Genomic DNA, 107,060 nt, shown 5'->3' on the forward strand with positions numbered 1-107,060 from the left:
CAAACATGCGTTCGATGATGTTGCGCTGTCGGTATTTGGGCCGGTCGAACAGTCTGGGCAAGCCAGGCTTGGGCTTGCGCTTCATCGAGCGCAGCGGGATGACGGGTTGCATTCGATATTGGTCGCAGTAGCGGCGTAGCGCTTCGGCGTCGTAGCCCTTATCGGCAAGCAGCCATTTACAGCGCTTGCGCGGGCGGCCACGTTGGCTCGATGGAATGCCGACCTCGTCCAACAGTGGTTGTGCGTAGCTGATGTCACTGGCTTGACCACCAGAGAGAAGGAAGCGCAACGGTATCCCGTTGGCGTCGCAGAGCATGTGGATTTTGGTTGTCAGGCCGCCACGGCTGCGGCCTAGAGCGTGATCGGCAGGCTCGTCAGGCCCCCTTTTTTCCGCGCTCCAGACGAAGCACGGGTTGCTCTCATAGCGGTCGAATCAATCATCCAGGTGTGGGGATCGATCAAGCCTTTGTCATTGAGTCTGAGGTGCAATCGCCTGAGCATCTGATCGAATGTTCCGCGGTTTCGCCAGACTCGGAAGCGGTGATAGACCGTCGCCCAAGATCCGAAACGCTCGGGCATATCTCGCCAGGCTGCTCCTGAGCAGAGCACCCAGAGCACACCATCGAGCATCAAGCGATCACTGCTGCGCGGCCGGCCCCTGACGTGGACTGCCGTAAAGAGATCAGCGACCACTGCCCACGCTTCATCCGAAAGTTCGTACCGCTTTGCCATCACAGAATTCCTTTCCGTAGATGGTCGGCGAATGTACAGAACCCAAGCTATTCCAGGGCCACATTTGAGTTTCTTGGGATTTCAGACAGAGCCTAGCTTGAGGCGGCGGGTTTACCGGCCCGCACACAAAAAATCTGACAGTCCCGGTTTTTGATCAGATGCTCAAGCGATTACATCTCAAACTCAATGATCAAGGGCTCATTGACTTGCAGACCTGGATGATCGATTCATGGGCAGCCCACCGAACGTAATCAGAATTTCTCTATTCCCTGTAGGACCTTTCCCAAACATACTCCCGCCGCCCCGTAGGCCATTGCACCTGCTCCCCCAGCACCCTAGTCTCGCCAAGTCGTTGCTAACCCAGCGACCGGTTTTGACAGACCGTAGCTGATGGATGAAGGATCGCACGTGCCTGCCCTTATGGCGGCTGTACGTGGGGCACCTCGTGTGCGCCGAGTTCCTTCATCCTCGGTCTGTCAACCCACGTACCGCTGCCACCTTCCTGTTTGACAGCAGCAGTTGGCGGTTTCATCCGATGAAGGAGTGCGCCATGCTAAAAATCGTCCCCGACCCACCCCTCCAAACCCTCGAAGACCTCCTGGTCCAGATCGCCGAATACCTGATCTGCGCCCTGACCGTCGCACAGCAATCCGTCCACTTTCACACTAAACCCCCAGGCCAGATCCTCACCCTGGCCTCGATGCACGAAATCGACAGCGCCCGCACGCTGGTCGAACAGGCCCTGAGCCAGGTCCAATCTCGTCACTGACTCCACCCCCAACCAGGCTCCGCCCTGGGTGGAGCCGCAGGAGAAGCACTATGGACAAGGATTCGCAAACCCCCACCATCCCCGAGCTCACCACCCTCGGCGTCGGCTGCTTCGGCGGCAACGACCGCGCCGGCCTCGAGAACCCGCTGTTCCGTGTGGTCAAGGGCCACCCGCTGCCCCATGCGGTGGAGCAGGCCACCGTGCTGATGTGCACCGTGCACAGCCTCTGCGACCTGGCGCTGGACGAGGTGGACGAAGTCCCCACGCTGCTGACCGCCGTGCGCTACCTCAGCGGCATGGCCAAGGCACTGGCCCAAGACATGAACCAAGGGCTGATGATCCACACCATGCGCCAGTAACCCTTTGCCGCCCCGCTCAGGCAGTCCGCCTCGGGTGGGGCGCTACGATCACCTTCGAGCGATATTTTCTGGGAATTTGACGGACGTTTCCTATGCCTGTGTAGGGCATTTCCTAAAGGGGCAATTTCCCCCTGTCCCCCGGTTGTAGTGCGTGCCGAGCCCGTTCTAGTCTCGGCTCGCTCGTCGTTCTTCACTGCCGAGGCCGGTCGGGTCACGGGCAGAAACCCGCGTGGGGTTCGCGCGGGTTGGTCGGTTCGGCCCCGGGGTGTTGAGCGACGGGCTTCCCCGTTTCAATCGTGCAGGGCAGGGGCGCTGAAACAAGGTGGGCCTGCCCTGTGTACTCAGGCAATAAGAGGAAAGCGCATGAGCAAGGACGATCAACCGAACAACACTTCAGGGCTCAAGGTGGTGAGCGTGGTCGGGCGGGCGCGCAAGGGCGTGCCGCGTACCTGGGTGCAAGCGGTGTCGGGCCTGCCGACGCAGGAAGTCCTGATGGAAACGTCGGTGATGCTCGGATGCATCATGGCGCTCACCCATCAGGCGCTGGAGCGGCCCAAGGACGCCAAGGTGCTGATGCGCGCCACCCACTACATGAGCGGGATGGCCAAGGCGATGATCGATGGGCAGTTACCGCAGCAAAAAGACGACGGGCCGGCGCAGGGGCATTGAGCCCCGGCTAGCGCACCACGAATGCCGCCTCCGCAAGGAAGCGGCATTTTTTGTGGGCGCGGAGTTACCGCGCTTTGTTGGCCACCCCGAACGGCACATGCACCATCGGCAGGTCCCCCGCCGCCGAGGCCAGGTGGCTGCGCTGGTCGTCGAAGAACATGTGCGGCTTGAGAATCGACAGCACCCGGTCCTTTTCCATGCCGCCGAGGAAGAACGACTCGTCCGGCGACACGCCCCAGTTCTTCAAGGTGGTCACCACCCGCTCATGGGACGGGGCATTGCGCGCGGTGACGATGGCGATGCGCAGGATGCGCTGGTAATCCGGGTCTTCGGCGAGCTTGCGGTCTTCCAGGGTGCGGATCAGCGACAGCTTGCGGTACAGGTCGGCCAACGGCCCGGGCTGGTGGGGGATGGCCTGGCGTTCGCGTTCGTGGGCCTGGAAGTCGTCGAGGTTGTGGCTTTGCTTGTACACGCTCTCGGCCTCGTCGTCGGCGATCACGCCGTCGAAGTCGAAGGCCACGCGCAGCTCGGTGTCGATCTCGTCGTCGTAGATGCGCGTGGGCAGCACCAGGCCGGCGGGGTAGTTGGCGTCGATGGCGCGCTGCACGTCCTGTTCATGGGCGCTGAGGAACAGCGAGGCATTGAACGCGGGAATGTATTCATACGGCGAGCGGCCGGACATAAAGGCGGCGCGGGTGATGTCCAGGCCGTAGTGGTCGATCGAGCGGAACACCCGCAAGCCGGTCTCGGGCGAGTTGCGCGAGAGCAGCACCACTTCCACCGGCAACTGGTCGGGGAAGGCCTTGTTGATGCTCAGGAAGCGGCGGATGAACGGGAAGGCCACGCCCTTGGGGAAGGGCGTGTCGAGGTTTTCCTCCTGGTGCAGGCGGTAGGCTTCGACGCCCTCGGTCTGGTAGAGGGTGTCGGACACAGTCAGGTCGAACAGGGCGCTGGAGGCGACGCCGACGACGAGTTTCTGTTCGATGGGGTAGGGCATGCAGAGATTCCTGAGACGGGTACGCAGGGCAGAAGGGTGATGCTCAGGCGCTTGGCGCCGTTGGAACGGCAACCATATCCACCTTGATCTCGACGCGCCCCTGCGAAAGGGTTGCATACGAAACAACCCCGTTATCATGCAGCACGACACGCGGGCCCTGGCGGATGCCGGGGTAGTTGCGCGCGTGCTGGTAGTCGAGATGGTAGGCGATGCGCTTGACGAGTTGCGGGTTTTTCAACAACGCGGCCTGTGCCAGGTCGTGGCAGGTCGCGATGGCCACCCCGGTGGCCATTGCGCCGAGAACGTGGGCCAATAGCGTATTCACCGTCTTGCTTTGCTCAGGCAGGTCGCGCGTGAAGAAGGCGATGCCCAGCAACCGTCCACCGATCAGGCCCGAGGCCATGCGCAGTGGCGTGCTGTTGAGGATCACCAGCGTGCCTGCGGTTACCAGCGCCACCGAGGCCGTACCCACGCAAGCAATGGCCATGAGCAGCAGGTAGATGCAGGGGCAGAGGTAGATCGCCACGAGCGCGACCGTGCCCTCGAAGTCCTTGGCCGGCAATTGCAGGATCTCCCCGACGACGATGCGCGCGAGCAGGTAACTGGCCAGGGCGATGCCTGCGTGAATCAGGCCCTTGAAGGGTTGGGTCAGCTTGTGCAGCCACGCGTCGCGGATCTTGGGCCATAGCCACACGCAGAAGCCGGCAGATGCGAAAGCGCCAATCGGCAGAGTGTACGGGTGGCCTGCCAGGAAGTTCTTCGTCGCCAGCACATGAACGAGCATGCAGAAGCTTAGGTAGGTCGCAATCCGATACGACTTTCTCCACCACGGCTCGTTTGGCCAGAGGCGCTCAATCATCCTATTGAAAAACATGGTCATCGTCTGATTCGGGAGGGGGTTCAGGCATTTTGACATCAATCTTGTTTTGTGCGAAAAGCCCGTCTCGAATTGGATCCAAGCCTGCTGCCGCAACCCTTCTCAATGGTTAATGCCGGCAAGCCAGCACGCACCGCCTCCAGGAGGAATGATGAAAGCCCTTCCCACGCTACTGATCGCAAGCTTGCTGAGTGGCTGTGCAAGCTACAACGCCGCCGACACGATGGCCCATGGCACCCCTGAAACGCAGGAAATGGGCCGATGCGGCGGTGGCCTGCAGATTTCCAATGCGCTCGGTGCGAAGATCAGTGAAGAAGCCCAGAAGACAAACGGTGAGTTGTCGGCCGAGCAGCGTTCGAACATCTTCGCCTATGGCGTTGAGTCTGGCTTGCTCTCGGCGCATGAGAAGAACTACGACATCTACGTGAAGTGCATTCTCGAACTGGACAAGCGCCGCAGCGAGGCCTTGAGGTTGCAGGAGCGACTGCAACAGCCTGCGTTGAAGGTGTACCTGAAGACCGATGACAGCCTCACCTTTCCTGCCAAACGGCTGGTCGTCGAGAACACGGGGGAGGAATTGACCGAGTTGAAGGTCATGCCTGCGCCTTTTCTATTGGTCAATGACCTGTGCGTGATTCGCACCCCGTCGGACTGCCGCGAGGCAGAATCGACCAGGTTGGCGACTGTCTATATTCCGATCGAGAACTACTATGCCTTAGGTAGCTCCGGTGACAGCTACAAAGGTGTGCTGCATGAGGTTGACGAGGACAACGCACGGCTTCGTGAGGTTGCCCAGGCGTTCACGGTGCAACAGCAGCGGGCCCGCACCGGGTCGATGAACCAGGGTGTCGTGACCGTGGTACGGCTTCGCTACAAGGATAAATTTCAAACCCAGCACGAGCGCTACATGGACGTGACCACAGAGCAGCAGGAGCTGTCGCTGGCATTGGGCCAAGCGCTCTTCGCCGAGCGTGCCAAGTCGATCGAGGCGGGGCTGTGGATTGACGCGCAGTCCGTTTCGACCGCTCAACTTGAGCGCATCTGGACGCAGGCCGAGCGCCCCAGCAGCGCATTGCCGGAGGTTTGGCGGCTTTATCGGGCTGTCAGGCGTGGTGCCTGACGCAGCGCGGCGTTTTGTGGTGTTTTTGCCGGCCCCATCGCGGGGCGAGCCCGCTCCTACAGGTACACCACAGTTCTCATTGGCGCCGGTTTACCTGAGCGGGCTTGCCCCGCGATGAGGCCATCAGTGTTCCGATTTGGTGCGCCTCTGCTTCAAGTTGAGTCATTTCGCACACCTTGATCATCATCCATTCCAGATAACAGTGCATATTGCACAATCATCGATATCAGCCTTGCCCGCTTTTCCCGCATTTCTCGCCTAGGCTAAACCGGCCCACATCTTGCTCTCCCAGGCCCACCCCAACCTGGAGCACCCCCGAAAATGAGCTCACCCGGCGAATTCCCCCTCAGCGAAGCCCCCCAGCACGCCCGCAAGGGCCTGCTGCCCATTGCGATGGTGCTGTTCAGCTTCACTTTCTTCACAGGCACCATGTTCGCCGGCGGCAAGCTCGGTATGGCGTTCAACTTCGTCGACATGCTGTGGGTCGCCACCGTCGGTAACACCCTGCTGGCCGCCTATGCCGCGGCGCTGGCCTTCATCGCCTCGCGCAGCGGGCTGAACACCGTGTTGATGGGCCGCTTCTGCTTCGGCGAGGCCGGCAGCCGGTTGTCCGACTTCTTGCTGGGCTTCGCCGAGCTTGGCTGGTACGCCTGGGGCACGGCGACGGTGGCGATCGTGCTGGTCAAGCTGTTGGGCCTGGCCGAGGGCTTCACCGTGCCGTTGATGGTGCTGTTCGGGCTGGGCTTCAGCATCACCGCGATCATCGGCTTCAAGGGCCTGGACTGGCTGTCGCGGGTGTCGGTGCCGCTGATGTTCGTGCTACTGGTGCTGTCGATGGTCATCGCCACCCGCGATGCCGGGGGCTTCGCCGGGTTGATGGCGGTGGTGCCGCACGAGGCGCTGAGCTTCTCGGCGGCGGTGACCATGGTCTTCGGCACCTTCGCCAGCGGCGCCACCCAGGCCACCAATTGGACGCGCCTGTCGCGCAGTGGCCGGGTGGCGGTGACGGCCAGCGTGGTGGCATTCCTGATTGGCAACGGGCTGATGGTGGTGGCCGGTGCTTGGTGCGCGATGGTCTACCAGCAGGCCGACATCGTCGAGGTGATGATCCTCCAGGGCCTGTCGTTCGCCGCGGTGGTGATGCTGTGCCTGAACCTTTGGACCATCCAGGGCCCGACCATCTACAACGTCGCCGCCGCCACCTGCCACCTGCTGCGCAGCGAACGCCGGCGCACCGCCACCCTGGCAGCGGCGGGCGTCGGCATCGTGCTGGCCATCGGTGGCATGTACGAGTGGCTGATTCCGTTCCTGGTGCTGCTGGGCTCGATCATTCCGCCAGTGGGTGGGGTGATCATGGCCGACTTCTGGTACCGCCACCGTGGCAAGTACCCGGCGCTGGCCTCGGTCAGCCTGCCGCGCTACAACCGAGTCGGGCTGTTCGCCTACGCCGTGGGTGCGGTGCTGGCCTACAGTTCGCCGTGGGTCGCACCGCTGGTGGGCATCGGCGCCTCGGCGCTGTGCTACAGCCTGTTGGTGCAATTGACTGCCCGTCGCGCCCAGGCCCAGGCACAGGTCGAGCCGTGAGCCTGGCACTGGACGCGCTGCTGCGCCTGCCGGGCCTGGAGGAGATGGCCGTGCGCGCCGGTGCGCGCAACCTGCAGCGGCGCGTGCGCTGGCCCTACGTGGCGGAGAACGAGGGCATCGCCGAGTGGGTGATGGGCGGCGAGCTGGTGTTCGTCACCGGCATCAACCACCCGCGCGGCGAGGCCAACCTGCTGAGCCTGGTGGACGACGGCGACGCCATCGGCATCGCCGGGCTGGTGATCCTCACCGGTGGCACGTTCATCCAGCGCATCCCGCCGGCGGTGATCGCCCGCGCCGAGCAGCTCGGTCTGCCGCTGATCGAGCAGCCCTACGCGCTGAAGATGGTGGTGGTCACCCACCTGATCGGCACGGCGTTGGTGCAGATGAGCCAGGTGCGCCGTTCGCGTCACGACATCCTTGGCCAGTTGCTGACCGGCGACTACCCGAGCCTGGCCATTGCCCGCCAGCGCGCGGCGCACCTGCAGCTTGAGCTGGACGCGCCACGGCGCTTGGTGGCGCTGCGTCTGTCGGCGCTCGACGGAGTGTTCGAGCGGCATGGCCCGGCCCAGGCCGAGCGCGTCTGGCAAGGCACCCGCCAGGCGCTGGAGGACCACCTCGAAGCCTGGTGCCGTGACGTGCCGGGCGCGGTGCTGGCGCAGTTGCCGGGCGACCTGTTCGTCCTGCTGCTGGCCGACACCGCCGACCTGCGCCCGACACTGGCGGGCCTGTACCGCCAACTGCGCGAGGCGGTGGGGGAGATGGGCCTGTTCATGGGCCTGTCGACCCTGGCCGAAGACTGCGCCCACTACCGCCAGGCGCTGAATGAGGCGCGCCAGGCCCTGGAAGTGGCCCAATACCTACGCCCGGCCAGCGGGCTGTGCGACTTCGGCGAACTCGGTGTGCTGCGCCTGTTGCAGGGCATCGCCGACCGCTCGCTGATCGACACCTTCGTCGCCCAGACCCTCGGCCCGCTGATCGAACACGGGCGCAAGCACCCCCACGCCCTGCTGCACACCCTCGACGCCCTGCTCAAGGAAAACGGCAATGGCGGCAAGGCTGGGCAGCGCCTGGGGCTGCACCGTAATACCATCAATCAACGCATGCGCCGCATCGAGCAGTTGAGCGGACAATCGCTCGATGACCCGCTGTTTCGCATGAACGCTGCGGTCGCGCTGCTGATCTGGCGCATGACCGAAATCCACGGCAAGGAGTAGACCCATGAACGTCATCAACGCACGCCTGCGCGGCAAGGAAGGCCTGTACCGCATCGCGCTGCACGGCGAGCGCATCGCCGCCATCGACCTGCAAGCCGGCCCGGCCACGCCCGCCAGCGCCGACGATATCGACGCCGCGCAGAACCTGGTGATTCCTCCCTTCATCGAGCCGCACATCCATCTCGACGCCACCCTCACGGCCGGCGAGCCGCGCTGGAACATGAGCGGCACCCTGTTCGAGGGCATCGAGTGCTGGGCCGAGCGCAAGGCGCTGACCACCCACGAAGACATCAAGGTCCGCGCGAAGAAGACCATTGGCATGTTGGTGGACCATGGCATCCAGTTCGTGCGCACCCACGTCGACGTCACCGACCCGAGCCTGACCGCGCTCAAGGCCATGGTCGAGGTGCGCGAGGAGGTGCGCCACCTGGTCGACTTGCAGATCGTCGCCTTTCCCCAGGAGGGCATCGAGTCCTACGCCAATGGCCGCGCGTTGATGACCGAGGCGGTGGCCATCGGCGCCGACGTGGTCGGCGGCATCCCGCATTTCGAGAACACCCGCGACCAAGGCGTGGCCTCGGTGAAGTTCCTCATGGACCTGGCCGAGCGCACCGGCTGCCTGGTGGACGTGCACTGCGACGAGACCGACGACGCGCAGTCGCGTTTCCTCGAAGTGCTGGCCGAGGAGGCGCGGGTGCGTGGCATGGGCGCGCGGGTCACCGCCAGCCATACCGTGGCCATGGGCTCCTACGACAACGCCTACTGCTACAAGCTGTTCCGCCTGCTGAAACTGTCAGGCATCAACTTCGTGTCGTGCCCGACCGAGAGCATCCATTTGCAGGGGCGCTTCGACAACTTCCCCAAGCGTCGGGGTGTGACGCGGGTGGCCGAGCTGGACCGCGCGGGGTTGAACGTGTGCTTCGGCCAGGACTCGATCGTCGACCCGTGGTACCCGTTGGGCAACGGTAATATCCTGCGCATCCTCGAGGCGGGGCTGCATATCTGCCACATGCTGGGTTACGAGGACATTCAACGTTCGCTGGACCTGATCACCGACAACAGCGCGCGCACGCTGAACCTGGGTGAGCGTTACGGTCTGGAGGTTGGGCGACCTGCGAACCTGCTGGTGCTGTCGGCGCCGGATGACTACGAGATGGTGCGCAGCCAGGGGCATGCGCTGGTGTCGGTGCGGGGGGGCAAGGTGTTGATGCGGCGCACGCCGGCGCAGGTTGAGCGGTTCGCCTGATACAAGGGGGCATGCCGGCCCTATCGCGGGGCAGGGTCGGCATAACCACCACACTTATTCAACCAGCAACGCCACCCGCCGCCTGCGGCAAATGCCCCAGGGGCAACCCGGACTGCTCTTTCACCGCTGCGATCGCGAAATTGCTGCGGATATCACTCACGCCCGGCAACTTCAACAGCGCCTCCATCAGAAACCGCTCATACGCGCGCAAGTCCGGCACTACGACCTGCAACAGAAAGTCCGACTCCCCCGACACCAGATGGCAAGACACCACCTCGTTCAGTTCGATCACCGCCTGGCGAAACGCGGTGGACGACGCATCGCTGTGCCGCTCCACCTTCACCCCGACGAACACCGTCAAGCCCAAGCCGATGCCATCGCGGTCGAGCTGGGCATGGTAGCCACGGATCAACCCTGCCTCTTCCAGCAGGCGCACGCGGCGCAGACAGGGGGAGGGCGACAGGCCGACTTCCTCGGCCAGTTGCACGTTGGTCAGGCGGCCATCGCGCGGCGAGGATGCGACGGTCGAGGTTATCGAGTTTCATGATTGGCATCTTTCGAGTTAATGGAGGTAATGATTGGCGCGATATGCCAATAAATCGTGCTTGTGTAGCGCACTACGCAACGCGTCCACGCGCCACCCTCGGTAAGCTGTTTCGCACCTGTTGTTCAGCCGGCGCAGAGGCGGATATGGCGAATCTTGAGTTGTTCATCGGTGCATTGAATCGCGGTGTACCTGGTGCCCTGTCCGGACATGGTGCTGGTGTTGCAAACCTCCACTGGACATGCTCTGGTTCAAGGCCGTGTTCGGCACGCTGCTGGTGCTGTGGTGCCCGTTGATGCTGCTGGCGCTGCGCTTGCCGCGCCTGCGGGCCGGGCGCCTGGCCGATGGCGCGGTGGGGCTGGTCGGTGGGGCGCTGGGGGGCATCGGCGGTTTCACCGGCACCGTGCCGACCCTATGGTGCACCCTGCGTGGCTTCGACCGTGATACCCAGCGCGCGGTGATCCAGAACTTCAACCTGTCGATGCTCATGGTCACCCTGCTCACCTACCTCGGTACCGGGCTGGTGGGCGCCGAGCTGCTGCCATCGCTGGGCGTGGTGGCGCTGGCGATGGCCCTGCCGACCTTGTTGGGCACGCGGGTGTACCTGGGGATCAGCGAGCTGGCCTTCCGCCGCGTGGTGCTCGGGCTGCTGACGTTGTCCGGGGTGGCGATGTTGGTGGCGTCGGTGCCGGTGCTGCTCCACAGGTAGCGACGGGAGGGAGCGCGTGTAGTATCAATTTGATACTATTTCCTAAAGGCCATCCTGCGGGGCGTGGCCTAGACCTGCCGGTAAAGGAGTTGCCGCGTGACGTTGTATGAATCCATCGTGTTGGAGATCGAGCAGGGGCAACTGCCCAGGACGCTGCGAGCGACCGACCTGCTCACGGTACAGCGCAAAGTGCTGCGTGAGGGGAGCGAGTGCTTTCGCGTCGGGTTCGATTTCTATAGCGACAAGACCATTCGCTCTGAGTTCAGCAATCATGAGCAGGGCACCGGCTTTAATGTCCGCGCCGGTCGTGCGCCGCGATATGTCAGGCTGGAGCGCGGGTGTTACCAAGTGTTCGCTCTGACTGAGGACGACGAGTACCTGGGCGCGGCTCCGGCGATGACTCCGCCCGCACCTTGGCCGGCCAACCTCGGTCTTGAGGCGCGAATGGCCTGGTACCTGGCGCAGCAGCCATTTCAGATTCACGACCGCAAACACCGTCGGCTTCATCCCCCGCAGCCCGTGACTGGTTTGCAGAAACGCCTCGACGCCTACTTCTGGCCCGGCGTGCACGACAACTACAAGATCAATGCCGCGAAATTGAGTGGGTACGTCAGCGACGCCTGCCGCTATGCCTCCGACATGCAGCGGCATAAGGCCCAGATCTACACGCTGTTTGACGCGATCTGCGGTTGGGGTGGCGTTCGCGTACCCACGAGCGATCCTGACGTGGTGGTCGGGAATCTTGGCTTGGCAGCCAAAATGAACCGCCACCAACCCGCGAGCATGAACAGCGCCTGGACCAAGCTCTACGCCATGTTCTACCCCTCGGACTTCCTGATTTTCGACTCGCGCGTGGCCACCGCCTTCGTGTCGATCGCCGAAGCGGTCATGAGCGATGACGAACTGCTTCAGTTCCAGAGCCGTTACCCGGCCCTGGGGCGTGTCACCGGGCGAGGCGGCACGCGGCCCCGCGCCACCCGCGTGCGTTGGCGCAACGGCTACGCCTGCTGGCGGGCGCAGTTGGACGCCAATGCGCTCGGTCAGAAGATGCTCGATGCGATCAACGCGCAGGCCGATCAGCAGTACACGCTGCGCGAACTCGAGGCGATGTTGTTCATGGAAGGTTATTGAGGGGCACCGCTTCACTGAGAACGTCCTCGGATGCGAGGCATGATCGAATCATTCACCCAGCAGGGCGCTACCTTGGATATTCAGCGATTTGCCAACGTCTTGCGTGAGCACTTTGCCTCGAGGGCACGCACCATCACTCGTTTTGCCGGTACCGGTTACTCGTTCGAGGAGTGGTTGAATTGGGAGTTGTTCGACGCCTTTACCGCGCGTGGGTTCGACTGCCATCCCAAGCCGGCCTACAGGAAAGTGATCGGCTTTTACGAGATCGCGGCCCTCGCCGACCTGGGGGTGCGTGGCGAAAACGGTGATTACTGGTTGGTCGAAGTGGCCCTGGTGCATGGCTACACCCTCGACAAATGGCGAGACAAGCTCGTCCGTGACCGGAGCAAGCTGGAGGCGGCGACGGGCCAGGGTGTGCGTCGCCTGCAACTGGTGTTCAGTTGCAGCGATGCCGAACAGGCACTGGATAAACAGTGGGCATACTGGTTCGAGGCGGTGCCGTTCTGGACCCAGCAAAACGTTCAGGTGTGCCTGTCCGACGGTCTCGAAGGGGAAGTGCACATGAAACTCTGGGAAGTGGGTTGAGCCACCGCCCTGTGCTTGCCTCGGCCCGATTAACTTGGCACGCTTGGCCCCGGTCTTTCACCCCTGACGCGAAACAAGGAACCGCCAAGGTGAGTTGGGAAAAAGTCGGTAAAGCCCTTGCGGGCGTGCTGGTCGTCGTTGCCGCCGGGTTCGCGCTGCATGCGCTGTGGAAGGACGACGCCAAGCTCGAGGCGCACCTGTCCTACGAATACCTGACCTACCCCAGCCAGTTCAGCGAGCGCATCAGCCAGGCCAACGACCAGCTCAAGTACGAGCGCCTGCACGCCGGTATCGAGGCCATCGCCCAGGGCGCGTTGGGCCATGAGCAGGTCGACAAGCTGGTCAACCTCGCCCAGGCGCCGTACCTGCAACTGTTCGCCAAGCCATTCGAGGCGGGGCTGGTGGACCACCGCACCGGGCTGGTGATCAGCCTGCACAACCATGGCGACACACCAGTCAAGGACGTGCACATCCGCCTGCCGGCCCGTGGCCTGGTGCAGGTGCGCGACGATGCCGGCAACGATCGCATTCCCGAAGCGACCACCAACCTTATCGATATTCCCACCATCACCCCGGGCGGGGCGTGCAAGGTGTGGGTGTATTTCGACGCGGACTACTCGCAGATCAAGCAGGGCGGCATCAGCATCGTGCATGCCGATGGCAAGGCGGATGTGCAGGTGTTGCGGCAGGTGATGGGGTTCCAGGCGCTGGTGGCGCGGTATGCGCAGGTGCTGGTGGGGTTGCTGGTGGTACTGGGTGGGGCTGTTTTCGTTTTGGGCTGGCGTCTGCGCGCGGTTCGTTAGGCTCTGTGTCTCGAGGACGGCGGCGTCCCGCGATGGGTCGCCGCCGTAACCGGATCAGAACGTCCCCGGATACGCCCCGCCATCGATCAACAGGTTCTGCCCCGTCACATACCCCGCATGCGCACTGCACAGGAACGCGCAATACGCCCCGAACTCCTGCGCACTGCCGAAGCGCGCCGCCGGAATCGCCTGGCGCCGCGCCTGGGTGGTCGCCTCGATGTCGCCGCTGGCCTGGCTGGCCGCCTGTAGCGTCTTCTGCAACCGCGCCGTGTCGAACGCCCCTGGCAGCAGGTTGTTCAGCGTCACATTACGCCCAGCCAGGCGCCGCTGGCGCGCGAGCCCGGCGATGAACCCGGTGAGGCCGCTACGCGCACCGTTGGACAAACCCAGTGCATCGATCGGTGCCTTCACCGCCCCGGAAGTGATATTCACCACCCGCCCGAAGCCGCGCTCGGCCATGCCATCGACCACTGCCTTGATCAGCTCGATGGGCGTCAGCATGTTGGCGTCCAGCGCCTTGAGCCAGTCTTCCCGGTCCCAGTCGCGGAAGTCGCCGGGCGGCGGGCCGCCGGCGTTGTTGACCAGGATGTCGACCTGCGGGGCGGCGGCCAGCAGCGCCTGGCGCACTTCGGCGGTGGCCACGTCGCCGACCACCGTGCGCACCTCGATGGCCGGGAAGGTCGTACGCAGTTGCGTGGCGGCCTGCTCCAGCGTCTGCGCGCCTCGGGCGTTGATCACCAGGTTCACACCTTCGTTGGCCAGCGCTTCGGCGCAGCCCAGGCCCAGGCCCTGGCTGGCGGCGCAGACGATGGCCCAACGGCCTTTGATGCCTAGATCCATGTCGGTTTCCAGTTTGTGTAGAGATGTCTTGGTCGTATCACGGTATGGGCCAATCGGCATGCTCCGGCCTGTAGATGACCTTGTAGGTCGCCTTGGCGGTGGCCAGGATGTTCTCCTGTTCATCCATCAACACGCCGGTGGTGTAACGATATTGTCGGACGCTCCTGATGACCTGGCCATGGCCAATGATTGATCCCGGCAGGGCCGGCTTGATGAAGCGGGTTTCGATCTTCGTGCTCACCGCCACATACTCGTGCTTGAGCAGGGCCAACACCGCAGGCCCCATGCAGTCATCCAGCATGGCGGTCAGCATACCGCCATGGATGAAGCCCAAGGGAGTGGTCAGTGCCTTGCCGGCCTTGAAAAGGACTTCCACCTGACGCTTGTGTTGGTCGAACAGGATGAATTTCCAACCGAGCAACGCGGTAGCGTCCGGCACTGGACGCTCGCCGTTGGCGACCTTCCAGAACAGTGTGTCCTTCTCCATGGGTAGTGTCCTTCCGAGCAATGATTTGCGGTTCAAGAGGGCGCCTGGCGACAGGGCCGGCCCTTGAACCATAGTCCAGGTGTGGAGAACACTCCCGTTCGGTCAGCGAATCGCCACCGGGTTGATGTTCACCTGCGTCGAGCCTTTGTACAACGGTTGCCCCAGCACGAACATGAATTCGAACGCCTGGTCGCGCACCAACGCGCGGGTGTCGATCAGTTCCAGGTTGTAGATGCCGCGCTTGGCCAGCATGAACTGGTTGACCGGGAACTCTTCGCCGGTGGGGTTGGGGTACACCTCCGAGGCCCAGGTGTCGCCGCCGAAGGCGACGATGCCCTGGTCGGCCAGCCACTCGGCAGCGGGCAGGTCGATGCCCGGCTCGGTGGCGAGGAACTGCGCGTTGTCCTTGCCGATCAGCTCTAGCCAGCCAGTGTTGAACAGGACCACATCGCCCTTGCGCAGGGTAATGCCCTGTTTCTTCAGCACAGCCTTGATGTCCTCGACGGTGAACGCCGTGCCGCCCGGCACGATGGCCTTGCCGTAGTGGGCGGTCATGTCCAGCACCACGCCCCGGGTGGCCATCGGCGGCACCTTCTCGATGCCCAGCTTGGTCACGCCCTCGACGGTGACGAAGTCGGCGGCTTTGTTGTCGTTGTAGTAGACGTTGTCGATGCCGATGTGGCCGATGCCGTTGAGCTGGGTGCCCACGCCGGTCCAGCCGTTGACCAGCTCGTCGTTGAAGGTGAACTTGTTGCGGCCCAGGGTCTGCCCGGCCTGTTCACCGGGCTGGATGTTGTACAGGTGGAAGCTGCGGTGGCGGAACGCGGGCAGGTCCTTGCTGACCGCTACCGCCAGAGGGTAGGTCTTGCCGGTCTTGATCAACTGCGCGGCCTGTCGGGTCACCTCGGGGGTGAGCAGGTTGGCGGCGCCGATTTCATCCCGCGGGCCGTAGGCGGACTGCCGCCAGTCGGCGGCCAGGGCGGTTTGGGCGGTGGCCGCGAGGGCGGCGGCGAGCAGCAGGGGTTTGAAGGGGGTCATGGAATCTCCTGGAAAAATACGTGTTGGGGAGATTCTGGGCAGAGGGCGCGGCGGGAAAAAGGTAGATGGAGTACAAGGAGTTTTGCCTGCTGGGCAAGAGCCATGACCCCTCTGCCTGGGATCAAAAGGTGTTTAGCGAAGGCCTTGTCGGTGTGCTAAATAACGACCAGAATATCGGTCTTTTTTGAGGGGCTTATCATGCAAAAAATCTTCGCGGACGTGACCGTCAGCGTCTCCGAGCTGAAAAAGAATCCCACCGCCGTGATGTCGGGCGCCGCCGGTATGCCGGTCGCGGTGCTCAACCACAACCGTGTCATGGGCTATATGGTGCCTGCGGAGCTCTACGAAGCCATGATGGAGCGTCTGGAGGACATCGAGTTGACCGAGCAGGCCAAGTCGCGTGCCGGGGAGCAAGGGGTACCGGTGAACCTGGATGACTTATAAGCTCGAATTCCTCCCCTCTGCCCTGAAAGAGTGGGAAAAGCTCGGGCACACGGTGCGTGAGCAGATCAAGAAGAAACTCAAGGAGCGCCTGCTCCTGCCGCGTGTTCAGGCCGACGCGCTGCGTGAGTTGCCTAACCATTACAAGATCAAGCTCAAGGCCTCTGGCTATCGGTTGGTTTACCGGGTCGAAGACGAGCGCATCGTTGTCGTGGTTGTTTCGGTCGGAAAACGTGAGCGTGGGGCGGTCTACCAGTCGGCGTTGAAGCGATGATCCGGGTCATCCGAAGACAGCGCTCTGCCAGTGCTTCTCACTGATGATCGCGATGCCTGCGCCTGTCTCCCTGAGCTCCATGGCTTTCTTGATCTTGGTGCCGTAGCTGCTGTGCAGCCACTGCTCGTTACCGACACTGCCAACGACCAGGTAGTGAACCTTCTTGCTGACGCTCGCGCCGATTGCCCCGCCGCGCTCCATGACCAGCTCTTCACAGTCCTTGCGTGGGCCGTAGGCCATGGTGCCAGTGAAGAGATAGACCCGATCGACCCATACGAGGTCTGGGGCAGGGTCGTTCAGCGGTAATGTCGTGGGGGAGGTGAATGGCTTGTCGCTTCTACGTGGTGTGCCCGAGAACTGGTTGAGCAAGCCGAGTAGCTCCTTCGACTCCTCATCGTCGAGCACACCGTCTTTCAACATGTCAGCCAGGCGACGGTACAGCAGGTTGATCACCGGATCTTCCAGGTGGACAAGATGGTGGTCCATCCAAGTCTTGAGGAATTCGGCTTCCTGTTGATTGACCCGGTTGTCGGCGGTTAGCCCGGCTGCAATGCCCAAGAGGGCATCGACCGAGCGCCGGTCGATACGGGCCTGGTGGAAGAATCGGCTGTTCTCGAACTCCTGATGCAGATCGACCATGCCTTGCGCCTTGCTTTACTCGGCCTGGTTGGTTGCGTTGGCGTATTTTTCCCGGTCTGGCGTGAACGTGGTCAACATACCGGTCTGACTGCAGTTCAGAGTGATCTCGGTGCCTGGATCAATCTCCAGGTTATCGCCGCGCAGACCCTGCCACTGGGCGAGGTACTTGAATGAGCCAAATTTCAGGGTTTTCCTGAGTGCGCGTTCATGTCCACCCTTCCAACCCAGCACAGGCAGTTGACCTTCCCGGCAACGTTGTGCGAGGTCGGGGTTGGCCTCGGCGCGTTGACGCCCGATTTCCCAGCAACGGATCAGCCCATGGTCTGGCCCTTGCCAGGTCTCGTGCCAGCTGAGACCCGAGCGGATGGGGGAGCCCATTTCCCGTTGAATATGTGTGGCTTTCAGCTGATCCATTGTGGGAGGCCCGTGTATCGGAGATTGGATCCGATGCTACTAATCAGCCATCAGGGTGTCCAGCGCGGGCTACGACACCACCCGCGCCCCCACTTCCCGCCCTCGCCGCCCTTCACCGCCCGCAACGCCTGCGGCAACGCGGTGATAGGCCACGCGGGTGCCCAGCGGCAAGTCGACACCCGCGCCGACCGCCGACACCACGCCCATGCCGTCGACACCGGGCACGGTGCCTTGCTGCCAGGCGGGGTGGCCCCGTTCGCAGATCTTCCAGTCCACCGGGTTGAGGGCGATGGCGCGGTTGGCCACCAGCACTTCGCCGGGGCCGGGGGTGGGCAGGGGTTTGCGGGTCAGGTGCAGGCCGTCGAGGCCGGCGCCTGGGGTCCAGCCCCAGGCCTGGTAGTCGTTCGACATGGGCGGTTCCTTGAATGGAAAGCGTCTGAACGGCAGGGTAGGGCGTTGCGGCGAGTGGGAACAGGTGTTGGCGGGCAAAGGTGTGATGAGTTCGGGGCAACAATGCGGCCCTATCGCGGGGCCCGCTCCTACAAGGGCAGCGCAGTCCCCTGTAGGAGCGGGCTTGCCCCGCGATAGGGCCGGAATGATCAACCCAAGGTCTTGGCCAGGGCCTGCAGGCCACCTTCGTAGATGCCCTTGAACAGCGCCTCGACCTCGGCCTCACCCACCCCGTTCGGGCTGAACTCGCCAAACCACTCCACCAGGCTGCCCTGGCCATCGGCGCTGACGCGCAGGGTGGCGAGGTAGCTGGCGATCGGGAACGGGCTCTGCAAGATCGAATAGCTGTAGCTGCGCGCCGCCTCGTCGAAGGCGATCAGCCGCTCGACGATGTTGTTGCCGTCCGGGTCTTTCAGCGAGCGCACGCGGCCGCCTTCGCTGGTGAGGCTCTCGGTAATGAACGGCAACCAGTCGGGCAGGCTCTGGAAGCCGCCGACCAGGGCCCAGATGTGGTCCGGTGCGTGGGCGGTCTTCAGGGATGCATAGGCGTTGGCCATGGTGGGTCTCTTCTGGAAAAGGTTCGTGTGCTGGGGGGCGCATCGGTGGGGCCTGCCTAGGATGCACCGAGCTCGCCGATGACTCCACCTTTCACTGCTCTGGAGTCGTCTCATGAGCCTCAAGCACGCCATCGTGGGGCCAGCCCGCTACAGGCACACCACCGTTCTCACCGCAAGCGCGATACCTGGAGCGGGCTTGCCCCGCGATGGCGCCTGGTCAGCCCACTCAAATCGCCGGCTCGAGCACTTCCTCGCCGGCACTGCGCAAGTACGCCTCATGCAGCGCCGCATACGCCCCGCCGCGCGCCAGCAACTCCCCGTGCCGCCCGTGTTCCACCACCCGCCCATGGCGCACCACGGCGATCCGCTCGGCATCGCGAATGGTCGCCAGCCGATGGGCGATGATGATCGCCGTGCGCCCCTCGCACAGCCGCCGCAACGCCCGCTGAATGCGCCGCTCGGTGTGCACGTCCACCGCCGAGGTGGCTTCGTCCAGCACCAGCACCGCCGGGTCCGCCAGGTAGGCGCGCACCAGGCACACCAATTGGCGCTGGCCATGGCTCAAGCGGCCACCCAACGGCCCGACCTCGGTGTGGTACTGCGCCGGCAACCGTTCCAGCACCTCGTCGGCCCCCAACTCGCGCGCCGCGGCGATCAAGCGTGCATCGTCGGCGCCGGGCGCGGCCAGGCGCAGGTTGTCGAGGATGCTGCCGCTGAACAGCACGTTGTCCTGCAACACCACGCCGACGTTGCGCCGCAACTGCGCCTGGCTCAGTGCGCGCAGGTCGATGCCATCGAGCTTCACCGCGCCCCCTTGCACGTCGTAGAAGCGCGTCAGCAACTGCACCAGGGTGCTCTTGCCATGCCCCGAGGGGCCGACGATGGCCAGCACCTCGCCGGCGCGTATGTGCAGGTCCAACCCATCGATCACCGGGCGCGCGCTGGCCCCGTGGTAGGCGAAGTCGACCTGCTCGAAGTCCACCTGGCCCCGGGCCCGGCCCAGTGCGTGCGGTTGCGGCGGGTCGAGCACCTGGGGGCGGGTGTCGAGCAGCAGGAAAATGCGCTGCGCCGAGGCGGAGCCGGTGGCGTAGCGCTCGAACAGGTCCGACAGCTCCTGCAACGGCCCGAGGAACAGGAACACGTAGAACAGGCTCTCGGCCACCTGGCCGACGCTCACCGTGCCCGCCGCCAGGCCGTGGGCGCCGACCATCAGCAACAGCGCCATGCCCGCCGTGCTGAGCAGCGCGGTGAACGGCGCGAACCAACCGGCGCGCAGGCTGCCGTGGATCAGCGCCTGGTTGAAGTCGTCCAGCAGGCCCCGGTAGCGCCGCGTATTGCGCGCCTGCTGGCCGCATTGCTGGATCAACCGCACGCCGCTGACGCTCTCCACCAAATGCGCGGTGAAGCGGCTGCGCTGCTCGGCGACCTTGGCCCAGTTGCGCTGCGAGATGCGCTTGAAGCGCCAGGTGGCCAGCACCAGCAGCGGCACGGTGGCGGCCAGGCTGTAGAAGAAGCTCGGCTCGATGCGCCACAGCATCACCGCCGCCAGGACGCAACGCAGCAAGGCGCCGAGCAGCTCCGGCGGGCCTTGCACCAGCAGCGGTTCGAGGGCGTCGACGTCGCGGTCGGCGCGGGACATGATGCGCCCGGCGCGGGTCTGGTCGAAGTAGCTCACCGACAGCGCCTGCACATGCGCGAACACCCGCACGCGCAGGGCGTTGAGCACACCGATCGCCGCGCGCCCGGCCACCCACTGCGACACCCCGGCCAGCAGGAAGCGCGCCAGCCAACTGGCCGCCAGGGCCAGGCCCAGCCACAGCACCAGGCGTTCGTCCAGCAGCCAGTGGTCAGCGGCCGGCAGCAGGCCACGGTCGAGCAGTTCGCGGACGAACCAGGGCCGCAGGAACACGGTGAACACCAGCAGCAGCTCGATGCCGATCACCGTGAGGATCGCGCCGCGCACCGGGCGCAGCAGCGGCAGCAGGCGGTGCAGCATGCCGCGGTCGAGGGCCTGGCGGGCCAGGGTCTGTTCGATTTCCAGGTCGCTCGGCGTCTTGCCGTGGCGCGTGTCAGTCATGCTCGATCCCCAGCAGGTCGCGGTAGTGGGTGTTGGTGGCGGCAAGCTCGGCGTGGCGGCCGCTGGCGACGATGCGCCCGTGCGCGAGCATCAGCACGCGGTCGGCCAGCAGCAGGGTCGACAGGCGGCTGGTGATCAGCAGCAGGGTCGGCGCGTGGCCCTGCTGGCCGCGCAGGTGGCGAATGTTCGCCAGCACCCGGCGCTCGGCGTGGGCGTCCAGGGCGCTGGTGGCGTCGTCCAGGCAGAGGATGTCGGGCGCGCCGAGCAGCGCGCGGGCCAGGCACAGGCGCTGGCGCTGGCCGCCGGAGAGGGTCACGCCACGGTCGCCCAGGGGCGTGTCCAGGCCCTGCGGCAGGCGCTCGAGCACCTCGTCGGCGGCGGCCAGGCGCAGGCTCTCCTGCAGCGCCGCGTCGCTGGCGCTCGGCGCGGCCAGGCGCAGGTTGGCGGCCAGGCTGTCGGAGAACAGGAAGCTCTCCTGAGGCAGCACCTGCACGCGGCGGCGCAGGGCGGCCAGGTCCAGCCCGCGCACGTCGTGCCAGCCGCCAGGCTCGCTGCCGACCTGCACGCTGCCGCGGTGCGCCTCGGCCAGCCGTGGCAGCAGGCTGGCCAGCAGGCTCTTGCCGGTGCCGGTGGCGCCGACCAGCGCCACCACCTCGCCGGGCTGCACGGTCAGCGAACAGCCGTCGAGAATCCGCCGCCCGCCTGGCGCCGCGCTGACCGTCACCTGCTCAAGCTTCAGGCCCAGCGGGCCGGCGGGCAGGGCGCCGGCGCCCGTGGCGATGGCCGGGGTTTCGTCGAGCAATTGCCAGATGCGCTCGGCGCTGGCGCGGGCGTCGGCGAAGGTCTGCATCACCCGGCCGATGCCCTCGATGCGAAACACCAGGGTGGTGGCCAGCAGCAGCGAGGTCACCAGCTCGCCGATGCCCAGGCGCCCGGCGGCCACCTGGTGGGCGCCGTACACCAGCACCCACACGTGCCCCAGCGCCACCACCGCCTGCGGCAGCGGAATGCGCGAGGCGGCGTAGGCCAGGGCGCTGCGGGCGTGGCCGGAGAACACCGCCACCTGCGCGGCGAAGCGTTCGATGCGCAGCGTTTCCAGGCCGAACGCCTTGATCACCCGCACACCGCCTATGCCCTCGGCGAGGTCCTGGCTGACTTGGTCGTAGGCGCTGCCCACGGCGCGGTCCAAGGCCACCAGGCGCTCGGTCTGCACCACGAACAGCCCCAGCGCTGCGAGGGTCAGCAGCAGCGGCACCAGGCCCAGCAGCGGGTCGTACCAGCCCAGCAGGCCGACCGTCGCCAGCACCACCAGCGGCGTCTCGACGATCTGCCGCCAGAAGGTGATCAGCGCATCGCGCACCTTATCGGCATCACGCGTGGTGCGGGTGACCAGCTCACCCATGCCGTGCTGCCAGTGGTACCCAAGGTGCAGGGCCTGCACCTGTTCGAGGATGCGTTCGCGCAGGCGTGTGAGCAGGGCCTGGCTGAGCACCAGCGACAGCACCGCGGCGGCGTATTGCAACAGGCCCCGGCCCAGGGCCACGGCCAGCAGCAGCCACAGCCAGTACCAGGCCAGGCGCGTGTCGAGGCTGCCGTCGGGCAGGCGCAGCACGGCGTGGCCGGCGCTGACGTCGTTGACCGCGTGGCCGATCAGCCACTGCTGCCAGACCAGGCCCAGGTTGCCGGCGAGGTACAGCGCCGCGACCAGGGTGAAACGCCAAGGCATCTCGCGGTAGATGGCCAGGGCGCGCAGGAGAGGGTGGGGCATGGAGGCATTCCAGAAAGGGCGCGATCCCCTGTAGGAGCGGGCAAGCCTGCTTCTACAGGGGTGTTTCAGGGTTCAGCGGCGCGTGGCGCCCTGGGCTTCCTTGGCGTTGAGGATCGCCGTGTACTCGCCTGGGTCCACGCCGTTGAGGTAGTAGTTGCCGACGTTGTGCAAGCGCCAGCGGATCGGGTCGTGGGTGGTGTGCACCCGCGCGTTGCGCCAGAAGCGGTCGAGGTTCCACTTGCTCAGGCTGGCACTGGCGCCGAGCAGCGAGAACAAATCGCTGGCGATCTTCAGCGAGGCGGCATCGGAATGCGCGCGGGCGGTGGCCACCGAGAGGATGAGTTCATCCTGCAGGGCCTTGTCCTCCGGGTCGCGCTCGTGTTCGTCGAACACCCGCGCGGCGTCGCGCAGCACCGACTCGGCGCCGCGCAGGGCCACGGCATATTCGCCGACCTGGCGGATCACATGGGGCTCCTCGCTGGCCCGCTCGACGCCGCTCTCCACCCAGGCCCGCGCATGCTCGCGCAGGTACTGCACCGCCGCGTCCAGGGCGCCGGCGGCGATGCCGGTGTCGATGGCGGCGTGGAGAATCTGCGGGAAGGTCAGGCCGGTGCGTTTCATCGGCCCGCTGCGCCGGGCCAGGTAGCGCTCGTCGAGCACGATGTCGTCGAACTGCACCGTGCCGCTCACCGAGTTCTGCTGGCCGAAGGCGTCCCAGTCATCGACCAGGGTCAGGCCCGGTGTGTCGCGGTGCAGCAGCACGCCGACCCCGCCGTCTTCGCTGGCCGCGGTCAGCGAGATCCACTCGGCCAGGTAGGAGCCGGTGGAGTAGAACTTGCTGCCATTGAGCACCTGCTTGCCATCGTCGCGGCGCTCGACACGGGTCTTGAGGGCGAACTTGTTCTTGCCGCCGACCTCGGCCAGGGCGTTGCCCAGGCGTTTGCCGGCGAGCACGTCGGCGAGCACGCGGTCGCGCACCTCGTCCGGGTAGCCGGTGAGCACGCCACGCAGCATCACCTGGTGGATCTGCAACAGCTGGCCGACGCCGCCGTCGGCGGTGGAGATCAGGCGCACGGTCTCGACGAGGGTCTGCACCGAGGCGCCGAGGCCGCCGAACTGGGCGGGCACGGCGATGGCGGTGAGGCCGCTGCTGGACAGCAGCTCGGCCTGGCGACGGGGGAGTTGGCCGTTGTTGGCCGGGTCTGCGGCGAGGGCGGCGATGGCCTCGGCGACCTGGCGCGCGGTGGCGATGGCTTCGGCTTCGCTGGTGAGGCGGCGGGGGGGGGACGTTGTCATGGGGTTTCCTCGATGGGGGTCTGGGGGCTGCGCAGCGGCCCCACGCTCTGCCAGGCATAGAGCAACTTCTTTGCCACACCGATGAAGCCCTTGCGGCATAAGGCTTACGGCCCACTTCACAACGTCGATTGCTGCCCCAGCAACACCCCCATCCTGGCGACTGCTGATCTGGCAGCACCCGCCCCGCAATCCTGCACCCAGGCCAGCACCCAATCCTCCGCGAAAACCCCGCATCCCCCGTAATTCAAGCCTTTCAGCCGTTGGCACGGGCGCTGCAATACCCTCGCCACGACCCTCAAGGAGCGACCCCATGACCCTTGCATCTACCCCGATCCGCCCCCAGCCGCCCACGGCCCTGGAGCGCCTCTGGTTCACCCGCTGCCCGGTGCCCACCGCTTCGGGCATCGCCTACAAGCTCGGCTGGCTGACCGAGGAGTTCGCCGCCGACGGCCTGCCGGTCGACACCCTGCAGGAGGCCCGCGAACTGGGCCAGCACCACTACGATCACCAGCTCCCCGGCCTGTTTCGCGAAGGCGGCAACCTGCCGGCCTTGGCCGCCCGCGCCGCCGGCGCGCCGAGCCGGCTGATCGGCCTGACCTGGATCGAAGAGTGGCAGACCGTTCTCGTGCGCCCGGACTCAGGCATCCGCCGCGCCGAAGACCTGCGCGGCAAGCGCCTGGCCCTGCCGGCCTGGGGCGCCAGCCGCCCCGGCAGCATCGCCCGCGCCATGAGCCTGCATGGCTACAAGGGCGCCTTGGCTTCCGCAGGCCTGGGCCTGGACGATGTGCAACTGGTGGAGGTGGCGCTGCTCGACCAGGCCCAGGCCGCCACCCCGCAGCTGGGCCTGCAACGCCTGTGGTCGGGCCTGGACTACCTGGTGCGCGGCGAGGTCGACGCGGTCTACGTCAAGGGCGCCGCCGCCGCCGATGCCGCGCGGCGCCTGGGCCTGGTGGTGGGGGTCGACCTCGACGCGCTGCCCGACCCGCGCCACCGCATCAACAACGGCACGCCCAGGCCGATCACCGTGCACCAGAGCCTGCTCGACGAGCACTTCGACCTGGTCACGCGCTTTCTCGCCCAGACCCTGCGCGCCGCTGAATGGGCCGCGAGCAACCGCGACGGCCTCAACGCCATCCTCGAGGAAGAGACCCGCGCCGGCAGCCAGGGCGTGGCCGAGGCCTACCGCGGCGATTTTCACACCACCCTGGCGCCGGACCTCTCGTCCCAGCGCCTGGCGTTCCTCGACACACAGAAGACCTTCCTCAACCTGCACGGCTTCCTGGAACGCGACTTCGACCTCGCCGACTGGGTCGACCACCGCCCCCTGCAAGCCGCCCATGACCTGCTGGCCCAGCGCCGCGCCTGATACCGGAGACCTGAGATGACCGTACTGATCAATGAGCAAATCGACCTGGACACCTTCGTCGACCAGGTGCTCGCCGAGGCCGAAGCGGCCTTCACCGTGTTCCGCGAAACCCACACCATCACCGCCAACGGCACCGTCGGCTTCATCGAGCGCGTGCCCGGCCAGGAGTTGCTGGTGTCGGTGAACTACGGCGGCCCGTGGAACCGCCACCAGCCGTTGCAGGCCAGTGTCAGCGACTTTGCCGGCAACGTGGTGCGCGGCAAGGCGCGTGGCGGCCTGGGCCGCTACACCAAGCTGTTCCAGGCGCATGCCGACGTCACCACGGTGTCCCACGTGCACTCGCCGTACCTCGGCGCCTGGGCCCAGACCCACCGCACCCTGCCGTTCCACTACGTGCCGGTGCAGCGTTACCAACTGGCCCGCGAGCTGCCGGTGTACATCGACCGGCGCCAGGCCGAGGTGGATTTCATCCTCGACAAGATCGCCGAGAACCCCTTCAACCTGGCCATCCTCGAAGCCAACGGCGGCGCCACCGTGTGGGGCAAGCAGGGCCTGCGCGCCACCGCCGAGTTCATCCTGCTGCTGGAGGAGGGCGCGCAGATCCAGCTGCTCGCCGACGCCCTCGGCGGCTCGCGCCCCTATGGCCCGGGCGTGCTCACCCAGCAGTGGAAGATGAGCGGCCTGTACGAGCGCGCCACCGAGCTGGGCCTGGTGCCGGGCATCGATCGGCGCAACTGATTCCGTTCACTCTTCGCAAGGAATACGCCGATGGCGGTCAAGATCCTCTGGTACCTCACCACCCCCGATGGCCCTTACCCGTGGGAGCCACAGGGGCGCTGGCACACCGACTTCCAGCACCTCAAGCAACTGGCCGTGGCGGCCGATCGCCTGGGCTACTACGGCTCGTTGCTGGGCTCGAGCCCCAACGAGAGCCTGGCGGTGGCGGCGTCGCTGATCGACGCCACCGAGCGCCTGCGCTTTCTGGTGGCGCAGCACCCCGGCGAACTGTCGCCGGCGGTGCTGGCCAAGTGGGCGCTGACGTTCGACCAGTTCTCCAATGGCCGGCTGTTGTTCAACGTGGTCAACGGCAACGACGCGGGGTTGGCCACCCTGGGCGTGCATTACCCGCACGATGAGCGCTACGACTTCAGCCTCGAATACTGGCGTGCGTTCCAGCGCTTCTATGCCGGCGACACCGACGGGTTCGAGGGCCGCTACGTGAAGCTCGCCCCGCGCGCCCCGGCGGCGGCCAAGCACCCGCTCGGGGGCTGGCACCCGCCGAAGCAGACGCCGGGCATCCCGTTGTGGGGCGCTGGCACCTCGGCGCCGGGCGTGGCCCATTCGGTGCAGTTGCTCGACGTGTACCTGAGTTTCGCCGACACCCCGCAAAAGCTTGGCGACAAGTTCCGCCGGGTCGCCGCCGAAGCGGCGAAGATCGGCCGCACGCTGACCTACGGCACGCGCCTGCAGGTGATCGTGCGCGAAACCGAGGAAGAGGCCTGGGCGCATGCCGAGAAGCTGCTGCAACGCACCTCGCTGGCCACCGCCCGCGCCTCGATCGAGCGCCAGTTGCCGCCGGGGCAGACGCTGGAGCGCTTCGTCAGCGACGACCCACGCACCCAGCGCAACCTCGACAGCATCCGCGCCGGGCGCCTGCCCAGCGCGCGGGAGCTGGAGATTTACCCGAACGTGTGGCTCGGCCCGAGCCTGTTCGGTTTCAACCTGCTTGGCCCGGCGGCCGGCACCTACCTGGTGGGCAGCGCCGCGCAGGTGGCCGAGCGTATCCGCGAGTACGAGGCCCAGGGCACCTCGGCGTTCATTCTCTCGGGTTTCCCGTTGATCGACGAGGCGCAGCGGGTGGCCGACCGGCTGTTCCCGCTGCTCGACCTGGACCATGGCTTCGAGGTGCCGCGCCTGGGGGTGGCCGAGCGGGCATGAGCAGGCTCGCGATCGGGCGCCGTGTGAGCGGCGCGCATCCGCCCACCCACACACCATGAGACTCCCCCGATGAACGACTTCTCCCGCCGAGCCTTCCTCGGCAACGGCCTGGCCCTCGGCGGCGGCCTGCTGCTCGGCACCAGCCTGCTCGGCGGCTGCGACGCCGGCACCCCGGCCAGCGGTCCGGCAGCCTTGTCCGGCACACCGGTGCACGGTGGCCGGCTACGTGTCGGCATCATCGACGGCGACCAATCCGGCAACCTCGACGCGCACAAACCGGTGGGCGGCGGGATCATCCGTGGCTGGGCGCTGTACGCCAAATGCTGGGAATGGAACCCCGACGTCAGCACCCGCCTGGCCCTGGCCGAGTTCGCCGAACCCAACGCCGACGCCAGCGCTTGGACCCTGCGCCTGAAGCCGGGCCTGGAGTTCCACCACGGCAAGACCATCAGCGCCGACGACCTGCTGTTCTCGATCCTGCGCCTGACCGACCCGCAACTGGCTTCGCCGTTTGCCGGCCTGGTCGGCGCCATCGACCGCAACGCCCTGCGCAAGCGCGATGACCGCACCGTCGAAATCCGCTTCAAGCACGGCCAGAGCTTCTACCCGCTGGACGAAACCCTGATCAGCTTCGGCGGCGTCGTGCCCACCGACTACCACCCTGTGAGCAACCCGGTGGGCGCCGGGCCGTATCGCCTGAAAAGCTTCATCCCCGGCCAGCGCTCGCTGTACACCCGCTTCGAAAACTACTACAAGCCCAACCGGCCCTACGCCGACGAGCTGGAGATCATCGAATTCAAGGACCAGGTGTCCCGCGCCGCCGCCCTGCGCGCCGGGCAGATCGACTTGGCCAGCGGCGTGCAGGCCGAGCACAGCGCGCTGCTCAAGGCCGACCCTCGCCTGCGCCTGTATGCCTCGCCCACCACCTCGTTCACCGGCTTCAACCTGAACCTGGCCAAGGCGCCGTTGCAGGATGCGCGCGTGCGCCAGGCCTTGCGCCTGCTGGCCGACCGTCAGGAGTTGGTGGCGCGCGGCTTGAACGGTTTCGGGCGCATCGCCAACGACCTGTACTCGCCCCACGACCCGACCTACAACCACGCCATCGCCCAGCGCCCCCACGACCTCGACCAGGCCCGCGCGCTGTTGCGCCAGGCCGGGCACAGCGACCTGCGCCTGGAACTGACCACCAGCGCCGGCCCCGGCGTCAATGCCGCCCTGGTGTTCGCCCAGCAGGCGCAGAAGGCCGGGGTGCAAATCAAGGTCACCCAGGTCGACGGCTCGGTGTTCAACGGCCCGCAGCGCGAGCAGTGGCAGCTGTCGCCGGGCTCGACCCCGGCCCGTGGCTTTCTCGCCTCGGCGCTGCATAACGACGCGCCGCAGGCCATCTACAACCGCAGCAACTTCCACGACCCACGCTTCACCGAACTGTTCGGCCAAGCCTTGGCCCAGCCCGACCTGGAACGGCGCAAGGCCCTGGTGCACGAGGCCCAGGCGATCCAGCACGAACGCGGCGGCCTGCTCATCTGGGGCTTCTGCGATGTGCTCGACGCCGCCAGCGCGCGGGTCGGCGGCCTGACGCCGGAACAGACCACCTTCGCCTCCTGGCGCTTCGACGAGTTGTGGTTGAACCATGCCTGAATCTCAGCACTGCGCACCGCACACACCCGCCTGGCTGGCCTGGTTCATCGGGCGCCTGGGCTACGGCCTGCTCACCGCCTGGGTCATCAGCCTGGTGGTGTTCATCGCCACCCAGGCGCTGCCCTCGGACCCGGCGCGGGTGATCCTCGGCCCCGACGCGCCGCTGGAGAGCATCCTCACCCTGCGCCAGCAACTGGGCCTGGACCAGCCGATCCTGGTGCAGTACCTGCGCTGGCTCGGCGCGGCGCTGCAAGGCGAACTGGGCGTCTCGCTGGACTCGCAGGTGCCGGTGGCGTCGCTACTGTTCGGCCGCCTGGGCCATACCCTGGCGCTGCTGGCCGGGGTGCTCGCCCTGGTGGTGCCGCTGGCCTTGGCGCTGGGCGTGGGCCTGGCGCTGCGCCGCGACAGCCGCCTGGACCGCTGGGGCCTGTCGGCGCTGATCCTGTTCAAGGCCACGCCGGGCTTCTTGCTGGCCATCGGCCTGGTGTTGCTGTTCTCCATGCCCGGCATGGGCTGGTTGCCGGCGGTGTCGATCCTCGACCCGCAGCGCCCGTTGTGGGCACAGCTGGATTACCTGGTGCTGCCGGTGATCGCCCTGGGCCTGTCGGCGCTGCCGTACCTCACGCGGCTGGTGCGCGCGTCGATGATCGAGGCGCTGGAGTCCGACTACGTGGTCGCCGCGCGCCTGCGCGGCATCCCCGAGCGGCGCATCGTCTGGCGCCACACCTTGCCCAACGCGCTGACCCCGGCGATCCAGGGCGTGGCCCTGACCCTGCGCGCGCTGGTCGGCGGCGCGCTGCTGGCCGAGGTGATCTTCAGCTACCCGGGCATCGGCACCGCGCTCAACGCGGCGATCCAGATGCGCGACCTGCCGATGATCCAGGGCATCGTGCTGGTCATCACCCTGGCGGTGGTGCTGATCAACCTGCTGGCCGACCTGCTCACCGTATTGCTCACCCCCAAGCTGCGCACCGCGCGCCGGGTACGGATGATCCGCCGCAACCGGCGCGGCATCCTGCCCTGGTGGCGGCGTTCGCGCAGCGTGCCCGCCGAGGAGGCGACCCATGACTGATACCCGTTGGCTGGCGGACCCGCAGGTGCGGCGCGGCGCCGTGATCACATTGCTGGTGGCGTTGCTGGCCTTGCTCGGCCCGTGGCTCGCGCCGCATGCGCCGACCGCCATGGTCGGCCCGGTCTATGGCCCGCCCAGCGTCGCTGCGCCGCTGGGGCATGATTTCCTCGGCCATGACCTGCTGTCGCGGCTGCTCAGTGGTGGCCTGTCGGTGTTGTGGATGTCGCTCGCGGCGGCGACCCTCGCGCTGTTGGTCGGCGCCAGCCTGGGCCTGCTGGCGGGCTTCTCGCGCCGCCGCCTGGACCAGGCGATCAGCTGGGCGGCGGATGTGTCGCTGGCCTTCCCGGACTTGATCCTGGTGCTGTTGATCGTCTCCATGCTCGGCCGCGCGCCGTGGCTGATCATGCTCACGGTGGCCATCGCCTTCACCCCTGGGGTGATCCGCCTGGCGCGCGGCAGCGCGGTGGCGGTGGCCGGCCAGGAGTTCGTCGAAGCCGCGCAGATGATGGGTTACCCGCGCTGGCGCATTCTCTTCGGCGAGATCCTGCCGAACATCCTCACGCCACTGCTGGTGCACTTCGGCAACATGCTGACCTGGGCCGTGGGCATGCTCTCGGGCCTGGGCTTTCTCGGCTACGGCGTGGCGCCACCGGCCGCCGACTGGGGGCTGATGATCAACGAGAACCAGGCGGGCCTCCTGGTGCAGCCTTGGGCCGTGCTGGCCCCGGCGTTGCTGATCGGGGTGTTCGCCTATGGCACCAACATCCTGGCCGAAGGCATCGGCCGGGCCAGCGCGCGGATCGGGGAGAAGCAGCCATGAATGCGGTGGTGGATATCGACGCGGCCTCGGTGTTGCGGGTCGACGCGCTGCGGGTGGAGCTGGCTGGGCAGGTGGACGTGCTCTCGGGCGTGTCGTTCAGCGTCGCGGCGGGGGAGATCGTCGGCCTGGTGGGTGAGTCCGGCTCGGGCAAGACCACCCTGGCCACTGCTTTGCTGCGCCATGCCCGCCAGGGCGCACGGATCGCCAGTGGGCGCATCGAGGTGGCCGGGCAGGCCGTGCTCGACCTCCAGGGCGAGGCGCTGCGCCTGGCCCGTGGCGGCTTGGTCGGCTACGTCGCCCAGGACCCGGCCACGGCCCTCAACCCGGCCTTGCGCCTGGGCACGCTGCTGCGCGAAACGCTGTTGGCGCACCAGCCGGGCCTTTCGCGCGAGGGCCAGCGCCGACGCATCGCCGAAACCCTGGTGGACGTCGGCCTGCCCGACGACGAGGCGTTCCTGCGGCGTTTCCCACACCAGCTTTCCGGCGGCCAGCAGCAGCGGGTGATGCTGGCCCTGGCGTTCGTCCTGCGGCCACGGCTGATCGTGCTCGACGAGCCGACCACGGCGCTGGACGTGACCACCCAGGCCCATGTGCTGGAAACCCTCAAGACCTTGTGCCGCCACCATGGCGTGGCGGCGTTGTACGTCACCCATGATTTGGCGGTGGTGCGCGACCTGGTGGACCGGGTGATGGTCATGTACGCCGGGCGGCTGGTGGAGGTGGCCGGGCGTGAGCGGCTGTTCTGCGCGCCGGCCCACCCCTACACCCGCGCCTTGCTCGCGGCGATTCCCGATGTCGCCCGGCGCCAGCCGCTGCAGGCCATCGCCGGGCATGCTCCGGCTCCAGGCCAGCGCCCGAGCGGCTGTGCCTTCGCCCCGCGCTGCCCACGGCGGCGTGCCGAGTGCGCGATGATCGAGCCGGGGCTGTTGGCGGTGGACGGGGAGCAGCAGGTGGCCTGCCTGGCGCCGCATCGCGAGCCGTTGGCATTGGGCGAAGCGGCGCAGGCCACGCTGGCAGCCGTGCTCGACGCGCCGGCCCTGCTGGCGGTCGATGGGCTGGACGTCGCCTACGACCGCCAGGTGCTGTTCGGCGTGTCGTTGCAGGTGGCTGCGGGCGAGTGCCTGGCCTTGGTGGGTGAATCCGGCTCCGGCAAGACCAGCCTGGCCCGCGCCATTGCCGGGCTGGGCGAAAACGTCGGCGGGCGGTTGCGCTACGCCGGCCGGCCGCTGCCGTTCGCCGCGCGCCAGCGCTCGGCGGGGGTGCGTCACCAGATCCAGTACATCTTCCAGAACCCGTATCGCGCGCTGAACCCGCGCCAGACCGTGTTGCAGGCGCTGAGCGCGCCGTTGGCGCATTTCTTCGGTATCCGTGGCGCCGAGGCGCGGCGGCGGGTGGAGGCGGTGCTCGAGCGGGTGTCGCTGCCGGCGCGGGTCGCTGACCTGTACCCGCATAGCCTGTCCGGTGGCGAGCGCCAGCGCGTGGCGATTGCCCGGGCGTTGGTGTGCGAGCCCAAGGTGCTGGTGTGCGACGAGATCACCTCGGCGCTGGATGTGTCGGTGCAGGCGTCGATCCTTGCGTTGTTGCGTGGGTTGCAGGCGCAGGGGGTGACCTTGTTGTTCGTCACCCATGACCTGGGTGTGGTGCGCGCGATCGCCGACCGGGTGCTGGTGTTGCGCCAGGGGCGTGTGGTGGAGCAGGGGCCGGTGGCAGAGGTGCTGGATCGGCCGCGCGAGGGCTATACCCGCACCTTGCTGGCGCATTCGCCGAGCCTGGCGCGGGTGTAGCCGTGGGCCCTATCGCGGGGCTAGCCCGCAGGTTCAACACCGACTTCATGCACGGTGAGGTACCTGTTGGAGCGGGCTTGCCCCGCGATGGCGTCGGTGGGTCCACCACCGACACCCTGTTCAGCCTCAGAAATCGTAACTCACACTGGTGTAGTAGAACGCCCCCTGCGCCCCCTCGGGGCTGGTGATCGAATACTTCGGCACCCCATACAACTGCGCGCCTTCCAGCTTGTCCGGGTGGCTGTCGAACAGGTTGATCGCGCCCACCGAGAACGTCAGCCCGAGGTCGAAGCGGTACGCCACGTCCAGGTCGGTCACCCACTGCGCGCTGAAGGTCTGGTCCAGCGCCGGGTTGGTGGCGTTGCGGTTCTGCCATTCGCCATAGCGTCGCTGGGCCACGGTCACGCTCCAGCCCTCGTACAGCCAGTTGGCGCTCAGGGTCAGCTTGTCCTTCGGGGTGCCGTCCTCGATCAGGCCCTGGGTATTGCGGCCGATGATCTGGTTGCCGGGAATGCCGCCCACATCGTCCAACCCGGTGATGCGCGTGTTGTTGCGCGCATAGCCGCCGTTCAGGTTGAGCTGGCCCCAGCGGCCCAGGTCGAGCTGGTAGTTGCCGGCCAGTTCCACGCCGTCGGTGCGGGTGTCGGCGATGTTGCTGTAGAACGCCGCGCTCTGGATATTGGCGTAAGGCGTGCCGGCGAAGATCGGCGTGACCACCGAGGCCGGCAACTGGTCGGACAGGGTGATGCGGTTGTCGATGTCGATGCGGTAGGCGTCGAGGGTCACCGAGGCATTGGGCAGTGGGCGCCACACCAGGCCCACCGAGAAGTTGGTCGACTCCTCTGGCTTGAGCGCCTTGCCGCCGAGCAACTGCGCCTCGGGGCTGTCGGCGCGCAGGGTGCGCTGCTGCACCTCGACCCAGTTGCCGCTGCCCGGCGGCTGCTCGACCACCTGCACGCTGAACGACGACAGCCCGCTCTGCACCAGCGAGGGCGCGCGGTAGCCGGTGCTGGCGCTGGCCCGCGCGGCGATCTGCGGGGTGAAGTCGTAGCGCACCGAGAGCTTGCCGTTGGTGGTGTCGCCGAAGTCCGAATAATGCTCGCTGCGCACCGCCAGGCCCGCCTGGAATCGCTCGGTGACCTGCGCCTCGACGTCGAAGTAGGCGCCGATCACCCGGCGGTCCAGTGACGCGGCGTCGACCTGGGTGATGCCCGAGTAGTAGCCGGGCAGGCGGCGGCCGGTGAGCGGGTCGAGGGTGTTGAACAGCGGGCCGTTGGCCCAGCCGGCCGCATCGCCGGCGGTCAGGTCGTAGTGCTCCTTGCGCCAGGCGAGGCCGCCAGAAACGGTCAGGGGCTTGAACAGCAGGTCGGTGGCGAAGTCGCGGGTCCAGTCCAGGGTCAGGTTGGTCTGGTCGGCCTCGCGCCGGCCGGTGTAGATAGTCGACGGGCTGGCCGCGCCCCAGCTGGGGTTGATGGCGTCGCGGTCGGTGGAGTCGAGACGGTCGTTGCCGTAGTTCAGCGCCAGGTCGAACTTGCCCAGGGCCTCGTCTTCCCAGCGCAGGCCGCCGGTGGCGGCGTAGTCCTGCAGGCCGTAGCGGGTGATCGGCAGGCGCCCGTCCGGGTAGCGCGCCAGGGCCGTGCTGCCGTAGTTGCTGCGCAGGGTGGTGGGCGGGTCGAAGAAGCCCTCGGCGTCAGTGTTCTTGTGCGCGTAGGTGGCGAAGCCGTAGGCGCTCAGGCCGCCGCCCAGGCCCACCTCGGCGTTGGCGGTGAAGTTGTACTGGTCGGAGACGTTGCCCGAGCCCCAGCGCCAGTTGCGGTAGCGGTTGTTCTGCTCGCGCGGGGTGTTGATGCTGGTGGAGCCGGGGTAGAACAGGCGGTTGTCGTCGCGGGTGTCGCTGGCCGGGTCCTGGCTGCCGGCGTCGAAGGCCAGGGTGAGGAAACCGTCGTTGGGCAGGGCGAAGCCTTTCCAGCCGCTGAGTTTGCGTTGCAGGCCGTCGCCCTTGTCGTAGCCGCCGAAGCGGTAGCCGACGTTGCCGCCGTCGTCGCGCTCCTTGAGCACGATGTTGATCACCCCGGCGATGGCGTCGGAGCCGTACTGGGCGGCGGCGCCGTCACGCAGGATCTCCACCCGCTCGATGGCGGCCAGGGGAATCAGGCTGAGGTCCACCGCCGCCGCGCCGCGACCGTTGACCAGGCCCTGGCGAGTGACGTTGGCGCTGGTGTGGCGGCGCTTGCCGTTGACCAGCACCAGCACCTGGTCCGAGGCCAGGCCGCGCAGCGAGGCGCCCTGGGCGATGGAGCCGGCGAAGGCGCCCTGGGGCGCCTGTGGGAAGCTGAACGACGGCGAGAGGGCGGTGAGGGCGCTGGAAAGGTCGCTGGCGCCGGTTTCACGCAGTTGCTCGCCGCTGAGCACATCGACCGGCGCTGCGCTTTGCAGGGCGGTGACGTCGCTTCTGTGGGTGCCGACCACGACCACGGTGTCGAGGCGGTCGTTGGGTTCGGCGGCGAAAGCGGGCACGGCGAGGCCGGCGATGGCCACGGCGATGGCGCGGGCCAAGGGGGTGTGGTGGGGCATCTGGGGTTCCTGCTGAAGGTGGGTTGGATGGGCCGGCCCTATCGCGGGGCAAGCCCGCTCCTACAGGTACCCCGCAGTTTTCAGGGCCTGCGATAAACCTGGAGCGGGCTTGCCCCGCGATAGGGCCGCAAAGGGCGACTCAGAACCGGCTGGTGACACTCAACCCCACGGTGCGCGGGTCGCCGTAGGTGATCACGTACTGCCCGGCGGTGCCGTTGGGCCGGCCGTGCACCTGGTAGCGACGGTCGGTGAGGTTGTTGACGAAGCCGGTGACGCTGAGCTTGTCGTCGGCGCTGAACCAACTCAGGCGCGCGTTGGCCAGGGTGTAGTGCGGTTGGCTGAGGGTCGAATCGACGCTGCTCTGGCGGTCGGCGAGGAAGTACTCCTTGTCGCGCAAGCTCACATCGCCCCCGGCCACCACGCGCCCCGGCACATCCAGCGGCAAGGTGTAGTCGGCGCCCAGCGACACCACGTGGCGCGGCGAGCGCACGAAACTGTTGCCGCTGTAGTCGGCGGTCACCGCCCCGGTGGTCGGGTTGACGTTCTTGAAGTCGGTGTACTCGGTGTCGAGGAACGACAACGCCGCGCGCAGGTGCAGGCGCTCGGTCGGCTGGCCTTCGATCTCCAGCTCCGCGCCCTTGACCTTGCCCTTGGCGCCGTTGGTCAGCGCGGTGGTGAGCACGCCGTTGTTGACCGTCAGCAGGTTCACCTGGATGTCCGAGTAGTCGTAGTAGAAGACGTTGGCGTTGACCGTCAGGCGGCGGTCGAACCACTCGGACTTCAGGCCCAGCTCGTAGGCGTCGAGTTCTTCCGGGTCGACCGTGGTCAACTGCGCCAGGCTGGTCGAAAGGCCGGTGTTGAAACCGCCGGAGCGGAAGCCGTGGGCGTAGCGGAAGAACACGCGCAGGTTGTCGTTGATGCGGTATTCCGGGGTCAGGTCGTAGGTCCAGGCTTCCCAGGTCTTGTCCTGCTGGCGGTTGCCGTTGGTGCCGGCGCCGGCGACCGGGATCAGCGGGCCGGCCGCGCTGGCGCGGGTCAACTGCACCAAGTCCAGGTCGATGTCCTTTTTCTCCTGGGTCCAACGCAGGCCGCCGGTGACGCTGAAGGCCTCGGTGAAGTCGTAGGTCAGGTTGCCGAACAGCGCGTAGCTGTCGGTGGCGTGGTCGAAGTCCTGGTCACGGAACGCGGTGCCGCCGACCTGGTTGGAGCCGGTGCCGTTGGGCGTCGGGCCCGGGGTGACCACGCGCAGCGCCGAGCTGTCGAGGTCTTCGTGGAAGTAGTGGGCGCCGGCCAGCCAGTGCAGCGGGCGGTCGGTCGGCGAGGCCAGGCGCAGTTCCTGGGACCACTGGCGGTAGCTGTTGTCGGTGATCGACGCGCCGTTGACCTCGTAGGGGGTGTAGTCGGCGTCGGTGGTGGAGCGGTTGCGGATGTAGTCGTAGGCGCTGATCGAGGTCAGGGTGTAGTCGCCCACGTACCAGTTCAGCGTCAGCGAGGCGCCGTCGTGGTCCAGGCGATAGTCTTCGTTGACGTTCAGCGCGATGTCGCGGCCCTCGGGGCGCTGGTAGCCGACGTTGTAGTAGCGGCCCACCGGCAGCGAGCCGTTGCTGCCGTCGCCCTTGAACTGGCGGCTGTGGATTTTCAGCAGGGCGTCCAGGTCGGGGTTGAGCTGGGCGAGGAACTGCAGGCGGATGGCCTTCTTGTTGACGTCGCCGTAGGTGTTGCCGTCGAAGTCGTTCTTCTGGAAACCGTCGCGCTCCTCGGAATACAGCGACACGCGCCCGGCCAGCTTCTCGTCCACCAGCGTGCCGCCGAGGGCGCCGGTGAGGATGCGTTCGTTCTTGCTGCCGAAGCCGAGGGTGCCGTAGCCGTCGGTGTCGAAAGTCGGCTTCTTCGAGATCACGTTGACCGCGCCTGCGGTGGTGTTCTTGCCATACAAGGTGCCCTGCGGCCCACGCAGGATCTCGATGCGTTCCAGGTCGAACAGCGGCCCGCCGCCGGCGATGGGCGCATTGAGGTAGACGTCGTCGGCGTAGATGCCCACCGGGTACACGGTGGCCGCCCCCGTGTCACCGGTGCCCAGGCCGCGGATGTACCAGCGTGGGCGGCCGTCGCCGTCGGGGTTCTTGGCCGCGGCGTTGGGCACGAAGGTGGTCAGGTCGCCCATCGAGCGCACGCCGTCGGCGGTGATCTGCGTGCCCTTGATCGCCGACACCGCGACCGGCACTTCCTGGAGGGTTTCCTCGCGGTGCTGGGCGGTGACGGTGACGGTTTCCAGAGCGGTGTCGGTCTTCTTCTCGGTGCTGGGTTCGCTGGCTGCCAGGGCCGTGTGGCTGGCACCGGACAGGAGCAGCGCGAGGCTGACCTGACGGGCCAGAGGGTTGAGCTGGTGCATGTGATTCTCCCCGTGTGTAAGTGTTGTTGGGGAGGGTTAGAGCAGGGACTGTGCCAGCATCTATAAAGTATTGTTTTTTATTGGTTTTTCGAGTTTTTTCGGAGGCTTTTCGGCGAGGTTGCGGGCGGGGCAGCAAGGGGTTGTTTGTGTGGTGCTGCTGGGGCAGCAATGAGGGCAGGGGATGTTGGTGGGGCAGCAGTTGGGTGGGGCATTTAGCGCCTATCGCGGGCTTGCCCCGCGATAGGGCCGGCACAGCCACTGGGAATGCGAGATCAGACCGCCACCCGCGAGGTCGACCCGATCACCTTCTCCAGCACACTGAAATCGATCCACTCACGCACCTCGAAGCGGCGCGCAATGAACCCCCAGCGGTGCAGAAACTCGGTGAAGTCCTGCAACGCCTCGATCGAGCGGTTATCCAGCGTGGTACGCAGCCGTCGGTGCGCATCCTCGCCATAGGCCGTCGCCACCCAGTACTCGCTGGTGTTCAGCTCGCGGGCCAGGAAGCGCCGGGTTTCCTCGGGGTTGGCCCAGGCCCATTGCTCGGTGCGCAGCACGGTGTCGACCAGGGTCACGCTGGCCTCGAAATGCTCGCGCAGCAGGTGGCTGTCCACGGTCAGGGTGCGCGGCGTGCCGTTGTTGCTACGGATCAGCGGGTCCGGGTGGCTGCCGGTATCGACCACCACGCGCAGGCCGAACTCGTGGGCCAGGCTCACCGCGTGCGCGCCCTTTAGGAAGATCGCGTCGATGTCGCCGCGCAGCAGGCCGATCAGCTCGTTGTTGCGCCGGCTGAAGCGGCTGGTGCCCAGGCTCACCGCCGAGCCGTAGAGGTGGTGCTTGGGGTCGTCGCTGTAGGTGCCGCCGTAGGGGTAGTCGACCAGCTCCACGTCGGCCACCGCCAGGCCCTCCAGCTTCAGCGCATTCTCCAGGCCGCGCAGGGCCTGGGCGCGGGTGAAGTCGATCTGCACGTTGGCCCACTTGGGCAGGCCGAAGCGGCGGTTCTTCAGGTCGCGGATGGTGCGCACGCCGCTTTCCTCGGTGGTGAGGATCAACTGCACCTCGTCGATCCACGACAGCCCCAGCACCCGCGTGTCGACGCCGCTGGCGTAGGCCCACAGGGCCGGGATGCTGCCGCCGTGGCGCACCGAGTTTTGCAGGTGGTGGTCGTAGTGGGCCTCGCGCACTTCGCGTTCGCTGGATTCGCGCAACGACTGGATGTTCGTGCCGAACGGCTGGAAGGCCTGGGCCAGGCGCCCGGACTGCACGGCGATGCCGAGCCCGGTGGGCACCGGGCTGTGGGTGTACCAGAGGGTTTCCAGGGGCTTGCTCATAGGGCGATCGAAGTCCTTTCCATGGAAGGGGTGCCAGCCTGCAGGGCGTCCAGCGGGCGCCGGTCGATCCAGTCGCTGACGGCGAAACTGGCGGGGATGAAGCGCCAGCGCTTGAGGAAGTGCACGAAGTCCTGCAACGCGGCCAGGGCCTGTTCGTCCAGGCCGGTACGCAGGCGCAAGTGGGCGTCGTTGCCGTAGGCGACGCTGACCCAGTACTCGCTGCTGTTGGTCTCGCGGGCCAGGTAGCGGCGGGTTTCGTCGGGGTGCTGGTGCGCCCACTGCTCGGCGCGCAGCACGGCGGCGAGCACGGTCTCGGCCACCTGTGGGTGCTGGGCCAGCAGGTGGGCGTCCACCGCCAGGGTGCGTGGGGTGCCGTTGTTGCTGCGGATCAGCGGGTCGGGGTGGCTGCCGGTGTCGATCACCGTGTGCAGGCCAAAGGCATGGGCCAGTTGCGCGGCGCTGGCGCCCTTGAGGAAGATCGCGTCCACCTCGCCGCGCAGCAGCCCGGTCAGCTCCAGGTTGCGGCCCTCGCTCTGCGGCGCGGACACCGGCGTGCCGTCTACTTCGCGCACCGGGCGGTCGCTGAACGTGCCGGCGTAGCGGTAGTTCACCAACTGCACGTCGCCGACTTGCAGGCCTTCGAGCTTCAGGGCGTTTTCCAGGCCGCGCAGGGCCTGGGCGCGGGTGAAGTCGATCTGCGCAGAGGCCCAGTCGGGCAGGCCGAAGCGCCGCCCGGCGAGGTCCTTGACGCTGCGGATGCCGCTGTCTGGGCGGGTCAGGATCAGTTGCGCCTCATCCGCCCAGGACAGGCCGATCACCCGCGTCTCGCGGCCCTGGGCGCGGGCCCAGATGGCCGGGATGCTGCCGCCGTGACGCACCGAGTTGCGCAGGGTGTGGTCGAAGTGCGACTCGCGCACCGCCTGTTCATCGGCTTCGCGCAGCGAGCGCACGCCGGTGCCAAGGGCGGCGAGGTCGGCTTGCAGCCAGCCTTGTTGCACGGCGATGCCGAGCCCGGTGGGCACCGGGCAGCGGGTGTACCAGAGAGTATCGAGGGGTTGGCTCATGATGGGCTTCCCGGCCGCGCTCAGGCGCTGGCCTTCAAGTGAGTGACGGAGGGTTGCTGCAGCAGCGGCAGCACTTCCTGGCCGATGCGCAGGGCCTCTTCGAGGTGCGGGTTGGCGGCCAGGATGAAGGTGGAGAAGCCGGCGTCGCGGTATTCGGCCAGGCGTTCGGCGATGTGCTGGTGGCTGCCCACCAGGCCCACGGTCGGGCCGGGCTTGGCCTTGGCGAAGCCGGCCCACAGGTTGCGCGCCAGGATCAGCTCGTCGAAGCCTTGCAGGTGCTGGTGGTAGGCCGCCTGGCGCGCGCCACCGACCGAGTCGGAACCGCTGATGAAGCCCTTGGCGGTGGCGCTGGCCTGGCCCTCCAGGCGTTCGAATTGCTGGCGCAGCTCGCGCCAGGCCTGCTCTTCGGTCTCGCGGGCGAACAGGTCCACGCGCAGGCCGAAGCGCACCGTGCGCCCTTGCTTGTCGGCCAGCTCGCGCACCCGCTCCAGGTGCGGCTTGAGTTTGTCGATCGGCTCGGCCCAGTTCAGGTACACGTCGGCGTGGCGTGCGGCCACTTCCAGTGCGGCGTCGGAGAAGCCGGAGAAGTACACGCCGGGCTTGCGCTCGTGGGCCAGGCCCGGTGGCAGGCTGCCGTGTTCCAGGCGGTAGATGTCGCCGTCGTAGGAGAATGTGTCGTGGCTCCACAGGCCTTGGATCACGTCGAGGAACTCGCTCGTGCGCTTATAGCGCAGGTCGTGTTCGAGGAAGTCGCCGTTGGCCCGCTGGCTGGCCGGGTTGCCACCGGTGATGATGTTCCAGTCCAGGCGCCCGCCGCTGAGGTTCTGCAGGATCGCCGCCTGTTGCGCGGCATAGGCGGGCAGGGTCCAGGTGGCCTGGAAGGCGATCAGGAAGCGGATGCGCCGGGTCTCGCGGGCCAGCGCCGCGGCGGCGATCCACGGCTCGGGGCCGGTGGGCAGTAGCGCGCCCTCGAAGCCGGCGAGTTCGGCGGCCTTGGCCACCTGGGCGATGTAGTCGATGTAGGTGAAGCCGTCGGCCTCGCCATTGGGCAGGCGGCCGGGGGCGATGTGGCCGGGGCGGTGCTGCGGGTTGCCACGGTTGTGGCGGTCGGTCGACAGCTGCGGGCCGTCGGTGCCCAACGGCAGGCGCCAGAAGAATTCGGTGGTCATGGGGGCTCCTGGTAAGGAATGCGCGAATGACCGGGGTGGTGCAACGGCTGTGCCATGGCGGGTGCGGAGCCCGTGGGGCGGGGCTTGGCGAGGCGGCGCGGGGAGCGGTTGCTGCTGGAGCAGCAGCGCGGCAGCAGTGGATGCTGGGGGAGCAGCAGCCACCGCGGCCAGGTGGGGTCAGGCCAGGGTCGGGTAGTCGACCAGGCCTTGGGCGCCACCGCCGAACAGCGTTTCGCGCACGTGCTCGGCCAAGGGCGCGTCGAGGCGCAGGCGCTGCGGCAGGTCCGGGTTGGCGACGAAGGGCCGGCCGAAGCCGATCAGGTCGGCCCAGCCTTCGGCCACGGCCTGGCGGGCGCGCTCGCCGGTGTACTTGCCGGCGTACACCATCACCCCCGGGAACACCGCGCGCAGCTGCTGCTTGAAGCTCAGCGGCATGTCCGGGGCGTCGTCCCAGTCGGCCTCGGCGATGTGCAGGTAGCCGATGCCGATTTCGCCCAGGCGCTTGGCGGCGGCGGTGTAGGTGGTGACCGGGTCGGCGTCGACACAGCCGTTGAGGGTGGTCAGCGGTGCCAGGCGCACGCCGACGCGGGCGCGCTCGCCCGTGCCGTCGACCAGGGCGCGGGCGACTTCGTCGAGAAAGCGCAGGCGGTTGTCCAGCGAACCGCCGTAGCGGTCGCTGCGGTCGTTGGCCTCGGAGTCGAGGAACTGGTTGACCAGGTAGCCGTTGGCGGCGTGCAGCTCGACCCCGTCGAAGCCGGCGGTCATGGCGTTGCGTGCGGCCTGGCGGTACTGCTCGACGATACCGGCGATTTCATCCTCGGCCAGCGCGCGCGGCGTGGACGCCTGGACGAAGCCGGGGGTGCCGTCGGGGTTGTCGATGAACACGTTGACCCCTTCAGCCTGGCGCGCCGTGGACGACACTGGCGGCTGGCCGCCGAGCAGGCTGCTGTGGCTGAGCCGGCCGACGTGCCAGAGCTGGGCGAAGATGCGCCCGCCGGCGGCGTGCACAGCGTCGGTGACCAGGCGCCAGCCCTCGATCTGCTCGGCGGTGTGGAGGCCAGGGGTGCGGGCATAGCCCTTGCCCATCGGCGTGATCCAGGTGCCTTCGCTGACGATCAGCCCGGCGCTGGCGCGCTGGGCGTAGTACTCGGCCATCAGCGCGGTGGGCACGTCGCCCGGTTGTGCGGCGCGCGAGCGGGTCATCGGCGGCATGAGGATACGGTTGGGCAGGTTCAGGCCACCCAGTTGCAGCGGTTGGAACAGCGGGTCGCGGTTCATGCGGTGTCTCCAAAGCGTCGAGGGTGAAGGGTCAGTTGATGGCGGTGGCCGGCGTGCTGGCGGCGCGGCGGTCGAGGCGGCCGCTGTAGACGGTCAGGGCCAGGGCGCCGAGGGTGACCAGCGCGGCGATCCACGGCGTGTGGCCCAGGCCCAGGTGCTGCACCACCTGCGCGCCGGCCCAGGAGCCACCGGCCACGCCCAGGTTGAAGGCGGCGATGTTGAAGCCTGCGGCCACGTCGACGGCGTCCGGCGCCACCTGTTCGGCCTGCTGCACCACGTACACCTGCAGCCCCGGCACGTTGCCGAAGGCCACGGCGCCCCAGGCCAGCACGGTGAGCACCACCAGCACCGGGTGCGGCGCGGTGAAGGTCAGCACCATCAGCACCACGGCCAGGGCCAGGAAGATGGTCGACAGCGCGCTGACCGGGCCCTTGCGGTCGGCCAGGCGGCCGCCCCAGACGTTGCCCAGTGCCACCGACACGCCGTAGGCCAGCAGCACCAGGGCGACGCTGTTCGGGCCGAAGCCGGCGATGTCCTGCAGGATCGGCGCGAGGAAGGTGAAGGCGATCAGCGAGCCGCCATAACCCACGGCGGTCATGGCGTACACCAGCAGCAGGCGCGGTTGCAGCATCACCCGCAGTTGGCGCAGCAGCGGCGCCGGCGCGCTGTGCTGGATGCCCTTGGGCACGAACAGCAGGGCGCCGAGCAGGGCGATGAGGCCGAAGGCGGCGACCACCAGGAAGGTCGTGCGCCAGCCGAAGTGCTGGCCGATGAAGGTACCCAGCGGGATGCCGGTGACGAACGCCACGGTCATGCCGCTGAACATGGTGGCGATGGCGCTGGCGGCCTTTTCCTTGCTCACCAGGTTGGTGGCGATGATCGAGCCGACCGAGAAGAACACCCCGTGGGCCAGGCCCGTGAGGATGCGCGCGACGATCAGCGATTCGTAGCTGGGCGCCTGCCAGGCCACCAGGTTACCGGCGGTGAACAGCGCCATCAGCCCGACCAGCAGCAGCTTGCGCGGGATGCGCCCGGTCATGGCGGTGAGCAGCGGGGCGCCGATGGCCACGCTCAGGGCGTACAGGCTGACCAGCAGGCCGGCGGAGGGCAGGGTGACCGAGAGGTCGTTGGCGATGGTCGGGATCAGGCCGACGATGACGAATTCCGTGGTGCCGATGGCGAAGGCACTCAGGGTCAGGGCGAGCAGGGCAAGTGGCATGGGGAGCACCAGGTTGTTCAGGGATGGTGCGGATTCTGGGCAGGTGGCCGTGGGGGAAAAAGCGGGTTTGGGGACAATCAGTTTTGCTCTGCAAGCAAAGAAGTCGGCGGTGTCTTTGCTGGCCCTATCGCGGGCAAGCCCGCTCCAGGTACCCCGCAGTGCTTAGGGTCAGTGGTTAACCTGTGGGGGGCTACACCCGCGATAGGGGCGTCACTGACCCATCGCTAAACCACATCCCGCTCCAACGACTTCCACAACTCCAGCATCGTCTGGTTGCCATTGCCCACCGAGCGGAACGACCAGATCTCCAGCTCCGCGCTCCACTGCGCTCCCCCGGCGCGCACCAGTCGCCCGGCCGCCAGTTCTTCCTCGACCGCCGACTCCGGCAACCAGGTGATCCCATACCCCTCGCGCGCCATGCGCATCAGGTGCATGGCCATGTCCGCCTCGTAGAAGCGCTTCAGGTGCGCCTGCCCTGGCTGCCCCTGCAACACCACATCCACCACTCGCCCGAGGAAGGAGGTGGCGGTGTATGCCAGGTACGGAATCGGCGTTTCCGGCGTGCCCGGCAGGGCGAACAGCGGCTTGCCCTCGGCATCCGGCGCCGACACCGGGAAGAACGCATCGCTGCCCAGGCGCAGGCCGACGAACTTGTCCGGGTCGAGCACGATCGGCGCGCGCGGGTGGCTGTAGCCGATCATCAGGTCGCAGCCGCCCTCGGCCAGGGCGATCACCGCCTCCTGCACGTTGGCCGCCAGCACCCGCGCGTTGAAGTAGCCGTTGCGCCGCTGGAACTGGGCGAACCATTTGGGCAGGAAGGTCATCGACAGGGTGTGCCCGGCCACTACCTGGATCGACCGCCCCGGCATGCGCTCGCCGCGGCGCAGCGCCGAGCGCAGTTCGAGGAACACCGACAGCGCCTCGCGGCCCTCGTCGCAGAAGGTCTGCCCGGCCTTGGTCAGTTGCACCGGGTAGGTGCCGCGGTCGACCAGCTCGACCCCCACCCAGTCCTCCAGCGAGCGGATGCGCCGCGACAGCGCCGACTGGGTGATGCAACGCAGCTCGGCGGCGCGGGAGAAGTTCTTGGTCTGGGCGATCGCCAGTAGGTCGTCGATCCATTTGGTTTGCATGTGCGTGGCTCGGCAAAGGGGGCAGGTTCTGGGACAGGTGCGCGGTCCTTGTGGGAGCGGCCTTGCGCCGCGAAAGGGCCGCGCAGCGGCCGCGGCGATATCATGCCTGGCACTGGGGCAATAACCATGACGATTACGCATAGAACTATGGCGCATCCTCATCAGCTGTCGATGCCAGCCGTCGTAGCCTGTCCCCCGCCCCCACTTCAGAGGTGGCGCACGACAGGCAGAGGTCGCCATGAACAACAAGAAACTACCCCGTTACATTGCCGTGGCGATCGTCCTCGGCATCCTCGTCGGCTGGCTGTGCAACAGCTACGCCGGTTCAGCCCAGGCAGCCAAGGACATCGCTGGCTACTTCAGCCTGGTCACCGACATCTTCCTGCGCATGATCAAGATGATCATCGCCCCCCTGGTGTTCGCCACCCTGGTGGCCGGCATCAGCAGCCTGGGCAGCTCGGCCTCGGTGGGGCGTATCGGCCTGCGTTCGATGACCTGGTTCGTCAGCGCCTCGGTGTTCTCCCTGGCCCTGGGCATGCTCTTGGTCAACGTGTTCCAGCCGGGCGCCGACCTGCACCTGAGCGTGCCCCAGGCCCAGGCCGCCAGCGCGGTGCCGGTCAGTGCCGGCGACTTCAGCCTCAAGACCTTCATCAGCCACGTGTTCCCGCGCAGCATCGCCGAGGCCATGGCCAACAACGAGATCCTGCAGATCGTGGTGTTCTCGCTGTTCTTCGGCCTGGCCCTGGCCTACGTGCGCCAGCAAGGCAACACGCGCATCGGGCAGTTGGTGGACGAGCTGGCCAAGGTGATGTTCCGCATCACCGACTACGTGATGCTGTTCGCCCCGGTCGGTGTGTTCGCCGCGCTGGCCGCCGCCGTCACCACCCAGGGCATCGGCCTGCTGTTGGACTACGGCAAGCTGATCGGCCAGTTCTACGTCGGCATCCTGCTGCTGTGGCTGGCGCTGTTCGCGGTTGGCTACGCCTTCCTCGGGCGCCCGGTGTTCACCCTCGGCAAGCTGATCCGCGAGCCGGTGCTGCTGGCGTTCTCCACCGCCAGCAGCGAGTCGGCCTACCCCAAGACCATCGATGCGCTGGAGAAATTCGGCGCGCCCAAGCGTGTGTCGAGTTTCGTCCTGCCACTGGGTTACTCGTTCAACCTCGACGGCTCGATGATGTACCAGGCCTTCGCCATCCTGTTCATCGCCCAGGCCTACGGCATCGACCTGAGCTTCACCCAGCAGTTGTTGATCCTGCTGACGCTGATGGTCACCAGCAAGGGCATGGCCGGGGTGGCGCGGGCCTCGGTGGTGGTGGTCGCGGCCACGCTGCCGATGTTCCACCTGCCTGAGGCGGGGCTGCTGTTGATCCTGGCCATCGACCAGTTCCTCGACATGGGCCGCACCGCCACCAACGTGGTCGGTAACAGCATCGCCACGGCGGTGATCGCCAAGCTCGAAGACCGCCACGCCCCCCAACCGCAAGCAGCGGCGCAGGCCGCCTGATGAGAGCGCCCATGAAAACCTCCCGCACCCTGGGCATCGTCGGTGGCCTTGGCGCCCTGGCCGGCGGCGACCTGTTCCTGAAGCTGCTCAAGAGCGAAGCGTTGCTGGCCGACCAGGGCCGCTACCACCTGTTGTTCGAGCAGCACCCGTTCAAGGACCTGGCGCTGCCCTTGGCTGCCGAGGCCAGCATGACCTCGCGCAAGCTGTACGTGTTCCAGGCCTGCCAGCGCCACGCCGCCCGCGGCGCCGACGCGTTATTGGTGCCGTGCTTCGCCAGCCAGACCTTCCTCGACGAACTGCGCGGCGAGCTGGACATCCCGGTGCTCGACTTGATGGCGGCGCTCCAGGCCCATGTGCGCCAGCGGGTCGAGCCCGGCGCGCGCCTGGGCGTGCTGGCGTCGGATTACGTGCGTGGCGCGGGGCTGTTCGAGCGCTGCTTCGGCGCTGAGTTCGAGCTGCTGTACCCCTCGGCGCCGCAGCAGGCGTCGCTGATGCAGGCGGTGTACGGCGCGGCGGGTTTGAAGGCCGGGCAACTGGACGGCGTGGCGCTGGAGCTGTTGCACGAGGTGTGCCTGGACCTCGACCGCCAGGGCGCGACCCTGCTGCTGCCGGGCATGACCGAACTGTCGCTGGTGGCGGCCGACCTGCAACGTCGCGGCCTGCGCTGCGTGGATGCCAACCAGGTGTATGCCGACTACGCCGGCGCCCTGGAGGCTCGCGCTACCGCGCCGGCGTTCAAGCTGGGCATCGTCGGCGGCGTCGGCCCGGCGGCGACCGTGGATTTCATGGGCAAGGTGGTGAAGAACACCCCTGCGGGGCGCGACCAGGAGCACATCAAGATGGTGGTCGAGCACAACCCGCAGATCCCCGACCGCACCGCCAACCTGCTGCACCGCCAGGCCGACCCGACGGTGGCGCTGTACGCGACCTGCAAGCGCCTGGCGTGCGAGGGCGCGATGGCCATCGCCATACCGTGCAATACCGCGCATGCGTATGTGGAGCGGATCCAGGAGCACCTGGAGGTGCCGATCGTCAACATGCTGAGCGAGACGGTCGAGTTCATCGTGCGCCGCTATGGCGTGGCGCCGAAGGTGGGGTTGCTGGCCACCTCGGGGACCATCGCCAGTGGTGTCTACCACGAGGCCGCGCAGCGTGCCGGGCTGGTGTTGCTGGTGCCCGACGAGGCGGCGCAGGCGCGGGTGATGCGGGCGATCTATGGCGAGCGTGGGGTCAAGGCGGGGTTTACCGAGGGGCTGTGCAAGGAGGACCTGTTGATGGCGGCGGCGCAGTTGGTGGAGCAGGGGGCGGGGGTGTTGATCCTGGGGTGTACCGAGTTGCCGTTGATTCTGGCGCAGGGCGAGGATGTGGCGATTGGCGGGGGGAGGGTGGCGTTGGTCGACCCGACCGAGGTGCTCGCGCGGCGGTGTGTGGCATTGGCCATATGATGTGCCGGCCCCATCGCGGGCCGGTATGGACGACCAAATGGCCAATGATCATGCAGGTCTTTGAGATTGATATCAGCCGGCTTTGAAACCTGGTTTACCATTGGCCGCGCGCCAGGCCTTCACCTCTGCCACTATGAATTCCGGGCCGTCTTTTCCTGGTTCGGGATAGGCAAATAAGTCAGATTTTGCCGGGTGCTCAGAAATTCGCTCGAATGCCGCCACTGCATTAATGTGCTCTTGGTCAGTCGGATAGTCGGCGGTGTAGATCTTGATCGCGAACTCAAGGAACTCCGCCTGAGTGAAGTCGCTAATAGATGTTTTCAATTTCTTCTCCCTTGTCGCGATGGACCCTATCGCGGGGCCCGCGATAGGGCCGGTATGGACGACCAAATGGCCAATGGTCATGCAGGTCTTTGAGATTGATATCAGCCGGCTTTGAAGCCTGGTTTACCATTGGCCGCGCGCCAGGCCTTCACCTCTGCCACTATGAATTCCGGGCCGTCCTTTCCTGGCTCGGGATAATATAGAAGGTCAGAGCCTGAGGGGTGCTCGGTGAGTCGTTCAAATTCAAGTACCGCTTCGATTTGCTCGGCTTCGGAGGGGAAGTTTGCATAATAGGTTTTTCTGACAAACGCCAGAAACTCTGTTTCCGTGTAATCGGATAATTGGATTTTCATTGTTGCTTTCTCCGGTGGATTTCAATGTGCAGTCTTGGGGGGTTAGCGTGATGTTGTCTACATCATAAACATCTCCGCCTAGAGAAATAGGCTTTCTGTGATGAAGCTCATACACACTGCGAGCGCCAACGCGTTCTGATCGTGGGACGAATGGCGCTTGTCCTAGTTTCATTTTTGCAAGATTACCGGCATTGAATTGAGTGGCGAGTGACTGCTCGCTGGCAACTGCCTTCCAAAGGCTGCTTCTGAACCCTCTCCAGTTAGAAAATGATTGACCTCTTAATTTGTCGGCAATTTGACTTGGAATGGTTGCTCCCTCGCCTTGTGATGCGGCAGGTGCCCAAGCACTTTCAATAGTTGTTCCCTGCCCTGTAACTGTTCCAGGCTCCTCCCGCCGGTCCCTGAACATCGTATAGATCGGCAGCATCCCGGAATCCACCGGGAATACGATGATGTAGTCATCGAAACTCGCATCGGCCGCTTCGGGGAAGGCATCTATCCTGCCGTCCATTGGCGTGATGGAGGCCCCGTCATAGACCGGTGGTTCGGGTTGCTCCGTTGGCAGGGTGGTCGAGGGATCGCTCGGGTTGACGATAGGCGTCCAGGTCAATGTGCGAGGCGGTGTATCGGCGGTTGTGGCGCTGTAGAGCTTGCGTTGCGCATCGTAGGTTGCCGCCAGCACGCGCACATCCGCCGGGATCGCCTGGCCATCGGTCGGTATCACCAGAATTTCCGAATGCCCCTCGGCGTCGGTTCTGGAGCTGATGCGATAAGGCAGCTCGGCACTACCCCCGCGCGCGGCGATCGCATGCAAATCGTCTTGTCGATTGGATGCCAGATCCGAAAGCGGCGTTTGCAAGGCGTAGCGCTGGGGCAGTTCGCCATTGCCCAGCCTGGATGAGTAGAGCAGTGCGGAAACACCGACGAAAAGACCCGCCGCCACACTGCTGGCCAGTGCTGCCAGGCCGCCGATTGCCGAACCAATGGAAGCGCGTACCGCCAATTGAGTGGCCGCGGATACCACGCTCCCGGATGCCGTGATGACAGTGGGCCCTGCTAGCGCGAGCGATCCCATGACGGGGTAGGTATTGGCCAGGCGCTCAGCTTCGGCTTTTGCTGCGGCTTCGATAGCGAGACGTTCGGCTTCGGCTTGTGGTAATGAGCGAAGGGAAGAGAGGCTATAGTTCGACTCATATGCCGGCAATGACTGAGAGGCCATAAATAAGTGTTTGGGAAATGAATTACAGCAAAAGAAGAAGATCTGACGGCCTCGTGTCAGACATCTTGTCGATTTAGCGCACCTTCGGGGAATAAGTTGCTGCCACTGGCCCTATCGCGGGGCAAGCCCGCTCCTACAGGTTCACCGCTGATTCTGAGAACGGCGCTGTACCTGTAGGAGCGGGCTTGCCCCGCGATAGGGCCGGCGGTATCACCCCGCAAACCGCGCCTGGCGCCGCCGCACCTCCTCGCGCACCGCCGGGATCACCCAGCGCCCGTAATCCACCGTGTCGTACAACGGGTCATACCCGCGGTTGAGGAAGGTGGTCACCCCCAGGTCGACATAATCCAGCAACGCTTGCGCCACCGTCTCCGGCGTGCCCACCAGCGCGGTGGTGTCGCCGTAGGCGCCCACCGCCGTGGCAGTGGGCATCCACAGCGCGCGGTCGTGGCGGTCGCCCCGGGCGGCGGCGGCCAGCAGGCGCTCCGACCCCGTGCCCTTGAGGCGCTTCTGCCACGGGCTGCCGGCGGCGAACTGTGGGTTGGCCTTGATCTGCGCGAGGATCTCCTCGGCGCGCTGCCAGGCCAGCGCCTCGGTGGCCCCGAGGATCAAGCGCACCGACAGGCTCACCCGAGGCGCTGCCACACCTGCCGCGCCGGCGGCGGCCTTGAGCTTGCCGATCTGCTCGGCCACGCCGCTCAACGGCTCGCCCCACAGGGCATACAGGTCGGCGTGCTTGACCGCGATCTGGTAGGCGATGTCCGACGAGCCGCCGAAGGAGATCGGAATGTGCGGCTGTTGCACCGGCTTGACCGGCGAGAACGCGCCTTTCACCGTGAAATAGCGCCCCTCGAAATCGAACGGCTCCTCCGCCGTCCAGGTGCGCCGGACGATCTCCAGGTATTCGTCGGCGCGTTGGTAGCGCGCGGTCTTGTCCAGCAGCGTGTCGCCTTCCTGCGGTTCGGCGGTGATGCCGGTGATGGCATGCAGGCGGATGCGCCCGCCGCCGGTGGTGTGGTCGAGGGTGGCGAAGGCTCGTGCCGCCACGGTGGGCGCGGTAAGGCCCGGGCGGTGGGCGATCATGAAGCCCAGGCGCTCGGTGTGCGCGGCGGCGTAGGCGGCGATCTGCAGGCTGTCGGCGCTGCCGGGGGCGCTGGCGATCAGCACCCGGTCGAAACCGGCGTGCTCGTGGGCGCGGGCGTGATGGCGGATGAACGGCAGGTCGAAATCCGGCGTGCGCACGCCACGGGTCTCGGACCACTGGCGGGGGAAGATCATACCGACGAATTCAATGGGCATTGGCAAAGGCCTTTCGCTGAGGGTGGGGGTCAGAACTGGTAGTCCACCTGCGCCAGCACGGTGCGCCCGGGCATGGGTTGCAGGAAGGTGTTGGTCGAGCCGGCCAGGCCGCTGACGAAATTCAGCTCGTCGGTGACGTTGAGCACGCGCAGGGTCGCGCCCCACTGCGGCTGGCGGTAGTACAGGGCCAGGTCGAGGTTGTATGCGTCGGGCACCTTCACGGTCTTGCTCAGGTTCAGGTACCAACTGCTGGTCCACCAGCCGGACAGCTCGACGCCAAAGCCCGAGTCGAAGCGGTAGTCGACATACCCGCCCGCGTTGTACTCGGGGATCTGCACCGCGTCGTAGCGCCCGGAAGGCCGCTGGTTGAGGCTGTTGTTGTCGCCGAATACCGTGCCGTTGTCGGGGATGAACCCGGCCGAGGCGAAGCCGGCCTGGCTGGTGAATTCGTTGTAGGCGCTGATGCGGCTGAGGTTCAGGCCGCCGCGCCAGTGCGCGTCCTGGTAGCGCACGGTCGCTTCCAGGCCGCGGACGATCAGGCGGGCGATATTGTTGTTGCTGTCCGGTGCCTGGTCACGGGCCTGGCGGTAGCCGGCCAGGGTGAAGAACAACTGCTCAGGCAGCGCCTCGACTTTCAGCCCCACCTCGTGCAGCACGCTCAGGCTCTGGAACGCCAGCGGGTTGAGCTGGTTGGCGCCGGCGCCGCTGCCCCAGCCCAGGCCGTTGGTGAAGAAGCCGGTGTTGACCGCCAGCGAGCGGTCGAAGGTGTAGTACAGGGTGCTGTTGTCGGTGGGCTTGACGTAGGGGCTGACCTGCACCGAGAACAGCCGGTAGTTGTCGCTGTCCTGGCGCGGGTTGCCGCCGTTGAGCACGAAGGGGTTCTCGATGCGTGCGTCGATCCAGCTGCGGCTGGCGCCGACGTTCAGGCCCACGCGCTCGCCGAAGCGCAGGTTGTGCTGGCTGAACAGGGTCTTGGTGGTCCAGGTACTGTCGGCGGTGTAGGGCGCCACCGATTCGGCGTACAGGCCGTGCCCGGCCGGGTACATGGCCGGCAGGGCGAGCCAGCCGTAGTAGTTGGAGAATTGCGCCACGCCGGGCTGGCCGATCCACGCGCCGTTGCCACCGGCGGGGTTGCGGTTGGCCAGGCCCAGCAGGTCGCCGGGGTTCTTCAGCGACGGGTCGAGGGTCAGGTCGTAGGCGTTGATGGTCGAGCCGAAGCTGTTGTTGGCGGCGATCGACTGGTTGGCCTCGCGGCGGTAGATCAACCCGCTGTTGCTGTCGTCAACGATATGCAGGCTGCCCAGCTGCCACTGGCCACGGGCGCGGAACTCGAAGCGGTTGTCGAAGATGTCGTCCTTGCCCTGCACCTGGAAGGCGCCGACCGCGTCGGTGCTGTCGGTGGAGTGCTGGTAGAAGGTGCTGTTGGCCAGGGTGATCGCCGGGGTCAGCTCGCCCTCCACGCGCAGCTGGGTGGTGAAGCGCCGCGAGCGGTTCTGGTCTTCGGCGCGCTGGCCGGTTTGCGACGACAGCGAGGTCAGGCCGTTGCCGGCCAGGCTCGGGTCGTAGACCCAGCCGCGCAGGCTGCCGGGGCTGGCCTGGGTGTTGGGCGAGGCGGCCTGGAAGCTGCCGTTGACCACCGCGTACTGGCCCTGGGCGTTGCGCTGGCGCTGCACCCAGCCGAGCACCTGGGCGTCGCTGGCGCCGGAGCTGAGCACCGGCGACCACAGGGCGTTGCCGTTCTGGATGATCGGTGTGGCGCGGCCGGCGTAGTACTTGCCGTGGTCGACCAGGTCCTGGGTGGCGCGGTTCCAGCCGTGGGTGATGTTGTAGTCGTAGTAGTCGTCGTAGGCGGCGTTCCAGTCCACCCGCAGGTGGTCGTTGCGAAACGCCAGGGCGCCGTAGAAGGCGTCGAAGTTGTTCTCGACGTTGTCGTAGAAATCCTCCTGGCGCTGGCGGGTGATGCTGACCCGGTAGGCCAGGGCGTCGCTGAGCGGGCCGGTGTGGTCGATGCTGAACTTCGTGGCATCGCGCGATTCGCCGTCGGGCACCCAGCTGCCGATCTCGCCGGAGAGCTTGGTGCGAAAGCGCTCGAAGTCGGGCTTCTTGCTCAGGTAGTTGACGTAGCCACCGCTGCCGCTGACCGAGCCGAAGGTCACCGAGGAGGGGCCGGCGACGATGTCGGCGCCTTCGTAGGCGTTGAAGTTGGCCGGGTGGCGCACGCCGTAGGCGCGCTGCCCGTCCTGGAACACCTCGCTGTTCTGCCCGCGCATCTGCGGGGCGATGCCGGCGTTCTGGCCGCCGCCGCGGGTGATGCCGGGGGCGTACTTGACCAGGTCGTCGGCACTGCGGATCGGGTCGCGGGCCAGTTGCTCGGCGTTGACCTGGGTGACCGAGCGTGGGGTGTCGAGCACCTTGGCTTCAAGGCCGCCGTAGATCGACGACGGTGGGCGGGTGGGCAGGGCGTCGTCGTCGGGTTGCTCGGCCTGGACGGTGACGGTTTGCAGGACGGTGTCGTCGGCCAGCAAGGGCGTGCTGGCCAGGGCCAGCAGGGCGAATGCGGGGTGCAGGGCTGCGCGGGGCATGGGATGGGCCTCGTTCGGGTAGGGTGGAGTGGGGGTGGGGCGCAGCCGCGCCTGCGGTTGTCTTTGGGGTTTTTGTGGGGGAGTGTGCCGGCCCTATGGCGGGGCAAGCCGGCTCCTACAAGTGATAGGGCCGGCCCAGGCAGCGCACGCTCATGACTTGAGCCACAGGCGCTCGAACCGCCAGGTGCTGAACAGCGAGCGCTCCGCCTGCGCCCCGCCGACCCGGCTGCTGACACTGTCGAGCAGGTCGGCATAGCCCCAGATCAGCATCCCGCCACGCTGGTACTGAATCTGCTGCGCCCGGTGCACCAGCGCCTTGCGCTTTTCCAGGTCCGGCTGGGCCATGGCGGCGAGGAACACCTCGCTGAACTCCGCGTCCTTGAAGTGGGTCTTGTTGGCCACCGCGAACGGCGCGTCGGTGTGGATGGCGCTGGCCAGGAACGGCGCGCCGATGCTGCCACCGGTGCTCAGGGTCCAGTCGTCGCGTTGCGGGCCCTGGAAGGTCGCCAGGTCCACCTGGCGCACCTTGAGCGTCACGCCGACGCGCTTGGCCTGCTCGGCCAGCACCAGCGCCGAGGCCAGCCCTGGCCCCGGCGTGGTCACCAGCTCCACCTCCAGTTGCTCCTGCCCCGCCTCCTTGAGCAACTGCATCGCCCGCTGCGGGTCGTGCGGGCGCGGGCCGAGGGCGCTGTTGAAGGTCGGGTCGAACGGCGCGTACAGGTCGTTCGCCACCCGGCCCTGGCCATTGAGCGCGCGGCGCACCAGTTCCTCGCGGTCGGCCAGCAGGCGAAACGCCTCGCGCACCCGTGGGTCGTCGAACGGCGCCTTGGCGGTGTTCATGTCGAACGACAGCCAGTTGCCGCTCACCGACGTGAGCAGTTGCAGGCGCGGGTCGGCCTGCAGCACTTGCAGGTGCTCGGTGGACATCACATTGGCCATGTCGATCTGCCCGGCGCGCAGGGCCGCCAGGCGCCCGGTCTGGTCCTTGAAGTCGATGATCTCCAGCTCGTCGGCGTAGGGTTTGCCGGGCTTGAAGTAGTTGTCGAAGCGGGTGAACAGCGAGCGTTGCCCGGGGGTGAAGCTTTTGAGCTTGTAGGGGCCGGCGCCCACCGGGTTGGTGACGGGGTGGTAGTCCACCGGCACGATGCCGCCGAAGTTCACCCAGGTCTCGGGCAGCGGCAGGTAGCTGCGCCCGCCCTTGAAGCCCAGGCGCACGGTGCGCGCGTCGAGCTTTTGCAAATGGTCGCGGTCGACCCAGTGCAGCAGCGCCGCGTAGGGCGAGGCCAACTGTGGGTCGGTGAGGCGGCGGATGGAGAAGATCAGGTCGTCGGCGTCGATGGTCTTGCCGTGGTGGAACTCCAGGCCCGGTTGCAGGCGCAGGGTCCACTCGCTGGCATCGGCATTGGGCTCGGCGAACTCGGCCAGGGCCAGGCGCGGTTGCATCTGCTCGTCCCACTCCCACAGCTTGCTGTACAGCGCGAAGCCGCGCACGATGCCGCCGCCGATCGGCTTGTGGGCGTCGAGGTTGCTGCTCTGGTTGCCGTCGATGATGCCCAGGCGCAGGCGCCCGCCGTGGCGCGGCTGGTCGGCCACGGCGCCGCCGGGGGTGTCGCTGGGGCCGCAACCGGCCAGCAGCCCGCCGGCCAGTACGCCAGCGTGGCCGAGGAAGCGGCGCCGGCTCAAGGGGTAACCGTCCCTGGTCATGGCGTCAGGCTCCGTTGGCGGCGTGCAGTTGCACGGGGTTGGCCGGCAGGCGGGCGAGGGCGGCGCGCTCGCCGCGAAAGTGCGGCAGGATGTGCTCGCCGAGGCGGTAGGCCTCTTCCAGGTGCGGGTAGCCGGCGAGGAAGAACAGCTCGATGCCGATGGCGTTGTACTCGCGGATGCGCGCCACCACGTTGGCATAGCTGCCCACCAGCGCGCAGCCTGGCGGGATGCCGATGTAGCCGAAGCCGGTCCAGACGTTGGGGTGGATGAAGAAGTCGTCGATGCTCGGCGTATCGCCCTTGTCGGCGAAGCCCTGCTCGTAGCTGAGCTTGCGCGCGGTGCGCAGGCCGGCGTGGGCGGCGCGGGCCTTGACCGCGCCCTTGGCGATGCCTTCGTCGAAGAAACGCTGGGCTTCGGCGCGGGCGGCGTCTTCGGTGTCGCGGGCGATCACGTCGATGGACAGGCCGAAGCGGATGTCGCTGCGCCCATGCTTGAGCGCACGCTCGCGGATGTCGGCGATCAGCGCGGTGATCTCGTCGGGGTGCTCGGCGCGCATCAGGTAGAAGTCGGCGTGCTTGGCGGCGAACTCGCGCGCCGCGATCGACGAGCCAGCGGTGCAGATCAGCGGCAGCTCGGCCTTCTTCAGCGGGCCGCGCAGGCCGCCGCCGTCGGCGCGGTAGTACTTGCCCTGGTAATGGAAATTTTCGTTGTGCCAGTAGCCCTTGACCACGTCCATGAACTCGATGGCGCGCTCATAGCGGTCGTCATGGCTTTCGAAGTCGCCGACCTGGCGCTGGATGGCGTCCGAGCCGCCGTTGATGATGTTCCACACCAAGCGATTGCCGGTGGCGCGCTGGTAGGTGGCGGCCTGCTGCACCGCGACCCAGGGCGTGTAGTGGTAAGGCTGGAAGGCGGTGACGAATTTCAGCGTGCGGGTCTCGCGGGCCAGCAGCGAGCACACCGTCCACGGCTCTTCGCCGCTGGGCGCGTTGACCATCAGCGCGCCACCGAAGCCGTTGATCTCGGCGGCGCGGGCTACCTGGCCGAGGTAGTCGATGTAGGTGAAGTGGTCGCCCACGGCGAAGCCCGAAACGGCGCCGGTGCTCGGCCCGCCGGGGTGCCAGTCGCCGCGGTTGCGGCTGTCGCCGGGAAGGAACTGGGTTTCGCCGTGCAGGGGCAGGCGGGTGAAGAATTCGATGCTCATGGCGGGCCTTCCTTCAACGAACGACGGGGTTGCAGATCGGGGTGACGGGTTGGCCGTTGATCACCTTGTGGGCGAAGGGGATCGAGTCCTTGAGCGAGGCGTTGACCGTCTCGCTGTGGCCCAGGCCCTTGTACAGGTGGCCTTCGACCACGGAGCCGGCGTTGCAGGCGTCCTGCATCAGCTTGGCCTGGCTGGCGGCGGTGGGCGTCTGGTCCTCGGCGCCGGTGCCGATGAAGATCGGCTCGGCCAGCTTCAGGGTCGGGTAGGACACCTGCGCCAGCCATGGCTTGAGTTGGTCGCCCTGGTAGGGCTTCTTGGCGTTGGCGGTGGTCAGGCCGGCGCCGACCACATCGCTGACCAACGACGACAGGCAACTGCTGCGGGCCTGTTCGAACAGGGGCAGGGCCTTGTCGGTGTAGTGGTCGCGTGGGTCGATGCTGGGGTCGTACTGCTGCGCGGCGAGCAGGGTGTAGAAACCGTAGGCCAGGGCTGGGTCGACCTTGTCCTGGTCTTGCTCGCCGACGTTCTTCGAGCCGACGGTGTAGATCACCCCCGTGCCGATGCTGCCCTTCACGCCCAGCTCCGGTGCGTAGGTGGCGGCGTAGGCGCCTGCGGCGAAGGCCCCGGCACCGCCCTGGGACTGGCCGATGATCAGTACCTTGTCGGCCAGGTTCGGCACGCCCTGCACCACGGCGCGCGCGGCGTCGAGGATGCCGTAGGCGGCCATGCGGTTGTTCAGCAGTGGGTGGCCGCCGGGCACGCCCAGGCCCTGGTAGTCGGTGGCGACGATGGCGAAGCCTTCGTCGAGCCAGCGGTTGAGGTATTGCACGTCACGGTATGAGCGCCCGGCCCAGGACGGCGCGCAAATGTCGGCGATGCCCACGGTGCCGTGACCCCAGCTCGCCACCGGCCAACCGCCGGCGGGCGCCTTGCCCTTGGGGATGAACAGCGCGCCGGAGACCACGATCGGGGTCTTGCCGTCGATGCCGTCGAGGGAGGTGTAGAGGATGCGCTGGGCGCTGGCGGCGTTGGGCAGGCTCAGGGCCTTGTCCAGCGGCTCGCTGCGCAGCAGCTTGCCGGGCGTGGCGGGTATCGCCTGGCTCCAGGTGTAGAAGGCCGAGACGCGGCCGTCGCCTTGCTGCGGGTCGGGCTTGGGCGCGAAGGTCTCGGCGGCCATCACGCCGATGGACAAGGCCAGGGCGCTGAGGCCGAAGACGAGGGTAGCGGGCAGTTTCATGGACGGTTCTCTCGAAGGGGGTTCAGGGTTGTTGGCTGAGCGGCTGGCCGAGGGTCGGCCAGTAGCCGGTCAGCTGCAGGTCTTGCAGGGCCTGGCGGGTGAACTGGGTGGCGAGGTCCTGGCGGATGTCGTAGGGCGCGCGGATCAGGCGGTTGTCCAGGGCGTACTGGGCCAGGGCCTGGTAGTGGGCGCGGAGTTGGGCATCGCTCTTCGGGGCCCAGCGTGCCTTCCAGGCCACCGGGTCGTCCTGGTCGTCGCGGCGCAGCACGCTCTCGGCGATGCCGGCGCGCGAGGACAGGGCGTAGTAGGCGTCGCGGTTCTGCTCCTGGGAAATCCACCAGGCGGCCTTGACCCAGGCGGTGGCCACCAGTTGGGTGAGGTCCGGATGCTGCTGGGCGAAGCGATCGGTGCTCCACAGGTCGGAGACCAGGCGCCAGTCGTCGGCGCCCTGCTTGGTCGACCAGAGGATGCGCGCCACGCCCTTGTCTTCGAGGGCATAGGCTTCGTTGAGCAGCACTGCCGCGTCGACCTTGCCGGCCGAGACCGCCGCGGCGCCGACCTGCGGGTTGAGGTTGGCAATCTTGAAGTCGTCCAGGGTCAGGCTCTGGCTATGCAGGTAGTTGCTGAAGGCGAACTCCCACGGCCGGCCACGGTGCAGAGCCAGGCGCTTGCCCTTGAGGTCCTGGAGGCTGCGCACGGGTGAGCCCGCAGGCACCACCAGGTAGATGTTGCTGCCGCTGCCGCCGGGCACGATCAGCTTGCCCGGCACGCCGCCCGCGCCGGCGATCACCGAGGGCAGGTCGCCGCGCACGGCGAAGTCCAGGCTGTCGTTGCTGAAACCTTCGTTGATCTGCGGGCCGGCGCCGGCGTGGGGCAGGGCGACCCATTGCAGCTTGACGCCGCGCTGGGCCAGTTGCTGTTCGAGCCAGCCTTCTTCGATCACCCGCCCAGGGATGCCGCCGAACACCGGCGCGCCGCCCTGGGTGAAGGCGACGATGGCGATGCGCACGGCCGGTGGGGTGTCGGCGGCGAGGGTGGTGAAACTCAGTAGCAGGCCGGTGAGCAGGGCCAGGGCGTGACGCCAGGGGTTGTTCATGTGCGGCTCCAGGAGGTGGTGGTGGGGCCGGGGCCGCACCGCAGCCCCAACCGCCAACAGGGCGTTACACCCCCTTGAGCGAAATGCATGCCAGCGTTTCACAAAACACCCTGCAGGCCACGCGGCACAAGGCCTTTAGCTTGCGCCTCGGCTGTCGCCCCAGCCCTCGACTGCTGATCCCCACGCAGGCCACTGCTGCCCGGTTGCTGCTCCAGCAGCAGCCGAGGTGTTGATTTTTCGAATATGCAAATTTCGAATATATAAATATTTATTAATAATTTTTGGGTCTAAATTTATTGGTGCACTATGAGGGCGCGCTTCAACTGCCAGGAATGCACCATGTCGCTGATCACCCACCCCAATGCCCGCGAGTTGACCAAGTCGGTACGCGCCACCGTGCTCGTGTTCAAGGACCCGCGCTCGCAGGAGTTGCTCAGCCGCATCGAGCGCTTGGCCCCGAGTGAGGCCAACACCCTGATCATCGGCGAGACCGGTACCGGCAAGGAGCTGGTCGCCCGCCATATCCACCACCTCAGCCGCCGGGGGCGTGAGCCATTCGTGGCGGTCAACTGCGGCGCTTTCGCCGAAACCCTGGTGGAGAGCGAACTGTTCGGCCATGAGAAGGGCGCCTTCACCGGGGCCACCTCGAACAAGGTCGGCTGGTTCGAGGCTGCCAATGGCGGCACGCTGTTCCTCGACGAGATCGGCGACCTGCCGCTGAACATGCAGGTGAAGCTTCTGCGTGTGTTGCAGGAGCGCGAGGTTGTGCGCCTGGGCTCGCGCACGCCGATCCCGATCAACGTGCGCCTGGTCGCCGCCACCAACGTCAACCTCGCCGACGCGGTGGTGGCCGGGCATTTTCGCGAAGATCTGTTCTACCGTTTGCACGTGGCGACCATCCGCCTGCCGCCACTGCGCGAGCGCCCGGGCGACATCCTGCCGTTGGCCGAGTTCTTCATCGAGGAGCACTGCCGGCGCCTGGGCTACGAGCGTGCTTCGTTGAGCGTCGAGGCCGAGCGCAAGCTGCTGGCGCACAGTTGGCCGGGCAACATCCGTGAGCTGGAGAATGCGATTCACCATGCATTGCTGGTGTGCCGCCACCAGCAGGTGGCGCCGGCTGATTTGCACCTGGTGGACATGCGCCCGCAGGCGGTGTTGCCGGGGGAGGGGGCCGTCGCCGGGCTGCCAGCGTCGGGCTCGGCGCCGGCGAGCTTGGAGAGTGCGCTGTTGGCGTTGTTCGAGCAGAACGTGCCGAACCTGTACGAGCACATCGAAGAGACGGTGTTCCGCGAGGCGTATCGCTATTGCCATGGCAACCAGTTGCAGACGGGGCGGTTGTTGAACATCAGCCGCAACATCGTGCGGGCGCGGTTGGAGAAGATTGGCGAGTTGGGGCGTGGGTAGCGGCGTGATTGCGGGGTGGTTGCCGAGGGTATGTCGTTAGTTTTTTAGCGCTCTCAAGATCAAGCGTACGCTTTGCGCCCACGCACCAAAGCGAAGCCACTAGCTCGAAAAGAGGGCGCAATCGCCCCTCTGAACCACCTCAAAAGAACCCCTAAAACTCAATAACCATATGATTTAAAAGCCAAATAAGACATTGGCACACTCCTTGTTACGTGCTCCATCAACTTGGATACAAGATGGAACACAAACATGCACCACTTCCCCCTGACCCTTACCGGCTGGCTCGACGCTTACCAAAACGGCGACACCCCCGAAGCCTTGCTCGGCAACCTGCTGGCCAGCCTTGACGCCGACGACACCGCCTGGATCACCCGCGCCACTCCAGCGCAACTCCAGGCCCAGTTGCAGCGCCTGGCCCAACTGCTGGCCGAGCACGGCGGCAACCGCAAGGCACTGCCGCTGTACGGCGTGCCGTTCGCCATCAAGGACAACATCGACGCCGCCGGTTGGCCCACCACCGCCGCCTGCCCGGCGTTCAGCCACATCGCCCGCAGCGACGCCACCGTGGTCGCGCGCCTGTGCGCCGCCGGCGCGGTGCTGATCGGCAAGACCAACCTCGACCAGTTCGCCACTGGCCTGGTCGGCACCCGCTCGCCCTACGGCGCGGTACCCAACAGCTTCGACCCGGCCTACGTCAGCGGCGGCTCCAGTTCCGGCTCGGCCAGCGTGGTCGCCCGTGGCCTGGTGGCGTTTTCGCTGGGCACCGACACGGCCGGCTCCGGGCGCGTGCCGGCCGGCTTCAACAACATTGTCGGGCTCAAGCCGACCAAGGGCTGGCTGCCCAACACCGGCCTGTTGCCGGCCTGCCAGACCCTGGACTGCATTTCGATCTTCGCTTTGACCGTGGCCGACGCCGATGCGGTGGCCCAGGTGGCCGGGGGCTTCGACGCCGCCGACCCGTACTCGCGGCGCAACCCGCAACGCGCTCCGGTGGCCATCGGCAAGGCGCCGAAGCTGGCGGTGCCGGACACGCTGGAGTTCTTCGGCGACGCGCAGAACCAGGCCGTGTTCGAGCAGGCGCTGGCGGCGCTGCGCGAACAGGGCGCGAGCCTCACCCCGATCGACTTCAGCCCGTTCCGCGAACTGGCCGAAGAGCTTTACTACGGCCCCTGGGTCGCCGAACGCACCGTCGCCACCGCAGGCGTGGCGCCCGAGGACATGGACCCGGTGGTGCGGGGCATCGTCGCCAACGGCCACCAGTACAGCGCCTGCGACACCTTCAAGGCCGAGTACCGCCGCGCGGCCTTGTCACGCCGCATCGAAGCGGCGCTGGCGGGCTTCGACGCCCTGGTGGTGCCGACCTCGCCCACCCACCGCACCCTGGCCGAAATGGCCGAGCAGCCGGTGTTGTTCAACAGCCAGTTCGGCACCTACACCAACTTCACCAACCTCGCCGATCTCAGCGCCCTGGCGCTGCCCGCCGGGCTGCGCGACGACGGCCTGCCCAGCGGCATCACCCTGATCGCCCCGGCCTGGCACGACCGCGCCCTGGCGGACCTCGGCCGGCGTTGGCAGGCCGCATTGGCGTTGCCCCTGGGCGCCACCGACCGCCAGGCGCCCGTGCAGTCCCCGGCGCCCCAGTCGAACGATTGCGTGCGTGTGGCCGTGGTCGGCGCGCACCTGACCGGCATGCCGCTGAACCACCAGCTCACGACCCGCGACGCGGTGCTGGTGGAGCAGACCCTGACCAGCTTCGACTACCGCCTCTACGCCCTCGAAGGCACCGTGCCGCCTAAGCCGGGCCTGGCCCGCAGCAGTGATGGCAGCGCGATCATCGTCGAGCTGTGGGACATCCCCCTGGCGCGCTTCGGCGAGTTCGTCGCCGAGATCCCGCCGCCGCTGGGCATCGGCAACCTGCAACTGGCCGACGGCCGCTGGGTCAAGGGCTTCATCTGCGAGCCGCTGGCCTTGGGCAATGCCCGTGACATCACCAGCTTCGGTGGCTGGCGCGCATTCATCGCCGCACAAGCGACCCGTCCTTCCCACGCCTGAGGAATCGCCATGTTCAGCACCGTACTGATCGCCAACCGCGGCGAAATCGCCGTCCGTGCCATCCGCACCCTCAAGCGCCTGGGGGTGCGCGCCATCGCGGTCTACTCCGATGCCGACCGCAATGCGCCGCACGTGGCCCTGGCCGACCAGGCCTACGCCCTGGGCGGCGACAAGCCGGCCGACAGCTACCTGCGCATCGACAAACTCCTGGCCATCGCCCGTGAAAGCGGTGCCCAGGCGATCTACCCCGGCTACGGTTTTCTCTCCGAAAGCGCCGAGTTCGCCGAGGCCTGCGAAGCCGCGGGTATCGCCTTCGTCGGGCCCACCGCCGGGCAGATTCGCGAGTTCGGCCTCAAGCACCGTGCCCGCGAACTGGCCAGCGCCGCTGGCGTGCCGATGACCCCGGGCACCGGCCTGCTCGACAGCCTCGACCAGGCGCTGGTCGAAGCCGAGCGCATCGGCTACCCGGTGATGCTCAAGAGCACCGCGGGCGGTGGCGGCATTGGCCTGACCCGCTGCGACGACGCCGACGCGCTGCGCGCGGCCTACGACAGCGTCAAGCGTCTGGGCGAGCAGTTCTTCCGCGATGCCGGGGCGTTCCTCGAGCGTTTCGTCGACCGCGCCCGGCACATCGAGGTGCAGATCTTCGGTGACGGCCAGGGCCGGGTGCAGGCCCTGGGCGAGCGCGACTGCTCATTGCAACGGCGCAACCAGAAGGTGGTCGAGGAAACCCCGGCGCCGTGCCTGCCCCAGGTCACCCGCGAGGCGTTGCACAAGGCCGCGGTGCAGTTGGGCGAGAGCGTCGCCTACCGCAGCGCCGGCACGGTCGAGTTCATCTACGACGCCGCGCGCGATGCGTTCTATTTCCTGGAGGTCAACACCCGCTTGCAGGTCGAGCACCCGGTCACCGAGATGGTCACCGGTGTCGACCTGATCGAGTGCATGCTGCAGGTCGCCGCGGGCGACAGCCCGGATTGGGCGCGCCTGCAACGGCCACCCCAGGGGCATGCCTTCGAGGTGCGGCTGTATGCCGAAGACCCGCTGAAAAACTTCCTGCCCAGCCCTGGCACCCTCACCGAGGTGTACTTCCCCGAAGGCGTGCGGGTGGACGGCTGGATCGCCACCGGCACCCAGGTCACCGCCCATTACGACCCGATGATGGCCAAGCTGATCGTCCACGGCGCCGACCGCGACGACGCCCTGGGCAAGCTGGGCGCGGCGCTCGCCGCCACGCGCCTGCACGGGATCGCCAGCAACCTCGACTACCTGCGCCAGGTGGTGGCCGAGCCGCGCTTCGTCGCCGGCAAGGCCTGGACCCGCCTGCTCGACGATTTTACCTATTACCCCAGCGCCATCGAAGTGCTGGAGCCTGGCACCTATTCCAGTGTGCAGGACTTCCCCGGCCGCCTGGGCTACTGGGACGTCGGCGTGCCACCGTCGGGGCCGATGGACGACTTCGCCTTCCGCCTGGCCAACCGCATCGTCGGCAACCATGAAAGCGCGGCGGGGCTGGAGTTCACCCTGCAAGGGCCGACCCTGCGCTTCCACTGCGACGCGGTGATCGCCCTGACCGGCGCCGACTGCCCGGCCGACCTCGACGGCCAGCCCGTGGCCTACTGGCAGCCGTGCCCGGTCAAGGCCGGCCAGGTGCTGACCCTGGGCCGCGCACGCAGTGGCTGCCGCACCTACCTGGCGGTGCGCAACGGCCTGGACGTGCCGCTGTACCTGGGCAGCCGCTCGACCTTCGCCCTCGGCCAGTTCGGCGGCCACGCCGGGCGCACCCTGCGCCCCAGCGACGTGCTGGCGATCTCGCAACCGGCGCTGGCCGCCTGCACCACCCCAGCACCGATCAGCGCGCCCCAGGCCCTGGACCCAAGCCTGGTGCCGGCCTATGGCGACACCTGGAGCATCGGCGTGCTCTACGGTCCTCATGGCGCACCGGACTTCTTCAACGAGGCTTCCATCGAGACCTTCTTCGCCAGCGAATGGCAGGTGCACTACAACTCCAACCGCCTTGGTGTGCGGCTGTCCGGGCCCAAGCCTGAATGGGCCCGCGCCGACGGTGGCGAGGCCGGCCTGCACCCGTCCAACGTGCACGATTGCGAGTACGCCATCGGCGCGATCAACTTCACCGGCGACTTCCCGGTGATCCTGGCCAAGGACGGCCCGAGCCTGGGTGGTTTCGTCTGCCCGGTGACCATCGCCAAGGCCGAGTTGTGGAAGGTCGGCCAGCTCAAGCCGGGCGACCGCGTGCGCTTCCACCCGATCAGCTTCCGCCAGGCGCGCAGCCTGGAGCAGGCACAGTTGGGCAGCGTGCAGGCGCTGGCGGCGATCAGTGCGGTGAGTTTGCCGGCCCCAACGCTGGCCCCAGGCACCGCCAGCTCGGCGACGATCCTCGCCGAACTGCCGGCCAGCGCCGCGCGGCCTCGGGTGGTGTACCGTCAGGCGGGCGACGCCTATGTGCTGATCGAGTACGGCGACAACGTCATGGACCTGGCCCTGCGCCTGCGCGTGCACCTGCTCAGCGAAGCGCTCAAGGCCGCGGCCATTCCCGGCCTGGAGGAGCTGGCGCCGGGCGTGCGTTCGCTGCAACTGCGCTACGACAGCCGGGTGCTCGACCAGCACGCCTTGGTGCAGGCCCTGTTGCAGCTCGAACAGGGCCTGGGCGACGTGGCGCAGGTCAAGGTGCCCAGCCGCATCGTGCACCTGCCGATGGCCTTCGAAGACAGCGCCACGCTCGACGCGGTGACCCGCTACCGCGAGACCGTGTGCGCCGAGGCGCCGTGGCTGCCGAACAACGTCGACTTCCTGCAACGCATCAACGGCCTGGCCGGCCGCGAGCAGGTGCGCGACATCCTGTACGACGCCAGCTACCTGATCCTGGGCCTGGGTGACGTCTACCTCGATGCCCCGTGCGCGGTGCCGCTGGACCCGCGCCACCGCCTGCTCAGCTCCAAGTACAACCCGGCGCGCACCTTCACCGCCGAGGGCACGGTGGGCATCGGCGGCATGTACCTGTGCATCTACGGCATGGACTCGCCCGGCGGCTACCAACTGGTCGGGCGCACCTTGCCGATCTGGAACACCTGGCGCAAGAATGCCCAATTCGCCGGCAACCAGCCGTGGCTGCTGCACTGCTTCGACCAAGTGCGCTTCTACCCGGTCAGCGAGGCCGAGCTCGACGCCTTCCGCGAGGCGTTCCGCGAGGGCCGGGCGCAGGTGCGCATCGAGCACGGCGAATTCGACTTCGGCCAGTACCAGCGCTTCCTGGCCGACAACGCCGAGGACATTGCCGCCTTCCAGCAGCGCCAGCGCGCCGCCTTCGACGCCGAGGTGCCGTTGTGGCGGGAGGCCGAGGCGGCGCTGGAGGTGGCCGAGGCGCCAGTGCTGCCGCAGGGCGAGGGGCTCGACGGGCACCTGGTCAGCGCCGAGATGAGCGGCAGCGTGTGGAAGGTGTTGGTCGAGGATGGCCAGTGGGTCGAGGCCGGCACGCCGCTGCTGGTGGTCGAGGCGATGAAGATGGAGCTGGCGGTGACCGCGCCGGTATCCGGTTGGGTCAAGGCCCTGTACAGTGCGCCCGGCAAAGCGGTCACGCCGGGTGACGCACTGCTGCTGTTGGCACCGATGGAGGCGGCCTGAATGCAATTGATCGACCCCAAGCGCGGCGCCAGGCCGCGCCCGGAGAACCTGGTGGAGCAGATCTATGCCCAGCTCAAGGACGACATCTTCGAGTTCCGCCTGATCCCGGGCGACCGTTTCAGCGAGGGCGAGGTGGCCGAGCGCATGCAGGTCAGCCGCACCCCGGTGCGCCAGGCCTTGCACCGGCTGGAGCGTGAAGGCTACCTGGACGTGCTGTTTCGCAGTGGCTGGCAGGTGCGGCCGTTCGACTTCAAGCATTTCGAAGAACTCTACGATGTGCGCATCGTCTTCGAGCTGGAGGCCGTGAGCCGCCTCTGCGCCCGGCCCGAAGGGCCGCTGCCGGCGCCGTTGCAGGCGCTGCGCGAGATCTGGCACGTGGCGCCCGAGGCGCGGCTGGAGGATGGGCGCGAGGTGTCACGCCTGGACGAGCGCTTCCACTGCCAGTTGGTGGAGGCGGCGGGTAACGCCGAGATGGCCCGTTTGCATGCGCGGGTCAGCGAGCAGATCCGCATCATCCGCCGGCTGGACTTCACCCAGGCGCCGCGGGTGAGCCTGACCTACGAGGAGCATGGCAGCATCCTCGACGCGATCCTCGAACGGCGCTGCGAGGATGCCCAGCGGCAGTTGCGCGCGCACATCGAGGCGAGCAAGGCGCAGGTGCACAAGATCACCTTGCACATGTTGCAGAGCACGCGGGAAAGGGCGGTGGCGGGCGGCGGTGGTTGAGTGCTCAGCCAAACACTTCACCCAGCAACCCCGGCAACACCTCGCCCGCCTTCCCGGCAATCGCCATCTCCCGTGGGTGCCGTCCAGCCACCGCCTGCGGGTTGATGTGCAGCACATGCGCCCCGGCGTCCAGCGCCAGCCGCGGAATCGACGCCGCCGGCTGCACCACCCCGGAGGTGCCCACCGACAGCAACAGGTCACAGGCCGACGCTGCCGCGAATGCCTGTTCCAGCACCGCTTCAGGCAGGTATTCGCCAAACCACACCACCCCTGGCCGCAACGGACCTGCGCAATGCGTGCAGCGTGGCGGTGTGATGCGCCGCCCCGCCAGCGCGCCTTCCGGCAACGGCAGGCTGGCCGCGACGGGGCGGGCACAGTCGAAACAACGCGCGGCCTCCAGCCGCCCATGCAGGTGCAACACCTCGCGGCTGCCGGCGCGTTCATGCAGGTCGTCGACGTTCTGCGTCACCAGGGTCAGCCGTGGCACCCGCGTGGCCAGCTCGGCGATCGCCCGGTGCGCGGCGTTGGGTTGGGCCAGGGCGATGCCAGCGCGGCGCATTTCGTACCAGCCCCAGACCAGCGCCGGGTCCTCGGCGAAGCCTTCGGCACTGGCCAGTCGCGCCGGGTCGAAGTGCTCCCACAGGCCGGTCAGGCGATCACGGAAGGTAGCGATGCCGCTTTCGGCCGAGACCCCGGCCCCGGTGAACACCACCACATGGCGGGCGTTGGCGAGCAGTTGCGAGTCGAAGGTCATGGTCTCTCCAGGGGCATGAGGCCGGCTCACTCTGCCAGTGGCGCCCGGCAGCGACAAGATCCGAATGAACCCTCGCGGTGAGCGGCAACCCAACCCAGTACATGCCAACGGGAGAAGCTCATGGAATTCGGAACGCTGTGGATCATCATCGCCGCCGTGGTCATCCTGCTGGAGGTCCTGGCGATCTGGCACATCATCGGCAGCGACCGGCGCGCCGAACGCAAGATGCTGTGGATCGTCTTCGTGGTCTATGCGCCGTTCCCGGGGCTGCTGTTCTGGGCCTGGCGCGGGCCACGGGCGGTGAAGGGCAGGGCGGTGCTGGAAGAGAAGTGACGGCGGGTAGTGGCCGGCCCGACAGTGGGCCGGCCGCCTGGCGTCAGACGTCGATGTGAGCAAGCGATCACCCTGCCGGATACCGAAAGGCGCGAGGGCAGGGGCTACTTGATACGTCGGCCGAGGTCCTCGACGCTGCGGCGCAGGTTGTCCAGTTTGCGATCCTGCTCGGAAACGCTCCGGCTCAGGCTGTTGAGCTCGCTGCTGCTGGACGACGAGCCCGCCTTGCGCGACAACTCGTCGACGGTGCGTTGCAGTTGCGCCAGCGCGCGCTTCTGCTCCTCGACTTGGCGCTGCAAGCCGGCGGTGTCCTTGGAACTGTCGTTGCCGCCGCGCTTGAGCAGTTCGAGTTGCTTGCCCTGTTCCTCGACCCGGCGTTGCAGGCTGGCGTTGTCCTGCCCGCCGCTACGCTTGAGTTCGTCGATCTGCCGGGCCTGTTCCTCCACGGTGCGGGCGAGCTTGGCCAGCAGGCTGGTGGCATCGGCTTGTTGTTGCAGGGTCTTCTTCAGCTCGTCGAGGTTGATCCGGCTGTCGGTCATCAGGTTGCCACCACCGGCCTGGGGCTCGACCAGCAGCAGGGTGGCGTTGTAGGCGGGTTGCTTGTCGCGGAACTCCAAGGCCTGGGCGGGGCCTGCAACAGGCCCAGGCCGAGGGTTGCGGTCAGCAGGGAAAAGGCAAAGCGACGAGAACGGGAGGCGCGCATGTGTGGCATTCCTTGTCAGTGCCGATATGGCACATCGCTATGATGGCGAAATCCCTGTTTTGTTCCGTGGGACCTGAGCCTGTTGCGCGGCGCCCCTTCATACCCCGCGGGTCAACCCGCCATCGACGCGGATATTCTGCCCGGTGATGTACGCCGCCCCTTCACTGGCCAGGAAGGCGATGGTCGCGGCGATCTCTTCGCTTTTGCCATAACGCTTGAGCGGCACGCTGTCGCGGCGCTGCTCGGTGGCGGGCAGGCTGTCGATCCAGCCGGGCAATACGTTGTTCAGGCGGATGTTGTCCTTGGCATAGGTGTCGGCAAAGATCTTGCTGAACGCCGCCAAACCCGCGCGGAACACGGCCGACGTGGGGAACATCTCGCTGGGCTCGAACGCCCAAGCGGTGGAGATGTTGATGATCACGCCGCCTTGCTGGCGCTGCATGAGCGGCGTCACCAGGCGGGCAGGGCGGATGACGTTGAGCAGGTAGGTGTCCATGCCCTTGTGCCAGTCCTCGTCGCTGATCTCCAGGATCGGTGCGCGCGGGCCGTGGCCGGCGCTGTTGACCAGCACATCGACCCGGCCCCATTGCCGCTCGGTGGCCTCGACCAGGCGCTTGAGGTCGTCGTTGCACTGGTTGCTGCCGGTGATGCCGATGCCACCGAGTTCCTGGGCCAGGGCCTCGCCCTTGCCCGAGGAGGAGAGGATCGCCACCTTGAAGCCGTCGGCGGCCAGGCGACGGGCGGCGGCGGCCCCCATGCCGCTGCCGCCGGCGGTGATGATGGCTACTTTTTCTACTGACATGAGGGGCTCCGGTGAGGGCTGGGGTGTGAGGGGGTTCAGACTAGCACCGGCATTGCAGAGTAGAGAGGCAGTGGGCGTTTGTCATGGCAGTAGAATTTCTATCGGGTAGATTGAGGCCCCTCAACCCGCTGCCTGCTGCACCAGCCAGCGCCGCACCACCTCCAGCGCCGCAGGCTCCTCACCCTTGCGCGGCCATACCAGGTAGAACTGCTTGTCCAGCTGCAACTCATGCTCGAACACCCGCACCAGGCGCCCGGCGCGCAGGTCGTCCTGTACGAAGAAATGGCTGGCCAGCGCCAGGCCCTGCCCGGCGAGGGCGGCTTCGATGGCCAGCGAGGTCTGGTTGAAGCGCACGTTCTTCGGCATCGCCTGGGTTGGCTGGCCGAACAGCCCGGCGATGAACGCCGGCCAGAAATTGTGCGCATCGTGCAGCAGTAGGAAGGCCTGCAACTGCTCACTGTTTTCGGGCACTGCGCGCTGCGCCAAGAGCGTTGGGCTGGCCACGGCGATCACGCGCTGTTCGAGCAGCAGCTCGGTGTTCAGCCCTGGCCCGAAGGGGGGGTGGCCGTAGCGCACGGCCAGGTCCACGCCATCGCCGTGGAACCGTGAAAGACGGTCGGTGGCCAGCACCCGCAGGTCGATCTCGGCATGGGCTTCGGTGAAGGACGCCAGCCTTGGAATCAGCCATTTCGAGGCGAAGGTCGGCGTGACGCTGACCGTCAGGTGGTGCTGCTCCGGGCGCAGGGTGGCCGTGGCTTCGGTGATCAGTGCAAAGGCTTCGCGGATGCTGCGGCTGTAGCCCAGGCCGGCATCGGTCAGGCGCAGGCCGCGTGGCAGGCGCTCGAACAGCTTGACCCCGAGGTTCGCCTCCAGGCCGCGTACCTGCTGGGCTACCGCAGCCTGTGTGACACCCAGCTCGTCGGCCGCCAGGCGGAAATTCAGGTGCCGGGCGACGACCTCGAACACGCGCAGGCCGTTGAGGGGCGGGAGGGCGGTGGAGCCGTCGGTCATGGTGGGGGCATTCACGCTGAAGAAGCGCCGAGGATAGCAGGCAGACGGCCGTTAAGTTGCCCTTCATGGCGCTGTAAGCCGGTGGGCGGTGTGCGTTGGCCCGTTCAACGAGTACCCTCACGGCCGACCGCTTACGAGGAAAACGACAATGGTCAGAGTCACCGTGATTGCCGCCGCACTGGGTCTGTTTGGCAGCACCCAGGCCTGGGCCGAGGACGTTCAGTCGATCATGCAGCGCTATGCCTGCTCTGCCTGCCATCAGCCAGCGGCGCGTACCGTCGGGCCATCCTGGCAGGAGATCGCCACGCGCTATCGCGATGGCAGCAAGACCGCCGAACAACTGGTGCAGAGCGTGAAGAAGGGCAGCACCGGGCAGTGGGGGCCGGTGCCCATGCCGCCACAGCCCCAGGCCAACGATGCGGACCTGCTGGCCATTACCCAGTGGATTCTCAGCCAGCCGTAGGGAGCGCGTCGGCCTCATCGCGGGGCAAGTCCGCGATGGCTTTCTAGAGCAACAGCGCTTCCTTGGGCACCACCTCTTGTACCCATTCCTTGCGCAGGAAGTCGATCAGCACCCGTAGTTTGGCCGGCACCCGGCGTCGGTCCGGATAATACAGCTGCAACCCGGCGAACCGTGGGCTCCAGTCTTCCAGCAGGCGCACCAGCCGCCCCTGGCGAAGGTACGGCTCGATATAGCCGTTGATCATGTAGGCCACCCCTAAGCCATCGAGGGCTGAGCGCACCAGAATCTCAGAGTCGTTGAGCACCAAACGCCCGTGCACCTGCAACTCGTATTGCTCCTCCCCGCGTCGAAACGCCCAACGCTCGATCTGCCCGCTGCTGCTGTGGCGAAAGCCGATGCAGTCGTGTTCCAGCAAGGCCCGTGGGTGCTGTGGGTGACCGTGGCGCGCCAGGTAGTCGGGGGAGGCGATCACCTGGGCTTGCAGCGGCGGGCCGACGGTGAGGGCGACCATGTCCTTGTCCACCGGGGCGCCGAAGCGGATACCGGCATCGCAGCCCTGGGCGACGATGTCCACCAGTTGGTTCTCGATGCGCAACTCCAGGTTGATCTCCGGGTATGCCTGCATGAAGCGCCGCAGGATAGGCTGCAGCACGATCAAATAGGCCGCGCGCGGCACGTTCAGGCGCAGCAGCCCGCTGGGGTGGTCGGCTTCTCGGCCCAGTTCCATCGAAGCCTTGGTCAACTCTGTCAGGGCCGGTTGCACGCGCTCCAGGAAGCGCTCGCCGATTTCCGTCAGTGCCACGCTGCGCGTGGTGCGGTTGAACAGCACCAGTCCCAGGCGCTGCTCCAGGCTGCGGATGCTCTGGCTCACGGCGGAGGGCGAAACGCCCAGGCGCACGGCGGCGTTGGAGAAGCCTTTCTCCTCGGCGACGGCGAGAAAGGTCACGAGACCGTCGAGGTGGTCTTGGCGCATGGCGGGCTCCGGCAAGTTCAGGGGCCTGGCGTGTGGCCAGGGCATGCCAGCCAGTAGAGCCCTCACCGATGAAAATCGCTAGCGCCCAGGCGGGCCGGGGGTTGAGGCAGCTGTAACCAGGCATTGCAAAGGTTTCGGTACGGCCTTGATTGTCCCGTTATAAGGGATGGTTCATTAATGTTTATCCTGCTTATCGGGGCGTCTGTCGCCGCTTAACCTGTACGCCTCCGTCCGACAGGCAACGCCGCCCATGCACACACAGCACCCCTCAACCGCGCGCCGCCACCTCGCGGGCGAGCTCGAGAAAAGCCTTCATGCCTGCCGAAGGGTTACGTCGCCCAGGGTAGTACAGGCACAGGCCGGGCAGCGCGGGCGTCCAGTTGTCGAGCACGCGTACCAGGCGCCCGGCCTCGATGTCGTCGCGCACGTCCTGTTCCATGAAATAGCCCAAGCCCACGCCGGCCATCACCGCCGCGCGTGCCAGGCTCGCCTCGTCGAGGGTGATCGGGCCTTGCACGTCGACCTGGCGCGCCACCTCGCCCTGGCTGAAGCGCCAGCGGTACAGCGCGCCATCGGGCAGGCGCACGCGGATGCAGGCGTGTTGCGCCAGGTCTTCCGGCACGCGCGGTGTGCCATGGCGGTCGAGGTAGCTGGCGGCGCCGACCACGGCATAGCGCTGCGGCTGGCCGAGGAACAGGCTGATCATGTCATTGGGCACCAGGTCGGCCACGCGCACGCCCAGGTCGAAGCCGTCGGCGACGATGTCCACCAGGCGGCCCTCGGTGACCAGGTCGATGTTCATCTGGGGGTAGCGGCGCAGGAACTCCAGCACCAGCGGCCCCATGATTTCCCGTGCGGCGAACGCCGCGGCGTTGATGCGCAGTGTGCCGGTGGGTTGCTCGCGCCGGTCGCGCACGCCGTCGAGCGCGCCTTGCAATTCCCCAAGCGCCGGCCCGACTCGCTCGACGAACAGGCGCCCGGCATCGGTCAGCGACACGCTGCGCGTTGTGCGGTTGAACAGGCGCACGCCCAGGCTCGCTTCGAGCTTGCCGATGGCGTTGCTCAGCGCCGTGGTGGACAGGCCCAGGTCGATGGCCGCCGCGCGAAAGCTGCCGCGCCGGGCAATGGCGAGGACGGCGTCGAGGTCGTTGAGGCTGAGGCGTTGCATGGGCGCGGCTCGGTCGGGAAAAGCCTGGATTGTATCGGTAACGCGACAGTTGTCGTGTCTGTTTCGGCCTTATCGCGGGGCAAGCCCGCGATAAGGCTCTCAACCCCCTGGAGATCTTCAAAATGAACCTGCAACTCAATGGCCAGCGCATCGTTGTCACTGGCGGCAGCAAAGGCCTGGGCAAGGCCACGGTCGAGCTGTTCGGCGAGCTCGGCGCGAGCGTGCTCAGCTGCGCCCGAAAACACCCTGGCCAGCCCTTGCCCGGTCTGTTCGTGGAAGCCGACCTGAGTACCCTCGAAGGCTGCGAGCACCTGGCCCGGGAAGTCGACCGCCAGCTAGGCGGCGTCGACATCCTCGTCCATGTGCTCGGTGGCTCCAGTGCCCCTGGCGGTGGCTTCGCCGCGCTAAGCGAGGCGTATTGGCAGCAGGAGCTCGACCTCAACCTGCTACCCGCCGTGCGCCTGGACCGCCTGCTTTTGCCCGGCATGTTGGCGCGCGGCAGCGGGGTGGTGATCCACGTCACCTCGATCCAGGGCCAACTGCCCCTGCCCGAGGCCACCACGGCCTACGCCGCGGCCAAGGCGGCGTTGTCGACCTACAGCAAGAGCCTGTCCAAGGAGGTTTCGCCCAAGGGCGTGCGGGTGGTGCGTGTGGCTCCCGGCTGGATCGAGACCGAGGCCGCCGTGGCCATGGCCGAGCGCCTGGCTGCGAGTGCGGGCACCGACTACGAAGGCGGCAAGCGCATCATCATGCAGGCGCTGGGCGGCATCCCGCTGGGGCGCCCGGCGCAGCCGCGGGAGGTGGCGAACCTGATCGCCTTCCTCGCCTCGCCAGCGGCGGGGGCGATCACCGGGGCGCAGTTCGTGGTCGATGGCGGGACGGTGCCGACAGCCTGATCGGCTTCGCTCAACAGGCGAGCTGGCGCACCGCGACCTCGATGCCTTCGGTACCCGCAACGTCGATGTGGAATACCGGAGGCTGGCCCGGTTGCTCGGCCTGTTGCGCCGACATCGGGTACACCAGTTCGACCCTGCGACACTGGTAGCGCGTCGCGTAGGCGAGCATTTGATAGACGTCCGCCACCTCCACTCCCCAGGAGGTCGAGGCGGGGTTCAGCCTTTTCCATTTCGCATCGACGATACGCACGATTCGCTGCTCCGGACCTGAAGTGGATCGTTTGGCAATCGTGATGTCCGGCGCGATGAGGAAGGCGTTGGTCTGTTCATGGGGGGCGGTACTGGCCAGGTAGCGAGCGGGTTGTTGGCGTTGGACGATGAATTCATGGCCGGCGTTCTCGGCCTCCTGGGCGCCGACGAAGTTCTCGAACAATTGGTTCATGTCGAACAGCAGGCCTGGGGCGTCATGCAGGCCGGCGGCCATGGACGGGCTGCTGATCGACAGCAACCACTCGCACCAGCGCAGCAGCGGATCGTAGTGCCGGTTGGTGCGATCACGCGCAAGCTGCGCCACCTCCCGGTGCGTCATGCGGCGCACCGATACGCCTGCAAAGCACGCCTGTGCCTCGAACCAGAGCCGTTGAGTGCGCGGCTGGATGATCCATGAGCGACACGCTTGCAAGGTCGCGGTGACGGCCTGATTGAACGGGTTGTCCGGGCTGAATTCATCGAAGTCGCAATGCAACAGGTGAGGCTTGGCGAGGTTGTGCCGGGCATGGCGGTGGCTGTTGAAGCGGCCTCTCAGGGTGCGCACGCCATCGCTGGCGGCCTCGTAGCGGAACAGCAGGCCGCGCCTGGCTTGATCCAGCGCACAGTTCAGGAAGGCTTCGATGAACACGTCCAGCAGGGGGCTTTTCACCGTCGACTGGGGGGCCGCGTCCAGGGTGGTCAGCGCGCGCAGGTCGGCAACGTGCAACATGCGCAGCAGCGTGCCGCGCGAGCGATGGAGTTCTTCCGGCGCGCGGCGCTCGTGCAGGCGGATTTTCGGCAGCACTTCGACTATGCAGTCACGCAGGCGCACGATGCCGCAATAGTGCGCAAGCTTGATACCTGCCGGTACACGACTGCAAAAACCTTTGCGTCGCTCGTTGATGCGCAGCAGTTCATCGGCTTCTTCGCTGGACAGGCAGGCCTGTTCAAGGCCGGCCGACAGGTTCGAGCCGAGCGCTGGCGCCCGGTCGCGTACAGGGATGAGCTCATGCTCGAGAACCGTGAGGGTACGCAGCAGGGCCATGGATTCAGCTCAGCTCATGCGCATCGTGCGCAGCATCGCGCGAACCGTCGTAGAGTGCCCGGATGGCGGGTTCGCTCCAGTTCGAAGGGTCTCCCAGCGAATAGCTCAGGCGTTTGCCCGTGTCCATCAGCGGCCTTGCCCCTGGGAACAGCCGTTCGGCCGACAGTGGCCTTGCGCTGAAGAACACGCTGTCGCGGTCGCCGCCGGTCAGGACCAGGCGGACTTTGTGCAAATCATCGAAGAAGTATTCCTGCAACAGCGGAATCACCTGTTGCGCCAGCACCTCGCGCAGGCGCTGGAGCGACTCGATGCCCATGAACAAGGCATGGCCCAGGGTATGGTCGCGGTCCAGCAGATACTCCAGGCGGTCATTGAGCGTGCGCAAAAGGCGCGGCAGTTCGATCGACCCCACGCTCGCGGGGGTTATCTGGTCAGGCTCGGGTGGACACTCCTGGAAGCGGAAACGCCGCCTGAGGGCGATGTCCATCATGGCGATGGAGCGGTCGGCGGTATTCATCGTGGCGACCACGTTCAGGTTGTCCGGCACCGCAAAGCGCTCCGCCAGGCCGGGGAGGCGTACCCAGAGCCCGTTGTCGCCTTCGTTGTCCTTGCTGCCGGCGATCACTCGCTTGCTCGGCTCGATCAGGGTGATCAGCTCACCGAACACCTTGGCGACGTTCGCCCGGTTGATCTCATCGATGAACAGGGTGAATTGCTGGGTGGGGTTGGCGTGGGCCTTTTCGCACAGCGTCAGCAAAGGCCCTTTGTGGTAGCGGACGATCACGCCGTTGCCATCCTCCGCCGCTTCCGGGCGCAAGCCACCGACGAAATCCTCGTAGGCGTAGCTCGGGTGGAAGGCCACGAACTCATAGACTTCACCCCGGGCGAACGCCTGCTCCATCCGCGCTTGCATCTGGTGGGTCTTGCCGGTGCCTGGCGGGCCGAACAGGATGAGGTTGTCGGCCTCGCGCCGCACGGGCGTCGCCGGGGCTTGCTCGAGCGGGTCCTCATCGTCTGCCATGAGCAGGGGCTCGAGTGAAACGGGATCGCCGAGCTTTGCGGTGTCCTCCTTGATCAACGTGCCCACCGGGTCTTCGTAGTGGTCGATCTCGCCAGCATGTTGGGCCTCCAGGCGATTGCGCAGGTCGAGCAGCGCCATGTCCAGCCGCGGGCGGTCATCGCCAAGGCCCGCCTGCCAGATATGGTGCGCGCGAGCCGCCTTGTACTTGTGGTTCTGGCTGAAGATGCGCTCGAACAGATCGGGAAAGAGCACATGGCACAGCGTGTGATAGAACTGCCTGCCTCGGGCGGAGGGGATGCTGTCCAACCACTCGGCGAACGCGAGGCCATCGGCGAGCAGGCCTTGGCGTTCTTCGCGAGGCTTGGCGAGCAGCTCGGCGAACGCCTCGATGGCGAAGGCCATCTCCACCCACATGTATTGGTTGTAGCCAGGGCCGGCACTTCCGAGCCCTGCCAATACCTCGTGGGCGAGAAACTGCGAATGCCTGGGAAAAGGGGCGGCTGGCTTGATGTTCCAGATCCGTTCGATCGACCTGAGCTTGGTCAGTGGGGTGAGGTTGGCGGCCGGCAACTGGAAGATCCAGAACACCTCGGCCATCAAGGCGACGTCCTTGGCTTCGCAGGTTGCCAGTTGCACTGCCAGCTTGTCGTAGAACTTGCCGGCGCCGAGGTCGGGCTGCTTGACGTAGTGGGTGACCAGGGCGTTGAAGCGCTGCGGTGTCCACAGCTGCTCGCCGTCCAGGAACAGTGAGTACTGGTCGAGCAGGCAGCGGTGCTTGAAATGCTCCGCGATGGCGAACACATCAGCCGCGTCTGGATAGTGCGGGTTGAATCTACTCATTCGAATGACCTTGCGTTCCGGGAGTGTCAGCCAGGCGTGTGGCTGAGTCGTCCTGCCATGGGCGATGCATGCCTTATACCTAGGCTGATGGCTTTACGCCATCCATTCAGCCTTGCACACCGAACGCATGCGCGCCTGCCAAGGCCCCCGCGGGCATGCGTGGTGCCCAGGCCTCGGCAGGCGAACAGGGGCTTAGAAGATCCGTTCGCTGGCCGCGTAGTGGCGCACCACCGCGTTCAGCGCGGCATGCACGCTGCCGGCGTCAAGGGTGGCCAGTGCCCCCTCCAGCTGGCGCATGTAGTCGAGCAATTGCGCCTGGTTGCGCTGGGCGAAGTCGCGTGCCAGCGCCTGGTCTTCGTAGAGCAGCACGTAGCTGCGGCAGAAACCGGCGATCAGGAAGGCGGCGCAGGCCTGGAACGGCTCGTCGCGGATGATCGCCTCGCAATGGGCCTTGGCCTGCTTGAACGACTCGGTGCCGGGCAGGGCATTGGCGAACTGGTCGAGCATCTGGGAAAAGTTCATGGGGTACCTCGTACTGGGGGCGGGTGGGTCGGTGTTCATCGGTCGAAGCGCAGCCGTTCGCCACGTATGTCGGGGTTCACCCGCGTGCCATCCCAGACGCGCTGGCCATTGACGAAGGTGGCGGCGATGCTGGCTTGGAACGTGGTGCCGTCGAACGGCGTCCAGCCGCACTTGGACAGCACCTGGTCGTGGCTCACCCGCTGCGGCCGGTTCGGGTCGACCAGCACCAGGTCCGCCGCGAAGCCCTCGCGCAGGAAGCCACGGCCCTGTACTTGGAACAGCTGTGCAGGCGCATGGCTGACCACCTGCACCAAACGCTCCAGCCCCAGTTCCCCGGCGAACACCCGCTCCAGCGCCACCTGCAGCGCGAACTGCACCAGTGGAATGCCCGAAGGCGCCTTGGCGTAGGGGTTGCGCTTTTCCTCCAGCAGATGCGGGGCATGGTCGGTGGCCAGCACGTCCAGGCGGCCCTCGGCGAGCGCCTGGACGATCGCCTGGCGGTCGCGCTCGGCCTTGATCGCCGGGTTGCACTTGATCAGCATCCCCAGCCGGTCGTAGTCGTGCTCGTTGAAATACAAGAAGTGCACGCAGGTTTCGGCGGTGATGCGCTTGCCCTCCAGCGGCCCGGGTTCGAACAGCGCCAGCTCCTCGGCGGTGGAGATGTGCAGCACGTGCAGCCGCGAACCATGTCGGCGGGCCAGTTCGATGGCCAGCCGGGTCGACTTGATACACGCCTCGCGCGAGCGGATGCGCGGGTGCTCGCGTGCCGGGATCGCCTCGCCGAAGCGTGCCGTGGCGCTGGCCAGTTCGGCGTCGATCATCGGCGTGTCTTCGCAGTGGGTGATGATCGGCACCGGCGCGTCGCGGAAGATGGCGTCGAGCACGACGGGGTCGTCGACCAGCATGTTGCCGGTGGAGGCGCCCATGAACACCTTCAACCCCGGGGTGCTCAGCGGGTCGATGGCGCGGATCGCCTCCAGGTTGTCGTTGCTGGCGCCCATGTAGAAGGCATGGTTGACCACGCTGGACTGCGCCGCCAGGGCGTACTTGGCTTCCAGCGTTTCGCGGTCCAGCGCCGCCGGGCGCGTATTGGGCATCTCCATGAAGCTGGTGATGCCACCGGCGGCGCAGGCGCGCGATTCGCTGGCGATATCGGCCTTGTGGGTCAGGCCCGGTTCGCGGAAGTGCACCTGGTCGTCGATCATGCCGGGCAGCAGCCACAGGCCGCTGGCGTCGATGCAGTGCTCGTCGGCGCGGGGCGCGAGGTCGCTGTCGATACGCTCGATGCGCCCGCCGCGCACGCGCAGGTCGGCGACCCAGCGGCGGCCTTCGTTGACCAGGGTCGCGTTGCGGATCAGCCAGTTGTCGTCGCGTGGGCTCATGAGGTCAGCTCCAGGGTGGTGTGGTAGAGCACTTCGGTGGCAGCCAGGAAGTCGTCCAGGGCCATCGCCTCGTGCGGGTTGTGCGAGCCGTGCTGGTTGCGGATGAACAGCATCGCGCTGGGGATGCCGGCGTTGGCGAACACCGCCGCGTCATGGCCGGCGCCGCTGGGGGTCAGCACGCCTTGCCAGCCTTGCGCGCGGGTGTGGCGTTGCAGCGCGTCGACCCAGGGGGCATGCATCGCCGCGGGTTGGGTGTCGATGCGTGTATCGAACTCGAAGCGCACCTGGCGTGTCTGCTCGACTTGGACGGCCAGCGCCAGCACCTTGGCGTGGAACGCCTCCAGGGTCGATTGGTGCAGGCTGCGCATCTCCAGGCTGAAACTGACTTCGCCAGGAATGCGCGACACCGCGTGGTGGGCGGCATTGGTGCCAAGGGTGCCGACCGTCACCACCAGGTCCTTGCCGGCCTCGACCCAGTCGCGCCACAGCGCATCGACCTGGGCGATCAGCTCGCTGACGGCGAACACCGCGTCGTGCCGGTCCTCGCGGGCGACGGCGCCGGAGTGGCCGTCTTCGCCCAGGCAGCGCACCTGGTTGTGCCGCAGGTTGCCGCGGATGCCGGGCACCACGCCCAGGGCCTGGCCCATGCGTTCCAGCGATTCGGCCTGCTCGATGTGCACCTCCAGGTAGCCGGCGAACTGCGCGCGCTCGATCAGCCATTGCTGGCGGCCGATGGCCTCGAGGTCGGCGCCCACGGCGTGCAGCGCCTCGCCCAGGGTGCGCTGGCTGAAGCGGTTGGCCAGGCCCAGGTCGTGCGTGGCCAGCCCGCCGATCACGGCGCGCGAGCCAATATAGGACTTGCCGTACCAGGCGCTTTCCTCGCCGCGCAGGCCGAGCACGCGCAACGGCGCGGCGCCGTGCACGCCTTCATGGTCGAGGCGCAACAGGCACAGTAGCCCGGCGACCACCCCGGCCAGGCCGTCGTAGTTGCCGCCCTGGGGCACTGAATCCAGGTGCGAGCCGACCCAGATCGCCGCCTGGCCGTCGTCGTCGTGGCGCTGGAAGATCACGTTGCCCGCGCCGTCCTGGCGCACCTGCAGGCCGTTGCTCTGGGCGAAATCACGGAGGTAGGCGATCGTCTCGCTTTCGCCCCGGCCATAGCTTTCGCGGGTAACGCCCTCGTGCGGGTCGCGCGACAGCGCGCGGATGTCGTTGAACAGCGTGTCGGCCTGTTCGCGCCACACCGCGGTGTTCATGGCAAGGCTCCGAAGGGCGTGGCCGGTGAATCGTCGAGGCTGCCGATGAGCGTGCGCAGCGCATCGACGCCTTTGCGCCGGCAGTAGGCGTGCAGTTCGTCGACCATCGTGTTCATGGCCTTGGGGTGAATGAACGTGGCGGTGCCGACCTGCACGGCGCTGGCCCCGGCATAGATGAATTCCAGGGCATCGTCGGCGGTGGCGATGCCGCCGCAGCCGATCACCGGGATTTCCAGCGCCTGGGCGCACTGGTAGGTCAGGCGCACCATCAGCGGGCGAATGGTCGCCCCGGAAATGCCGCCCATGAAGTTGCCCAGGCGGGCGCGGCCTTTCTCGATATCGATCGACAGGCCCAGCAGGGTATTGCCCACCACCACCGCGTCGGCACCGGCGTCCTGGGCGGCCAGGGCGACGTCGACGACCTCGCCGCTGTTGGGCGTGAGCTTGACCCACAACGGCAGGGCCGTGGCCTGGCGCATCCGCTCCACCACCTGGCGCGTGCTGGCCGCCTGCATGCCGAACGACTGGCCGTGGGCCTCGATGTTAGGGCACGAGATGTTCGCCTCGATTCCAGCCACCCCGGGCACGTCGCTCAAGCGCGCGGCGAGCTCGGCGAAGCCCTGGGCGGTGGGCGCCGAGACACTGACGATCAGTGGCGCGTCGAAGCGCCGATAGAAGGGCACCACCTGGTCGATGAAGACATCGGCGCCTTTGCTGGGAATACCGATGGCGTTCATCATGCCGTCGGCCAGCTCGCAAACCCGCGGCAGCGGGTTGCCGGTGCGTTTCTCGGCGGTGATGGTCTTGGTCACCAGGGCGCCGAGCTGGTTGAAATCCAGCAGGTGGGTCAGCTCTTCGGCGAAGGTGCCGGAGGCTGGCATCACCGGGTTCTTCAGGCGCAGGCCGCCTACGTTCACGCTCAGGTCGATCATTCCACCACCTCCGCCAGGTCGAACACCGGGCCTTCCAGGCACACCCGCTTGCCGACCTTCAGGCCGCCCACTTCGAACACCTCCACGCAGCACTGGCACATGCCCAGGCCGCAGACCATCTGTTGCTCCAGCGCCACCTGGCCGTTCAGGCCAAGCTCGGCGCACAGGCGCTTGAGCAGGCGGGTGATGCGCCGCGAGCCGCAGGTGAACATCGCATTGCTGCCTTCGCGAGCGACGATTTCGCGCAGCAGGCGCTCGAGGTTGTCAGGCGCGCTGCTGCCGTCTTCATCGAGCACCACGTGCACCTGGGCACCGAGCGAGGCGAAGCGTTCGCGCGACAGCAGGCTCTGCTCGCTGCGGGCGCTGAGCACTGCGGTGAGGGCGATGCCCTGGGCATGGGCCGCCTCGGCCAGCGGCGCCAGGGTGGCCAGGCCCACGCCACGGGCGACGATGAGCAAGTGGCGCCAGTCGGGATCGAGGTCGAAACCTTTGCCCAATGGCCCGAGGATCTCCAGGTACTGGCGCTCGCGCAGGGTCTCCAGGCCAAAGGTGCCTTTGCCGGTGACCTTGTAGAGGAACTCGACCTGGCCGCTGGCCGGGTCGGCCTTGTAGGTGCTCATGGGGCGGCGGAAGAACGGCTTGTGCTCGCCCTCGCTGGGGCACAGCAGGTTGAAGAACTGGCCGGGCTGCGAGTGGCACGCGGCGCCGTCGGCCTGCAGCACCAGGCGCTTGTATTCGTCGTTGACCCACTCGTTGGACAGCACCACGGCCAGGGTGTCGTCCGGGGCGGTGGCGGGGTTGGCTTGGCAGCAGGCGGAAAGGGCATTCATGGGGATGGCCTCGCGTTTGTCTAAATTTTTATACAGCATGGTCAAATGAAAGACCGCCCCGGCGAGGGGCGGTAAAGGCTATGGGCTTTCTCAGGTATGTCCTAGGATGAATCTACTGCGGAATTCCAGCTTTGTCTAATTTTTGATACGAATGAAGAGCGTCGTTCTAATAACCGCCATGCTCAGCTTTCCAGGGCCTCGGCCTGCTCGCGCGCAGCCCCCTGGCAACGCGGCAGCAGCCATACCGTGGCGGCCATGGCCAGCACGTACAGCGAGGCCAGCAGCATGATCGCCGCCGAGAACGAGTAGCGGTAGGCGATGGCACCCACCACCAACGGGCCGAAGCCACCGACTGCGCGGCCGATGTTGAACAACACGTTCTGCGCCGTGGCGCGGATCTGCGTCGGGTACAGGTCAGAGATCAGCGCGCCGTAGCCACCGATCATGCCGTTGACGAACACGCCCATCAGCGCGCCAGCGAACAGCATCACCGTCGGGTCGCTGAGGTTGGCGTAAGTCACCACCATCAGGGCCGCGCCGGCCTGGTAGAACAGGAACATGCGCTTGCGCCCGTAGCGGTCGGCGAGCTGGCCGAACAGCCAGATGCCAAAGGCCATGCCCAGTACCGTCACCGCCGTCCAGGTGCCCGAGGCCGTGAGCGAGAAGCCGAACTTGCTCGACAGGTAGCTGGGCATCCAGATCATCAGGCCGTAGTAGCCGAAGTTCTGCACCGAGGTCAGCACCATCACGCCCAGGCTCGCCTTGCAGGTGGCGTGGTCCTTGAACAGGTCGGTGAAGCGTCGGCGGAACGACACCGGGTTGGCCGCGGCCTTCACGAACGCCTGCGGCTCGCCCATGGTGTGGCGGATGACGAACGACAGCAGCGCCGGTACCAGGCCCACCAGGAACATCCCGCGCCAGCCGATGTACGGCAACAGCAGGGGGGTGAGCAAGGCAGCGGCGAGCACGCCGGCTTGCCAGCCCATGCCGACGTAGGACGAGGCCCGGTTGCGCCGGTTGGCGGGCCAGGTTTCGGCGATCAGCGCCATGCCGATGCCGAACTCGCCGCCCAGGCCGAACCCGGCCAGCGTGCGGTACAGCAGCAGGTCCCAGTAGCCCTGGGCCAGGGCGCACAGGCCGGTGAAGATCGAGAAGGTGAGGATGCACACGCTGAGCATGCGCACGCGTCCGTAGCGGTCACTGAGCTGGCCGAAGATCAGCCCGCCGGCCACCGCGCCGAGCAGGGTCCAGGTCACCAGCGACCCGGCCTGGGAGGTGGTCAGGGCCAGGCCCAGGGTGATCGCCGGGAGCATGAAGCCGAGGATCAGCAAGTCGAAGCCGTCCATGGCGTAGCCGGTGACACTGGCGATCAGGGCCTTGCGCGGCGAGGCGTCTTGGATGGGGGCCGAGGGAGGGGTGGACGTGGCCATCATGGGTTCCTCTTGTTCTTGTTGAAATGCTTGGACGTTATTGGGTGACGCGACACCACGATCCCTCTGTCGCTGGCTCGTCCTGAGACGTGGCTAGCGTACTGCGGTGTCGCCAGGTTTGTCTAAATATTTGGACATCTGGCGCGAAAAAATACGCGCCTCACAGGTGCCACTCCAGGTTGAAGGACACCGCGTCCACATTCGTGCCGTCACCGCTGCGGTTGCCGAACTTGTTGCGCCAGTACTCGTAGCCGGGGCCGACCCACAGCACATTCTTGCCCAGCCCGGCCAACTGGCCCAGGTCGAGCATCAGCGAGGTACGCATCAGTTGCTCATCGGCGGTGGGGTTGTTGCGATAGTCGTCGCCCTTCTCGCCGTTGTAGCTATAGAAACCCTGGAACTTCAGCGGCAGCGGGCCGAGGGCGAAGGGGATGCCCCAGGTCACGTTGAGCTGGTAGAAGGGGTCGAACAGCAGGCGCGAGTGGTTGCCCGGCAGGTCACAGGCGTCCAGCCCGCAATGGTTCCATTCCCGGGTATAGAACAGGCTCACGTCGACGAAGCCGACCGGCATGGCGAGCTTGAGCGTGGGGCCGAGCAGCAGCATGCGCTTGCGCGACTGGAAGGCGTTGTCCTTGGTGTTCCAGTCGAAACCCAGGGTCAGGGCCACGTCCTTGACCGGGCCGAAGGCCAGTGGCTGGTCGAACACGCGTCCATGCTGCAGCTGGTTGCGGTAGGTCAGGTAGACCTCCGTGGCACCGCTGTCGCTGTCCTTGCGCGGGTCGTTGCGGTCGGACTTGAACACGTCGAGGTTGATGAACTGCTGGCCGAGGGCATAGCTGCTGACGTGGGTGAACTGGGCGATGTGCTTGGCGATGTCCTGGGGCTTGCCGGGGTCGGAGAAATGGCTGCTATAGCGGTAGCCGACGAAGGTATCGCTGTAGGACGGCGGTGCCGCCAGCGCCAGCGAAGGGAGCATGCACGCGAGTGTGGGCAACGTTCTTGTTATGTTCATCGTTGGGCTCCAAGGAGGGCAGGGCAAGGCATGAATGGACAGCAGCCCACCTTTTTTGTATTTTTTAGACGATCAACCTTGCCTGTCTAAATATTGATACGCCTGGCAATGCCGATCGTCAAGCCATACCTGACAGGGAGGAGTCCCCTTGAGCCAGATCGACTACGAAGCCATTGGCGAACGCCTACGGGCCTTTCGTATCGGCCGACAGATGAACGCCGACCAGGTCGCCGACCAGCTCGGCATTTCGCGTGCCGCCGTGTACCGCCTGGAACTGGGCAAGATCGTCAAGCTGGAGACCCTGGAGCGCCTGGCCGAGCTGCTGCGGGTGTCGATGTCGAGCCTGCTGGGCTCGGACACCGAATACTTCGACAATGCCCTGGGTTACTTCGAACGCATGCGCCAGTTGGAGGCGCGTTCGACCAGCATCCTCTCGTACTTCGACCCCTTCTCGTACCTGCTGACCACGCCCGAATACCCGGCGCTGTTCAAGACCATGCTCGACGAAGCGCGGCCTGGGGAGTTCGACCAGCGCCAGGCGGCGATGGAGGCGCAGATCCTGGAGATCCTCGATGAGCGTAAATCGACGTTCTTCCGCCACAAGTTCCAGGTGCAGTCGCTGGTCAGCCTGCGGCAGATCGAGCGCTACCTGCACATTGGCTTGGTCGGGCGCCTGGACCTGCCCCCGAGCGTGCGCATGGAGCGCGCGCTGCTGGCGCGGCGCGAGATCGAGAACCTGATCCGTATCATCGACACCGACAACAGTCGGCCCAGCATCTACCTGATCGACGACGTCCTGCCCAGCTCGACCTTCCAGCTGTTCGAGCAGCCTCAGCGCAGCTATGTGGCGGTCAGCCCCTATCGACTGGGTGAGCTGCCCAACCTGCATGTCGGTATCGCCAGCGTTACCTCTTCGAGCGAGGCGGTGCAGATGTATCGCGGCATGGCCCAGGGGCTGCTCAAGCGCGCCTTCTCGGGGGAGGCCGCCAAGCGCCAGTTGCAGGCGTTGCTGGCGAAGTTGTGAATGCTCACCGGGTCAGCCCCTGGGGTCTTGGTCGAGGCGCGTGGCGCGCGCCAGTGCATTGACCGCCCCGGCTGCGCCAGCCAGTGCCCCACCCACTGCCGCCAGCCCGACCCACCCGGCCCGGTGCGCGCCATAGCTGCCCAGCGCCGCCCCCGCCGCGCCGCCGAGAAAATACGCGCACATGAATACCGTGTTCAGCCGGCTGCGTGCCTCGGGCCGTAGGGCCTGCACCCGCGCCTGGTTGGCCACCAGGCCGGCGCGGTTGCCCAGGTCGAGCAGCACCATGCCGAGCATCAGCGCCGCCAGGCTGTGCCCGCCATCGGCAACCAACACGAACCCGGCGACCAGCGAGCCCACGCCCAACCCCACCGTGCGCCGCGTGCCCAGGCGATCGGCCAGCGCGCCGATGCGCGGCGAGGCGAGGATGCCCAGCAGCGCGACCAGCCCCAGCAGACCGATGGTGGCGGGGCCGAAAGCATAGGGTGGCTGGCTCAACAGGGCGGCCAACGAGGCCCACAACGCGCTGAACGCGGCGAACATCAGCAGGCCACTGGCCGCGCAGACCCGCAGCACCGGCTCTTCGCGCAGCAGGCTGGCTAGCGAGCGCAGCAGCGCGGCGTAGCCCATCTTCGTCTTCGGCGTGGTGAGCGGCAGGCCCCGGGTGACCAGGGCCAGCAGCGCAAGGTCGACCAGCGCCGCCATTGCGAACACCGCTTGCCAGCCGGCGTGGGCGCCGAGCAGGCCGCCGAGCGTGCGCGCCAGCAGCAGGCCACTGGACAACCCGCCGAGCAGGCTGCCGACCACACGTCCACGGTTGGCCGGCGAAGCCGCCCCGGCCAGGGTCGGGATGATGAGCTGCGCGGTGATCGCCGTCACGCCTACGGCGAAACTGGCGGCGCACAGCAAGACGAAGCTCGGCGCCAGCGCGCAGGCCAGCAAGGCCAGGGCATTGGCAGCGATCGCCAGGCCCGCCAGGCGGCGCGGTTGGCGCGCATCGGCCAGCGGCACGATCAGCAGCAGGCCGACGGCGTAGCCGAGCTGGGTCAGCGTCGCCACCGGGCTGGCCTGGGTGGGCGTCAGGCCGAAGGTCGCGGCCATCTGCGCCAACAGCGGTTGGTGGTAGTAGAGGGTCGAGACGGCGAGCGCGCAGCCCGCCGCCATCAGCGCGACCAGGCGCCCGGACGGTTCGCTCATGTCACGCCTTCTTCAGCGCCTGCAGCAATGCGGCGGTGCTGAGGATGGCGTGGGCGAAGGTCGGGCCGTTCAGTTCATGCGCGGCGTGCATCATTTCCGGCGCGAAGGCGGCGGTGGCATCGCGCACCAGGGTCACGTGGTAGCCCAGCTCCATGGCGAAACGCGCGGTCGACTCGATGCAGGTGTTGGCCAGCAGGCCCACCACGATCACATGGCTGACGCCGTGCTGCTTGAGCTGGAAGTCCAGGTCGGTGTTGGCGAAACCGCTCTGGCCCCAATGCTCCTGGACGATCACGTCACCGTCCTGGGGGATGAAGTCCGGGTGCCATTCACCGCCCCAGGTGCCCTTGGCGAAGGTGTGGCGCTGTTGAATCAGGCGTTGGGTCGGGTTGGGGTGGTCCCAGTGGTCGTAGTCGCCTGGCTGCCAACGGCGGTGGGGCACGTAGAACACCGGGATGCCTTGGTCGCGGGCGCTGGCGACGGTGCGGCGCAGGTTGTCGAGCAGGTTGACGGCCTCGGCCACCGGTTTGAGCAAGGGGAACAGCTTGCCGCCTTCGGCGAGGAAGTCGTTGTAGGGGTCGACCAGCAGCAGGCCGGTACGGCCTGGTTCATAGCGGTGATGGCTCATAAGGAGGCTCCAATTTGTAGCTATGAAAAACATAGCGTAAGTAATCATGAGCCTTTGGGCGCCGATGTCAACTGTGTTACTGTGAAAATCAAAGTAACTCAGGAGCGAAACTGCCATGACCTCGATGCGAGACCCGACGCCCTCCACGTTGTGCCCGGTGGCGCGTTCGCTGGAGGTGGTGGGGGACAAGTGGACCCTGCTGGTGCTGCGCGAGCTGTACATGGGCGCGGCGCGCTTCGAGGAAATGCAGATCCAGACCACTGCCACCCCGCAGATGCTGACCTCGCGCCTGAAGGCGCTGGAGGCCGATGGCCTGGTCGAGCGCCGGCCGTACAGCACCCGGCCGCTGCGCCACGAATACCACCTGACCGCCAAGGGCTGGGGCTTCTACCCCGTGCTGTATGCCTTGCGCGCTTGGGGCGAGACCTGGTGCAAGGCCGAGGACGAAGGCCTGGCGGTGCGCTTCGTGCACCGAGCCTGCGGCCATGACGTGGGCGTGGCCGATGTGTGCCCGCATTGCGCCACACCGGTGACGCGCAGTGATCTTGAGCCACGCCCCAGCGAGCGCTATGCGCAGGAGCGCGCCGCGCGGCGGGAGGCGTTCAAGCGCTGAGGCACGCCTTCAGATCACCTTCACCGCTCGGCCGATGAACTGCACCGGCCCAGTGGGCTTGCCGGTCGGTGACCCGGTGGGGCTTTCCAAGGTCAGTTCGAACAGCTGATTCGGTGCCAGCGGCGGCAGTTTGTCGAGCGGCACCGAGACCGTCTGGCCGGGCTTGACCAGGCCCAGCGACACCGGCCCTTGCCAGTCATCGCCTTTGGTCCAGAACTCCAGCGCCTTGTCGCTCGGCACCGGCGTATCGCCCAGGGGAATCAACTGGATCTGGCGCGGGTCGGAGGCCTGGACCACCCAGCCGGGCGCTTGGTCGCTGGGCGCCACCAGCACCACCAGGTAAGCGGTCTGAGGTTGCGGCGCGAACAGCAGGGCCACGGCCAGCGCCAGTGCGGCCGTGACGCCGGCAGCGGCCAGCCCGCGCCACAGCGCCAAGCGATGCCACAGGCCGGGGCGTGGCTGTGCGAGCGGTTGCGCGCTGCCTGTGCTGCGTTGAATGCGCTGCCAGAGCTGTGGCGAGGGGGCTTGCGGGGGCGCCAGTTCGGTCAGCTCGAACAGCCGCCGTTCCCACGCCTCGACGGCGGCGCGCAATGCCGCATCGTGAGGCAGGCGCCGCTCGACCTCGGCCCGGTGCCTGGCCGACAGGGTGCCCAGCACGTATTCACCGGCCAGCTCATCGAGGCTGCCGGGTTGTTCATCTGCTTGCTCGATGCTCATCCCATGCACTCCCGCAAGGCCGCCAGGCTGCGCTTGATCCAGGCTTTCACGGTGCCCAGTGGTGTGCCGAGGCGCTGGGCGATCTCGGCGTGCGAGCAGCCATCGACATAGGCGTGCAGGATGCACTGGCGGCGGGCCGGCTCCAACTGCTCCAGGCAATGCTGGATGCGCCCCGTGGGCAGCTCGAAGCTGACACTGGCGGCCTCGTGGGTGGCTTCACCGACCGGTGTTTCCCTGCCGTGGTCGCGCACGAAGTTCAGCGCCAGATGACGGGTGATGCTGTAGACCCAGCCGCGCGCGGTGCCGCGGGCCGGGTCGAAGCTGGCGGCACGCGTCCACACGCGGATGAAGGTGTCGTGCACGATGTCCTCGGCCAAGCCGCGGTCGCGCGCGATGCGCAGGGCCACGCCGAGCAGGCGTGGGCTTTCCTGCCGGTAAAGGTCGCGCAGCGCCTGTGGGTCGTGCCGGGCGCAGGCGGCCAGGCAGGCTTCGTAGTCGAAACTCGGTTCAGGCATGGACAAGGGGGCGGGGCCCTCGGCGGCTGGGTGAGGCCCCGGCCGCGAGGGCCGGGGGGCTGCCAGGAGCGTAGACCAGTTTGCCCGACGGTTCAGTGGGCCGCCCAGAAGATATAGTCGGCCTGGTACTTCACCACTTGCTGCTGGCCCTTGCTGGCCGGGGTGCAGGGGCTGGCCGGGGCGACGCCGCCACGGGTGGCCAGGCGCTGGATGTAGGCGACCTTGCTCATCGCGCCCTGGCCTTCGGCGGGGTTGGCCTTGACCAGTTGCAAAGGAATATCGCCGTTGCCCGCGGGCGCCACGGCCAGTTGCGTGCCGGTGACCTTGGAACCGTCCTTGGCCTGCCAGGTGGCGGGCGGGCCGAAGTAGCTGCCGACGGCCTTGCCGCTGCGATCGTTGAGTACCGCCTTGGGCCCGACGAAGGTCCATTCGGTCTGGCCGGCGGCGTTGGCCTTGTCACGGCATTCGTAGGTGATCTCGCCGACACCGACGGTTTCCAGCATCACCTTGTGGCCGTCGGGGACCTTGATGGGGTCGGGCAGGGTGGTCTGGGCGTGGGCCATCGACAGGGTGAGGAGGCTGGCGGCCAGCGGCAGGAGGGTACGGATCATGGCGGTATCTCCAGGAGGAAAGGGACAGCCGGTGGGGCTGCTATGGGTACTACCCGCCAGCGGGGAGAATGGATGCACCGGGGTGGGATTTTTTTCGTATGCCTGCCAGCGGTGAGGTTGGCGGGTCGGCCGCTATCGCGGGGCAAGCCCGCTCCTGCAAGGATGGCGTCGGCCCTGCCCGCGTATGACCCTCATCTGAAAGCGCAAGACTTCCACCCCTGAATTCCGGATAATCGCGCCCATTTCGTTTCGCTCGCTATTCTGGTGCCCCCGCATGGAAATCAAGGTCAACTTTCTCGACAACCTCCGCCTCGAAGCCAAGTTCGACGACTTCACGGTGATTGCCGACCAACCGATCCGCTACAAGGGCGATGGCTCGGCACCGGGGCCGTTCGACTATTTCCTGGCGTCCTCGGCACTGTGCGCGGCGTACTTCGTCAAGCTGTACTGCCAGACCCGCGACATCCCCACCGAAAACATCCGCCTGTCGCAGAACAACATCGTCGACCCGGAGAACCGCTACAACCAGATCTTCAAGATCCAGGTCGAGCTGCCCGCCGATATCTCCGATAAGGATCGCCAGGGCATCCTGCGTTCGATCGACCGTTGCACGGTGAAGAAGGTGGTGCAGACCGGCCCCGAGTTCATCATCGAAGAAGTCGACAACCTCGACGCCGATGCCCAGGGCCTGCTGATGCAAGTCGGCGCCAGCGACGCCAGCACCTACATCCTTGGCAAGGACCTGCCGCTGGAGCAGACCATCGCCAACCTGTCCGGCCTGCTGGCGGGCCTGGGCATGAAGATCGAGATCGCCTCGTGGCGCAACATCGTGCCCAACGTCTGGTCGCTGCACCTGCGCGATGCCCATTCGCCGATGTGCTTCACCAACGGCAAGGGCGCCACCAAGGAAAGCGCGCTGGCCTCGGCGCTGGGCGAGTTCATCGAGCGGCTGAACTGCAACTTCTTCTACAACGACCAGTTCTGGGGCGAGGAGATCGCCAACGCGGCGTTCGTCCACTACCCCAACGAGCGCTGGTTCAAGCCAGGCCCCAAGGACGCGCTACCGGCGGAAATCCTCGACGAGCACTGTCTGGACATCTACAACCCCGACGGCGAGCTGCGCGGCTCGCACCTGTACGACACCAACTCCGGCAACACCGCCCGTGGCATCGTCTCGCTGCCGTTCGTGCGCCAGTCGGACGGCGAAGTGGTGTACTTCCCCTCGAACCTGATCGAGAACCTGTTCCTGAGCAACGGCATGAGCGCTGGCAACACGCTGGTCGAGGCGCAGGTGCAGTGCCTGTCGGAGATCTTCGAGCGTGCGGTCAAGCGCGAGATCCTCGAAGGCGAGCTGGCCTTGCCGGATGTCCCGCAGGACGTGCTGGCCAAGTACCCGGCCATTCTCGCCGGCATCCAGGGGCTGGAGGAGCAGGGCTTCCCGGTGCTGGTCAAGGACGCCTCGCTGGGCGGTGAATTCCCGGTGATGTGCGTGACCCTGATGAACCCGCGCACGGGCGGTGTGTTCGCCTCGTTCGGCGCCCACCCGAGTTTCGAGGTGGCGCTGGAGCGCAGCCTGACCGAGCTGCTCCAGGGCCGCAGCTTCGAGGGCCTGAACGACCTGCCGCAACCGACCTTCGAAAGCCACGCGCTGACCGAGCCGAACAACTTCGTCGAGCACTTCATCGACTCCAGCGGCGTGGTGTCGTGGCGTTTCTTCAGCGCCAAGGCCGACTTCGAATTCGTCGAGTGGGACTTCTCCGGCAATGGCGAGAATTCCAACGCCGAGGAAGCCGCGACCCTGTTCGGCATCCTCGAAGCCATGGGCAAGGAGGTGTACATGGCCGTGTACGAAGACCTCGGCGCCAAGGCCTGCCGCATCCTGGTACCGGGCTATTCGGAGATCTACCCGGTCGAGGACCTGGTCTGGGACAACACCAACAAGGCCCTGCAATTCCGCGCCGACATCCTCAACCTGCACCAGCTCGACAACCGCGCGCTCAAGGCCCTGCTCAAGCGCCTGGACAACTGCGAGGTGGACGAATACACCACCATCACCACGCTGATCGGCGTGGAGTTCGACGACAACACGGTGTGGGGCCAATTGACCATTCTGGAGCTGAAGCTGCTGGTCAACCTGGCGTTGCAGCGCTTCGACGAGGCCAAGGAACTGGTGGAGATGTTCCTGCAGTTCAACGACAACACGGTCGAGCGCGGGCTGTTCCACCAAGCCTTGAACGTGGTGCTGGAGGTGGTGCTGGACGATGAGCTGGAGATGGCCGACTACGAGGCGAACTTCCGGCGGATGTTCGGCGATGCGCGGATGGATGCAGCGCTGGGTTCGGTGGACGGCAGTGTGCGGTTCTACGGGCTGACCCCGACCAGCCTCAAGTTGGAAGGGTTGGAGCGGCACCAGCGCTTGGTCGACAGCTACAAGAAACTGCACGCGGCGCGGGCGCGGGCGGCGGGGTTGGCGCACTGAGGGGCGGCAACACCGACGAAGGCGAGCAGGCGCGGGATCGCATGGCGACGAACACGGGTGAACTGTTGCAGGTAGGGACGTTGGCACGCCGCTGCCAGGTGACCATACGGGCGTTGCATCATTACGACGTGATAGGCCTGATCAGGCCCGCAACCCGTACCGCCGCCGGTTATCGGCTGTATCCCGAGTCGGCGGTGCAACAGGTGCGGGCAATCCAGTCGCTCCAGGCCATGGGGCTTTCCTTGGAGAGCATCGGCCAGCTCATGTGTTCGCCGGGCAATGCCGAGGAGGCGGGCGTCACCGCCCAGCTTGCACGGCTCGACGAGGAAATCGCACAGCTGGCGCGCAAGCGCGAGAAGCTGGCGGTGCTCGAGGCGGGCTTGTCCATCGGTCTGGTGCCGGGCAATCACGCCTGGCCCGGGGCAATGGCGCTGCTGGAGCGCTACCGGGCGCAGTTCTCCGAAGCTGAATTGCTGGCGATCCTCAGCCGCTGGAGCCTCGCCCGCGACACCTTCACCCGGCTTTTCGCTCAGGCCCGCGCCGCCATGGCCCTAGGGTTGCGTGCCGACTCCGTGCGGGTGCAGCGGTTGGCCGCGCGCTGGATGGATGCGTCCATGCAGTGGATGAACGGTGACCTACTGTTCGCCAGGCGCTGGGGCGCCCTGCATGATCGTGCGGGGCTCGCGGCTGACCACACCGGGCTCGACGGCAAGTTGCTGGCCTTCATGCGACCGGCCCTCGAGCTGCGCCTCGATGCCCTGCGGCGGCACTTGACCGAGGACGACCTGCTGCGCCTCGACAAGACCCTCGCCAGTCATTGGGCGGCCTTAGGCCGGCGAGCGCAGTACCTGAAAAGGCTAGGGGCCGAGGCGTCGCCGGGCGACATCGCCGAATTGCTGGAGCGGTGGCGCGAACTGGTACACAGGATGAGCGCGGGTGATGCGCAATTGGCCTGCAAGTTGCGCACGGCCTATGCTGTCGAGCCACTGCTGCGGATCGGTCACCCGATACCGAAGGGGGTAAGAGCCTGGATCATGAGTCGCCTGCAAGAATCCGCTTGACCCTCACGCAAGCGTCAGGCTCTAGAGTCGCTCCGGCTTTCAACTACCGGAGCATTCGCAATGCAATCGAACGACCAAAGCACGTCACCCGTGAACCTTTCTTCGGCCCTGCGCGTGGCCATGGCCCGCGCGGTTCACCAGTTGCTGGACGAACCACGGGTGTTCGAGGACGTCTACGCACTACCTGTGCTGGGGGAGCGGCTGTCTGCCTCCCTGCGTGACGACCCTTTCCGTTTCAACGACCCGGTGATGCGTACCATACGCGCGGCAGTCGTCGCGCGCAGCGTTTACGCCGAGCAGAAACTGGCACAGGGCATCGACGGCGGCATTCGTCAGTACGTCCTCCTCGGGGCGGGGCTGGATACCTATGCCCTGCGCCAAACCGCGCCGAACCTGACGGTGTACGAGGTGGACCTGCCCGCCGCCTTGGCGAGCAAGCGGGCATCGATGCAGGCGCTGTCGGTTTGCGCTCAGGAGGCAGCGCGCCATGTCCCCTGCGACCTGCAGCATGAAGCGTTGCTCACGGCATTGCAGGCCCATGGCTTCAAGCTCGACCAACCGGCGTTCGTCTCGTGGCTGGGGGTTACGCCCTACCTGGGAACGGACAGGGTTGAGCAGACCTTGGAGGCGTTGGGCCAGTTGGCCCCCGGCAGCCAGGTCGTCTTCGATTACCGCGTTGCACCGGCGTTGCTGTCGCCACTTGAGCAGGCCATGGAAGCCCATGCCGCTGAGCTGTTCGCGCGCATGGGCGAGCCTTGGCGCTCGAGTTTCGAGCCCGCCCAATTGCGACGGATGCTCGAGGCGGCAGGCTTTGCCTGGGGCGAAGACCTGGGTAGCGAGGAGATCAATCAGCGCTACTTCCCACGCCGCAAGGATGGTTTGCAAGCATCCGGAGGGGGCTTCCGCTTGCTGCATGCCATGCGCGTTCGGGCTTAGCGAGTCTCAGATCACCCGCGCCCCATGCAGCGCTTCCAGCGCCTCGCCACGCAACCGTGCCAGGCGCTCGTCGCGCCTGTCCCGGGGGTAATCCAACCCTACCTGCAATTCCCGGCACACTGTGCCAGGCCGGTTGCCGATGATCAGCACGCGGTCACTCAGGTACAGCGCCTCGTCCACATCGTGGGTCACCACCAGCAGGGCGATGCCGTGGCGTTGCGCCAGGGTCAGCAGCAGGTCCTGCAACTTGAAGCGGGTGAAGGCGTCCACCGCACTGAACGGCTCGTCGAGCAGCAACAACTGCGGCTGGCCGTACAGCCCACGGGCGATGGCCACGCGCTGGGCCATGCCGCCCGACAAGGCCTTGGGCAGCGCCTCGGCGAACCCGGTCAGGCCCACTTCATCGATCAGGCCGGCAACCCGGGCCTGGTCATAACGGTTGTCCTCGCTGAAACCGATATTTCCGGCCACGTTCAGCCAGGGCATCAGGCGCGGCTCCTGGAACACGAACCCAACCTGCTCAGGGCAACGGCGCAACACGCCGCTGAAGTCCTGGTCCAGTTGCGCCACCAGGCGCAGCAGGGTGCTCTTGCCGCAGCCGCTGGGGCCGAGCAGGCTGACGATTTCACCCGGGCGCAGGTGTAGCGCGATGCGCCCCAGTACCGGGGTGTCGCCGAAGGCCTTGCGCTCGACCTGCAAATCGAGCAACGGCGCGGGAGTGGCAAGCAAGGGTGAGGTCATGGTCAGGCTCCTGTGTCCGCGCCGGCGAAGGTATCGCGCCACGCCAGCCAGCGCCGTTCCAGGCTGGCCAGCAGGCCGTCGGTGAGTTTGCCGAGCAGCGCCAGGACGATGATCGCGGCCAGCACCAGGTCAGGTCGCGAGGTTTCCCGACCATCGCTGAGCAGGTAGCCCAGCCCTCGGGTGGCGGCGATCAGCTCGGCGGCGACGAGGAACATCCAGCTCAGGCTCAGGGCGCTGCGCAGCCCGGTGAACACGCCGGGCAGCGCAGCCGGCAAGAGGATGCGCCGGGCCAGGCGCAGGCGCCCGAAGCCATACATGCGTCCGACTTCCACCAGCTTGCGGTCGATGTTGCGGATCGCCGCCACGCCGTTGAGGTACACCGGGAAGAACGCGCCGATGGCGATCAGCGTCACCTTGGAGGTTTCGCCGATGCCCAGCCACAGCAGCAACAGCGGCACCCAGGCCAGGCTCGGGATCGCCCGCAGGCTGGCGAAGGTCGGCTCCAGCCAGGCCTCGGCCTCACGGCTCAGGCCGACCCAGGCGGCGAACAGTAGGCCGAGCAGGGCGCCGATGGCAAAGCCGGCCAGCACCCGCGAGAGGCTGGCGCCGATATGCTTCCACAGCGCGCCGTCGGCGAGCTGGAACAGGGTCTGGGCCACCTCGCTGGGCGCGGGCATCTGGTACGAGGCGATCCAGCCCAGGCGCACCACGGTTTCCAGCAGCAGGACCAGCACCAGTGGCAGCGCCAGGCCCTTGGCCCGGCGGCGCCACTGACCGTGGGGGACCGTGGGTGGGCTGGCACTGGCCGTCAGGGTTTTGCCGGGGGTATTCATCACTCGATGCTGGCCTTGCCGAAGGCGGGGTCGATCAACTGGTCGATCACCTGGTTGACGTCCACGCCGCGCTTGACCAGTTCCTCGGACACCAGGATCGGCGCCGCGGCCTTGGAGGCGGCGATGTCTTGCGCGCTCAGTTGCGGGGTGGAAAGGTCGGTGCGCGACAGTTGCAGCTTGGCCACGTCCAGCGGCAGTTTCGACTCTTCGGCCAGCAGTTGGGCGAATGCCTCGGGGTTGGCGAGGGCCCAGTGGCGCGCCTGCTCGTAGGCCTTGATCACCGTGGCGATGGTCTGTGGGTGCTGTTTGGCGAAGGTCTCGGTGACGCTGACTACGCCATAGCTGTTGAAGTCCTTGTTGCGGTACAGCAGGCGCGAGCCGGCTTGCAGCTCGCTGGCGGCCATGTGCGGATCGAGGCCGGCCCAGGCGTCGACATCGCCTTTTTCCAGGGCGGTGCGGCCGTCGGGGTGTTGCAGGTGCAGCAACTCCACATCGTCTTTCTGCAGGCCGGCCTTGGCCAATGCGCGCAGGGTGAACAGGTATGGGTCGGTGCCCTTGGTGGCGGCGATCTTCTTGCCTTTGAGGTCTTCGACGCGCTGCAGCGGCGAGTCCTTGGCCACCACCAGGGCGGTCCATTCGGCGCGGCTGTAGACGTACACCGACTTGATCGGGCTGCCATTGGCACGGGCCAGCACCGCCGACAGGCTGGCCGAAGAGCCGAAGTCGGCGCCGCCGCTGTTGAGGTATTCCAGCGAGCGGTTGCTGCCCTGGCTGAACACCCAGCTCACCTTGGAATCGGGCAGGGCTTTCTCCAGCCAGCCGAAGTGCTTGAGCACCAGGCTTACCGGGGAGTAGTAGGCGTAGTCCAGGCGCACTTCCTTGGGCGCGTCTTCGGCGTGGGCAGTGGGGTTCAAGGCGAGGGCGACCAAGCTGGCGGCGGCCAGGGTCTTGAGGGCGCGGGGAAAGGTCAGGCGCATGGGAAAGTCCGGTCGGATGCAGGGGTTACCCGCATTGCAGGGGGCATGCCAGGCTGCCGAGGCCCATGACGCAAGGCCTCGCCGGCAGGGGGGCGGCGCAGCGCTGTGTGTGCCGCTACAGTCTGTTGATTCGCTGTTGCCCGGCGAACAGCGTGTCAATGGGGCTTTGGGGCGCGACAGATTGAGTGAATGAAGGCCCGCTCCCACAGGTACGACGCCGCTCTCGAGAGCGGCGCAGTGCTTGTGAGGGCAGGGCTATTTGAAATCCCACTGCATCTGCGTCGTGATGCTCACCCCACTGGACGACTTCACGCACACATCCAGGTAATCGGTGAACCGCGGCGGCACGGCGATGCCTTCCTCCAGCAGGCGGCTGTTGTCGAACAGGTAGTTCAGGTCGGCAAACCCGCTGTACAAGCGCAGCGCACGCAGCACCAGGCGCGGGTTCGACGGCCCGATGCGTGACTCGAAGCTCTGCGCCAGCGACTTGAGGTCATCCACATCGACCTTGCGGTAGCGCTCGCCCACCGGTTGCGCGCCGCTGGCCAGGGCGAAGGCCTGGTCGATCTCGCCGAAGGTGCAGGCCGCGCCATGGCCGGCGGAGATATGGTAGAGGTCGTGGCTCAAGCGTGGCTTGAGCACCAGGCCGATCAGCGCCTCGGCGCAGTAGTCGACCGGGATCACGTCGATCTGCTCGTCCAGCCCGCAGGTGAAGCTCTCGAGCGCGAAGCCCATGCGGAACACCCAGAAGATGCTGCCTGAGGCCTGGCAGCCCAGGGTCCGGTGGCCGACCACGATCGACGGCCGCGCCACCACCAGCGGCAGGCCCGGCAGGTCGTCGCGCATGCGTCGCTCGATCTCCGCCTTGGACGCGGTGTAGTCCACCAGTTGCTGCTCGGCCGCCGGGAATTCCCATGACTCGCTGATCGGCGACTCGCGCTCCGGGCCGCAGCACATTGCCGTGCCCACGTGCAGGAAGCGCTTGAGCCGTGCCGAGCGGCTCATCACCTCGGCGAAGGCGAAGGTGCCCTCGACGTTGACCGGCCAGATGCTCGGGTTCTTCGAGAACGAGGCCACCGCCGCGCAGTTGATTACCCGGTCGACCTGCATCAGGCGCGGTGTTGCGCTGGCCAGCCAGGCGGTGTCGTGGAAGTCGCCGCAGAGGATCTGCCCTGCGTGCAGCGCCAGGCAGTCGACAGCCGCCACGCCGTGCTGGCGCAGGTTGTCGCGCAAGCGCTCCAAGCCCTGCTCGGGGCTGTTGGCGCGCACCAGGAACGCCAGGTTGGCGCCATGGCCGTTGGCGATCAGCTGTGCGGCCACCGAGCCGCCGAGAAAGCCCGTGGCGCCGGTCAGCAGGAGGCATTCGTGGGTGGAGAGGGGGGTGAGCTGGTCACCGCGGATCGGCATGTTCATAGGGGTCTCGGGCGCGCGCGTTGGCGCGTCTTGATTAGGCACGGTGGGGTGGCGCCTTGAAGGTGTCTTCAAGCCGTCGTCAAGGGTCAGGGCAGGGTGGTCGCTGTGAGCCGGGGCTCGGGAGGAGGGGCCGTCAGGTTGCGAGCGATGGCCTATTTTCGCTGCTTGTTCGAGTGCGTTTCATTAATTGAGAGGGCGTTTTACCGGGGATTGGGTGAAACAATGTTAATAAAGCTTCGATGTGTCGATGCCTTTGGCCTTGCGGGCCGACCACGGCTTCGCATCGAAGGTGCGATACGAAGTCGTGGTGGTTGATGGGGTGTCGCGGGTTCGCGGCCTATTGCCGCGGGAGTGGCGCCTGCATCGCCGCGGGCGTGGAGAACAGCTTGATCAACTTGGTCACCGGTGAAGAGGTTTCACACGTGTCACGGTCCACGTAGGGGTCACGCGGGCGAACGACTGCTACCTTGCATACGTCCGGGGTCGGCCCCTTCAGTTTCCCGTCGTCGCAGGCCCTGCACAGGCGATCGAACGCAGCCTCGAGTTGCAGTGAGTAGTCCAGTGGGGCCCCGACCTTGGACCCAGGATGACGTGTTCCTCCTTGCACGTTCATGAAGAACTTGGTGACGTGCTGCTTGATCTTCTCGGCGTCGAAGCTGGCGTCCAGTGCGAAACCGTCCACCAGGGGCTGGTCTCTGCGCCACTGGGCTGCCGCGTGGCACGCCAGGCACGATGAGCGAGGGTTGTCGGCGGGGCCGTTCAGGCGCCCCTGGAAGCCTGGGTATGGCCGTTGCGGCCAGTTGACGGGGTCGGCGGACCACACCACGCCACTCAGGTCCGGGTTGATCTTGCTCTGCGCAACGGCAATGGAGCGGTTCCAGACGGCGTCCTGTTGCCCAGGGTCGTTCCCCCACATCAGGCCGACCGGCACGAGGTTGTCCAACAGCCAGTCGCCTTTGAAGGTTTCCGGGTGTTCGGGCTTGTGCCAGACGAAGGTTCCCATCACCCACCCGGTGTCCTTGGCGTCGGGGTCCTTGACGGCGATATCGACCTGTAACAGGCGCATCGACCGTTGCACTCTGCCTTCAACGCCGTCTTTTTGGCCTTTCGGGTCGTCAAGGGGGTTGATGTACGCCTGGATCTGCGGCGCACCTTCAAGGTAGGCGACTTCAGAGGCGTCGGCCGTGGTGAACAGGAACTTGAACGTGGCGGATTGCGCGGGGAAGTTGAAGCCGACTGGCAACGTGGGGTTGCAGGGGTTCTTGAATACCTGGCCCACGGCATAGGCGCCAGGGCGGTTGTACCAGGCGACGGCCCAGGTTTGGTGACCTTCGCCCGATGTTCTGGAAAGGTCCCCTGCGTCCGGGCCGCGTTCGGCCGTGAGGCCGTTGAGGCGTTCGCGGCCATTCAAGCTGTAGTCCATCCACGGCACGATCCACCAGGGTGCCTGCGGGTTCATGACCAGGCGCTGCTGCTCGACGCGGATGCCGGTCGCGCGGATCTCTTCCAGAAACGCCGCCATGTAGGCGCGCCAGTCGGGGTCGAAGCCCACGCCTTGCCAGGCATAGTGGTCGTTGCCGGGCGAGTTGGGTAGGTCGCTGCGCCACGGCAGGTTGACGGCCTGTACCGTTGGCGTTGGGTCGTAGGCGGAGCTGTCCTGGGGCGAGAAGGTACAGGTGGCGTGTGCGGATGCTGATGCAGTGATAAGCACGATGGCTAAGCCGAGCTTGTTCATGGGTCTGTCCCTGTGGTGATTGGCTGAGCGCCAGCCATTCCCTCGGTCGAAACTGCACAGGCTCCAAAGCGGCGAGGCAAAGTCGGCCAGCCAGGAGCGTGCTGCTCTCACTGCATTGACGAGCACGACCGCAGAAGCGCTGTCGAGGTGAAGTAATAGCACAACGCAATCACTGTGCGACGTCGTCATCCTGAGCGAGGATTGAGGAAGGGCATTTGCGCGATGGGCCTCTATGCTTGCAACTGGATCGAAACAGGGGATGTGCACATGGGCGTCAAGCTTTCCGACTTGCACCAAGCCATGCAGCGCTACAAGACGTTCACCGATGTCTGCGCACAAGCGGCGACGGCGGATTTTTCCGCCGCGCGCATGAAGCTCGGCATCCGCAACGCCAAGCTGTTCACCTCCACGGCCGACCGCCTTGGGGTGCTGGCCAATACGCTCAAGGCCAACTTCATCGACGCCGGCGATGGCACGCCGTTGCCACCGGAGCTGCTGGAAGTGTCGCACGCGCGCCAGGAGGCCGCCTTCGCCGACAACGACCTGCGCCCCATACGCTACCTGCACATCGCCCTGCTGGCCGCGCGTGCGGTGGGCAAGATCACCGTGCGCGGCTACGTCGACACCGAAGGCGACGCCACCGGGTTCCTGGTCGCCCCCGGGCTGCTGCTGACCAACCATCACGTGCTGCCCAGCGAGGATTTCGCCGCGACTTCCTACGTGGCCTTCGACATGGAAGATGGCCTGGACGGCAAGCCCAAGACGCCCAAGCTGTTCGACCTGCTGCCGACGCAGCTGTACATCGCCGACAAGGACCTGGACTACTGCTTCGTCGCTGTCAGCCCGACCACCGCCGAGGGCGAGGCGCTGGCGCAGTTCGGCTACCTGCGCCTGTTCGAGCAGACCGGCAAGCTCGACCCCAACCGCCGGCAGGCGGCGAACATCGTCCAGCACCCGTTGGGGCAGGGCAAGAAGGTCGCCCTGCGCGACAACTACTTCGCCGAGGCGCCCAACCAGTGGGACGGCGCCGAGCGCCTGCACTCGCTGTACTACGGCACCGACACCCTCAAGGGCTCCTCCGGCTCGCCAGTGTGCACGGATGAGTGGTACGTGGTGGCATTGCACCGTGGCGGCGTGCCGAAGCTTGCTGAAGTGGAGGGGCGTTGGGTGGTCCTGCGCCAGGACGGCACCCCGGCGCGCGAGGGCGATGCCACCAGCAGCATTGCCTACGTGACCAACGAGGGCACGCGCATCAGCAGCCTGTACGCGTCGTTGCGGCAACTGTCGAATGGCGCAACGGCCCTTGCCGCCCATGCCCAGGCGGCGCTGCAGCAGATTTCGGCGGTGTCGCAGAACCCCCGGCTAGGGCCGGTGGACCGCTCCACGGCGCCGCTGGTGGCCCCGGCGCCGCTGGCTGCCGAGCTGTTCGCCAGCGAGGAGGCACTGGTGCGACGCAAGCCGGACCTGTTCGAGGGTGCCCAGGGCTACCGGCCGGAGTTCCTCGGCGAGGGCTGCCGGGTCGAGTTGCCCGCGCTCAGCCACGAAGTGCTCAAGGAGGTGGCCAGCCTGCGCGCGGGCGGTGGCCATGAACTGAAGTACCAGAACTACTCGGTAGTCATGCACGCTCGGCGGCGTACCGCCGTCTACGCCGCCGGCAACGTCGACGGCAGCCTGCTGTGGAAGAACGTCATGGGCGCCACGCCGATGCCCAAGCGCCCGGCCTGGACCTTCGACCCGCGCCTGGACGAGCAGTACCAGCCGGACGATGCGATCTTCGGCAACGCCATGCAGCGCGGCCACCTGTTCAAGCGCGAGGATGCCGTGCAGGGGGCGGACGCGGCGGCGTTGCAGCACGCCGATCTGCATTCGTTCGTCATCACCAATGCCACGCCGATGATCGGCAATTTCAACAACGTCGAGTGGGGCGACCTCGAAGACATCGTCTCGCGGCAGTTGGCCGCCGGCCAGCGCGCCAGTTACTTTGCCGGCCCCATCTTCGATGTCGAGGACAAGTTCTTCAACGAGTACAAGGCCGGGGTGCCGGCGGCGGATCGTTACACCGGCATGCGCGTGCCGGTGAAGTTCTGGAAGATCGTGGTCTGGGCCGAGGCCGGTGCGCCACGGGCGGCGGGGTTCGTGCTCGACCAGTCGGACGAGCTGCGCAGGCATGGGCCGATCATCGAGGAATTGTCGTTCGGCAAGTATCGGCAGACGGCCATCGTGCAGATCGAGCAGCGTACCGGGCTGACGTTTGCCGGGCTTGCGCAGGTCGACACCTACCCTGGGGGCTGAGCGAACGGGCAAGTCGGATCGCCGCATCGCCGCTCCCACAGGCGCAGCGCTGATGGTGAGTACAGCGGAGTTCCTGTGGGAGAGACTGGCTGGGTGGTGCGTCAGTGGCGGCCCAACCCCCTCAGCCCACCGCTGCGATCATGTCCACCTCGACCGGCGCATTCTTCGGCAACTGGTAAACACCCACCGACGTGCGCGTATGCGCCCCAGCCTCGCCCAGCACGTCGTACAGCACCTGCGACGCGCCGTTGGACACCTCGCTCTGCTGGGTGAAGTCCTGCGCCGACTGCACGAACACGGTCATCCGCACGATGCCCTTGATGGCCTCCAGCGAGCCCAGTTCGTCGGCCAGCAACGCCAGGCAGCGCAGGGCACTGACCTTGGCGGCGGTCTGCGCGTCGGCCAGGCTCACCCGTTCGCCCACCCGCCCGGGGTGAATGATCTCATCGCCCACCCGCGGCACCTGGCCGCTGACGAACGCCTGATCGCCATGGCGCACCACTGGCACGTAGTTGCCGCCGATCTTCAACGGCCCATCGAATGCATAACCCAACGCGTGCAACGCCGCAGCGAACCGCTCGTTTCTGGACATGACCTTTCCCTGTGTGGATGAATGACGGGCAAACCCGTGCAGCGTAGCGTGTCGCCGCCTGGCCAGGAACCCTCTGGCAATGGACGGGGTGGCGGCTGGCGGTTTCTGGTCCAGACTGTGTAAAGCCACGTTATCAGCCAGCCGTTTCGTCGTCCGCCGAAGGTACCGAGGGTCACCCATGATCCAGCGTTGTCTGTGCCAAGCACTCCTGCTGTCGTTGACCTTGGCCCTGCTGTGCAGGGCCGCGTGGGCGGTGGACGATTGCCGACACCTGGTAGCCACCGGCAACCCCGAATACCCGCCGTACCTGTGGCGTGACCCACAGAACCCGCGGCTGTTGATCGGTGCCAACGTCGACCTGCTGCAACACGTCGCCCGTGAGCTGGGCCTGGTGGTCGAGGTGATCTACGCCGGCCCCTGGTCGCGCGCCCAGGAGGAGGTGCGCACCGGGCGCATCGACCTGCTGGCTGGCTACTTCCTCACCCAGACGCGGCGCCAGACCATGGACTTCATCAGCCCGCCCTTCCTCTTCACCCCCAGTGTGGTCTGGGTGCGCCGCAACGATGCTTTCGCCTACAGCGGCTGGCCCGACCTGCAGGGGCGCAACGGCGGCACGCTGGTCAGCAACAGCCACGGCCAGGCCTTCGACGACTACGCCAAGGCGCACCTCAGGCTGGAGGCCGTGCCCAGCGCCTCCCAGGCTTTCGAGAAGCTGCTGATGAAGCGCAACGATTACGTGATCTACGAGCAGTTTCCCGGCAAGGCGCTGGCGCAGACCCTGGGTATCGATGGGCAATTGCAGGTACTGGAGCCGCCAGTGTCCAGCGAGGGGTTGTACCTGGCGTTGTCGCATAACTCACGCTGCAACCAGCCGCAGTTGCGCGAGGCGCTGGCCCGGCAGATGCAAGCGGTGGTGGAGGGGCCGCTGCCGGAGGCGCTGGTGGCGCGCAACCTGGAGCGCTGGAAAGCGCAGCAGGACGCTTCGTCGCGCTAACGGTTCAGCCGCGGGTTGCAGGGAAATTTTGCAGCGAATCGGTGATGGCCGTGGGGCTGCCCGAGCGCAGAATCGACAGCTTGCGCTGTTCGTATGCCTCTTGGGGAAAACCCTGGCGTTGCAGCGCTTCGAGCTGCAACTGGCGGGTTTCCTCGGCGGAGTAGGGGCGCAGTTCCGGGTGGTTGGCACAACCGGAGAGCACGACCACGGTAACGAGGGCGGCGAGCGACAGGCGGGCAGGGCGGTTCATCGGGGGCACCCTCGGTGGGACGTCGATGAGGCCAGCTTATTGTTCGCCGCCGATCAATAGAAATTGTCGTGCTCAATAGTGACTATCGAGACCGCTGCTTGCAGGCATTGCGCCATCTGCTCGCTAGACTACAGGGAACCCTGTCCTCCCGCCTGCCAGGAGCCACGCCACCATGCCCGAGTGGTTGCAGACCTTTCGCCGACGGCTCTCCGGCACCGGCGCCGTCGAACCGTTCAACCTGATGCAACGCTTCTCGCTGATCAGCCTGGTGATCATCAGTGGCGTGGCCATTGGCCTGGGGTCGCTGTCGACCCGCTTCCTGGTCAACGAAAGCCTGGAGCGCGATGCCTTGCTGTCGGCGCAATTCATCCAGTCGATGGCGGTGGGCGAGATTCGCCACCATGACCTGACCGGCATGAAGATGGGCGACATCCTTGCTGCGGGGCACTTCGGCATGCTTGCCAATGAAACGGCAAAGAACCGCGAGCGCGCGCGCTCGGAATTCCTCGACCACCTGGCGCACCTGCCGGACATCCTGCTGGCGAGCATTTTCTCTCCCGAGCGCAAGGTGATCTGGTCGACCAACCCGGCCTTGATTGGCCGCCAGGTGCACGACGACCCGGCATTGGAGGCGGCGTTCGCCTCGCGCGGGCAGGTGAGTGCGCGTTACGACGAGGTCGAGCCTGGGCGCACCGAGCAGCAGTTCGTGCGTCCGCCGAAGGTGTTCTTCGTGGAGAACTACATCCCGTTGCTCGACGACCAAGGCAAGGTGCTGGCGATGGTGGAGATCTACAAGGAGCCGGTCGACCTGCTCGAACGCCTCGAGCGGGGCCACAAGCTGATTTGGGCGGCCACGGCACTGGGTGGGCTGACCCTTTACTTCGGCCTGTTCTGGATCGTCTGGCGCGCCTCGCGGCTGCTGGCCACGCAGCAGGACCAACTGGTGGCCAACAAGACCTACGGCGGGCTGGTGGAGATGTCCACCGCCGTGGCCCACAGCCTGCGCAACCCGCTGGCGAGCATCCGCACCAGCGCCGAACTGGCCCAGGAGATGCCGGGCCAGCCGGCCACGCGCAATATCGGCGACATCATCCACCAGGTCGACCGCATGTCGGGTTGGGTGCGCGAGCTGGTGCTGTGCCTGCGACCCCTGCGTGGCGAGCCGGAGCCGGTGGACCTGGTGGGGGCGGTGCAGGTGGCATTGGGCGGCTTCGAGCCGCAATTGCGCCAGGCTCGGATCGACGCACGCTTCAGCGCGGCGTCGATGCCGCCGGTGATCAGCCACCCGTTGTTGCTGGGGCAGGTGCTTAACAGCGTGCTGGCCAACGCCATCGAAGCCATGCCCGAGGGTGGCAAGCTGGTGCTGAGCCTGGAGCGCAGTGGTCGTGAGCACGTGCTGCTGTATGTCGACGATACCGGCCCAGGGGTGAGCCGGCATGAGGAAATGACCGCGTTCAAGTCGTTCTACACCACGCGCCTGGGCGGGTTGGGTATCGGCCTGGTGATGGTGCGACAGGTGATGGAGCGGTTCGGCGGCGAGGCGAGCTTGCAGAACCTGGAGCCGCAGGGCACGCGGGTATGCCTGCGGTTCCAGACCTGAGTGCGGCGTGAGGCCTCATCGCGGCTCGCCCGCGATGAGGTCGGCGAGACCAACCGATTTAACGTCCAGGGTGATCCGCGCCCAGCGAATTGTGGGTCGTCTACGTAGTTCTACGTAGTCACTCCGCGTAGTACTGCGAATTTTCTCCTTGGCCAACAGGCCCGAGAGTGTGCAACGTCCCTACCCGGGCGCACACAACAACAAAAACCGCCGCAGCCCACCCGCCCGCGGCAGGAGAAAATCCGATGTCCAATCTGGCTACCCGAATTGCCTGGTTCGCCGTTGCGCTGCTGGGGGCGTTCGCGCTCGGCACCCTGGCCTTGCGCAGGGGCGAGGCGATCAACGCCCTGTGGATCGTGACCGCCGCCGTGGCGATCTACCTCGTTGCCTACCGCTACTACAGCTTGTTCATCGCCACCAAGGTGATGCAGCTGGACCCCAACCGCGCTACTCCCGCTGTCCTCAACAACGATGGCCTGGACTACGTCCCGACCAACAAGCACATCCTGTTCGGCCATCACTTCGCCGCCATCGCCGGCGCCGGCCCGCTCGTGGGCCCGGTGCTCGCCGCGCAGATGGGCTACCTGCCCGGCACCCTGTGGCTGATCGCCGGGGTGGTGCTGGCCGGCGCGGTGCAGGACTTCATGGTCCTGTTCCTCTCCACCCGCCGCAACGGTCGCTCGCTCGGCGACATGGTGCGCGAGGAGATGGGCCGCATCCCCGGCACCATCGCCCTGTTCGGCTGCTTCCTGATCATGATCATCATCCTCGCGGTGCTGGCGCTGATCGTGGTCAAGGCCCTGGCCGAAAGCCCGTGGGGCATGTTCACGGTGATGGCGACCATCCCGATCGCCATGTTCATGGGCATCTACATGCGCTACATCCGCCCGGGCCGCATCGGCGAGATCTCGCTGATCGGCGTGGTGTTGCTGCTGCTGTCGATCTGGGCCGGCGGCCTGGTCGCGGCCGACCCGGTGTGGGGCCCGGCGTTCACCTTCACCGGCGTGCAGATCACCTGGATGCTGGTCGGCTACGGCTTCGTCGCCGCGGTGCTGCCGGTGTGGCTGGTGCTGGCGCCGCGTGACTACCTGTCGACCTTCCTGAAGATCGGCACCATCGTCGGCCTGGCGATCGGCATCCTGATCCTCGCCCCCGAGCTGAAGATGCCGGCCCTGACCCAGTTCACCGACGGCACGGGCCCGGTGTGGAAGGGCACGCTGTTCCCGTTCCTGTTCATCACCATCGCCTGCGGCGCGGTGTCCGGCTTCCATGCGCTGATCTCCTCGGGTACCACGCCGAAGCTGCTGGACAACGAAACCAACGCCCGCTACATCGGCTACGGCGGCATGCTGATGGAGTCGTTCGTCGCCATCATGGCCATGGTCGCCGCCTCGGTGATCGAGCCGGGCGTGTACTTCGCCATGAACAGCCCGGCCGCAGTGGTCGGCGCCGACGTGGTGTCGGTGGCCAACACCGTCAGCAGCTGGGGCTTCCTGATCACCCCCGAGCAACTGGAAGCGACCGCCCGCGACATCGGCGAGCACACCATCCTGGCCCGCGCCGGCGGTGCGCCGACCTTGGCGGTGGGCATCGCGCAGATCCTCCACCAGGTGCTGCCGGGTGAGAACACCATGGCCTTCTGGTACCACTTCGCGATCCTGTTCGAGGCGTTGTTCATCCTCACCGCAGTGGACGCCGGCACCCGTGCCGGGCGCTTCATGCTGCAGGACCTGCTGGGCAGCTTCGTGCCGGCGCTCAAGCGCACCGAGTCGTGGGGCGCCAACCTGCTGGCCACCGCGGGTTGCGTGACCCTCTGGGGCTACCTGCTGTACCAGGGCGTGATCGACCCGCTGGGGGGCATCAATACCCTGTGGCCGCTGTTCGGCATCTCCAACCAGATGCTGGCGGGCATCGCGCTGATGCTGGGCACCGTGGTGCTGATCAAGATGAAGCGCCAGCGCTACGTGTGGGTGACCCTGCTGCCGGCGGTATGGCTGCTGATCTGCACCACCACCGCCGGCTTGATCAAGCTGTTCGACCCGAACCCGGC

General features: G+C 66.8%; 95 protein-coding genes and 3 pseudogenes. 40 read left to right on the plus strand and 58 right to left on the minus strand.

The genetic code is table 11. The features are described 5' to 3' along the window. Positions 1-732, minus strand: a pseudogene (locus P0Y43_RS18410) (IS5 family transposase); the annotation flags it as partial. A 149-nt stretch (positions 733-881) separates the two neighbouring features. Between P0Y43_RS18410 and P0Y43_RS18415 the strand changes: the two are divergent. From P0Y43_RS18415 to P0Y43_RS18430, 4 genes and pseudogenes are all read left to right on the plus strand, one after another. Further along, positions 882-980 (plus strand): annotated as a pseudogene (locus tag P0Y43_RS18415) (IS5/IS1182 family transposase); the annotation flags it as partial. Positions 981-1,282: 302 nt separating this feature from the next. Next, complete coding sequence (locus P0Y43_RS18420) at positions 1,283-1,501, plus strand: hypothetical protein (RefSeq protein ID WP_275638687.1); 219 nt, start codon at positions 1,283-1,285, stop codon at positions 1,499-1,501. A gap of 50 nt (positions 1,502-1,551) precedes the next feature. Continuing rightward, positions 1,552-1,860 carry a DUF3077 domain-containing protein gene (locus P0Y43_RS18425; protein ID WP_275638688.1) on the plus strand — a complete coding sequence of 103 codons (309 nt, stop codon included), beginning with the start codon at positions 1,552-1,554 and terminating at the stop codon, positions 1,858-1,860. 363 nt (positions 1,861-2,223) lie between these two features. Then, positions 2,224-2,529 carry a DUF3077 domain-containing protein gene (locus P0Y43_RS18430; protein ID WP_275638689.1) on the plus strand — a complete coding sequence of 102 codons (306 nt, stop codon included), beginning with the start codon at positions 2,224-2,226 and terminating at the stop codon, positions 2,527-2,529. 64 nt (positions 2,530-2,593) lie between these two features. Here P0Y43_RS18430 and P0Y43_RS18435 read toward each other — a convergent pair whose 3' ends face one another. Further along, entirely contained in the window at positions 2,594-3,526 is a 933-nt protein-coding gene (locus tag P0Y43_RS18435; protein ID WP_275638690.1) for a 5'-nucleotidase, read from the minus strand. Positions 3,527-3,569: 43 nt separating this feature from the next. Continuing rightward, positions 3,570-4,406, minus strand: a complete 837-nt coding sequence (locus P0Y43_RS18440) for a hypothetical protein (protein ID WP_275638691.1) — start codon at positions 4,404-4,406, stop codon at positions 3,570-3,572. Between the two features lie 148 nt (positions 4,407-4,554). Between P0Y43_RS18440 and P0Y43_RS18445 the strand changes: the two genes are divergently transcribed. The 4 genes from P0Y43_RS18445 to codA all read left to right on the plus strand — a co-directional run bounded on the left by P0Y43_RS18445 (position 4,555) and on the right by codA (position 9,567). Further along, positions 4,555-5,523 (plus strand): hypothetical protein, encoded by a 969-nt coding sequence (locus P0Y43_RS18445; RefSeq protein WP_275638692.1) that lies wholly within the window; start codon positions 4,555-4,557, stop codon positions 5,521-5,523. A gap of 321 nt (positions 5,524-5,844) precedes the next feature. Beyond that, the gene (gene codB, locus P0Y43_RS18450) at positions 5,845-7,107 is read left to right on the plus strand and encodes a cytosine permease (protein ID WP_275638693.1); all 1,263 of its coding nucleotides are present in this window, start codon (positions 5,845-5,847) and stop codon (positions 7,105-7,107) included. Continuing rightward, on the plus strand, positions 7,104-8,321 hold the full coding sequence (locus tag P0Y43_RS18455) for a PucR family transcriptional regulator (protein ID WP_275638694.1): 1,218 nt from the start codon (positions 7,104-7,106) through the stop codon (positions 8,319-8,321). The genes codB and P0Y43_RS18455 overlap by 4 nt, the downstream gene beginning before the upstream one ends. Positions 8,322-8,325: 4 nt before the next feature. Next, complete coding sequence (gene codA, locus P0Y43_RS18460) at positions 8,326-9,567, plus strand: cytosine deaminase (RefSeq protein WP_275638695.1); 1,242 nt, start codon at positions 8,326-8,328, stop codon at positions 9,565-9,567. 58 nt (positions 9,568-9,625) lie between these two features. Here codA and P0Y43_RS18465 read toward each other — a convergent pair. Next, positions 9,626-10,112, minus strand: a pseudogene (locus P0Y43_RS18465) (Lrp/AsnC family transcriptional regulator). Positions 10,113-10,352: 240 nt separating this feature from the next. Between P0Y43_RS18465 and P0Y43_RS18470 the strand changes: the two are divergent. The 4 genes from P0Y43_RS18470 to P0Y43_RS18485 all read left to right on the plus strand — a co-directional run bounded on the left by P0Y43_RS18470 (position 10,353) and on the right by P0Y43_RS18485 (position 13,339). Beyond that, positions 10,353-10,820, plus strand: coding sequence for a TSUP family transporter (locus P0Y43_RS18470; protein ID WP_275638696.1), 468 nt, complete (start codon positions 10,353-10,355; stop codon positions 10,818-10,820). Positions 10,821-10,916: 96 nt separating this feature from the next. Further along, positions 10,917-11,951 carry a hypothetical protein gene (locus P0Y43_RS18475; protein ID WP_275638697.1) on the plus strand — a complete coding sequence of 345 codons (1,035 nt, stop codon included), beginning with the start codon at positions 10,917-10,919 and terminating at the stop codon, positions 11,949-11,951. Between the two features lie 39 nt (positions 11,952-11,990). Further along, positions 11,991-12,536, plus strand: a complete 546-nt coding sequence (locus P0Y43_RS18480) for a hypothetical protein (protein WP_275638698.1) — start codon at positions 11,991-11,993, stop codon at positions 12,534-12,536. 89 nt (positions 12,537-12,625) lie between these two features. Then, positions 12,626-13,339, plus strand: a complete 714-nt coding sequence (locus tag P0Y43_RS18485; RefSeq protein ID WP_275638699.1) for a hypothetical protein — start codon at positions 12,626-12,628, stop codon at positions 13,337-13,339. A gap of 54 nt (positions 13,340-13,393) precedes the next feature. Here the strand turns inward: P0Y43_RS18485 and P0Y43_RS18490 are convergent, their stop codons facing one another. From P0Y43_RS18490 to P0Y43_RS18500, 3 genes are all read right to left on the minus strand, one after another. Next, positions 13,394-14,179 carry an SDR family oxidoreductase gene (locus tag P0Y43_RS18490; protein ID WP_275638700.1) on the minus strand — a complete coding sequence of 262 codons (786 nt, stop codon included), beginning with the start codon at positions 14,177-14,179 and terminating at the stop codon, positions 13,394-13,396. Between the two features lie 37 nt (positions 14,180-14,216). Continuing rightward, a complete protein-coding gene (locus P0Y43_RS18495) occupies positions 14,217-14,666 on the minus strand; it encodes a PaaI family thioesterase (protein ID WP_275638701.1) in 450 nt (149 codons plus the stop codon). A gap of 102 nt (positions 14,667-14,768) precedes the next feature. Continuing rightward, positions 14,769-15,704: a cyclase family protein gene (locus P0Y43_RS18500; RefSeq protein ID WP_275638702.1), complete on the minus strand. Its 936-nt coding sequence runs from the start codon at positions 15,702-15,704 to the stop codon at positions 14,769-14,771. Between the two features lie 65 nt (positions 15,705-15,769). On the opposite strand from P0Y43_RS18500, the gene P0Y43_RS18505 reads away from it, so the two are divergent. The 3 genes from P0Y43_RS18505 to P0Y43_RS18515 are packed head-to-tail and all read left to right on the plus strand — an operon-like array spanning position 15,770 to position 16,419. Continuing rightward, entirely contained in the window at positions 15,770-15,892 is a 123-nt protein-coding gene (locus tag P0Y43_RS18505; RefSeq protein ID WP_275638703.1) for a hypothetical protein, read from the plus strand. Positions 15,893-15,902: 10 nt separating this feature from the next. Then, on the plus strand, positions 15,903-16,148 hold the full coding sequence (locus P0Y43_RS18510) for a type II toxin-antitoxin system Phd/YefM family antitoxin (protein ID WP_275638704.1): 246 nt from the start codon (positions 15,903-15,905) through the stop codon (positions 16,146-16,148). Next, on the plus strand, positions 16,138-16,419 hold the full coding sequence (locus P0Y43_RS18515) for a type II toxin-antitoxin system RelE family toxin (RefSeq protein WP_275638705.1): 282 nt from the start codon (positions 16,138-16,140) through the stop codon (positions 16,417-16,419). Before P0Y43_RS18510 ends, P0Y43_RS18515 begins: the two co-directional genes overlap by 11 nt. Positions 16,420-16,425: 6 nt before the next feature. Here the strand turns inward: P0Y43_RS18515 and P0Y43_RS18520 are convergent, their stop codons facing one another. The 7 genes from P0Y43_RS18520 to P0Y43_RS18550 all read right to left on the minus strand — a co-directional run bounded on the left by P0Y43_RS18520 (position 16,426) and on the right by P0Y43_RS18550 (position 23,620). Beyond that, complete coding sequence (locus tag P0Y43_RS18520; protein ID WP_275638706.1) at positions 16,426-17,058, minus strand: BRCT domain-containing protein; 633 nt, start codon at positions 17,056-17,058, stop codon at positions 16,426-16,428. Between the two features lie 15 nt (positions 17,059-17,073). Beyond that, on the minus strand, positions 17,074-17,472 hold the full coding sequence (locus P0Y43_RS18525) for a hypothetical protein (RefSeq protein ID WP_275638707.1): 399 nt from the start codon (positions 17,470-17,472) through the stop codon (positions 17,074-17,076). A 69-nt stretch (positions 17,473-17,541) separates the two neighbouring features. Next, positions 17,542-17,883, minus strand: a complete 342-nt coding sequence (locus P0Y43_RS18530; RefSeq protein ID WP_430540260.1) for an alcohol dehydrogenase catalytic domain-containing protein — start codon at positions 17,881-17,883, stop codon at positions 17,542-17,544. 188 nt (positions 17,884-18,071) lie between these two features. Further along, complete coding sequence (locus tag P0Y43_RS18535; RefSeq protein ID WP_275638708.1) at positions 18,072-18,479, minus strand: SRPBCC family protein; 408 nt, start codon at positions 18,477-18,479, stop codon at positions 18,072-18,074. Positions 18,480-18,705: 226 nt separating this feature from the next. Next, the gene (locus P0Y43_RS18540) at positions 18,706-20,556 is read right to left on the minus strand and encodes an ABC transporter ATP-binding protein (protein WP_275638709.1); all 1,851 of its coding nucleotides are present in this window, start codon (positions 20,554-20,556) and stop codon (positions 18,706-18,708) included. Then, positions 20,549-22,324 (minus strand): ABC transporter ATP-binding protein, encoded by a 1,776-nt coding sequence (locus tag P0Y43_RS18545; RefSeq protein WP_275638710.1) that lies wholly within the window; start codon positions 22,322-22,324, stop codon positions 20,549-20,551. Before P0Y43_RS18545 ends, P0Y43_RS18540 begins: the two co-directional genes overlap by 8 nt. Before the next feature lie 72 nt (positions 22,325-22,396). Beyond that, positions 22,397-23,620, minus strand: a complete 1,224-nt coding sequence (locus P0Y43_RS18550) for an acyl-CoA dehydrogenase family protein (RefSeq protein ID WP_275638711.1) — start codon at positions 23,618-23,620, stop codon at positions 22,397-22,399. Between the two features lie 310 nt (positions 23,621-23,930). Here P0Y43_RS18550 and P0Y43_RS18555 point away from each other — a divergent pair, with 310 nt between their 5' ends. The 7 genes from P0Y43_RS18555 to P0Y43_RS18585 all read left to right on the plus strand — a co-directional run bounded on the left by P0Y43_RS18555 (position 23,931) and on the right by P0Y43_RS18585 (position 32,238). After that, positions 23,931-24,986 (plus strand): ABC transporter substrate-binding protein, encoded by a 1,056-nt coding sequence (locus tag P0Y43_RS18555; protein ID WP_275638712.1) that lies wholly within the window; start codon positions 23,931-23,933, stop codon positions 24,984-24,986. Positions 24,987-25,001: 15 nt separating this feature from the next. Beyond that, positions 25,002-25,724 (plus strand): class II aldolase/adducin family protein, encoded by a 723-nt coding sequence (locus P0Y43_RS18560; RefSeq protein WP_275638713.1) that lies wholly within the window; start codon positions 25,002-25,004, stop codon positions 25,722-25,724. A gap of 30 nt (positions 25,725-25,754) precedes the next feature. After that, positions 25,755-26,924: an LLM class flavin-dependent oxidoreductase gene (locus P0Y43_RS18565; protein WP_275638714.1), complete on the plus strand. Its 1,170-nt coding sequence runs from the start codon at positions 25,755-25,757 to the stop codon at positions 26,922-26,924. 69 nt (positions 26,925-26,993) lie between these two features. Next, positions 26,994-28,562, plus strand: a complete 1,569-nt coding sequence (locus P0Y43_RS18570; protein ID WP_275638715.1) for an ABC transporter substrate-binding protein — start codon at positions 26,994-26,996, stop codon at positions 28,560-28,562. Further along, entirely contained in the window at positions 28,555-29,634 is a 1,080-nt protein-coding gene (locus P0Y43_RS18575; protein ID WP_275638716.1) for an ABC transporter permease, read from the plus strand. The genes P0Y43_RS18570 and P0Y43_RS18575 overlap by 8 nt, the downstream gene beginning before the upstream one ends. After that, positions 29,627-30,454, plus strand: coding sequence for an ABC transporter permease (locus P0Y43_RS18580; RefSeq protein WP_275638717.1), 828 nt, complete (start codon positions 29,627-29,629; stop codon positions 30,452-30,454). Before P0Y43_RS18575 ends, P0Y43_RS18580 begins: the two co-directional genes overlap by 8 nt. Next, positions 30,451-32,238 carry an ABC transporter ATP-binding protein gene (locus P0Y43_RS18585; protein WP_275638718.1) on the plus strand — a complete coding sequence of 596 codons (1,788 nt, stop codon included), beginning with the start codon at positions 30,451-30,453 and terminating at the stop codon, positions 32,236-32,238. The genes P0Y43_RS18580 and P0Y43_RS18585 overlap by 4 nt, the downstream gene beginning before the upstream one ends. 126 nt (positions 32,239-32,364) lie before the next feature. On the opposite strand, the gene P0Y43_RS18590 is transcribed toward P0Y43_RS18585, so the two are convergent. From P0Y43_RS18590 to P0Y43_RS18625, 8 genes are all read right to left on the minus strand, one after another. Further along, positions 32,365-34,812 (minus strand): TonB-dependent receptor plug domain-containing protein, encoded by a 2,448-nt coding sequence (locus P0Y43_RS18590; protein WP_275638719.1) that lies wholly within the window; start codon positions 34,810-34,812, stop codon positions 32,365-32,367. Positions 34,813-34,951: 139 nt separating this feature from the next. Next, positions 34,952-37,204 carry a TonB-dependent receptor gene (locus P0Y43_RS18595; protein ID WP_275638720.1) on the minus strand — a complete coding sequence of 751 codons (2,253 nt, stop codon included), beginning with the start codon at positions 37,202-37,204 and terminating at the stop codon, positions 34,952-34,954. Between the two features lie 272 nt (positions 37,205-37,476). Beyond that, a complete protein-coding gene (locus tag P0Y43_RS18600; RefSeq protein WP_275638721.1) occupies positions 37,477-38,535 on the minus strand; it encodes an ABC transporter substrate-binding protein in 1,059 nt (352 codons plus the stop codon). Next, positions 38,532-39,599 carry an ABC transporter substrate-binding protein gene (locus P0Y43_RS18605; protein ID WP_275638722.1) on the minus strand — a complete coding sequence of 356 codons (1,068 nt, stop codon included), beginning with the start codon at positions 39,597-39,599 and terminating at the stop codon, positions 38,532-38,534. The genes P0Y43_RS18600 and P0Y43_RS18605 overlap by 4 nt, the downstream gene beginning before the upstream one ends. Positions 39,600-39,619: 20 nt before the next feature. After that, positions 39,620-40,768, minus strand: coding sequence for an LLM class flavin-dependent oxidoreductase (locus P0Y43_RS18610; RefSeq protein ID WP_275638723.1), 1,149 nt, complete (start codon positions 40,766-40,768; stop codon positions 39,620-39,622). Between the two features lie 177 nt (positions 40,769-40,945). Next, the gene (locus P0Y43_RS18615) at positions 40,946-42,046 is read right to left on the minus strand and encodes an alkene reductase (RefSeq protein ID WP_275638724.1); all 1,101 of its coding nucleotides are present in this window, start codon (positions 42,044-42,046) and stop codon (positions 40,946-40,948) included. Between the two features lie 31 nt (positions 42,047-42,077). After that, positions 42,078-43,265, minus strand: coding sequence for an MFS transporter (locus tag P0Y43_RS18620; protein ID WP_275638725.1), 1,188 nt, complete (start codon positions 43,263-43,265; stop codon positions 42,078-42,080). Positions 43,266-43,489: 224 nt separating this feature from the next. Beyond that, positions 43,490-44,395, minus strand: coding sequence for a LysR substrate-binding domain-containing protein (locus P0Y43_RS18625; protein ID WP_275638726.1), 906 nt, complete (start codon positions 44,393-44,395; stop codon positions 43,490-43,492). Between the two features lie 238 nt (positions 44,396-44,633). Here P0Y43_RS18625 and P0Y43_RS18630 point away from each other — a divergent pair, with 238 nt between their 5' ends. Both P0Y43_RS18630 and P0Y43_RS18635 read left to right on the plus strand, forming a co-directional pair. Continuing rightward, entirely contained in the window at positions 44,634-45,899 is a 1,266-nt protein-coding gene (locus P0Y43_RS18630) for a dicarboxylate/amino acid:cation symporter (RefSeq protein ID WP_275638727.1), read from the plus strand. An 11-nt stretch (positions 45,900-45,910) separates the two neighbouring features. After that, complete coding sequence (locus P0Y43_RS18635; protein ID WP_275638728.1) at positions 45,911-47,344, plus strand: amino acid racemase; 1,434 nt, start codon at positions 45,911-45,913, stop codon at positions 47,342-47,344. Positions 47,345-47,416: 72 nt separating this feature from the next. Here the strand turns inward: P0Y43_RS18635 and P0Y43_RS18640 are convergent, their stop codons facing one another. The 9 genes from P0Y43_RS18640 to P0Y43_RS18680 form a co-directional block, all read right to left on the minus strand. After that, positions 47,417-47,749, minus strand: coding sequence for a bacteriocin immunity protein (locus P0Y43_RS18640; protein ID WP_345774570.1), 333 nt, complete (start codon positions 47,747-47,749; stop codon positions 47,417-47,419). Positions 47,750-47,769: 20 nt separating this feature from the next. Next, positions 47,770-48,021: a bacteriocin immunity protein gene (locus P0Y43_RS18645; protein ID WP_275638729.1), complete on the minus strand. Its 252-nt coding sequence runs from the start codon at positions 48,019-48,021 to the stop codon at positions 47,770-47,772. After that, positions 47,912-49,225, minus strand: a complete 1,314-nt coding sequence (locus P0Y43_RS18650; protein ID WP_275638730.1) for an S-type pyocin domain-containing protein — start codon at positions 49,223-49,225, stop codon at positions 47,912-47,914. The genes P0Y43_RS18645 and P0Y43_RS18650 overlap by 110 nt, the downstream gene beginning before the upstream one ends. A gap of 225 nt (positions 49,226-49,450) precedes the next feature. Further along, on the minus strand, positions 49,451-50,539 hold the full coding sequence (locus P0Y43_RS18655; protein ID WP_275638731.1) for an LLM class flavin-dependent oxidoreductase: 1,089 nt from the start codon (positions 50,537-50,539) through the stop codon (positions 49,451-49,453). A gap of 29 nt (positions 50,540-50,568) precedes the next feature. Further along, positions 50,569-53,121, minus strand: a complete 2,553-nt coding sequence (locus P0Y43_RS18660) for a TonB-dependent receptor (RefSeq protein ID WP_275638732.1) — start codon at positions 53,119-53,121, stop codon at positions 50,569-50,571. A gap of 150 nt (positions 53,122-53,271) precedes the next feature. Beyond that, entirely contained in the window at positions 53,272-54,825 is a 1,554-nt protein-coding gene (locus P0Y43_RS18665) for an ABC transporter substrate-binding protein (RefSeq protein WP_275638733.1), read from the minus strand. A 4-nt stretch (positions 54,826-54,829) separates the two neighbouring features. Beyond that, positions 54,830-56,029 carry an LLM class flavin-dependent oxidoreductase gene (locus tag P0Y43_RS18670; protein ID WP_275638734.1) on the minus strand — a complete coding sequence of 400 codons (1,200 nt, stop codon included), beginning with the start codon at positions 56,027-56,029 and terminating at the stop codon, positions 54,830-54,832. Between the two features lie 13 nt (positions 56,030-56,042). Further along, entirely contained in the window at positions 56,043-57,266 is a 1,224-nt protein-coding gene (locus P0Y43_RS18675; RefSeq protein ID WP_275638735.1) for a lipase family protein, read from the minus strand. A gap of 22 nt (positions 57,267-57,288) precedes the next feature. Further along, positions 57,289-58,362, minus strand: coding sequence for an ABC transporter substrate-binding protein (locus tag P0Y43_RS18680; RefSeq protein WP_275638736.1), 1,074 nt, complete (start codon positions 58,360-58,362; stop codon positions 57,289-57,291). Positions 58,363-58,701: 339 nt separating this feature from the next. Here P0Y43_RS18680 and P0Y43_RS18685 point away from each other — a divergent pair, with 339 nt between their 5' ends. From P0Y43_RS18685 to P0Y43_RS18700, 4 genes are all read left to right on the plus strand, one after another. Next, positions 58,702-59,766: a sigma-54 interaction domain-containing protein gene (locus P0Y43_RS18685; RefSeq protein WP_275638737.1), complete on the plus strand. Its 1,065-nt coding sequence runs from the start codon at positions 58,702-58,704 to the stop codon at positions 59,764-59,766. 249 nt (positions 59,767-60,015) lie between these two features. Beyond that, a complete protein-coding gene (gene atzF, locus P0Y43_RS18690) occupies positions 60,016-61,818 on the plus strand; it encodes an allophanate hydrolase (RefSeq protein ID WP_275638738.1) in 1,803 nt (600 codons plus the stop codon). 9 nt (positions 61,819-61,827) lie between these two features. Further along, complete coding sequence (gene uca, locus P0Y43_RS18695) at positions 61,828-65,457, plus strand: urea carboxylase (protein ID WP_275638739.1); 3,630 nt, start codon at positions 61,828-61,830, stop codon at positions 65,455-65,457. Next, positions 65,458-66,183 carry a GntR family transcriptional regulator gene (locus tag P0Y43_RS18700; RefSeq protein ID WP_275638740.1) on the plus strand — a complete coding sequence of 242 codons (726 nt, stop codon included), beginning with the start codon at positions 65,458-65,460 and terminating at the stop codon, positions 66,181-66,183. It abuts the gene before it with no gap. Positions 66,184-66,187: 4 nt separating this feature from the next. Here the strand turns inward: P0Y43_RS18700 and P0Y43_RS18705 are convergent, their stop codons facing one another. Beyond that, positions 66,188-66,937 carry an SIR2 family NAD-dependent protein deacylase gene (locus P0Y43_RS18705; RefSeq protein WP_275638741.1) on the minus strand — a complete coding sequence of 250 codons (750 nt, stop codon included), beginning with the start codon at positions 66,935-66,937 and terminating at the stop codon, positions 66,188-66,190. Between the two features lie 120 nt (positions 66,938-67,057). Here P0Y43_RS18705 and P0Y43_RS18710 point away from each other — a divergent pair, with 120 nt between their 5' ends. Beyond that, a complete protein-coding gene (locus P0Y43_RS18710) occupies positions 67,058-67,270 on the plus strand; it encodes a PLDc N-terminal domain-containing protein (RefSeq protein ID WP_275638742.1) in 213 nt (70 codons plus the stop codon). Positions 67,271-67,374: 104 nt separating this feature from the next. Here the strand turns inward: P0Y43_RS18710 and P0Y43_RS18715 are convergent, their stop codons facing one another. From P0Y43_RS18715 to P0Y43_RS18725, 3 genes are all read right to left on the minus strand, one after another. Continuing rightward, positions 67,375-67,887 (minus strand): hypothetical protein, encoded by a 513-nt coding sequence (locus P0Y43_RS18715; RefSeq protein WP_275638743.1) that lies wholly within the window; start codon positions 67,885-67,887, stop codon positions 67,375-67,377. Positions 67,888-68,070: 183 nt separating this feature from the next. Continuing rightward, entirely contained in the window at positions 68,071-68,775 is a 705-nt protein-coding gene (locus P0Y43_RS18720) for an SDR family oxidoreductase (protein WP_275638744.1), read from the minus strand. A 120-nt stretch (positions 68,776-68,895) separates the two neighbouring features. Next, on the minus strand, positions 68,896-69,786 hold the full coding sequence (locus P0Y43_RS18725) for a LysR substrate-binding domain-containing protein (protein ID WP_275638778.1): 891 nt from the start codon (positions 69,784-69,786) through the stop codon (positions 68,896-68,898). Between the two features lie 148 nt (positions 69,787-69,934). On the opposite strand from P0Y43_RS18725, the gene P0Y43_RS18730 reads away from it, so the two are divergent. Next, the gene (locus tag P0Y43_RS18730) at positions 69,935-70,249 is read left to right on the plus strand and encodes a c-type cytochrome (RefSeq protein WP_275638745.1); all 315 of its coding nucleotides are present in this window, start codon (positions 69,935-69,937) and stop codon (positions 70,247-70,249) included. A 43-nt stretch (positions 70,250-70,292) separates the two neighbouring features. Here the strand turns inward: P0Y43_RS18730 and P0Y43_RS18735 are convergent, their stop codons facing one another. Together P0Y43_RS18735 and P0Y43_RS18740 are read right to left on the minus strand one after the other, a co-directional pair. Further along, positions 70,293-71,222 (minus strand): LysR family transcriptional regulator, encoded by a 930-nt coding sequence (locus P0Y43_RS18735; protein WP_275638746.1) that lies wholly within the window; start codon positions 71,220-71,222, stop codon positions 70,293-70,295. Between the two features lie 268 nt (positions 71,223-71,490). Further along, a complete protein-coding gene (locus P0Y43_RS18740) occupies positions 71,491-72,390 on the minus strand; it encodes a LysR family transcriptional regulator (protein WP_275638747.1) in 900 nt (299 codons plus the stop codon). Between the two features lie 122 nt (positions 72,391-72,512). On the opposite strand from P0Y43_RS18740, the gene P0Y43_RS18745 reads away from it, so the two are divergent. Continuing rightward, the gene (locus P0Y43_RS18745) at positions 72,513-73,286 is read left to right on the plus strand and encodes an SDR family oxidoreductase (protein ID WP_275638748.1); all 774 of its coding nucleotides are present in this window, start codon (positions 72,513-72,515) and stop codon (positions 73,284-73,286) included. Between the two features lie 10 nt (positions 73,287-73,296). Here P0Y43_RS18745 and P0Y43_RS18750 read toward each other — a convergent pair whose 3' ends face one another. The 9 genes from P0Y43_RS18750 to P0Y43_RS18790 all read right to left on the minus strand — a co-directional run bounded on the left by P0Y43_RS18750 (position 73,297) and on the right by P0Y43_RS18790 (position 83,805). Beyond that, on the minus strand, positions 73,297-74,580 hold the full coding sequence (locus P0Y43_RS18750) for an McrC family protein (RefSeq protein ID WP_275638749.1): 1,284 nt from the start codon (positions 74,578-74,580) through the stop codon (positions 73,297-73,299). Positions 74,581-74,584: 4 nt separating this feature from the next. Then, the gene (locus tag P0Y43_RS18755) at positions 74,585-76,441 is read right to left on the minus strand and encodes an McrB family protein (protein ID WP_275638750.1); all 1,857 of its coding nucleotides are present in this window, start codon (positions 76,439-76,441) and stop codon (positions 74,585-74,587) included. Between the two features lie 192 nt (positions 76,442-76,633). Then, complete coding sequence (locus tag P0Y43_RS18760) at positions 76,634-76,963, minus strand: hypothetical protein (RefSeq protein ID WP_275638751.1); 330 nt, start codon at positions 76,961-76,963, stop codon at positions 76,634-76,636. 35 nt (positions 76,964-76,998) lie between these two features. Further along, positions 76,999-78,345: a dihydroorotase gene (locus P0Y43_RS18765; RefSeq protein ID WP_275638752.1), complete on the minus strand. Its 1,347-nt coding sequence runs from the start codon at positions 78,343-78,345 to the stop codon at positions 76,999-77,001. Continuing rightward, entirely contained in the window at positions 78,342-79,601 is a 1,260-nt protein-coding gene (locus tag P0Y43_RS18770) for a Zn-dependent hydrolase (RefSeq protein WP_275638753.1), read from the minus strand. Before P0Y43_RS18770 ends, P0Y43_RS18765 begins: the two co-directional genes overlap by 4 nt. Beyond that, complete coding sequence (locus P0Y43_RS18775; protein WP_275638754.1) at positions 79,598-80,533, minus strand: dihydroorotate dehydrogenase; 936 nt, start codon at positions 80,531-80,533, stop codon at positions 79,598-79,600. The genes P0Y43_RS18770 and P0Y43_RS18775 overlap by 4 nt, the downstream gene beginning before the upstream one ends. Beyond that, a complete protein-coding gene (locus P0Y43_RS18780; protein WP_275638755.1) occupies positions 80,530-81,363 on the minus strand; it encodes a dihydroorotate dehydrogenase electron transfer subunit in 834 nt (277 codons plus the stop codon). The genes P0Y43_RS18775 and P0Y43_RS18780 overlap by 4 nt, the downstream gene beginning before the upstream one ends. A gap of 182 nt (positions 81,364-81,545) precedes the next feature. Then, positions 81,546-82,796, minus strand: coding sequence for an MFS transporter (locus tag P0Y43_RS18785; RefSeq protein WP_275638756.1), 1,251 nt, complete (start codon positions 82,794-82,796; stop codon positions 81,546-81,548). A 157-nt stretch (positions 82,797-82,953) separates the two neighbouring features. Continuing rightward, positions 82,954-83,805: a hypothetical protein gene (locus P0Y43_RS18790; protein ID WP_275638757.1), complete on the minus strand. Its 852-nt coding sequence runs from the start codon at positions 83,803-83,805 to the stop codon at positions 82,954-82,956. A gap of 148 nt (positions 83,806-83,953) precedes the next feature. Here P0Y43_RS18790 and P0Y43_RS18795 point away from each other — a divergent pair, with 148 nt between their 5' ends. Next, positions 83,954-84,829, plus strand: coding sequence for a helix-turn-helix domain-containing protein (locus P0Y43_RS18795; protein ID WP_275638758.1), 876 nt, complete (start codon positions 83,954-83,956; stop codon positions 84,827-84,829). A gap of 12 nt (positions 84,830-84,841) precedes the next feature. On the opposite strand, the gene P0Y43_RS18800 is transcribed toward P0Y43_RS18795, so the two are convergent. Beyond that, positions 84,842-86,023: an MFS transporter gene (locus tag P0Y43_RS18800; RefSeq protein ID WP_275638759.1), complete on the minus strand. Its 1,182-nt coding sequence runs from the start codon at positions 86,021-86,023 to the stop codon at positions 84,842-84,844. A gap of 1 nt (position 86,024) precedes the next feature. Then, complete coding sequence (locus P0Y43_RS18805) at positions 86,025-86,651, minus strand: isochorismatase family cysteine hydrolase (protein WP_275638760.1); 627 nt, start codon at positions 86,649-86,651, stop codon at positions 86,025-86,027. Between the two features lie 124 nt (positions 86,652-86,775). Between P0Y43_RS18805 and P0Y43_RS18810 the strand changes: the two genes are divergently transcribed. Then, a complete protein-coding gene (locus P0Y43_RS18810) occupies positions 86,776-87,264 on the plus strand; it encodes a winged helix-turn-helix transcriptional regulator (protein WP_275638779.1) in 489 nt (162 codons plus the stop codon). 9 nt (positions 87,265-87,273) lie between these two features. On the opposite strand, the gene P0Y43_RS18815 is transcribed toward P0Y43_RS18810, so the two are convergent. The 3 genes from P0Y43_RS18815 to P0Y43_RS18825 all read right to left on the minus strand — a co-directional run bounded on the left by P0Y43_RS18815 (position 87,274) and on the right by P0Y43_RS18825 (position 89,107). Next, the gene (locus P0Y43_RS18815; protein ID WP_275638761.1) at positions 87,274-87,981 is read right to left on the minus strand and encodes an anti-sigma factor; all 708 of its coding nucleotides are present in this window, start codon (positions 87,979-87,981) and stop codon (positions 87,274-87,276) included. Beyond that, a complete protein-coding gene (locus P0Y43_RS18820; protein WP_275638762.1) occupies positions 87,978-88,496 on the minus strand; it encodes a sigma-70 family RNA polymerase sigma factor in 519 nt (172 codons plus the stop codon). Before P0Y43_RS18820 ends, P0Y43_RS18815 begins: the two co-directional genes overlap by 4 nt. A gap of 92 nt (positions 88,497-88,588) precedes the next feature. Next, a complete protein-coding gene (locus tag P0Y43_RS18825) occupies positions 88,589-89,107 on the minus strand; it encodes a DUF3455 domain-containing protein (protein WP_430540261.1) in 519 nt (172 codons plus the stop codon). 274 nt (positions 89,108-89,381) lie between these two features. On the opposite strand from P0Y43_RS18825, the gene P0Y43_RS18830 reads away from it, so the two are divergent. Genes P0Y43_RS18830 through P0Y43_RS18840 form a run of 3 tightly spaced genes read left to right on the plus strand, consistent with a single transcriptional unit; the run spans position 89,382 to position 93,583 of the window. Then, positions 89,382-91,586 carry an OsmC domain/YcaO domain-containing protein gene (locus P0Y43_RS18830; RefSeq protein WP_275638763.1) on the plus strand — a complete coding sequence of 735 codons (2,205 nt, stop codon included), beginning with the start codon at positions 89,382-89,384 and terminating at the stop codon, positions 91,584-91,586. A 41-nt stretch (positions 91,587-91,627) separates the two neighbouring features. Continuing rightward, positions 91,628-92,647, plus strand: a complete 1,020-nt coding sequence (locus P0Y43_RS18835; protein ID WP_275638764.1) for a MerR family transcriptional regulator — start codon at positions 91,628-91,630, stop codon at positions 92,645-92,647. 60 nt (positions 92,648-92,707) lie between these two features. Further along, complete coding sequence (locus tag P0Y43_RS18840) at positions 92,708-93,583, plus strand: class I SAM-dependent methyltransferase (protein ID WP_275638765.1); 876 nt, start codon at positions 92,708-92,710, stop codon at positions 93,581-93,583. 6 nt (positions 93,584-93,589) lie between these two features. On the opposite strand, the gene P0Y43_RS18845 is transcribed toward P0Y43_RS18840, so the two are convergent. From P0Y43_RS18845 to P0Y43_RS18865, 5 genes are all read right to left on the minus strand, one after another. Further along, positions 93,590-94,324, minus strand: a complete 735-nt coding sequence (locus P0Y43_RS18845; protein ID WP_275638766.1) for an ABC transporter ATP-binding protein — start codon at positions 94,322-94,324, stop codon at positions 93,590-93,592. Between the two features lie 2 nt (positions 94,325-94,326). Beyond that, positions 94,327-95,157, minus strand: coding sequence for an ABC transporter permease (locus P0Y43_RS18850; protein WP_275638767.1), 831 nt, complete (start codon positions 95,155-95,157; stop codon positions 94,327-94,329). After that, positions 95,157-96,134, minus strand: a complete 978-nt coding sequence (locus tag P0Y43_RS18855) for an aliphatic sulfonate ABC transporter substrate-binding protein (protein ID WP_275638768.1) — start codon at positions 96,132-96,134, stop codon at positions 95,157-95,159. Before P0Y43_RS18855 ends, P0Y43_RS18850 begins: the two co-directional genes overlap by 1 nt. 255 nt (positions 96,135-96,389) lie before the next feature. After that, a complete protein-coding gene (gene cprA, locus P0Y43_RS18860; protein ID WP_275638769.1) occupies positions 96,390-97,547 on the minus strand; it encodes a cationic peptide resistance protein CprA in 1,158 nt (385 codons plus the stop codon). A gap of 337 nt (positions 97,548-97,884) precedes the next feature. Further along, the gene (locus P0Y43_RS18865; protein WP_275638770.1) at positions 97,885-99,282 is read right to left on the minus strand and encodes a hypothetical protein; all 1,398 of its coding nucleotides are present in this window, start codon (positions 99,280-99,282) and stop codon (positions 97,885-97,887) included. A 267-nt stretch (positions 99,283-99,549) separates the two neighbouring features. On the opposite strand from P0Y43_RS18865, the gene P0Y43_RS18870 reads away from it, so the two are divergent. Beyond that, entirely contained in the window at positions 99,550-101,574 is a 2,025-nt protein-coding gene (locus P0Y43_RS18870) for a DNA/RNA non-specific endonuclease (RefSeq protein WP_275638771.1), read from the plus strand. 121 nt (positions 101,575-101,695) lie between these two features. Here the strand turns inward: P0Y43_RS18870 and P0Y43_RS18875 are convergent, their stop codons facing one another. Further along, entirely contained in the window at positions 101,696-102,166 is a 471-nt protein-coding gene (locus P0Y43_RS18875) for a RidA family protein (RefSeq protein WP_275638772.1), read from the minus strand. Between the two features lie 178 nt (positions 102,167-102,344). On the opposite strand from P0Y43_RS18875, the gene P0Y43_RS18880 reads away from it, so the two are divergent. Continuing rightward, complete coding sequence (locus tag P0Y43_RS18880) at positions 102,345-103,160, plus strand: substrate-binding periplasmic protein (RefSeq protein WP_275638773.1); 816 nt, start codon at positions 102,345-102,347, stop codon at positions 103,158-103,160. A 4-nt stretch (positions 103,161-103,164) separates the two neighbouring features. Here P0Y43_RS18880 and P0Y43_RS18885 read toward each other — a convergent pair whose 3' ends face one another. Further along, positions 103,165-103,410, minus strand: coding sequence for a hypothetical protein (locus P0Y43_RS18885; RefSeq protein WP_275638774.1), 246 nt, complete (start codon positions 103,408-103,410; stop codon positions 103,165-103,167). Positions 103,411-103,582: 172 nt separating this feature from the next. On the opposite strand from P0Y43_RS18885, the gene P0Y43_RS18890 reads away from it, so the two are divergent. Beyond that, positions 103,583-105,010, plus strand: coding sequence for a sensor histidine kinase (locus P0Y43_RS18890; protein ID WP_275638775.1), 1,428 nt, complete (start codon positions 103,583-103,585; stop codon positions 105,008-105,010). A 245-nt stretch (positions 105,011-105,255) separates the two neighbouring features. Further along, a partial coding sequence (locus P0Y43_RS18895) for a carbon starvation CstA family protein (protein ID WP_275638776.1) occupies positions 105,256-107,060 on the plus strand: 1,805 nt, incomplete at its 3' end.

Source organism: Pseudomonas entomophila, from assembly GCF_029193575.1.
Taxonomy (GTDB): domain Bacteria; phylum Pseudomonadota; class Gammaproteobacteria; order Pseudomonadales; family Pseudomonadaceae; genus Aquipseudomonas; species Aquipseudomonas entomophila_G.

Bases quoted from the DNA above. Each gene is read 5' to 3' on its own strand.
- P0Y43_RS18870 (WP_275638771.1), top strand. From the start codon at position 99,550: ATGGGCGTCAAGCTTTCCGACTTGCACCAAGCCATGCAGCGCTACAAG.
- P0Y43_RS18615 (WP_275638724.1), bottom strand. From the start codon at position 42,046: ATGAACCGCGACCCGCTGTTCCAACCGCTGCAACTGGGTGGCCTGAAC.
- P0Y43_RS18645 (WP_275638729.1), bottom strand. From the start codon at position 48,021: ATGAAAATCCAATTATCCGATTACACGGAAACAGAGTTTCTGGCGTTT.
- P0Y43_RS18775 (WP_275638754.1), bottom strand. From the start codon at position 80,533: ATGATCGACCTGAGCGTGAACGTAGGCGGCCTGCGCCTGAAGAACCCG.
- P0Y43_RS18610 (WP_275638723.1), bottom strand. From the start codon at position 40,768: ATGACCACCGAATTCTTCTGGCGCCTGCCGTTGGGCACCGACGGCCCG.
- P0Y43_RS18580 (WP_275638717.1), top strand. From the start codon at position 29,627: ATGACTGATACCCGTTGGCTGGCGGACCCGCAGGTGCGGCGCGGCGCC.
- P0Y43_RS18675 (WP_275638735.1), bottom strand. From the start codon at position 57,266: ATGAAACTGCCCGCTACCCTCGTCTTCGGCCTCAGCGCCCTGGCCTTG.
- P0Y43_RS18585 (WP_275638718.1), top strand. From the start codon at position 30,451: ATGAATGCGGTGGTGGATATCGACGCGGCCTCGGTGTTGCGGGTCGAC.
- P0Y43_RS18680 (WP_275638736.1), bottom strand. From the start codon at position 58,362: ATGAACAACCCCTGGCGTCACGCCCTGGCCCTGCTCACCGGCCTGCTA.
- P0Y43_RS18660 (WP_275638732.1), bottom strand. From the start codon at position 53,121: ATGCCCCGCGCAGCCCTGCACCCCGCATTCGCCCTGCTGGCCCTGGCC.
- P0Y43_RS18800 (WP_275638759.1), bottom strand. From the start codon at position 86,023: ATGAGCGAACCGTCCGGGCGCCTGGTCGCGCTGATGGCGGCGGGCTGC.
- P0Y43_RS18745 (WP_275638748.1), top strand. From the start codon at position 72,513: ATGAACCTGCAACTCAATGGCCAGCGCATCGTTGTCACTGGCGGCAGC.
- P0Y43_RS18825 (WP_430540261.1), bottom strand. From the start codon at position 89,107: ATGATCCGTACCCTCCTGCCGCTGGCCGCCAGCCTCCTCACCCTGTCG.
- P0Y43_RS18790 (WP_275638757.1), bottom strand. From the start codon at position 83,805: ATGAACATAACAAGAACGTTGCCCACACTCGCGTGCATGCTCCCTTCG.
- codB (WP_275638693.1), top strand. From the start codon at position 5,845: ATGAGCTCACCCGGCGAATTCCCCCTCAGCGAAGCCCCCCAGCACGCC.
- P0Y43_RS18760 (WP_275638751.1), bottom strand. From the start codon at position 76,963: ATGAACTTTTCCCAGATGCTCGACCAGTTCGCCAATGCCCTGCCCGGC.
- cprA (WP_275638769.1), bottom strand. From the start codon at position 97,547: ATGAACATGCCGATCCGCGGTGACCAGCTCACCCCCCTCTCCACCCAC.
- P0Y43_RS18595 (WP_275638720.1), bottom strand. From the start codon at position 37,204: ATGCACCAGCTCAACCCTCTGGCCCGTCAGGTCAGCCTCGCGCTGCTC.
- P0Y43_RS18530 (WP_430540260.1), bottom strand. From the start codon at position 17,883: ATGTCGAACGACTACCAGGCCTGGGGCTGGACCCCAGGCGCCGGCCTC.
- P0Y43_RS18875 (WP_275638772.1), bottom strand. From the start codon at position 102,166: ATGTCCAGAAACGAGCGGTTCGCTGCGGCGTTGCACGCGTTGGGTTAT.
- P0Y43_RS18840 (WP_275638765.1), top strand. From the start codon at position 92,708: ATGCAATCGAACGACCAAAGCACGTCACCCGTGAACCTTTCTTCGGCC.
- P0Y43_RS18835 (WP_275638764.1), top strand. From the start codon at position 91,628: ATGGCGACGAACACGGGTGAACTGTTGCAGGTAGGGACGTTGGCACGC.
- P0Y43_RS18600 (WP_275638721.1), bottom strand. From the start codon at position 38,535: ATGAGCAAGCCCCTGGAAACCCTCTGGTACACCCACAGCCCGGTGCCC.
- P0Y43_RS18560 (WP_275638713.1), top strand. From the start codon at position 25,002: ATGACCGTACTGATCAATGAGCAAATCGACCTGGACACCTTCGTCGAC.
- P0Y43_RS18710 (WP_275638742.1), top strand. From the start codon at position 67,058: ATGGAATTCGGAACGCTGTGGATCATCATCGCCGCCGTGGTCATCCTG.
- P0Y43_RS18550 (WP_275638711.1), bottom strand. From the start codon at position 23,620: ATGACAACGTCCCCCCCCCGCCGCCTCACCAGCGAAGCCGAAGCCATC.
- P0Y43_RS18810 (WP_275638779.1), top strand. From the start codon at position 86,776: ATGCGAGACCCGACGCCCTCCACGTTGTGCCCGGTGGCGCGTTCGCTG.
- P0Y43_RS18880 (WP_275638773.1), top strand. From the start codon at position 102,345: ATGATCCAGCGTTGTCTGTGCCAAGCACTCCTGCTGTCGTTGACCTTG.
- P0Y43_RS18700 (WP_275638740.1), top strand. From the start codon at position 65,458: ATGCAATTGATCGACCCCAAGCGCGGCGCCAGGCCGCGCCCGGAGAAC.
- P0Y43_RS18525 (WP_275638707.1), bottom strand. From the start codon at position 17,472: ATGGATCAGCTGAAAGCCACACATATTCAACGGGAAATGGGCTCCCCC.
- P0Y43_RS18730 (WP_275638745.1), top strand. From the start codon at position 69,935: ATGGTCAGAGTCACCGTGATTGCCGCCGCACTGGGTCTGTTTGGCAGC.
- P0Y43_RS18780 (WP_275638755.1), bottom strand. From the start codon at position 81,363: ATGAATGCCCTTTCCGCCTGCTGCCAAGCCAACCCCGCCACCGCCCCG.
- P0Y43_RS18735 (WP_275638746.1), bottom strand. From the start codon at position 71,222: ATGCGCCAAGACCACCTCGACGGTCTCGTGACCTTTCTCGCCGTCGCC.
- P0Y43_RS18535 (WP_275638708.1), bottom strand. From the start codon at position 18,479: ATGGCCAACGCCTATGCATCCCTGAAGACCGCCCACGCACCGGACCAC.
- P0Y43_RS18815 (WP_275638761.1), bottom strand. From the start codon at position 87,981: ATGAGCATCGAGCAAGCAGATGAACAACCCGGCAGCCTCGATGAGCTG.
- P0Y43_RS18430 (WP_275638689.1), top strand. From the start codon at position 2,224: ATGAGCAAGGACGATCAACCGAACAACACTTCAGGGCTCAAGGTGGTG.
- P0Y43_RS18625 (WP_275638726.1), bottom strand. From the start codon at position 44,395: ATGCAAACCAAATGGATCGACGACCTACTGGCGATCGCCCAGACCAAG.
- P0Y43_RS18445 (WP_275638692.1), top strand. From the start codon at position 4,555: ATGAAAGCCCTTCCCACGCTACTGATCGCAAGCTTGCTGAGTGGCTGT.
- P0Y43_RS18705 (WP_275638741.1), bottom strand. From the start codon at position 66,937: ATGACCTTCGACTCGCAACTGCTCGCCAACGCCCGCCATGTGGTGGTG.
- P0Y43_RS18605 (WP_275638722.1), bottom strand. From the start codon at position 39,599: ATGAGCCAACCCCTCGATACTCTCTGGTACACCCGCTGCCCGGTGCCC.
- P0Y43_RS18575 (WP_275638716.1), top strand. From the start codon at position 28,555: ATGCCTGAATCTCAGCACTGCGCACCGCACACACCCGCCTGGCTGGCC.
- P0Y43_RS18520 (WP_275638706.1), bottom strand. From the start codon at position 17,058: ATGGTCGATCTGCATCAGGAGTTCGAGAACAGCCGATTCTTCCACCAG.
- P0Y43_RS18890 (WP_275638775.1), top strand. From the start codon at position 103,583: ATGCCCGAGTGGTTGCAGACCTTTCGCCGACGGCTCTCCGGCACCGGC.
- P0Y43_RS18655 (WP_275638731.1), bottom strand. From the start codon at position 50,539: ATGCCCATTGAATTCGTCGGTATGATCTTCCCCCGCCAGTGGTCCGAG.
- P0Y43_RS18725 (WP_275638778.1), bottom strand. From the start codon at position 69,786: ATGACCGACGGCTCCACCGCCCTCCCGCCCCTCAACGGCCTGCGCGTG.
- P0Y43_RS18505 (WP_275638703.1), top strand. From the start codon at position 15,770: ATGGAGTACAAGGAGTTTTGCCTGCTGGGCAAGAGCCATGACCCCTCT.
- P0Y43_RS18500 (WP_275638702.1), bottom strand. From the start codon at position 15,704: ATGACCCCCTTCAAACCCCTGCTGCTCGCCGCCGCCCTCGCGGCCACC.
- P0Y43_RS18435 (WP_275638690.1), bottom strand. From the start codon at position 3,526: ATGCCCTACCCCATCGAACAGAAACTCGTCGTCGGCGTCGCCTCCAGC.
- P0Y43_RS18515 (WP_275638705.1), top strand. From the start codon at position 16,138: ATGACTTATAAGCTCGAATTCCTCCCCTCTGCCCTGAAAGAGTGGGAA.
- P0Y43_RS18440 (WP_275638691.1), bottom strand. From the start codon at position 4,406: ATGACCATGTTTTTCAATAGGATGATTGAGCGCCTCTGGCCAAACGAG.
- P0Y43_RS18565 (WP_275638714.1), top strand. From the start codon at position 25,755: ATGGCGGTCAAGATCCTCTGGTACCTCACCACCCCCGATGGCCCTTAC.
- P0Y43_RS18845 (WP_275638766.1), bottom strand. From the start codon at position 94,324: ATGACCTCACCCTTGCTTGCCACTCCCGCGCCGTTGCTCGATTTGCAG.
- P0Y43_RS18635 (WP_275638728.1), top strand. From the start codon at position 45,911: ATGAAAACCTCCCGCACCCTGGGCATCGTCGGTGGCCTTGGCGCCCTG.
- codA (WP_275638695.1), top strand. From the start codon at position 8,326: ATGAACGTCATCAACGCACGCCTGCGCGGCAAGGAAGGCCTGTACCGC.
- P0Y43_RS18820 (WP_275638762.1), bottom strand. From the start codon at position 88,496: ATGCCTGAACCGAGTTTCGACTACGAAGCCTGCCTGGCCGCCTGCGCC.
- P0Y43_RS18420 (WP_275638687.1), top strand. From the start codon at position 1,283: ATGCTAAAAATCGTCCCCGACCCACCCCTCCAAACCCTCGAAGACCTC.
- P0Y43_RS18470 (WP_275638696.1), top strand. From the start codon at position 10,353: ATGCTCTGGTTCAAGGCCGTGTTCGGCACGCTGCTGGTGCTGTGGTGC.
- P0Y43_RS18740 (WP_275638747.1), bottom strand. From the start codon at position 72,390: ATGCAACGCCTCAGCCTCAACGACCTCGACGCCGTCCTCGCCATTGCC.
- P0Y43_RS18545 (WP_275638710.1), bottom strand. From the start codon at position 22,324: ATGCCCCACCCTCTCCTGCGCGCCCTGGCCATCTACCGCGAGATGCCT.
- P0Y43_RS18720 (WP_275638744.1), bottom strand. From the start codon at position 68,775: ATGTCAGTAGAAAAAGTAGCCATCATCACCGCCGGCGGCAGCGGCATG.
- P0Y43_RS18425 (WP_275638688.1), top strand. From the start codon at position 1,552: ATGGACAAGGATTCGCAAACCCCCACCATCCCCGAGCTCACCACCCTC.
- P0Y43_RS18830 (WP_275638763.1), top strand. From the start codon at position 89,382: ATGGAAATCAAGGTCAACTTTCTCGACAACCTCCGCCTCGAAGCCAAG.
- P0Y43_RS18495 (WP_275638701.1), bottom strand. From the start codon at position 14,666: ATGGAGAAGGACACACTGTTCTGGAAGGTCGCCAACGGCGAGCGTCCA.
- P0Y43_RS18805 (WP_275638760.1), bottom strand. From the start codon at position 86,651: ATGAGCCATCACCGCTATGAACCAGGCCGTACCGGCCTGCTGCTGGTC.
- P0Y43_RS18555 (WP_275638712.1), top strand. From the start codon at position 23,931: ATGACCCTTGCATCTACCCCGATCCGCCCCCAGCCGCCCACGGCCCTG.
- P0Y43_RS18540 (WP_275638709.1), bottom strand. From the start codon at position 20,556: ATGACTGACACGCGCCACGGCAAGACGCCGAGCGACCTGGAAATCGAA.
- P0Y43_RS18885 (WP_275638774.1), bottom strand. From the start codon at position 103,410: ATGAACCGCCCTGCCCGCCTGTCGCTCGCCGCCCTCGTTACCGTGGTC.
- P0Y43_RS18665 (WP_275638733.1), bottom strand. From the start codon at position 54,825: ATGACCAGGGACGGTTACCCCTTGAGCCGGCGCCGCTTCCTCGGCCAC.
- P0Y43_RS18755 (WP_275638750.1), bottom strand. From the start codon at position 76,441: ATGAGTAGATTCAACCCGCACTATCCAGACGCGGCTGATGTGTTCGCC.
- atzF (WP_275638738.1), top strand. From the start codon at position 60,016: ATGCACCACTTCCCCCTGACCCTTACCGGCTGGCTCGACGCTTACCAA.
- P0Y43_RS18770 (WP_275638753.1), bottom strand. From the start codon at position 79,601: ATGAACACCGCGGTGTGGCGCGAACAGGCCGACACGCTGTTCAACGAC.
- P0Y43_RS18855 (WP_275638768.1), bottom strand. From the start codon at position 96,134: ATGCGCCTGACCTTTCCCCGCGCCCTCAAGACCCTGGCCGCCGCCAGC.
- P0Y43_RS18670 (WP_275638734.1), bottom strand. From the start codon at position 56,029: ATGAGCATCGAATTCTTCACCCGCCTGCCCCTGCACGGCGAAACCCAG.
- P0Y43_RS18510 (WP_275638704.1), top strand. From the start codon at position 15,903: ATGCAAAAAATCTTCGCGGACGTGACCGTCAGCGTCTCCGAGCTGAAA.
- uca (WP_275638739.1), top strand. From the start codon at position 61,828: ATGTTCAGCACCGTACTGATCGCCAACCGCGGCGAAATCGCCGTCCGT.
- P0Y43_RS18590 (WP_275638719.1), bottom strand. From the start codon at position 34,812: ATGCCCCACCACACCCCCTTGGCCCGCGCCATCGCCGTGGCCATCGCC.
- P0Y43_RS18630 (WP_275638727.1), top strand. From the start codon at position 44,634: ATGAACAACAAGAAACTACCCCGTTACATTGCCGTGGCGATCGTCCTC.
- P0Y43_RS18750 (WP_275638749.1), bottom strand. From the start codon at position 74,580: ATGGCCCTGCTGCGTACCCTCACGGTTCTCGAGCATGAGCTCATCCCT.
- P0Y43_RS18765 (WP_275638752.1), bottom strand. From the start codon at position 78,345: ATGAGCCCACGCGACGACAACTGGCTGATCCGCAACGCGACCCTGGTC.
- P0Y43_RS18620 (WP_275638725.1), bottom strand. From the start codon at position 43,265: ATGCCACTTGCCCTGCTCGCCCTGACCCTGAGTGCCTTCGCCATCGGC.
- P0Y43_RS18865 (WP_275638770.1), bottom strand. From the start codon at position 99,282: ATGAACAAGCTCGGCTTAGCCATCGTGCTTATCACTGCATCAGCATCC.
- P0Y43_RS18850 (WP_275638767.1), bottom strand. From the start codon at position 95,157: ATGAATACCCCCGGCAAAACCCTGACGGCCAGTGCCAGCCCACCCACG.
- P0Y43_RS18785 (WP_275638756.1), bottom strand. From the start codon at position 82,796: ATGATGGCCACGTCCACCCCTCCCTCGGCCCCCATCCAAGACGCCTCG.
- P0Y43_RS18480 (WP_275638698.1), top strand. From the start codon at position 11,991: ATGATCGAATCATTCACCCAGCAGGGCGCTACCTTGGATATTCAGCGA.
- P0Y43_RS18570 (WP_275638715.1), top strand. From the start codon at position 26,994: ATGAACGACTTCTCCCGCCGAGCCTTCCTCGGCAACGGCCTGGCCCTC.
- P0Y43_RS18685 (WP_275638737.1), top strand. From the start codon at position 58,702: ATGTCGCTGATCACCCACCCCAATGCCCGCGAGTTGACCAAGTCGGTA.
- P0Y43_RS18490 (WP_275638700.1), bottom strand. From the start codon at position 14,179: ATGGATCTAGGCATCAAAGGCCGTTGGGCCATCGTCTGCGCCGCCAGC.
- P0Y43_RS18640 (WP_345774570.1), bottom strand. From the start codon at position 47,749: ATGACCATTGGCCATTTGGTCGTCCATACCGGCCCTATCGCGGGCCCC.